This window comes from Alteromonas sp. ABE4_545 (assembly GCF_056161325.1).
In genome coordinates, this window is sequence record NZ_JBSWYY010000001.1 from 344,573 (window position 1) to 459,915 (window position 115,343).

Below are 115,343 nucleotides of genomic sequence, written 5' to 3' on the forward strand. Positions count from 1 at the left end.
TACTTACTGACTCATGAAACGGCTGACGTTTCTGAATAATCAGGCAAGACTATAATTGAAAAACCGGCGCAAGCCGGTTTTTTTATGTCTATTGGCCTGTCTTTCCTCAAGCTCAAATAAACAAATCGACAAACGGGGCTCTCCTAGATGAGCACCGGTAGAGCAAGCAATGAGTGAAGCGAACGAGCGGATTAAGATTTCGCGGCTAGCATTGACCTCGTCATAGTTTTCCCTACTTTGATGACGTTCACGCTTAGCTTAACCAACCCAAAGTTATATTGGAATCAAGTTGTTAAGCGAGGTAGGATAAAACCGTTAACAATTGACCAGTGAAGTGCAAGGAACAAAATATGTTTAGAGGTTGGGGAACGTGTGTATTTGTGGTGAGTATTGTCTTTAGTGCATTGTCACTGGTACAGGCTAAAGTCATCCCCGCTGATAACAAAGCTTATCAGTACACTGGTCGAATCGATTTTTCTAATCCGAAATCACCCTATATTTCTTGGTCTGGTTCTTCGGTTAAAGCCAAGTTTACAGGCCATCGCTTGTCTGTTCGTCTGAATGACGATGAGGGTAAAAACTATTTCAATGTGATTGTGGATGGAAACGACACCGTTCCTTTTGTTATTCAGGCTAAAAAGGGCGTGAATGATTATTGGATCACAGAGTCTTTGGTCGATGGCGAACATACTGTTGAGGTGTATAAACGCACTGAGGGAGAAGAGGGTGGTACGTATTTTCTCGGCATTGATATTGATGACGATGGGCAATTGCTAGCATTGGCACCAAAGCCCGACCGACGAATTGAAATTTTCGGCGATTCTATCACCAGTGGTATGGGTAATGTGGCACCGTTCAATGGGCCTGACAATTTGTCTCGCGACAAAAATCACTACATGAGTTACGGCGCAATCACCGCCCGTAATCTCAACGCAGAGTTGCACACCATCTCGCAAAGTGGGATTGGCATTATGGTGAGTTGGTTTAACTTTATTATGCCCCAATTCTACGACCAAATGAGCGCAGTGGGGAACAACAATACCCAGTGGGATTTTACCCGTTGGACCCCAGATGTGGTGGTGATTAACCTATTCCAAAACGACAGTTGGCTGGTGGGTGACCCAAAACGAATTTCCCCCACACCCGATAAAAGCGACATCATTGGCGCTTATCAGGCATTTGTGACCTCAGTGCGCAGCCGTTACCCCGACGCTCAAATTATTTGTGCGCTTGGGAGTATGGATGCGACTAAACCAGGTTCACCATGGCCTGGCTATATTGAAGCGGCAGTGGCGAATCTACAGCAAAAGGGTGATGACCAACTCTCAACCGTGTTTTTCGAATTCAACGGTTATGGCGCTCACCCTCGTGTCGACCAGCACATTGCCAACGCAGCGCGTTTAACGCAAGCGATTAAACAAGTCACCGGTTGGGAATAGTATGTATGGCTCTTGGTTGACAGTACTTGCGTGGCTTATTGCTGGCATTCTAGGTTTTTGGGCGATGGCTAAACTGTTCAGCTTTTACTATCAACTTTATCAAGTGAATAAAAACAAAAATCCTACGCGAGCCAGCATGTATAAAACCATGATGCAAAATTTCGCGATGGAAATTGTCCTGCTGGTCATGCTCATTGGTTTTGTTTTGGTTGCGTTGTTCTACAAGCCTGAAAACGGTTACGGCTTGTTTTTCACGCCGGGTTAACGAGCATTTATGTCACATCCCATCACATTTACTTATTTTATCCGGGAACTCTGGTTCTTTGGCATAAAACAAGCCTACGCGTGCTTATTCGGCGGTTTCTTACTCCTCGTTATGCTAGTCACTCACTTTTGGTATCCCATTGAAGGACTACATCGCTACGATTTTATTTTCTTAGCCGCTATTGCCTTTCAAGTGGTGTTACTTGTCACTAAATTAGAAACGTGGCGAGAATCTCTGGTTATTGTTGTGTTTCATATTGTTGCGACAATCATGGAGTTGTTTAAAACCTCTGATGGCATTGGCTCTTGGCATTATCCCGAGGCTTATGTGTTTGGCATTGGTAATGTACCGCTGTTTACCGGCTTTATGTACAGTGCGGTAGGGAGTTATATCGCCCGGATTTGGCGTATATTCGACTTTCAGTTTAGTCATTATCCGAATAAAAAATACACGCTGCTATTGGTGTTGTGTATTTATATAAATTTCTTTAGTCACCATTTTATGTGGGATATGCGCTGGTGGTTGCTTTTTATCACAGTGTTACTTTTTGGGCGCACTCGCGTATATTACAAAATGACAGATCACTACCATTCAATGCCTTTGCTTTTGGGGTGGTTTTTAGTGGCGTTGTTTATCTGGTTTGCAGAAAACATGGCGACATTCGCCAATATCTGGGTTTACCCTCATCAAGGGCAAGCGTGGGAAATGGTATCTGTTACCAAGCTTGGCGCTTGGTTTTTACTGATGCTGTTGAGTTTTGTTCTGGTATCTATGGTGCACGGTATTCAATTAAAAAAAGCGTGCACCACATGTTGTACTAAATAATTTGCGGGATTTGATAAGCGAGCACACATACGGTCGGCGTGCCTACCATTAACCATAAATTCCGTTGTACTTGTTTGTGAAATTGCGTGAGTGTTGGGTCTTCTTTTTGGGCAAGCGGTCCATTTTTCACCGCTTCTGCGGCCAAATATTTTACCCATTTACTCTGCTTGCCAAGCAACTTGGCTTGGCGCAGTATTTTTTCCCACTCTTCAGGGTAGTGCTGTTCAATGTGAGCACACAGCGCTTTGCGAGCTGTGTTCATTCTCACACCAAAAATAGCAATGCCAGCCACACTGGCAAATCCAAACACAAAAAAGTTGGCTAATTGCATGTCTATCATTCCTTAGATTAATTAGGGCGTTGGCCTTTGCCTGCATTGCGGTATTGTCCACCACTAGCGTTTTGTTTGCCGCCGCGCTTACCTTTTTCTTTTTGCCATTTGGGCTGAGGCGGTAAACCTGTGTGTTTGGTCAGTGCTCGTTGGCCTCTTTTGGCTTTCTGTGCTTTTTGGCGCTTTTCATCGGCAGTTTCAGGGGGCACTAAATGCTGTGGACCTCGACCAATCAAGTCTTCACGACCCATCTTTTTCAGTGCTTCGCGAATTTGAGCAAAGTTTTTCGGATCGTGGTAACGCAACATGGCTTTGTGCAAACGACGGTGAATTTCGCCTTTTGCCGATGGTACGCTTTCGCTCTCTTTGGTTACCTTGCGCAACGAGTTAACCTCGGTGTGGTACATAGTCGTAGCTGTTGCTAGCGGTGATGGGTAGAAGTTTTGTACCTGATCGAGTTTAAAACGATTTTCCTTCAACCAAATTGCTAAATTGAGCATGTCTTCATCGGTAGTCCCAGGATGCGACGCGATAAAGTAAGGGATCAAATACTGTTTTTTGCCCGCTTCTTGAGAGTACTTGTCGAATAATTCTTTAAAGCGATAGTAGCTACCCATTCCCGGCTTCATCATTTTAGACAAAGGCCCATCTTCGGTATGCTCCGGTGCGATTTTCAAGTAGCCACCAACGTGATGAAGGGCGAGTTCTTTCACGTATTCTGGATCTTCCACCGCGAGGTCATAACGTACACCAGAGGCAATTAAGATCTTTTTCACCCCAGGAAGTTCACGTGCACGGCGATACAAATCAATTGTGGGCTTGTGATTAGTATCCATATGAGCACAAATGCTTGGATACACGCATGAAGGGCGACGGCAGGTGGCTTCCGCTTTCGGGCTCTTACAGCGCAAACGATACATGTTGGCCGTTGGCCCACCCAAATCTGAAATCACGCCTGTGAAGCCAGGCACGGTATCGCGAATTTGTTCGATTTCTCTGATGATAGAATCTTCAGAGCGGCTCTGAATGATACGTCCTTCGTGTTCAGTAATCGAACAGAAGGTACAGCCGCCATAACACCCGCGCATGATATTGATCGAAAAGCGGATCATGTCGTAGGCAGGAATTTTTTCATCGCCATAGCTAGGGTGAGGCACTCGCTGGTACGGCAAATCAAATACCGCGTCCATTTCTTCGGTTTCTAGGGGCATCGCTGGTGGGTTAATCCACACATGGCGATCGCCATGGCGCTGCATCAGTGCACGCGCACATCCCGGGTTTGTTTCCTGGTGGAGAATACGAGAGGTGTGCGCATAGAGTACTTTGTTATCACGCACTGTCTCAAATGCAGGTAACTTAACGTAGACATTTTCCCACGGCTTACGACGTTGGGTTTCAGCCGGTTGAATGGTGATCGGCTGAGCGGTTTGAGTCACGTCTTTGTCGCCGCTAGGTTGATTTTCTTCGCTATCACACTCCGGTTCCATTTGATATGGATTCGGAATGGCTTCGATTTTACCCGGGCGGTCAAGGGATGTAGAGTCGACACCTTGCCACTCAGGCAGTGCTTGTTTAACGATAATCGCCGTACCACGCACATCTGTGATGGTAGAGATATCTTCGCCAGCAGCCAAGCGATGTGTCACCTCAACTAAGGGGCGTTCAGCGTTACCAAACATCAAGAGGTCAGCTTTTGAGTCGAACAATACAGAACGACGCACTTTTTCAGACCAGTAGTCGTAATGGGCAATACGGCGCAAGCTCGCTTCGATACCACCAATAATAACCGGAACGCCTTTAAACGCTTCACGGCAGCGCTGAGAGTAAACCGTAACTGCGCGATCGGGACGCTGGCCACCCACATTTCCGGGGGTATAGGCATCGTCATGGCGCAGTTTTTTATCCGAGGTGTATCGGTTGATCATGGAGTCCATGTTGCCCGCGGTTACGCCGAAATAGAGATTAGGTTTACCTAATGTCATAAAGGCGTCTTTGCTGGTCCAGTCTGGCTGAGCAATAATGCCTACGCGAAAGCCATGGGCTTCTAACACACGGCCAATCACAGCCATACCAAAACTCGGATGATCCACATAGGCATCGCCTGTGACTAATACAATGTCACAGCTGTCCCAGCCGAGTTCGTCCATTTCCTTACGTGACGTCGGTAAAAATGGCGCAGACCCATAACAATGCGCCCAATATTTAGGGTAAGAAAACAGACCGCGATCGGCCTTGATGGTGGCTTGCATAGAACTATCTTGATCAACTTCAGGCCTGATAGTATAGCATCGCAGGGTAGGTAGGGGATAGCGTAGTTGTAGAAAGACGGCAGTTGTTTGCCGAAGTGTGGCAGGGTGGGCAACCCATTACCTCACCAAGAGGCCAATCAAAGTCACTGAGAAACATGAAAACAGTGACTTTGATCGTCTTTGCCCATTAGGCTTGCGTCTCAATACCTAGGCTCGACTTCAGCATATCGAACAAGCCTTTTTCTGGTTTGCCAATGTCTTCAGTACTGGCATATTGGTCAACCGCGCTGGATACAGTGGCTGCAGGCTCAGCAGAACTCGCTGTTTTTGCCTCTTGCATGCTGTCGTGCTTGGCTTGGAAAAACGTTGCCAAATCAATGTTGTGCTCTTCTGCATAGCTCTGCAATGTTTCTGGCGCTGTGGTAGCTAGAGTTTCAGCATCAAATTCACCACTGTCTTCCATGTCCATAATACTTTGCATAAAGCTTTTTATTGCATCGCTATCACCAGATTCGGCCATGAAATCTGATAATTCATCTTCTTCAGGTTTCGGTGGAGGCGGTGGGGGAGGTGTATTACCGATACCTTGAGCCATGGTGCGCTCAAGGTTGGCTTGTTGCATTACGCTGCTGTTTGAAATATCCATGTTATCTCCTAACGTTGGGTTTAAATGGTGGCGCGGTACACTCTTTTATTTTTTGTTGCCGAGCTTGACCAACACCGTGAGCGCTACGTGCTCACTTTACATACTGAGCAATGGCTATTCCTTTCCTTGTCAGTAATGTGTAAAGGTAACAAAGCGTGATAATTGTAGTTCTCTGTGAGCAAGGTATACTGCTCACCACATACTACGCAGGTCAGTGATTACAATGGGATATTGGTTATTTAAAACCGAGCCAGACGCATTTGGTATCGACGATTTACGTGCTCGCCCAGAGCAAACTGAGCCTTGGGATGGCGTTCGCAACTACCAAGCTCGGAATTTTCTTCGCGATCAGGTTGCACTTGGCGACAAAGTCTTTATCTACCACTCCAGTTGTAAAGAGGTAGGAATTGCTGGTGTTGCAGAAGTGGTGAGGGCGGGGTATCCCGATGAGTCGCAGTTTAACCCTGAGGCAAAGTATTTCGACCCTAAATCGTCACCAGACAACCCAAGGTGGTTTCGGGTTGATGTGAAGTTTGAGAAAAAATTTGCCAAGGTATTGCCGTTAAAAACGATAAAAGCTAACCCGGATATTCAAGAAATTGGTTTGGTGAAAAAGGGCCATCGGTTGTCGATTATGCCCGTTGAGCCAGCTGAGTGGGATATATTGATCACCATGGCTGGCCGTTAAAACACACTTATCTTGGCTCACCCCACAATAGAGATTTAGGTTTACTCATCCAGCCATCTTGAAACTCAAAGCCATTGGGCCGGTCTTCTGCAACCAGCAGCGGGCCGTCTAAGTCAACGTATTGCGCTGCAGCACACAGTGCATAGGCCGGAGCCATGGCTAACGACGTTGCCACCATACATCCCACCATTATTTCCATATTGGCGCGTTTGGCAGTATGCAATAATTGCATTGCTTCGGTGAGCCCACCGGTTTTGTCGAGTTTAATGTTCACCGCTTGATAACGCTGAGCGAGGCGAGGAATATCTTCTGCGGTGTGGCAAGATTCATCAGCGCATAAAGTAATTGGGCATTGGTAGCCCGCCAGACACGCATCGTCTTTTGCCGCTAAAGGTTGTTCCAATAACACCACATTGAGCGCAGCAAGCGCGGGCGCCACGTTTTGCAGTAGTGCAAAAGACCAGCCTTCGTTGGCATCAACAATAAACTTACTCTCAGGTAATGCTCGATGCACCGCTTCCATGCGCTCGATAATCTGGTTGTCATCGAGTTTAATTTTAATCAGCGGCGAGCCTTGTAATTCCAGTGCGGCTTGGTACATGGCGTCGGGAGTATCGATACTCAGTGTCTGCGCGGTGTGGCAGCCTTGAATACTGGGCAAGCCCGTAAGATGATGAATAGAACGCTGTTCTTTTTGTACCGTGAGATCCCAAATAGCGCAGTCGAGCGCGTTGCGTGCAGAGCCTGCCTGAAGTAATGCGCTGGCTTTGGTTAACGCGTCTAACGAGGTAATGTGTGTAACGGCATTAAGCTGGTCGAGCACTTGTGGCAGCGTTTCTCCATATCGTGCATACGGGACAGATTCACCGCGACCAGTTAGGCCATTTTCACTTATTGACACAACCACTACATCAGCTTGGGTTTTCGCGCCTCTGGATATTCTGAATTCTCGTGCAAGAGAAAACGACGCTTGTTCAACGACTATTTCTACACCCATGACTACACTCTATTTACAGCTGTTCAACCAACAACCCAACGCCGTGACGAATTGGGTCAACACAGGGCAACCCTAACTCTTGACTGACTCTTTCACAATAACGAAATGCTTGTTCTTCTGTAACAGCAGATGTATTCACTGAAATGCCCACAACGCGTACGTTTGGGTTTGTAACTTTGGCGGCTTCGATGTTGCGCGCAATAGTTTCGGCAATAGCAGGCAGTGGTCGGCCCGGCAAACCGCGCATATGTTGCCTTCCTAGGGCATGACAAATCACCAATGCGTCAGGTTGAGAGCCATGCAGTAAGCCGAGGCTTACGCCCGCAAATGCGGGGTGTGACAACGAGCCTTGGCCTTCTACAATATCCCAATGAGAGGGGGAGTTTTCCGGTGTTAAGGATTCCACCGCGCCGGAAATAAAATCGGCCACCACACAGTCAATGGCAACGCCTTCGCCAGCCACCAAAATGCCGCTTTGTCCTGTAGCTCTGAACGTGACGGGGATGTGTCGCTTTTCCATTTCACGTGTCAGGCTCAGTGATGTGAACATTTTCCCTACTGAGCAATCGGTGCCAACGGTGAGCAAGCGCTTTCCGGCTCGCTTGATACCTTTTGCAGTTGTGAACCGGCGTGTGGGGTGACGAATATCGATTAATTGTCTGCCCAGTGCTTGTGCTTTGCGCTTCACTTCGTCGATATCGGTAAGTTTGTCGTGTAGCCCTGACACAATATCCATACCGGCTTCTAGCGCACTGATAATCATTGGCACCCACTCAGGAGCGAAGTGACCTCCGCTATTGGCAAAACCCAGTACAAAGGTTTTTGCCCCTTGTTCTGTCGCTTGTTGAATCGACATTTCGGGCATACCTGTTGTTACCGTACAGCCGGGCAGTTTGTATTCGCCCAAGCAATATTCCGGCCGCCAGTCTGCGGCACTACGGGCCATTTTGATACTCAGTGGATCTGTCGCATCGCCGATAAAAAGAAGATAAGGCGGAGAAAATTGCATGGTAAATCCTTGTAGCCTGGCTGATGAAATAGCGTGCATGCCAGTATGTTACATCTCATCGCTGGCGTCAAAATGGGAAATGAGGAAGGAGTGTAGCCGCTGATCCACATCTTCGGTCAGCGGCTGGCATTGTCTTGTGCTAGTAGCCTTTCGTTAGCACTCTGGTTGAAGGCTCGCGTTGCTGTTGTAGTGTTTTGGCTACCTGTTCGGCTTGCTCCATGGCGCGAAGCAAGTTTTCGCCAGCAAGCTTTTTCAGTTCTTCATCACTCCAGCCTCGGCGAATTAATTCAGCAAAAAGATACGGAAACTTTGACACATCTTCTAACCCTTGAGTGTTCGGCTCGCCGCCCCAAAAATCGCTACCAATACCAACGTGATCAATACCCGCAACGTCTGCGACGTGATCAATATGGTCGGCCACTTGTGTTAATAGCGCTCGGGGCATGGGGTTGCGCTTTTTGTACTGTTCGTATAGCAGATTAATTTCTTCTGTTGTGAGGTAGTTCCCTTTAATTTTATCGCTGATTTCGGTTTCCCACTCACTAACGGCTTGAGAAACAAACGCTGGAACAAAGGTTACCATTACTACGCCGCCGTTCTGCTTCATTCGCTTTAATACATCATCGGGTACATTGCGAGGATGATCAGTGATGGCTCGTGCTGAGGAATGAGAAAAAATCACAGGTGCTTCCGAGATGTCTAGTGCGTCGTTCATCGTCAGGGCTGACACATGAGATAAATCAACGAGCATGCCAAGTCGGTTCATTTCACGTACGACTTCTTCGCCAAACGGAGATAAGCCGCCGTGACGCGCTTTGTCAGTGGCTGAATCGGCCCAATCTGTGGTAATCCCATGGGTAAGTGTCATATAGCGAACGCCGAGGGCGTAATAAGTGCGCAACAAAGACAGTGAATCTTCCATTGCATAAGCGCCTTCCATGCCAATAAGAGACGCAATTTTGCCGTGTTTTTTTGCTTTACGAATGTCTGCTGCGGTAAGCGCCAGTGTTAAATCGTCATAATGGTCGATTAATCGACGGGCTAAATCTATTTGCTCTAATTGGACTTTGGGATAGTTGTCTTCCACTTCGGGTGGGATCCACACTGACCAAAACTGTGCGCTGACACGCCCTTCTCTTAATCGAGGAATATCAGTGTCGCCTGGAGTTTGGGTTGAAATATCGTAGGCGTTGAGATTATTTTCGCTATTCGATTGTTCCCGAATGGTCCACAACAAGTCATTGTGCCCGTCGATTAGAATGGATGATTGTAATAACTGTTTGGCGTGTGTTAACGCTTTGTCTTCCGACTGCGTTTTGGCATTACAAGCCGAATTTGTCAGCGATATAACTAAACCGGTTAGTACACTTATCGCCCATTTTTTTGAGTGTTTCACAGCATTTCCCGTCATTTTACTGAATCTCCCGTCTGAGCGAGAGTGGCAATGGCAAGATTAACAGAAGTCTTGTTGATAGCAGTAGTCAGATATTCTAAGTTGTTGAAATACTGCGATGGATGGATAAAAAAACACCGCTTGGAATAAGCGGTGTTTGATAATTTACAGCGAGCGTTAGTTTTGCCTTGCTTCAAACCATGTTGCAATGTCCTGGCGCTCTTGCTCAGTCATTTTGGTTTTATTCAAAAAGGGCATGTCTTTAGTCACTGAGGTACGTCTAACTATTTGTGGCGCTAAACGCTCCACATCTTGCCAACTATCCATAATCACGCCTAGCGGGGCGACTTTGAATATATCGTCGGTCGGTGTGGCCGAGTGACACCCTTGGCAATGGGTTGCAATTAATGCCATCACTTGTTCATCTGTAATCACATTTGACGTTGGTTTTGTCTCAGTATTTTCACCACTACTACTGCCGTCAGTACTGTGAGCTTGTGTGCTGACAGATTCACTTACAGGCGTGGTAGGGGCCTTTGATTGTGGCCAAGAAACCCATACTGTTAACGCCAGCATGGCCACCGCACCCGATACCAAAATAGAGGGTTTTACTTGCCCAACATGCTTTAGGTTAAAGAAATGACGTATCCACGCAGAAATGGCCATGATCAGAATAAGCACCAACCAGTTCAGCTCATGCTGATAGGTCATGGGGTAGTGATTGCTGATCATAATAAACAGCAATGGCAAGGTCATATAGTTGTTGTGCACTGAACGCAACTTGGCACCGGCACCCCAACTCGGGTCGATGTCTTGTTTGTTCGCAACTGCATTTACCATTAAACGCTGGGCTGGCATGATTTTAAAGAATACATTGCCTGCCATAATGGTGCCCACTAGTGCGCCTACATGAATATATGCGCCACGGCCACTAAACCAATGGGTTGCTAGCCAAGCGGCTAACGTGAGCAACAATACCAGAAACACGCCAAAAGCGATGGGGGAGTTAGCCAAAGGGCTACGACACGCTAGCTCATAGCAAAGTAAACCACCAAATACCAAGGCCAAACCGAGCATGATGGCACTTGATTCAGACATTGCCATCACTGACGGGTCAATGAGGTACGCCGACGCACCGAGATAATAAACCAAAATGAGTAACGCAAAGCCACTTAACCATGTGGTGTAGGCTTCCCACTTAAACCAGTGCAATGTATCTGGCATTTTTTCTGGGCCATAAGCGTACTTGGCAACTTCGTAGAAGCCACCACCATGAATTGCCCACAAATCGCCTTTAATGCCTTTGTCTTGTTTCCATTTTGGCGGGGTGCGCAGGCTATTATCTAACCAAATAAAATAAAATGACGCGCCAATCCAGGCAACACCAGCAATAACGTGAAACCATCTTACAAACAGCGACAGCCAATCAGTCCACGGCATTACTTATTCTCCTTTTCTTTCGTATAACGTGCTTGTCCGGCAATCCAAGTTGAGTGAATTGCACGGTCGTCGCCTAACATGGTGAGCGCGAAAATGACATCTTCGCAACTTTCAATACTGGGTAACCGTAGCTCGGTGAGCGTATCGAAACGTGGCTCAACCAGAATAAAATCGGCATCGGTGCCTACGTTTAAATTCCCAATCGCGTGAGTTAACCCCAACGCATCGGCAGCACCTTGGGTAAGCATATAAAAGCCTTCAAGAGGCGATAATGTATAACCTTTTAGCTGACATATTTTGTAGGCTTCACCTAATGTACGCAGCAGGTTAAAGCTAGTGCCGCCGCCTACATCGGTAGCGAGTGCCACTTTTACGCCATGCTGGTGAACTTTGTCCATATCGAACAAACCACTGCCTAAGAAGAGGTTCGACGTGGGGCAAAATGCCGCTACAGCACCACTTTCAGCCATGCGATCCCATTCGTCATCTCGCATGTGAATACAATGGCCATATACCGCGCGTTCACGCACCATGTTGTAATGGTCATAAACCGCCAAGTAGCCGTCAAACTGTGGGTATAGTGATTGTACCCAAGCAATTTCGTCTTTGTTTTCAGATAAATGGCTTTGAATAAATACATCAGGGTATTGTTTTGCCAGCTCGCCTAAGGCCGCCATTTGTTCGGGGCTACTGGTGGGGGCAAAACGCGGTGTTAGCGCATAGTAATTACGCCCTTTGCCATGCCATTTATCAATGAGGTAGGCGCTGTCACGCTGTGCACTGTCTGGCGTATCTTGTAGCCAGTCTGGGCAATTGCGATCCATACACACTTTACCGGCAACGGTAAGCATATTAATACTGTTCGCACGCTCAAACAGGGCATCGGTGGCCACTTTGTGCACGCTGGAATACACCAAGCCCGTGGTGGTGCCGTTTCTCAGGCATTGGTCTATAAATACATCGGCTATCGCCCGGCTGTAAGCCGCGTCTTCAAACTTATGCTCGGTCGGGAAGGTATAGTTTTCTAACCAAGTAAGCAGTTGTTCGCCGAATTTGGCGATAATTTCAGTTTGAGGGAAGTGTAAATGGCTATCTATAAAGCCTGGGAACAGCCATTTTCCTCGATGATCTTGCACTAAAGCTTCAGGATAATCAGGCGCAAGTTGGGTGTAGTCACCTACTGCCAATACTTTGCCATTGGCGATCACAAGTGCACCGTCGGCAAGGGTCACAATATCTTGCTGATAGTCTCGTGTCGCCTCAGGAAAATGGGCAATACTGGCGCGAATTAAGGTCGTAGATTGCAAATTAACTGCCTCGGTAGCTACTAAAGCCAAATGGCGAAATCAACAATGGCACATGGTAGTGGCCACCGTCACTGGACATGGTAAAGGCAATATCCACATAGGGATAAAAGCTCTCACCGTGCTGTTTGACCAAATAGGCTTCGCAATGAAAACGCAATTGATAAACGCCGTCGGTAAAAGTGACATCGCCAAAGTCTTTGCAACGACCATCGCTGTTAGTGACACCTTTGTAGGTACTGCCATCTGGCGTTGTTAACGTGAGCGGTAAATCGGCTGCGGGTTTGCCAGACGTGGTGTCTAATACATGGCTTGATAAAGTGATCATTATTCTTCCTCGTCCTGTAGCCCTTTGCGCAAGCGCAACAAAGTAATATTAAATTGATGCTCTGCGGCAGTTTTCATTTCGGTTTCAGTGTCGTTGGGTAGGCGGTTTTCCAGCTCTGCAAGCATGGTTTCGGCACTTAACCCAGTGGCACAAATAATAAAAATAAAGCCGTGTTTTGCCAGATAGTCGTGGTTGAGCTTTTTCAGCCCTTGGAGTGTTGCTTCACTGGCTGTTGATGTACTGCTTTGCTCATTCGCGGCAATTTGCTTGGTATTGGCAAATTTAGCCCGCAAGCTGCTGATATCGCCAATCATGGGGTGAGCCGCAAAGGCTTGCATCCAATCGTCTTGTGCCATTTGTTGCCAAGCGCGACGTGCGCTGTCTTCTAGGGCATTGAAACTGGCGAAAGGACGAGCGTCCGTCATCAGTTGGCACCAACGTTGGGCTGCGCATGTTTTCTGAAACCAATCCATGGCGTCTTGCCATGGGAGGTAATTCAAATCATTGAGTGTCATACGTAGCTGAGTTCCTTGTTTATACGTGTTGTTTGTTGTTGAGTCGTTGAATCTGCGTTCAATCGATTAATAATTTGTGCCGCTATGGATACGGCCACTTCTATAGGGCGTTTACCGTTTACGCTGAGCTCGCCAATAGGAGAAACTAAGCGTGCTAGGGCTTGTTGCTCTAAACCCTTGTGTTCTAACCGGGTAAAAAAGCGTTTTGCTTTGGTGTCTGAACCAATCATGCCAACATAGGGCAGGTCTGGGCGTTTCAGGGCTTTTTCCACAAGGGTAAAGTCGAGCTGGTGGTCATGGGTCATCACCACCACCCAGCTATTTTCGGGGAGCAAGGCCACTTCGCCTTCTACTTGTTCATCAATCACCACTTTGACATTACTGGGTAACACCGTATCGGGGATCAAACCTGAGCGATTGTCATACCAGCGAATTTGAAGTGGCAACTGGGCTAAAATGGGCACCAATGCTTGTGCTACATGGCCGCCGCCAAACAAGGCGAGGGTTTGGCAATGGCTGGCGCGCACTTCAATTAGTACTTTCATTGCACCACCACAACATTGGCCGAGTTTGCTGGCAAGCGGATAAGATTCAATATGCTGAACGTCTTGACCTTGGGCTAATAAATTACGCGCCAGTTCGGTGGCTTTGTATTCTAAATGCCCACCACCAATGGTGTCGTAAGTACTGTCTGCCGTAATGATCATTTTGCTGCCACCTTCACGCGGGGTCGAACCGGCCGTGGTCAGCACGGTAACTGCGGCGTAAGCCTGACCGGTTGTTTCGCAATCATGTAAGGCGTCGAACCAAGTTTGTTTACGCATCGCTGTTACTCCGCGCCACCTAATTCATCTGCGGCAGCTTGTGTGGCAAGTACCGCATTTAACACTCTTTCAGGTGTGGCTGGCGTGTGAAGCTGAGGGTCAATTCGATAATCAGCAATACTGGCTATCGCATCTTTTAACGCACACCAAACACTATTCGCAAGCATAAATGGCGGTTCACCCACGGCTTTAGAATGATAAATACTGTCTTCGTCATTGGGGCGTAAATACAAATCTACGTTGAACACTTCAGGCGTGTCTCCAATTGCTGGAATCTTATAGGTTGCCATGTTATTGCTGATCAAGCGCCCTTTGTCATCCCACAGTAATTCTTCGCTGGTTAACCAACCCATACCTTGAATAAACCCACCTTCAATTTGCCCTTTATCGATAGCTGGGTTTAAGCTGGCACCTACGTCATGAAGAATATCCACACGGTCAACTTTGTATTCACCAGTCAGGGTATCAATGCTCACTTCCGATACTGATGCGCCGTAAGCAAAATAGAAAAACGGGCGGCCTTCACCGGTTTCCCGGTTGTAGTGAATTTTGGGTGTTTTATAAAAGCCAGTGGAAGATAAGGAAACACGCGCAAAGTAGGCTTGTTGAATCAACTCCACAAAGGCAATATGATGCTCGCCCATTATCAACTCGCCATCTTTAAACTCACCTTGTTCGGGTTTACCACCCGTTTGCTCGGCATAGAATTCCAAAAGACGCTGCTTGATCGTTAAGCTGGCATTTTGCGCGGCTTTACCATTTAAGTCTGTGCCACTTGAAGCGGCAGTGGGGGAGGTGTTCGGTACTTTATCTGTATTAGTAGCCGTGACCTCGATCATGCTAATGGGTACGCCAAATTCATGGGCTACAATCTGGGCTATTTTGGTATGCAGCCCCTGACCCATCTCGGTACCACCGTGATTGACTTGAATACTGCCATCGGTATAAATGTGCACTAATGCACCCGCTTGGTTAAGGTGCTTGGCGGTAAAAGAAATACCAAATTTAACCGGTGTGAACGCTAAGCCTTTTTTAATAATGGGACTTTGTTGGTTAAATTGGGTTATGGATTCTCGGCGTGCCCAATACTCACTGGACGTTTCAAGTTTTTCGATAATGTCTGGTAGCAGGTTTTTACCTACGTCCATACCGTATGGTGTTACATTGCCGGTATCTTCTCCATAGAGATTGCGCTTGCGCACAGTGAGAGGATCTTCACCAATGTTTCGAGCAATCGCATCCATCATGGCTTCAGCCATAATCATCCCTTGTGGGCCACCAAAACCGCGATAGGCAGTGTGCGACACATAATGGGTTTTTAATCGATGGCCTTCAATTTTACTGGCGCCCAAAAAATACCCGTTATCAGCATGGAACATAGCGCGGTCGACAATGGCATCGGATAAGTCAGGGGAGTGACCACAGTTGCCATTTACATCAACATGGGCTGCTACAACTTTTCCTTGTTGATCAAAACCAACGGTAAATTGGTTTTCAAAAGGATGGCGCTTGCCTGTCACGACCATATCTTGACTGCGAGGTAAGCGTAATTTCACGGCAATTTGATTGCGAGCAGCCAACAGAGCGGCAATACACGCCCATTGCGCAGCTTGAGTTTCTTTGCCGCCAAACCCACCACCCATACGGCGCATGTCTACCGTAACATGGTGTAATCGCACATCGAGAACTTCGGCCACGAGCTTTTGTACTTCACTCGGGTGCTGGCTCGAAGTGAAGATTTTCATTCTGCCTTCTTCATCGGGCACAGCCAAGGTCACTTGACCTTCCAGGTACATATGCTCTTGGCCACCAATATTAAGTTGCCCAGAACAGGTTAGCGGCGCTGATTGAATCGCTTGGTCGTAGTCACCTTGACCAAAATAGTGAGAGGGCATCACTTTTACATCAAGAGATTTTGCCTCGGCGACCGTTAAAATCGGTGGGGTGTCTTCCACGGTTAACTGACCTTTAGTGGCGGCTTTTCTGGCGTTCGTCACTGTGTCGGCAAGTACGGCAAATAGCGCCTGGCCGTGAAATTTTACTTCACCATCAGCAAGCAGTGGGTCACCCGGGTATACGGGGCCGATATCTTTGTGGCCAGGCACGTCGTTAATGGTAATAACGTCTATTACGCCATCACTGGCTTTTACTGCTTCCAGGTCAATATGAGTAATTTTGCCACTGACTACATTGGTGGTACCAATGGCTGCATAAGCGACTCCGGTTGGCGCCATGTGGTCGTCGACATAGCGCGCTAATCCTGCCACTTGTCGCGCCGCGCTCTCATGAGGAAGCGATTTACGCAATGGCGAAGTTTGCGCTTGATATTGAGGTTGTTCTATCAATTTACGCATGGGCGGCTACTCGTGTTTCTATGGTTTGATGCTGACGATTGGTTTCTAACCAGAAGCGGTGCCATAAGCGGGCAACCATTTGTTTGCGGTAGGTTGCGGTTGCACGCACATCATCTATCGGATTGAATGCATTTTCGAGCATGGCTTTGCCCGTTTTTAACGTGTCAATCGAAGACCAAGGCTTGCCAATCAGTAGCGTTGCTAACCCTTCACAGCTCACTGGTGTAGCGGCAACACCACCAAACCCTGTGGATACCGCGGTAATGATATTATTTTCTACAGTGACGTTGAACACGGCACAAACCGCAGAAATATCATCCTCCATGCGTTTAGAAATTTTATAAGCGCGTACAACGGCTTGTTCTGCTAACAATGGAAAGCGAATTTTTTCGATAAACTCGCCTTTTTGCAGCTTTGTTTGTCGGTAGCCAGTAAAGAATTCGTTCGCAGGAATAGTTCTGCGCGCATTGCCGTTGTCTACCACTACGTCTGCGTTTAACGCCAATAACACGGGGGGCATATCACCAATGGGTGAGGCGTTAGCAACGTTTCCTCCCAATGTGGCTTGATTGCGGATCGGCATGGAAGCGAATCGCTCAAGAAGTTCCTGTAATGCAGGGAAGTCTGCGAGTAATGCTTCACGGAAATCATTTAGTGGGCAGGCCGCACCAATTTCCAAATGGCTGGCAGTACGCTGCACACCTTGTAATTCAGCCACGCGACTTACACTGATCAGTGTAGGTAAACTCGCGAGCTTTTGCGTAACCTCCAATGCAAGGTCGGTGCTGCCTGCGACGAGCATTGCTTCTGGATATTGTTGCAACGCTGCAGCGAGCTCTTTTCGGTTACGAGGCAATAATAAACCTTCGATACCCGGTTGTGTGTCGTCGGCTAATATGGCCACCAGTGAGGCGATAGTTTGTGCGGCCTCACGAGCAAATTGATCGGGTTTATAGTCACCACACGCTTGTTCCATTGCCGCGATGATAGGGCGGTATCCGGTGCAGCGACACAAGTTACCTGACAAAGCGACATTTATTGCTTCTCGGTCGGGTACTTCCTGAGTTTGGTAGTAAGCGAACATGGACATCACGAACCCGGGTGTACAAAAGCCACATTGCGAACCGTGTTGGTCAACCATGGCTTGTTGAACAGGGTGCAATTGCCCCTCATCTGCCAAATGCTCAACGGTAATCAATTGTTTGCCATGTAAAGCAGACATAAAGGTCACACAACTATTAATCGCGCGATAATGAAGGGCGGTTTGGTTGGCGGTTAATTCGGCAAGTACCACAGTACATGCACCACAATCGCCCGCTGCACAGCCTTCTTTGCTCCCTGTTAGTGCACGGTGCTCTCGCAAATATTGCAAAACCGTGAGGTCAGCCTGACCTGAAGTGAGAGTAACTTCTTCATTATTCAATAAAAAACGGATCATTCCCGTCTCCGATGTTAATTTAACTGGCGCTAAGCCTTTACTATATCTGGGATTGTATTCAAAAAGTAGACCACTTGGTCAGATTTTCTGTTGTCAGATAAAATTCCTGCGCGTAAGCTATCTGTCTTTAATTAACGTTTTCACTATATACAGTATGTGCAATGGTGGCTGGCACCCGTTACGGGGCAACGGATAGAGGCTTGTAAGGCCTGTTAATACTAGTGATTGAACAAAGTTTACAGGTACAATAACGTTTACAGGCGCACAGAACGGGCCAATTTGGCTCACTTTCAGTGAAAATTGTGTAAAAGCGAGTTTTTTTGCGGAAAGATGACTAAGTGGTCAGGTTTTTGCTGCGTATTGTCAGACGATTAAAATGAAAGCAGGACGTTTCAACAATAATGACAACCAAACAAGTAAATGATGCGCGCATCGGCTCACGGAATAAAGCCATCATTCTTGCCGCTGCTGAGCGAGAATTTGCGCAAAATGGATTTAAAGGAACATCTGTTCAGCAAATTGCCGATGCCGCGGCGTTGCCGAAAACCAATGTACTGTATTACTTCAAATCTAAGCAAGGGCTTTACCTTGCATTGCTCAAGCAAATTATGCAGTTGTGGAACTCTCGATTTGACAGAGCGACAGTCGAGGATGACCCCGCTGAAACACTTGCACATTACATTGCCGAAAAAATGGAAATGTCGAGAACGCACCCGCAAGCCTCTAAAATTTTCGCGCTAGAGATATTGAACGGCGCACCGAATTTGAATCAGTTTTTCTCAGATGATCACAAAAATTGGTTTGAAGGGCGGGTGGAAATATTAAAAGCCTGGATTGCTCAAGAGCGCATGAACGCGGTTGATCCTGAATACCTACTATTTAATATTTGGGCATGCACGCAGCATTACGCCGATTTTTCTTGTCAAATAGTGAGTTTGCGAGGAAAAGCGATGCGTAAAGCCGATTTCGAAGATGCAACACGCAATCTTATTGCAGTGGTGCTTCAAGGCTGCGGATTGGTTGTGCCTGATAAATACCAAGGAAAATAAATGACGCAGACAAGTTATCCTCGTGATCTGATTGGCTATGGCGCAAAGCCGCCTCATCCTCAATGGCCAAATCAATCCCGAATAGCGGTGCAATTTGTATTGAATTACGAAGAAGGTGGGGAAAATTGTGTTCTCCATGGCGATAAGCAATCAGAAGTGTTTTTGTCTGAAATTATCGGCGCACAAGCCTATGAAGACCGCCATTTGAGCATGGAGTCTTTGTATGAATATGGCAGTAGAGCTGGTTTTTGGCGCTTGCATCGACTTTTGATTAGCCGACAAATTCCGGTAACCGTATTTGGTGTGACTATGGCAATGCAACGCCATCCCGAAGCGGTACAAGCCATGTTGGATGCGAATTGGGAAATTGCCAGTCATGCGATGCGTTGGATTCACTACCAAGATATGGACATTGATACAGAAAGAAAACTGATCGAAGACACCATCGTACTGCACGAGCAACTCACAGGAACAAAACCTGCGGGTTGGTACACTGGGCGAACTAGCCCCAATACGCTTAAACTTATTGCGGAACGCGACGATATTCTCTATTGCGCTGATTCATACGCAGACGATTTACCGTATTACGATTGCCACTACGACAAGCCGTTGCTGATGGTGCCTTATACCCTAGATACCAATGATATGCGTTTTGCATCACCTCAAGGGTTTAATAGCGGCGAGCAGTTTTATCAATACCTGAAAGACGCGTTTGACGTGCTATATGCTGAGGGGGAAAGCGCCCCTAAAATGTTGTCTATTGGGTTACATTGTCGAATTGTAGGGCGGCCGGCACGCATGATGGCACTGCAGCGATTCATCGACTACGTGAAACGTCACGACCAAGTGTGGTTATGTACTCGGGAGCAAATTGCCCAACATTGGGTTGAACACTTTCCTCGCTAGGGTATCTCTCCAGCTTAATATTTCATTTCACGCACAGTGCGGTTCAAAAGCGCCGTGCGTGAAATCTTGTCTAATCTGATAAACATCATTTACTTAAACGTAAATCCGGTGCTAAAAACTGGAAAAAAGTTAACTTAACGTTAATACTTACTTTAGCGTAGGTAAATGTACCTGCGTGTTTTTTGCTTTTTTAGGAGTGATTTGCTTTCACGATCGAGTTTATTGAAGTTGTTACTATTTGAGTGCCGCTGATTATTTTTCTGAGCACTATGTGCATTCAGTGCTCTTCTCCGACCGACAGACGTATTATTTGAAAGGTTGAGTTTCGTCCACAATGACCATGATTAAGATAGTCATCTATTGTAAAGATATTGAATCTGAGCAGTTGCTAATTGACACAGTCACTAGGCAATACAAGCACGTTGTTACTGTGTCCTCATCAGGCGAAATCGCCAAACATCTCAAAGAGGGTGACACCAAAATAGTGATGGTGAGTACAGACAATTTCAAGAACTCACTTGCTATTTACTATCACGCTTTAAGTTACATCCCAGACAGTGAACTGCCAGAACACGCTTTCTTACCCTTAGTGACCAGACACGATGAAAAACAAGCGTGGGAAGCGTTTAATGCGGGTTTTGCCGACGATTATATTGTTTCTCGTCCTCTATACGAGCCGCATCGCCCGATAATGATTTGTGATCACTTACTCAAAGAAATGGGGGTAGCCAAGCAAACGTCGAGCGGAAAAGAATTCCAAGACCAATTAGAGCAAATGCCCGAGCGGATCCGCGATGTCATTAAAAGCGGCATAGTGCGCAAAGAAAACCTCAAAAAAGAGTTTGAGCAAACCATACGTTTGGTCGACAAGGCCTTGGATACCGCAGCAGACAAAATCCAGTCTAATCAAAGCGTGAAATTAGACATGGAGCAACTCAAACAAACACTGTCGGCGATTCGGTCAGATGAAATTCGCCCCGAGTTGCTGAAACTTCAAGACAAAGCTATCTCGCTATTACAGCATGTATTCACTGATCTCAACAAACAGGCTGCGAATGAGCCGAACCAAGAGCCTCAAGCCGGTGATAGTGAACAAAGCGCAACCCAAGAGCCGCCTAAGTTTAATAACTTACACAATAGCTCTGTGCCTGTACCAGAAACCACAAAAACGCCAAGTATTCCCAGAGTCTTGGTAGTAGATGATGACGCAATTAGCCTGAGTGTGACGGTTAAAACACTGCAGTCGTATTTAATGAAGGTTGACACCACTAGCTCTGGTCGCCGGGCTTTTGCTTCTCTTAGTTCGCAAGAATATGACTTGGTGTTTATAGATATAAACTTAACCGATTGCAACGGCCTGTTTGTGATAGATCAATTGAGAAATTCGGGTGGGCCGAATAAAGACATCCCTAAAGTGGTGCTAACCTCGAATCGCGATAAGCAATCTATAAAAACGGCGTCAGAGGTGGGCGCGAGTGAATACCTTATTAAGCCACTTCAAAAAGACACCATTATTAAGTTGTACAAAAAATATCAGATATCGTTGTTAAAGAAAAAATAGCGCCCCAAACAAAAACGCCGCTGAAACAGCGGCGTTTTAACTATATTGAGTAGGCTATTTCAGGTCCAGCGCATATCGCAAGATAAACACTGCCGCGAGAATATAGGTGATTAGGCTTACTTGTTTAAAGCGCCCTGTACCCACCATTACACCCACATAAGTGATAAAGCCGAGCGCTATCCCTTCACTGATAGAAAAGGTGAGCGGCATCGCCAGTAGCGCAACAGATGCGGTTGCCAATGCGCCCATGTCGTCAAAGTCTAGCTGACGAATAGAGTCCATCATTAAAATACCTACCATGATAAGGGCAGGCGTTGTCGCCATTAACGGGATAACTTTCATCAGAGGCGTTAAAAACAACGCTAAAACGAAACACAGCGCTACTACCACACTGGTAAGCCCAGTGCGGCCGCCAGCGGAAGCACCAGCAGCAGACTCAACATAACTTGTTACAGGGGATGTGCCAATAGCAGCACCGGCAATACTTGCTGTGGCATCAGCAGTCATAGCGCTGCCAATCTTAGGAAGCTTACCGTCTTTATCAAGCAGATTTGCACGACGAGATACGCCAATTAAGGTGCCAATAGTATCAAACATATTGACGAACATAAGGGCAAAAATTAAATCCCATGTTTCTGCGAAGTGCTCAAGAGGGTACCAAATGTCCATCGCAAATAGTGTATCACTGATAGGCTCGGGCATACCCACAACGCCTTCTGGCGCAGGAGTCAGCATACCGCTTTCGGTAGGAATAAAAGTACCAATCAGCGTTAAAACCACGATGCTGATCAAAATACCGCCGGTGATGTTTTTCATCACCACAACGATGGTGAAAATGATACCCAGAAGTGCGAGCATCACAGATGGCTCTGATAAATCGCCAATGGTCACGAAGGTCGCAGGGTTATCTACCACGAGCCCAGCATTTTTCAAACCAATAAAAGCGATGAACAAGCCAATACCACACTGCACGCCAATTTTAAGTGCAGCAGGGATCGCTTCGGCAATTAAGGTACGTATGCCACTAACAGTGAGCAGTAAGAACAAAATACCATTCCAAAATACAATGCCCAAGGCTGCGTCCCATGGAATTTCACGTGACATACAAATGGTAAACGCAAAGAACGCATTTAAGCCCATACCCGGTGCCATCGTGATGGGGTAGTTGGTCATAAACGCCATCAACAAGGTGCCGATACACGCTGCTAGGGCAGTGACAGTAATTAAGCCTTCTACCGGCATGCCGCTTAACCCCAATATTCCGGGGTTGACGACAAGAATGTACGACATGGCTGCGAAAGTGGTTAACCCCGCTATGATTTCAGTTTTAACGGTGGTGCCGTGTTGTTTAAGTTTAAACACACGTTCTAGCAAAGATTCCGACATGAAGGTTCTCTAGATTATTAGCGTATTATTGTGTTGAGACTCACAGTTGAGGTAGTCCGTGGTATAGTTACCGTTAAATGACACCTTGGCTGAAGTATTGAGGCTACAGAAAGCAAAAACCTGACCAAGTAGTCAAATTTTTGGTGTAAAACCTGCTTGTGGATACGAACCATACCAATCAGCGTGCTTTTGCACCAGATTTAGTCGCATAAAATCTAACGAAGCGGACGCTTTTTCGACAATACTCAGCATTTTCCCTTGAATGCTTGCACCAAAAAGGTGATGTTGCTTTTCAATGGTGCTTAAACTCGGAGATTTCATGTCAGTAATTGACCTTATTCAACAACTGCCAAAAACAGAATTACACCTGCATATTGAAGGTTCACTGGAACCTAAAATGATGTGGGAGCTTGCACAGAAACACGAAATTACTTTGCCTTATGATAGTGTTGAAGCCATTGAAGCTGCCTATCAATTTGAGAATTTACAGAGCTTTCTCGACCTCTATTATCAAGGCGCAGATGTACTGCGTGATCAAGACGACTTCTACCAATTAATGATGGCGTATCTTCATCGTTGTCATGAAGACAACGTGGTTCATACAGAAATTATGTTTGATCCACAAACTCATACAGAGCGTGGTATTGGCTTCGAAGTGTTTATGGCTGGATTTACCAAAGCCATTGATGAAGCCAAAGCCAAGTGGGGCATGTCGGTTTATTTGATCATGTCTTTTTTACGCCATTTGTCTGAAGAGTCAGCCTTTGACACCCTAGCTGCAGCCGAACCATATTATGACAAGATTACCGCAGTGGGCTTGGACAGCTCTGAACTGGGCAATCCGCCGGAGAAATTTGAACGGGTGTTTACCAAAGCGAAAGCGTTGGGTTTTAAGCGAGTGGCTCATGCTGGAGAAGAAGGGCCTGCGGCGTATATTTGGCAAGCTATTAAGCTATTGGACGTACAACGTATTGACCATGGCGTACGCTGTATTGAAGATCCTGAATTAATGGCCTACCTAAAACAAACGCAATTACCTTTGACCGTGTGCCCGCAAAGTAATCTAAAGCTCTGCGTGATTGACCATATGGCAGAGCACAACATTCTAGAACTGCTTGATGCAGGTTTGTGTGTCATGGTGAATTCAGACGACCCCAGCTATTTTGGCGGTTATGTAAATCAAAATTACGTCGCGTTGTGCGAGCACCTTAAAATGCAAGACAGTCAATTGAGTCAGTTGGTGAAAAATAGCGTCAATGCCAGCTTTTTGCCTAATGAAGAAAAGTCGAGATTGTGCAGTGAAATCGACGCCATAATGGCTAAATTTCGATAAAAGTCTTGTTTTTTGTAATGTGTGAATAAGAAGGCCATCGCATTGCGATGGCCTTTTTGATTAAGTCTGAGCTTACCGATTAGTCATTATTGATTTGGTAATTGGGTCTTATAGGTATCCCAGTTCTCAACTATTTCGTCTACCACTTTGCTTCCCGCAATATATGCTGCTTCCAGTGCGGGGGTCATTCCTGCGTATCCTTCGTCAGTACTTTCAGCCGCTAAGTTTTCTACTGCTGTAAGTGAAGGTGGTTGCATGGTGAAGTTACTGGCTGTGCGCAATACCATAAAACGTTCTTTATCTGCTTTGCCTGCGTTAGTGAGATAAATCATCGCTTGGTAACTTCCTGTGTCTTCCATGCCTGAAGTCACAAAATTACCTTTGCCTTTGGTCCAGAATTTGGTCCATTCGTTCGCCCATTTATTCAGCAATTCACCGTGCCAGAACGTGGCCGCAGCCATGTGGTCACCTTTAATCACTTTGGGTGGTGCGAGTGCGTTAGGAGAATCTGTATACTGGCTACGCAGTTTTAGCATCGCGTCGGTATCCATTAACTCTAGATCTTTCGTGAGGTCATATGCCCAGTTCACCAGCCCTGTATTGAGTTGGTACATTTCACCATTATGAGGCTCATAGGTACTGTTCGCCTTTGCCTCTGGATAAGGGCTAGTTGCGAACAATGGGAAGTAGCCAGTAGGCCATGAATCAGGCACTTCTCGTGCATCAATTTCATGCGCTAAATCGCCGTCAACCAAGTATTCTGCCCATACAGCAGAGCCTACGGTGCCGTCTTCAGGATCGATCCCTGCGATACCGGCAACTAGCCAATATGCGTGGGTTAAATCGAAACGAGGGTCTAACCCCAAACCTAAAATGGCGGCTGACGATTTTGCTGTTCCCATTCCTGTAACCATGGCGAGTACGCCTTTTTCTGGGTTAAGGTATAAATCGTGAAAGCCTTGAGGGAAAGGAATATGTTGAGTTAGGCCATATCGCTCCTTCCACATTTGAAATTCACCGGCTTTATCGCCCTCATCTTCGCCAATTTCAAACATAGTGACGACAACGGCTTTAATTTCGATGGGTTTCGGCGCTTCACTGTGGTGCTCGGGAGAAGGGCTTGGCTGACAAGCAGATAACAAAACAACAGCCATAGTGGCTATAAGAAATCGCATAATAACACTACCTAAAAAAAAGGCATGTCCGCAATGGGGCATGCCTGTGACTTAAAATATCAACAAGTATTAGAACTTGTATGAGAATGTTGCGCTGACGTTTCGTGGTAATTCAGGTAACACGATAGTGCCACCGAACAAGTCAGGGAAGTTAGCGCGGAAATAACGCTCATCAGTTAAGTTTTTAACCGTTAGACCGACTTTCCAGTTTTCAGCATCGTAAACAACACCAGCGTTGATCAACGTGTACCCAGGTAATTTCACATTGTTAGTGAAACCAGAGTATGTAGAATCAGCGTCGATGATGCTCATGTTAGCTGCAAAACCGTTTTGGAAATCATAGGTACCCGTTAAGGTATAAATGTTTTCAGGTACGCCTGCTTTTTTCGCTGTTGGGTTATTTGTGCCAGCAACAGGGAAGAATAACGACTGAACCACACCGCCGTAGAACAATGAAGGATCAACATTTGGCATGTCAGCTGCGCCTACGAAACCAAACTGGCTCTGTCCGTCAACAGTTGTTAAGTTCCATACTTCTTGCTTACTGTAACCCGCAGTCAAGATAAGGTTTTCGTTAACAACCCAACGCAATTCAAATTCAACACCTTCGTTTTTAGTAGTGTTGTTTGTTACCGTTGCTTGTGCATTGTAGTCAGTACGCTCCATGTCATAAACAGATAGTGCAAAGTACAATGAATCGTCAAAGAATGTCCCTTTTACACCGTATTCAAATAGTTCAGAACCGGCGAAAGCGTTGCCATTAGCCACGTTATCGGTTGTGATTTCTGCACCTTGACCTGCGATGATCGTCGTCTGTTCTGACGCAGTTACATAAGGAATAATGTTGATCGGTGTTTTGTATGAAATACTTGCAGTCCAAGACACACCGTCATCAGTGCCGTCTGCTGAAGCCAAGTAACCATCGGTATCAAGTAGCTTATCAAGCGGTGTGTTACTTTCCATATCCATATGGTCATAACGCACACCAAGTACTACATCCAAGCCCATTTCCCAAGTTAGGTTGGTCAATGCAGCCACACCTAAATCAAGATAGCTACCGTAGTAGTATTCTGTGTAATCGTCGTCAATACGTGTTGCTAGCAAGCGGCGATCGAGTGCGCCTGAAGCCATAGTAAGGTCACGACGGTCAAAGAATTCGTGCGTATAGTCATCACCGTGTTCAAAGTCGGTGTAGCGAATCGACGGCGATAATTGTACCGACGCTGTCATTGAATCGAAGAAGTACTCTTTGGCGAACACTAGTTTGTCTTCAACTACCCATGAGTCATGGAACTGCGCGAAGCCGTAAGCGTTTTCGTTTAAGTTGTCATATCCTTCGTAGAACAACTGGTTTTTGATTTCCCAGCCGCCTTCAGTGTAGTAGATAACGTCGAAGTATAGGGTTTCAACCGTGTTAACTAGCTGATCATCAGCCGCAACGAGTGTTTGGTTGCCTTTTAGTTTCGCGGTGCCTACATTTTCAAGCGCCATGTCGCTAAGGGCAGCAAAATCATCATTAGTTAAGCTGCTTGGATCAGCGAAGTTGAAAAACACTACATCTGAACCATCGTTTGCGGCAGCATACTCTTGGTGAGAAATTGAGCCGTCACCGTCTAAATCTAGCGGTTTAGCTGTACCAGTAATATAAGTGCCATTGTCGATAAGCTCTTGTGTTAAACGGTTCCAACCGGCAACCTGATTACCTTCGTAATCGTGATACATTCCACCAAATTCAATGCGTAGGTTGTCAGAAATATCAACGTTAAAAGACGCTTGAACGATAGATTGGTCAGTACCTGAGTTATCATAGTAGCTACCAGAGTTTTCCATCTCACCGTAAACGTAGTAACCAAACTCTTTGCCCGCTAACGTACCCGGACCACCAACTTCAGCAGTCAGCACGCTTTTGTCCCAAGAACCTGTAGTGTAAGACATACCGCCAGTGTCAGAGTTTAGGTATTGACCTTTGCTCGAACGCGCAGACTTAGGAATGAAGTTCAAGTAACCACCGATTTTCGCTGGGCCGTAGATAGGTGATGCTGGACCACGAACGATATCTACGCGGCTAGAAGCGCCGATAGGAGTAGGGTAGTTACCTGGGTTATCCAAACGCTTAACGCCACGGAAATAGGCTTCACCAGGGTTACCACGAATGTCGAGTGAACCTGCAACGCCGAAGAAAGATTGGGTAAAGGTACCCGGGGCGAAAGTGATGAGTTCATCGATATCTGCGATATTGAAACGGTCCATCATCTCATCAGAGATAGATGATGCTGAACGAGGAGTTTCTAGAATAGATTTGCCGAAGCCGAATACCGCTTCAACGTCTTGTCCTGGCAAGCTTCCAAGCGAGCCTTTTACTTCAATTTTTTCGATGTCTGCATCTGCAGGTGCATCATCCTGAGCATACACTGCATTCGACGCCAACATTGCTACGCCAAGTGTAACGGCGTGAGTCAATGGTCTGACTTTGAAAAGTGTGTTCTTCATGGTTTTCCTCGTTATGGTTTTTAGTTGAGTCAGACAGGTAGCCCTGTACGCAACCTGAATTGCACATACAGTGCCAAGTTCCTGTCCAGATGGTCAAGTTTAGGGTTTTTTTTATATGTCTGATTTATAACGATATTTATTGCGGTAATTTCACCGAGTTTTGAAACTACGCAATAATACAAGGGCTAATTTGTTTCGCGTGCACCATTAATGTGATTCGAAAAATGGTACTGCACCAAAAAAGCTCTTGTCAGGATGGGCGGCAAAAATGCGTGATTTGTGATGAAATGTAAAGTGAAATTTCGTCAAACGTCGGAGAAAAAGTGTCGTTAGAACGAAAAATGCACAGATGTGATCAACATCTGTGCATTGTGTTAATGCGGTGTAATTGTCTTATGCGCAGGTTATAAACTCGACACGCGAGAGTGCGAGAGTGCTTCTCCACGAGAGTTGGCTTTTGGTTCTTCTGCGGCAGTAACATCGGCATTCGCCGCCGTTTGAGTGCTCGGTTTGGCTTTGGGTATGAGCAAACTCAATATGATGGCTGTTAGGCCCGCAGTCGTTACTGGCGAAGCAAAAACATTCGCTGCCCATTGCGGTAGCTGGCTAGCCACATCACCAACCATCATTACTCCAAGCCCCATGCCAAGAGCACAGGCGGTAATCAAACTGTTGCGCTTATCAAGTGGCTCGTAAGTTAATATTTTTAAGCCACCTACCGCGACCATGGCAAACATAACCAATGTTGCACCACCTAAAACGGGTTTGGGCATAGCTTGTAACACACCACCAATGGTTGGGAATATCGCCAGAATGACAAAGATAACGGCCACAAATAAGCCCACTTTACGACTGGCAACCCCCGTCATTTGGATCACGCCGTTGTTTTGGCCAAACGTGGTGTTGGGGAACGTATTAAAAATACTGGCAAGCATGGAATTAATGCCGTCGCCCAAGATACCGCCCTTAATGCGCTTCATGTATTCAGGGCCTTGAATGGGCAGCTTGCAAAACAAACTGTTCGCGGTTAAGTCACCGGCTGTTTCGATGGCGGTAAAAAAGTAGATCAAAGCAATAGGGAGAAACAGTGACCAATCGAAACTCATTCCGTATTTAAATGGCTGAGGCACGGTAAAAACCGGCAGTGTTGCTAAATGAGAAAAGTCTACTTTTCCCATGGTCCAAGCGACAATGGTACCGACAAACATGCCGATAAATATTGCCGATAAACTCAGCCATTGGTTTTTCGAAGAATTAAAGAAAATGATCACCAATAATACACCAAGGCCCAATCCAAGGTTTTCTAAACTGCCAAAATCGGGCGCATTAAAGCCGCCGGCTAAATCTGTCATGCCTACTTTGATCAGCGACAAGCCAATGGCGGTAATCACTATACCGGTAGTTAAGGGGGTAATAACCTTTTTCAACAGATCAATAAATTGGCTCAGTAGTATTTCAACCATTGCGCCCCAAAAACAAATGCCAAGCATCATCGCCATAATTTCATCATTAGTGCCACCACGCGACTTGATAGTCGTACCGGCTAACAATAATGCACTCATAAACGCAAAGCTGGTACCTTGTATCGCGACTAAGCCACTGCCCACAAAGCCAAATTTTTTGGTTTGGATAAAGGTGCCTATGCCGGACACAAACAATGCCATACTGACTAAATAAGGGATTTCTTCACCTAATCCTAAAACCGAGCCAATGATCAGTGTGGGCGTTACTATCCCCACAAAGCTAGCAAGTACATGTTGCACCGCTGCGGTTAAGCACGCCCAAAAAGCAGGTTTATCGTTGAGTCCGTAAAGTAATTCTTGTTGTGATGACATGCTTGTTCACCTATTCACAGAGAGCGGTTTGAAATTGACAAATAAACCGGCCTTTGTCCTTGTGTGTAGAAATGGGGCGTTGATTTAATCGCGCCTCAGTAAATTGTTTCATTCGAAGCGTAAACCGTGCCAGTTCGGCTGCTTTATCTTGCTCGGCTAAAAAGCTGTGTGTCAGCGAGTTGCGGCTAAGTGTAACGACTTCTTCCCACGACAGGTTGAATGCAGTGACCGCTACATAAAACTCGTCAGTCAGGTTACTGTCCCACATGCCTCTGTCGTCGGTAGATAAGGCTACGGGAATATCTAAACGCAAATATTCGCCAAACGGATGGCTGCTGTAGTCATCAACGTATTCAAGCAATAAATTACTTATTAGGTTTATTTCGATCAAATAGGGGCCATGACGCATTAGTAACAGCGTATTGGGGTCGGTAATTGTATTAAGGCCGTGGCCAATGCGGTCGGCGCCTAACAAAAGGGTTTGGCGCACGTGCTCGTTAGGTTCATCCACTTCACCCGCGTGTAATGCGAGAGGAATTTTGGGGTAAAGATGACGCATTTTTCGCAGTGTTGGCAAGAAGCGCAAAGGGTGGCCCTTGTCGTTGTCTTCTCTGCCGACAAAGTTAATACCTACGTAACGGTCGCGATGGCTATCAACAAACTCATACATCCAAGTGAGTTGTTGCTCCGCGTTGGGTAAAAACCGCAGTAATGCATACTGGAAGCGCACCGTAACGCCGGTCTGTTTTGCTGCATCAGACGCCAGCAAGGTTTCAAATACACTGAGGGCTTCTTCCGGTGTCATTAGGCTGCCATCGGGCTTCAGCTTATATTGCATGTTTACCTGAGTTTCCAGATATTGCATACCCTCAGCTTGATATGCCTGCATATTTTTGAGCAGCAATTGCGCCATCAAATAAGGGGTTTGCGTCATACTGTTTAAGCGTTGCCAATGAGTTTGAAAAAACTCATCGCGCCCTTCGTATTCTTTGTCCAGGCGAAAACTGTTTAAAAACGCTTGCTTGGTTTGCTCATCTAAGTGCGCCAACTGAGTATATTCTTGTTTTTCACAGGCGGAGAGTTGTGCATATTCTGATGCTTGAATGGTTCGGAATAAGAGCAGAGAAGGGCTTTGACCAAACTCATTGGTGCCATAGCCATTACACTGTTTTATTTGCGTTTTCGTGTAATACACATAGCCGCCATTACGCGATTGATCGGTGGCTAATTCCCACCACCATTCACTTTTTCCCGCGCCTGACAAATGGTGATGTAAGTCGCCGCCTTTTGGCATTGCGTAGAGAAAGTCGTACATTTGTTGCGGTGACGCAGTGGCTTTAAATTCGCGAAACCAAGTATTCATTGATTGCGAGTTGTCGGTAGTCGCAGCAAAAGAAGAAGAGCATTGCGCGATACACAGTGCGAAAAGAGAACGATGAATTAACTGCTTGAGGGTCATAAACTCTGAATATTCAATAAGTATTATGACTTAGAAGCAAAAAGCTGACCAATCGGTCAGCTTTTTTGTGTCATTCTGTAATGATGTTTTAATTTATAAAAATCATCAATTTAGCGATTGGCGAATGATGCCGGCTTGGATTGCAAAGCCACTGTAATGCATCTTGGTTGTGCGGTCGCACTATTGTTGGGCAAAAGAATTCAGGAAGTGGAGCATACCTGATTAGTCATTATAAAGCCAAGCCTTCAGGCAGTGTTACAAAAATAGAATGGCGCACCTCGTTGTACATCGCGCGACTGCAATGACCTTCGCCTTCGGTATCTTCCAACAACAATACGTCGCCAGAGCCAAACACGTGGCGTTCACCTGAAGACACCGTGAATTCTGCGCGCCCTTTTAAAATAAACAACAATTGGCGAGCGGGGGCGGGGTGCCATTTAAAGTCATAATCAGCAGGCGTTTCACGAAAAATCACAGAACCCGCAGGGAATTTTTCAGACAACAAGCCAATTGGACCGCCGTCTGCAAGTGGGATATCTACTTCACCAAAGTGACTTTTTCCTTCGGCATCATTGTATATGCGCGTGATTTTCACGGCGTACTCCTTAACGTCGATGTTGAGATGATAATTGTTGAATACTCGACCACAGAACGCTCAGTGAAGCGGCGACATCGTCAGTAACAATGGCTTCTGCGGGATGATGGCTTATGCCACGATCACAGCGAACAAATAGCATGGCAACGGGGCAGATATCGGCTATTGCCATAGCGTCATGGCCCGCGCCCGACGGCAAAGTCAAAGGGCGAATACCATTGTCTGTAATGGCTGATTCCAATATCTTTCGCAAGCCTTGATCACAATGAACCGCGCTGGCGTTATGGGTTTCTTCAACCTGTAATGACACATTGCGTTCTGCTGCAATACCTTGAATTGACTGCATAATCTGTTCCAACGCGAGATCGCGAGAGGCGTCGTCGGCACTGCGAATATCGAGAGAGAACACGGTATTACCCGAAATCACGTTTACGCCATTGGGACGATTGCTAATTTTCCCTACCGTAGCAACCACGGGATGCGCGTTGGCAATACGCTCTACTTCCAAAATCATGGCCGCTGTTGCGGCAAGGGCATCTTGTCGCATCGTCATGGGTACAGTACCGGCGTGACCCGCGAAACCAGTGACTTCAATAGAGAGACGTCGTGCCCCAGCGATGGCAGAAACAATACCTACTGGTAGATTTTCCTGCTCTAAAACGGGGCCTTGTTCAATATGGGTTTCGATATAGCCTATTAGTGACTCTGGGTTAATAGCGGCTTCAGCCACGTCATCAAAATTCAACCAAAATGCGCGCATGGCATCGGCTAAACTTACCCCATCGGCGTCTTGAAGCTCACGCCAGCTGTTGGGCCATGATTGGGTTAATGCACGACTCCCCAGCAAGGTTGACCCAAAACGGGTCCCTTCTTCATCACCAAAGCCAACAATATCGACGTGGAAGGGTAAGCTGATTTGATTGTCATGGCAGTATTGCAACACTGCCAAGGGGGCCAATACGCCTAACATACCGTCGTATTTGCCACCGTTGGGTACAGTATCCAGGTGGCTGCCCATCAATAAAACTTTTGCATCAGCATCCTGACTGGCGTAGCGCCCCCATTGATTACCGGCGGCATCTTGCCAAGTTTGCATACCCGCACTTTGCATCCACTCAGCCACTTGCTGATTAGCGCGCGTGTGTTCTGGCGTAAGATAACGGCGGTCGACCATACCGGGCGATTGGGTAATGGCGCCCAGTATGTCGCATCGGGTCATGACATCCTTGGCCAATTGGCTAAATTCACTCATGCAGATTTACCTGCATAAACATCAAGGGCTGCATCAACACCTTCGCCCAAAGCCATTTTATGGCCTGCGCGGCGCAATACGGTTTCAAGTGATTGCAATGTATGTAACACAGCGTCTTGGCGTGCGTTGTAACCCATAGTGCCAATACGCCAGATTTTGCCTTTTAGTGGGCCAAAGCTGGTGCCAATTTCGATGTTGAAGTCGAGTAGCATTTGTTGGCGAATCGCTTCGCCGTCGACTACGTCGGGGATCATCACACCTACCACATTGTGCATTTTGTGCTTAAGATCACCAAATGGCGTAAGGTTAAGTGCCTTTACACCTGCTAGCATGGCGTCGCCGTTTAGCTTATGGCGATCAATGCAGTTATCGATACCTTCATCAATAAGATTCAACGCGCATTCACGGGCGCTGTAGAGCATGGTCGCCGCTTCGGTGTGGTGGTTGAGTCGTTCTTCACCCCAATAATCCATGATCATGGGGAGGTCAAAATAGTTGGAGCGGATACGCGAACCTTGACCCGATTGATGGCTATTCTCACGAATACCGGCTTCCACATGGCGACGCTTGTTGACCACGTCGACATAACGCTCGCTCAAGGTAACTGGTGCACTGCCCGAAGGGCCACCCAAGCACTTTTGCAAACCTACTGATACAGCATCGAGTTGCCACTTGTCGGTTTCAAACGGGTTTCCACCGATGGATGCGGTGGCGTCTGAGTAAAACAGTACGTCATAGCGGCGACAAATTTCACCTAAATGTTCAAGAGGCTGCAGCATTGTGGTTGAAGTATCGCCTTGTACGATGGCCAACATTTTGGGTTGTACTTTACGAATGGCTTCTTCAATTTGTTCGGGTTGGAACACTTCACCCCAAGGCACTTCAATACTGTGGACTTCAGCGCCAGCACGCTCGGCAATTTCACACAACAAATGACCAAAGCGGCCGAATATAGGCACAAGTACTTTATCGCCCGGCTCTAATGCCGACACCAAAACTGCTTCAATACCTGCGCGTGACGTGCCATCAATCAACAAGGTTTGCTTATTTTGCGTTTGAAACACCTGACGATACAAACCCATGACTTCGTTCATATACCCCGTCATTACAGGGTCATACTGACCAACCAATTGTGTTGACATGGCATTAAGCACACGTGGATAACAGTTTATGGGGCCTGGGCCCATTAATAGGCGAGGTGGGGGCGATAATAGTGACATGAAATAGCTCCTAAAGCAGACTTTGTGCGAGCATGCGCACGCCTGTGATGATGAGAATAACCGCGAAGACTTTCTTTAATTTTCCAGCATCTAGCTTGTTAGCTAGGCTAGCGCCCACTGGGGCGAAGAGAACTGTAAGTGGCACGATGGCACAAAAGCCAATTAAATTAACCAAACCAACGGTAAACGCTGGGGCGTCAGCAGGGCTGGTGCCCACAGTGAGTAAGGTAAGCGCGGCAGGCAGAGAAATAATTAACCCTACTGCGGCAGCGGTACCTACCGCTTTGTGTGCCGGGTAGTTACAAAACGTGAGTGTTGGCACGGTAAGGGTACCGCCACCAATACCCACCATAGAGCTGAATAAGCCTATGCAAGTTGCAATCAGCCACTGACCAATGCGGCCCGGCAAACCATTAAACAGTGATTTTTTACCACCAATCAGCATGTTAATGGCTGAAATCGACGCAATTACGCCAAACAAAATGGTTAACCATTGGCCATTCACTTGTGTCACAGCGTAGCTACCAAGTAGTACACCGATAAGAATAAACAGGCCCCAGCTTTTCAATAATGCAAAATCCACATTCCCTTTGGCATGGTGAGCGCGAATAGAACTGATTGAGGTGGGAACAATCGTCGCTAACGAGGTTGCGGTAGCCACAACCATTGCGCTTTCGGCCGAAACTCCCAGCGCTTGAAACAAAAAGTACAATACCGGAACAATAACAATTCCGCCGCCCACGCCGAGTAATCCGGCGAGAATACCGGCCACCACACCGGTGCCCATCATGGCGAAAATCGTGGGCAAATTATCAATAATGACGTCCATTTATGTGTCCTTGTTTTTTATTCTTGATAGGGTCGAGCTGTGGCGAAGCATTTGCCATCACTGCGCGGATCGGTTGAGGCATCAGTGTGACCATCGGGGTGGTGAACTATTGCGCCGGCATGGCCCATTAATTCGTTGCACGCTTCTACTACCACCATGTCGTGGCCGCGTTTGAGCAATTCATCACCGCCACTTTCGGCCAAGTCGCGTTCAACTTTTAAGTTGTGTGATTGGTCACCCCAAGTACGACCCAACAACCAACGCCCTTGGGCAATGGCTTGGTTTAGTGGCGTATTGTGATACACAAAACGAGAGAAAAGCGCGGCTTGGGTTTGAGGTTGGCCTTCGCCACCCATGGTGCCGTAAGAAATACGACGGCCATCATTTAACTCGGCAAAGGCTGGGTTAAGGGTATGGAAAGGTTTCATTCCCGGTGCGAGCACTTGTAGGCTGTTAGGATCTAGTGAGAATGAGGTGCCGCGGTTGTTCCATACAATGCCAGTACTCGGGCTGACAATACCGCTGCCAAATTCCCAGTACAAACTTTGAATGTAGCTCACCATGCGACCTTCGCTGTCACACGCGCCCATCCAGATGGTGTCACCCGGTTTTGCTTCATGGGGCCAAGTTTGGGCACTGTCTATTTTCACCGATTCAATCATTTTGTTGAGGCTTTCTTCGCTCAACAAACTTTGTAAATCAATGTCTACTCGTGACGGGTCAGCTACATAGCGGTTACGAACAATAAAGGCTTGCTTGGTGCATTCGATAAGCAAGTGAGCCATATCAATATCGGTTTCAGCTTGTTGATACACTTTGTCGTACAACGCCAATATGATCAGCGAAGCAATGCCTTGGGTCGGCGCGGGCAGGTTATAAAGCTTGCCCTTGCTGGTTTCAACAGACAGCGGTGTAACCAGTTGGGCTTCGTAATTGGCAAAATCTTCAAGGGTAATCGGTGAGCCCGCCGCAGCGAGATCGTTGGCTAATTTTTTCGCAATGTCACCGTGATAAAAATCATCAAGCCCTTTATCTGCGAGTTCTTGCAAGGTCGCGGCTAACTTAGGCAATTTAACAATTTTGCCTTTTTTCAGCGCTTTGCCTTTAATCAAAAACTGATCAAAATTGGGATCATGAGCAAGGTCGCGATAGGTTTTAAAGCTGGCATCAGACAAACTCTGAGTCACTTCAATACCCCAACTCGCTTGGCTGATTGCGGTTTCAAGCAGCTCCTTTAGCGGCATTGGGTTTTGCCACTGCTCGCTGATAGACAGAGCTTTTTGCCAGCCAGCAACGGCGCCAGCCATACTCAGCGCCGCTTTACCGCCACGGCTCGGGATTGCACTCTCGCCGGCGTAGAACTCAGGCGTGGCATTGGCCGCAGCCACACCGCAGGCGTCTATAGCAATGGGGGCTTTGCCTGGCTCACTGATTAACCAGAAACCATCGCCACCTAGGCCATTCATGTGAGGGTATTCCACCGCAATTGACGCGGCAGCGGCAACCATAGCTTCAATGGCTGTGCCGCCTCGTTGGAGTATTTCGTTTCCGACCTGCGACGCAGCAAAGTGCGGCGCAGTAAATGATACGTGTTTTGTTGTCATGAGTGTGCATCCACGAGTTGTTTCGCCCAAGCAATCAACTGTCGGTCACTGCCGCGAGCGCCGATAAGCGATAAACCACAAGGTGCACCGTCCAAGGTGAAAAGAGGTAAGTGCAACTGGGGTAAACCAGCTAATCCGGCAAAGGCAGTCATGCCGAGTAATTGATTTCGATAGTCAGCAAGTTCACTGTCTTGTGTAGACAATAACGGAGACTTGCCTGGAGTTGTAGGGATGATCAACGCATCGTACTGTGAAAATAAGATGTCGATCTGGGCGATGATTTGTTGTTGTGATGTTTTTGCATCGAGTATTTCTTGCTCGGTTAATGCGGGTAGGGCATCGAATCGAGCTTTTATATCAGGCGCGATAGCGGGTTGTTGTTCTGTTAACCACGCACCGTGTTGTTGGTAAATAGCCGCGCCTTGCAAGATGCGAAAGGCGTTGCCTGTACCGTATTCATTGGGGTCGAGAGAAATGGCTTGGTCTATGCCTTTTTCCTTTAGCCATGCAAGGCTTTGGTCGGTATGCTCGACGCTTTGAATTAAATTGTCGGCATAAGCCAGATTGGGCTGACTGTCGCTGACGGTTTGCTCGTTCAGTAATACATCCGCGACGTTTTCGAGAGTGGCGATGTCTTTGGTCATCCAGCCTATGGTGTCGAAATCGGGGGCGAGTGGCACCATGTTGTCCATCGCAATCACACCGTAGGTGGGGCGCAAGCCAAACAAGCCATTATAGCTTGAGGGTACGCGAATCGAGCCTCCGGTGTCTGTGCCTAGGCCTATATCGGCTAAATTCCCTGAAACGGCAACGGCTGAACCGCTAGATGAACCGCCGGGTAAGCGTTCTGGCGTTACTGGGTTTTCGGGTGTGCCGTAATGAATGTTTTGTCCGTTGAGGCTGTATGCGAGTTCATCGGTAATGGTTTTTCCGACGAGTGTTGCGCCGGCTTCAAGTAATTTTGTCACTGCGCTGGCGGTTTGTGTTGGCGTTGCATGGCTTGCGAGCCAATCCGGGTTGCCGGCTGTAGTGGGTACGCCTTCAATATGGAATAGGTCTTTTACGGCCACGGTGAGGCCTGCCAATGGTCCTTGGCTTTGAGTTTTGGACGCAGGGGCGCGCCATACAAACGGGTTGTGGGTAATATACTGTTCCATGGGGAAAAAGGCGTTTTGTGTGATGCTTCTATGAAACGATTGTTTCACTGGTTTGTCAAGTGAAACATTGTTGGTTTCTTCGTAGTTCGTTCGCTTGGCGGTAACTGTGTCCCTCAGAAACACGCGGTAAATACATCCTTGTACGCTCGTGTTGCCACATCCCTGTGGCAAACGGTTTCTGATGCACACAGTCACCGCTTATCGCTCTCTACATTATTCTGAATATCCGTCTTTTGTAGTTTTAAATAGAAGATAATCCGAGTTGAAACTAACTCTTGCTTGAGGCTCCTTAGTAGAACACACATTTGTGTTAAAACATCAGCTATTCGAGGTGGGATGTCTTTTAAGCAATTAGTGAGCGCTATAGAAAAAGAGCGTTAACGAGTTAAAGATAGAGCGACCAAGCAGTGGGCAGGGGCGAGTCAGAAACCGTTTGCCGCAGGGATGCGGCAATCCGAGCGCCCAGGGACTGGGTTCACAGCGTGTTTCTGAGCCGAACCTGTCTACTGCCCGAGCGAGCTATGAAATAAATAGCCAGAGGCACTAAAGAACGAGCGAACGGACTACGAAGAAACCAGCCTCGGGAACCAAAGAAACTAATCATCCGCAAGTGAGTATTCGTCTATCCACTTTCGCTCGTCGTCCACTGTACGAACATCGCTAATTTGCCAACCTTTTGAAGTTTTTACATACAGCAAGTTCAACAACATCAACTCGTCATTGAGTAACACCGCATAATAAGCGTTTATAGCAGCAGAGCTAATAGGAGTAGCTTTAACCAGCGGTGATTCAGGAATAAAGATAGTTGAATCCGCTTTTTTGGTTTTGATAAAAGCGGTTAACGTTTCAAAGTCTTCCGAGACGTGAATTAAAGAAGTATCTGGAAAATAATCAGCAAGAGTAGAATCAGGATTCGCGTCACTCAAGTAGGCCAAGTAACGTTCACCCAGCTTTTCATAGTTGTCGTTTTTCTTTTGACCAAAAAAATAGGTCACAACGAACATGACCAAAATGGCCAATGAAATAATAAGTTTGCCAGTATGCATAGACTTTCCTTGTTACTTTGCTAGCAGCACGAACGTGCTCAACATCCCGATGAGCATAGACTAATTCGTTTTATTTTACTCAGACTCTATCTCGTCTAATCCCTCATACAACGACGAAATAGCCGTTGCGCGTGTCGAAGCGTTGCTCCCCACACGTTGATACACTTTATTACACAATACTGACACCAAACTCATCGGTGCAGCATAGCTGTCAAAAGCGAAGTGTTGACCTAATTGACAAACCAAAAGGTGATCAACTTTTTGGTTGTAAATTTGTCCAGAAGGATCAGTAAGCAATAGAGTCTTGTGGTCGGCCAATCGTTCAATTAGTTTTCCGAAACCGCGAGGGCGGCGGCGAAACCCCATCACAATTACAAATTGCTCTTTGTCGATGTCGAGTAAATCTTCGCCCACACTCTGACCCGGTTGAGGCAACAAGCGTACTTTGGGGCGAATTTGAATAAGTTGTTGGCGACAATGCATCGCGACAGGGTAACTATTGCGATAGCCGAACAAAGTAACCGCTGGCGCATCGGCGATCGCCTGGGCTACGGTGTCTAAGCGCTGCTCGTCCAAACTATCAAATGTAGTGCGTAAATTGTCTAACTCAGCATCAAGTACGCCTGTCGTTGCTTTAATATCTTGTAATGGCACGCCAGCGTGACGCAATTGAGAAAGGGTTTGACGCGCCTCTTGGTGAGATTGGTAACCCAGTTGGCGGAAAAATCGGCTAACGGTCGCTTTTGATGTATTAGTTGCACTTGCTAATTCAGCCATCGACAAGCTGAGCAACGCAAGGGGTTGTTGTTGCAAAAAGTTCGCTATTAAGCGCGCATTAGGGGAGAGTTGCGGATATTTACTGTCGATTCTTTCTAATATTTCAAATGTTTCAGGCATTTGAACCCAACCTAAAAGCAAACTGGCTAAAGGCGCATGTTGCGCGATTTAGCCAGTAAAGGCAATGTTAAGCGGCAGCTAATTGTTGATATCGTAACTTAACCAATGCCGGTTTAAGCATTAATACAAACCCAAATGCGCTGATTAAAAAGGCGATATTGATGATCAACGCTCCGCCTATCCATGCATGGCTGCCATAGATCACGCTGTGAATAATCACGATGAGGAAAAGCGCGACTGCATTTGCGCATAGCAACCAATATTTGCTGTTTAAATGATTTTTACGCCACAGCGTAAGGGCGCAAAATACCAACATAATGCCCCAGAACAAGCCTTTACCGGTAAAGCCAACGCTTATTTCGGTAATCGCTGTAATCCATAAAGCGAGGGGGGCTCCCCATACAATACCTGTCCACAAGTGATTGATGTAGTCTTGGTTCTTGCGCTTGGCCAGCCAAATATTAATACCCGTTACCGATACAATCGACAGCGCGATGCCCAGCAGAACATACAACACTTTTACTGCAAAGTTGCCAAAATGACCAAAGTGCAAACGGTAGACGGAGAATATCGCTTGGCGACCTGCCGCACCGTCAGAATATCCCACATTACCGAGGTAATTTCCCGCACTGTCATAACGATATTGCTCAGCATAAATCAATCTGTCGTGGTGTATCGCACCGATTAACATGAATTGTTCAGGAGAGTTAAACTCTTCGAGTGTTATGTAAAAGGGCTCTGCATCGGGAGCGATGGTTTTAAGGTGATGAATGGCTTTGGTTATCTGAGCCGGTTGTACTGGTTGGGTTAAGCTCGGCTCTTCACCGTACACGGTTTCAATGACCTTTTGGGTGTCGCCATTAAAATAAACATTGGCAAATAACAAACTAAACAGCGCCGCTAAACCGAAGAAAGCACCGGTTACACCAAACATTAAATGAAAGGGTAAGCCCCATACACTTAAACGATTGTGCAAGTCGGTTTGTTGTTGCAGGCTTGCTTTGTTCCAGCGCAAGTTAAAGGCGTCTTTAAATATACGTCGATGAGCCATCACACCGGAAATGATCAAACTTGCCAATAATACGCCTAATAGGCTAACGATAATCATGCCAAAACTCGTTGGCAAATGAAGGTATAAGTGTAAGTTCACTAACATTTCTTTCCACGGAAATGCTTCGTCGATGCCGCGAGAACCGTCTTTATTTAAAAAGAAGCTGTCGTGATCTGTTGTAATCCGTGCACGGGGTGTTTCTGTTGTTGGCAACACCAAGAATAAATGTTCAGACTCTTCAAAATCGGTCTTGAGAAAGTCGAGGTAACTCTGTTCTATTGTTGCAATGTCGTAGTCTAGTTGCTCTTCTACTAATGGTTGTTCCCATCGTTCAAATTCGGGGTAGAGCACAGCAATGGCGCCCGAAAGGCAGATGAGGTACATGAACGCGCCAATCGCTATGCCTAACCAAGAATGGCTGCGTAGCGCACGTCGGGTAGTATCTTTAGACGGTATCAGATTCATAATACAAACAACTTTAATGCGCTAATAGCAGTAATTAAGACAAAGACCAATAAAGGCTTAACGAGGTTTTCCTGAGCGCCAGCCCAATACGCAAAAACGCCCCAAACTATCGGGATGACATAAGCGTTAAAGGCGAGAAGATTCACCAGTTCAAACGGGAACAACCCCGTAATCGCAACGGTTGCGAACGTTGCACAAATACCCGAAAGTGGCACCACCAATAAGAACAAATATACCTGTTTAGGTAGGCTTTTTAAAAAAGCAGGAATAGAAAAATGCCAGCCTAAGTCGGGTTTTACCTGCCATTTTGCGCTACCAGCGAGGTCAGGAGAACGTGATAACACGGTTAACCATGCAAACGTGGCGATACCTGCAAGCCCATAAACCGCGCCGAATTCCGCACCATAAACGCTAGACCAGCATACAATAGCAAGAGCTTGCAGCAACCAAGCTAGCGGAGTTAACAGTAACGGGCCTTTGCCTCGCCAACGAAAATACAATGCCGACACCCCCACTAAATTGAGGGTTAACGCTGCCCAAGTCAGGAGCATATTGATGAGTCCTTTTTATTTTCACGCCTTACCATTGCAGTGGCGCACTTAGTGGCATAAATGGTAATGGTAGCCGTTCGTATTTGCAATATAAGTGCAAGGCAATTGCTTATAGATACGTTTAGTAAAAGCTTATGGTTAGTTGTTCGCACTAGGTGCAGTAGGGCTTAAATTGCACCGTTTAAGAAATTGCTGCCATAAGTGAACATGTTCGCTAACAGTTTGTTGATAGTGATTAAACCCTGCTGTTGCGTGCTGAGAAACCGCCTTTGTATATTCAGGATGTAATGCAGGGTGGGTGCTAAGGGTGTGATAGACCGGTAACAGCTTGTAGTGTAATTGGTTTAGCCGGCTGCCAATAGGCTGTATTTGCTCGATAAAAAACAAATAGAACACATTGCGTAAAATTTTTGCTTGTTCAGTAGCCTTGCCGTTGGGACAAGATACTGTGTTTAACAGCGGCCCAATTCGCGTATTCATGTTACCTAACAAACTCGCTAGGTCAGCTTGCGTACGCCACAAAATGGCCGGAATACGCGTTTGGCTGATACGTTGCAAACTCAATTCTAGCCGCACGGATAAATTGTCGTAATGCTGATCCGCGGTGACCTGAGTTAAAAATTGCCAACTATTTATCGCCGCTGTGATGTCATCGTTAGAGAGGGCGGTGAGGCTAGTTTGAGGAAACTGTATGGCTAGCCGCGTTTCTTCACTACTTTCAATGACACTGGCCCACAGCATGGGGAAGCTTTGCTGCTTTTGTTGCTCCCACCGGCTCAATTCATCTAACAATTGCTCGTTTTCCGAGGTAAGCGTTGCTGCGCATTCCTTAAACAGTGGCAGTAGCGCATATTCATAGGCAAGACGTTGGCTGGGGTATTGTACTTTCCCCAGTGTCGTATTGCGTTCAGCTACATGATGGGCCAGAGAGCAAGATTGCAGAGCATAAAAAGCATTGAGAGGTATATCAATACTCGGAATGTCCCTTTGCAGTGTCTGTTGGGAAGGAAAGACTAATGGTGCAGACGTGTGTTCGAGAGAAATATCGGTTGCTAAAACACGACTAAGACGCGACGCGTACTCTTGCATTAAAGATGAAACGTTAGGGCGAGAACACGCACTGATTATGCATAGTAGAAACAGTAAAAACATGCGCCGCAGCATTATAACTCCTTCGACGTAAGCGTGTGAGTTACGCCTTTTTGTTCATTATTACACGCTCTTGCGAACTTATGAATGTTGCGTGATAGCGAAAGCAGAGACGACTTTACGTTAAATTACACAAAAAACGCTTTATTGTTGATTAGTCAACTTGTCGCTGCGTGTATAATCCGCGCTATAACAAAGGCAACACCCTACACATGTAACATTATGGCCAGTTATCCCGGTTTTATTATTCAGCGTTATATCGACGCTATTCAACAGCATTTCAAAGTAACAAAAGCGCAAATTTGTGAACAAACGGGTTTGCAGCCAGCCTTGCTTGAGCATAACCAAGCATGGTTCTATCCGTCAGATAAGCACTGCCATTATCTCCTTCGTTTTGCGAATGAGCTGGGTTATTTTGCTCGATATGAAATGCCTGATTTAACCGTATACGACGGTTTTATGAGTGGCGATCAAGTCACGCAAAATACGGCATTTTCTGCATTGAGAAACGCCCCAACACTGGGGGACTTTCTGCGTCGGTTTTTGGTAATGGCACAAGCCATGCCGGCTCATCGTCACTGGATCGAGAAGCGTCACGGGCAAGTGCGCCTATACCACGACTTCAATTTCAAAGAAGAAGCGTTCGCCGCTCCTCAAGGGCTGTTTTATTTGTTGATGATTGAAATAAAAATGCTATTCAACATCGATGATTCAAAAATTAAACTCAATTTCAGTGGCGCTGGATTAAGCGACGAAGTGGGGTTTGGCCGTGCCACCAAAATGGCATTTGATATTCATGGTTCATTGTCGTATTTGCAGTTTAACCTTGATGTTGAACGCGTTTACAATGTCTACAGCAATCCCATGCTAGATCAAAATATTGCCCGTCGGTTTACCTCGCATTTTGCCGTATTTGAGCAAAAAAGTAGTGTGAGAAATCAGGTCGAAAAGATCATGCAACAAGGGCTGTTAGAAACCAATCAAATGCCAACAGCTGAGTATATTGCTAGTTTACTGAACATCAGTAAGTCGACTCTTTATCGACGACTCGCTGCCGAGGAGACGAGCTTTGCTCATATTCAACAAGCTGTGAGGTCTGAATTGGCGAAGCAGTGGTTGTCGCAAGGCAACATGAGCATATCTTTTATTAGCGACCGGCTTGGTTTTTCCTGCGCCAATGCGTTTACACGTGCTTTTAAACAATCGGTCGGGGCTTCGCCGCGCGACTTTAGACAAGGGTGCCGATAGTCGAAAATAGGCATTAAAAAAAGGGTGGCATATCGCAAGCCACCCTTTTTTGTGAGATAAACACAGTCGTTATTGTGTATTTATTCGGTATCTACACCGTGGTCACTGATGACTTGCAAATACCAATAGTAGCTGTCTTTGGGATAACGTCGTAAATCATCATCGTAATCGATGTAAACTAAGCCATATCGAGGGCCATAGCCAGACGTCCATTCAAAGTTATCAGCAAACGACCACGCGGTGTAGCCAATTAAATCCACGCCGTCATTCATCGCCAGCCACGCGGCTTGAATATGTCCCTTCAAGAAGCGCGTGCGGTAGGTGTCGTGTACTTCACCCTCATCGGTTAACACGTCGTCGCCGGAGTCTTCATACGCTGCGCCGTTTTCGGTTACCAGAATGGGTAAATGACCAGATATATCATCCATGTAAACCAGTGAATCGTAAAAGCCCTGTGGATCATACACACCGTTACCCGCTGCTGGGTTATCGGCATGGGTTTCTACCCAGATATTGTCGAGAAATACTTGCGGCATTGGCACCAAGGCGCCATCCCATGCAAACGAGTCTTCCATTTCATCAGCGTCGGTGATTGCGGTCACATAGGAGCGAGAGTAGTAATTTACTCCTACATAATCGCCCGGGTATTGCTTGATAAAAGCAAGGTCACTGGCAATTGTCGCTTCGTCTTCATTTATGCTGTAACCGTAGGAGGCAAGCGTATCAAGTACGCCCTCTGGATACTCTCCTTTAAACACCGGGTATGTGAATAAGTCGTTGCGATAGTGGTTATATATCTCTGCGGCTTCTATATCAGCATCATCATCGCTGCCGGGAATAGCCCACGAAATATCAAACGCCATACCAATATCGCCTTGTTTTACAGTACCTGCGGCCTCTAGTTCATGATAGAGCTGCACTGTTTTGGCATGGGCGAGTAAATAATGATGAATAAAGCTAATTTGCGTCCCCACCAAATCTTGCATTGCAAAACTGGTAAGCACGGTATTTGAGTCGAGTTCAGGGTTTGCGATCATGTGCGCAATAATACCCTCAACCATGGTCGCGCCACTGTATGGTTCATTTAAGCTAACCCAGCGCGTAACGCGGTCGCCAAATGCTTCAAAGCACGTTTGGGCAAAGCCAACAAATGCGTCTACCGTGTTGCGTTTGTTGAACGCCGTGATGCCAGTTGCACCGTACCAGAGGTTTAAAGGCATATCCCAATGATACAGTGTTACAACGGGTTCAATTCCGTTTGCGATGAGGTCATCAATTAAGTTGTTGTAATAATCGATGCCAGATTGGTTTGGGGCTACGGGAATGGTATTGCCATCGTCATCCAAGATCGCATCGCCGTTGCCGTCAACTTCAAATGGGTAGCCACCGGGATAAATGCGTGCCCATGAGAGCGAAAACCGGTACGATTTGATACCAGCCTGCGCCATAAGTTGAACGTCTTCAGCGTAGCGATTGTATTGATCGATGGCAACGTTTCCCGTTGCCCCATGAGCGACGTTGATCGAGTTCGTTAAAAAATCCCAGTTTGATGTGCCTTTGCCGTCTTGAAGGTATGCGCCCTCTACCTGATAGGCAGAAGTCGCCACTCCCCAAAGAAAGTCATCAGGGAAAGACAAAAAGTCAGTATCGCTGGGAAGTACCACATCGGTGGTACTTTTGTCGGTATTGCTAGTATTGGTTGTTCCATCACACCCAGTCATAAGTAGGGTAGTGCCTAGTGCGGTGGCGCCCAACCATTTGGTCATTGTTTTCATATTGCGTGCTCTGTTGAAAAAACGAAACGCGGGCAATAGATGAGTGCCCGCATGCGGCAAGTCTTACCACCAAGCCTCAATATGAGCGCCCAATCGATAATTGCCATCTTCGCCATCGTCAGAGCCATAGCGGTAGTTTTCGGCGACATTGCCAAAGAACGAGCCAGCGTAAAAACTAATGGTCGGTTTGGTTTTAAAGCCAAAATCATAAGTAAATTGCTGAGCAATCATGATTTTCTGAAGTTTTTGTGTTTCTGTATCGTCAGAGTCTTTATAGCTGGTATAACCGAGTTCAAGCGTGGTTTTTGAGTAATCACTCCACGCATACGAAGGTTTTAGAATAAAGCTAAAGCGATACGGTTTATTTTCAGACACATCACCCGCAGCGGCGAGGGTTTCTGCTTTGGCGTACAATAGAGAATAATCGAGGTTTACCTTGTCGCTTAAGCGCACATCACCGTAGTTAATCACGCGATAAGCGTTGTCGTTTTCACCTTCCCATGTGAGGTCGGTATTAATAGCTGAGCCGCTTGCATTCGTCCACGCTGCATCAGCCATTGAATCATTGGCGTATTGCAAAACTAAGGTGTTATTAGCCCCCGCTATTTTGTGATTGAGTTCAGCAGTAATGAATACGCCGTCTTCTTTCGCTTCATCGGCATTTTCCTGAATTTCAGTCACATCAGTTCGGCCATAAATGAAGGCAAATTCAAGTTCGGCTTGCTCCCACAACGGGATATGGCTATAGCGCACATCAAATTTCTGAGTTTGTACTGACTGTTCGCCCTCAGCGTTAGTTTTGCCGTTGTATGGGCTACGGTCACCGGTGACCACAGCAACAGACAAATCACCAGTACCTAAATGAATGCCTTCCACACCTGCACCGTAACCTGAATTATTCAGGTAGTAGAGGTCCATCATATAAACCTGATGGCGTTGGTAGAATCGCTTACCCGCCCATACTGTCGCCTCAGGAGCAAAATCAAGTAGCCCTTTGGCTTGTAGGTTTAACTGACGAAGCGAGAAATCGCCGCGACTGTCTTCACTGCCCGGTTCGGTGATTGGCTGGTTGTCGTTGTACTGAGCACCTTGCGAGGTTTCGGCAGAAAACATGGAATCAAAATAGAACGATTTGCCGTTAAGTGCAGTGAATGCGTGCCCTAGGCCTAATTCATAGTAACTTTCACACTCGTCACCAAGTCGTCCGGTGTAGTGGCCATCGGCACCATTGCCAAAGCACATCTGTTCACCACCTTTTGAGGTTGTTGACACACCCGCGCGGGCGTATCCGTGAAAGTCTACAGTGTTATCGGCAAATGTAGGGGTACTGAGGAGTGAACATACTGCACAGGCAATAGCAGAAATCTTTAGCGTTTTCATCGTTCTTTATCCGAAATTCGTTAGTCAGTTTCTTATTAGCGAAAAGCCATTGAAAACGGCTTTCCCTGAGGGCTGTTTAGCGGAGGGAATAGTAAAAAAGTCGCACTCAGTTAAGGTAACGCAGACGGTCTAAAACCTAACTTAATGGGTCAAAAAGCTAGTTTGTGCTTCGAAATGTTAGGGAGTCGCGAGAGAATGTGGCTGTTGTGTCAACAACTGCCTGCTTATTTATTAGCAAATGTAACTGTTAAAAAAGGCGTGAAAGTTGTTGCTTGGCCTCGGTGAGGTAGTTGCCACCAAATAGTAGGGCGTGGTTGAGTATGTGATACAGCTGGTAGAGTTGTTTTCGTTGTTGATACTCTTGGGGGAGGGGCCATACATCGTTGTAGCCATTGTAAAAGGCGGGCGGAAAGCCTCCGAACAATTCTGTCATTGCTATATCGGTTTCTCTGCAGCCGTAGTAAACCGCTGGGTCATAAATACAAGGCCCTTTTTTAGTAAAACCTGCATTTCCAGACCATAAATCGCCGTGTAATAAACTGGGTCTTACATCTGCCTTTTGTAGATATTGAAAGGTGTGGGTTACGGCAACATCAATATTACACAAGCGTTGCCCAACATGAGCGAGGTTTTCTAGCATTGCACCGATACGATGTTCTGCGAAAAATTGCGCCCATGAGGTGGTGTAGCCATTGGTTTGCAGTGTGCCACCTATATAGTTGTCGTGATCCCAGCCAAATTGGGGAGCACCCGCAAAAGCGTGCAAACCGGCAAGGCGCATACCTAAATCTAGCCATTGCTCCTCGGTGCCTTCGACAAGCTTGAGATGCTGGAGTACGAGATATTCAATACGGCGTCCGTTTTCTTCAATTTCGCCATAACAAATAATACTGGGAACTTGAATGGTATCGGTTGCCGCCAGAACACGCAGGCCTTCTGCTTCTGCATCTAGTTTGAGTAGGCTGTCGTCGGTTTCTTTGTGAATTTTTACGAAATACCGTGTGTGGTTGTCGTGAATGACATAACTTTCGGTGGTGTCGCCGCCATGTACTGCATGGCTGTGCGCACAAATAAACGGTTGGCCTGTCGCATCACTGATATGCTCGCTAATAAATTGCCACATCTTCATATTCACGCCCTTCTGTACCTAATAGATTATGGCAAAGAACTTATTTTTCGCGAATGAAAATTTAATCCAACAAACAGGTTTGAATCATCCAATATACGGATTACAAAGAAACTAAGCGAGATGCCACAGATGGATGTCTCCGAGCAATCCCTACTAAAGTGTTGTATTCGAGCCAGCTTCTCTTTTCCTTAAAAGAGTAAAAGCGGGATATACACAGTAAACGAGAGAGCGCCAAGCGAACGGACTACGAAGAAACCAAGCTCGATGCCACAGATGGATGTCTCCGAGCAATCCCTATTAAGGTGTTGTATTCGAGTCAGATTCTCTTTTCCTTAAAAGCACAAAAGCTTGATGCACAAAGATAGAGCGACCAAGTAGTGAATAGGATCGAGTCAGAAACCGTTTGCCACAGGGATGTGGCAATCCGAGCGCACACGGATGTGTTTACAGCGTGTTTCTGAGCCGATCCTATTCACTACCAAGCGACACTACGAAGAAACAAGCCAGAAAAACCAATGATTCCAATCACTAGCATTGCATGTGAAAACCAATGCATTATAATCGCTCCGATTCGCGCCATTCAGGCGCTTTTTTATTACTCAATTAAACACAAGTGGCACAGAGTAGGTGTCACCACTGTAAGGACTATTCATGCCTGTAATTACACTTCCCGACGGAAGCCAACGCGCTTTCGATCACGCCGTTTCAGTAATGGACGTAGCTAACGACATTGGCCCTGGTTTAGCCAAAGCTACCATTGCCGGAAAAGTAGATGGAGAACTCGTTGACGCGTGCGACCCAATAGAACAAGACGCATTGCTTCAAATTATCACCACCCGTGATGAGGAAGGCCTCGAAATTATTCGCCACAGCTGCGCCCACTTGCTTGGTCACGCCATCAAGCAATTGTACCCAGACGTTAAGATGGCCATAGGCCCTGTGATCGACAACGGTTTTTACTACGACATCGACATGGAGCACTCGCTCACACAGGAAGACCTACAAAAACTCGAAAAGCGCATGCTTGAGCTAGCCAAAACAAACTACGACGTAGTGAAGAAAAAAGTCAGCTGGCAAGAAGCACGTGATACCTTCGAGCAACGCGGTGAATCGTACAAAATGGAAATCCTCGATGAGAACATCGAGAAAGATGACCGCCCAGGTTTGTACCACCACGAAGAATACATCGACATGTGTCGCGGCCCACACGTACCCAACATGAAGTTCTGTCATCACTTCAAAATTATGAAAGTGGCAGGCGCATACTGGCGCGGCGACAGCGAAAACAAAATGCTACAACGTGTTTACGGCACTGCATGGGGCGACAAGAAGCAGCTTAAAGCTTACCTCACGCGCCTAGAAGAAGCCGAAAAACGCGACCACCGTAAAATCGGTAAAACGCTAGACCTATTCCATTGGCAAGAAGAAGCGCCAGGCATGGTGTTTTGGCACAACGACGGTTGGTCAATTTACACCGAGCTAGAGCAGTTCGTTCGCAAAATGCTACGCCAGTACGACTACGGTGAAGTAAAAGGCCCATTGATGATGGACCGTTCATTGTGGGAAAAATCAGGTCACTGGGACAAATACGCCGAAAACATGTTCACAACAGAATCTGAAAAACGTGAATATGCCATTAAGCCAATGAACTGCCCAGGTCACGTTCAGATCTTTAACCAAGGTTTGAAATCGTACCGCGACTTGCCATTGCGTATGGCTGAATTTGGTTGCTGTCACCGCAACGAACCATCAGGTGCATTGCACGGTTTGATGCGTGTACGTGGCTTTACCCAAGACGACGCTCACATTTTCTGTACTGAAGAACAGATTTTGGATGAAGTCGGCAGCTGTATCGACATGATTTACGATGCGTACCGTGCATTCGGTTTCGAAAAAATCGTGGTTAAGCTTTCTACGCGTCCAGAAAAACGTGTAGGTAGTGACGAAATTTGGGACAAAGCAGAAAAAGCGTTGGCCGACGCACTCGACAGCAAAAACATCGAATTCCAGTATTTGCCAGGCGAGGGCGCGTTCTACGGGCCGAAAATTGAATTTACCCTGTACGACTGCCTCGATCGCGCATGGCAGTGCGGTACCGTACAGCTCGACTTCTCAATGCCAAGTCGTTTAGGTTCAACTTATGTTGCCGAAGACGGCGAACGCAAAGTGCCGGTAATGATTCACCGCGCCGTTTTGGGTTCATTAGAGCGTTTCATCGGTATTTTGACCGAAGAATTCGCTGGCTCGTTCCCACTGTGGTTAGCGCCACAACAGATGGTAATCTTAAATATTACTGACAAACAGGCCGATTATTCGAAAAGTTTGGCAGAAAAATTACAATCTGAAGGATTTAGAGCAAAGTCTGACTTGAGAAATGAGAAAATAGGCTTTAAAATCCGCGAGCACACATTGAAACGTGTTCCTTACATGTTAGTGGTAGGCGACAAAGAAATGGAAGCTGGTCAGGTTGCAGTTCGTACACGCAAAGGCGAAGACCTCGGCACAATGACCTTCGAAGACTTTGTTGCGCTAGCAAAACAGGAAGTCGCAGAAAAAACTATCAAGTAGCGATCACTGCATAACCTGCTATCATGTACGGGCTGGCTAGTACCAGCCCAATTTGCATACCCGAGTGAGGTCAAAACGAAACACTGCGGGATAAGATTATAAGTTTTGGAGGAATAGCACATTAAAGGCGCTAACAAAAAGGCTCAGGGCGACAAAGCCCGCATTAACGATGAAATCACAGCACGCGAAGTACGTTTAATTGGTGCTGATGGAGAACAGGTAGGGGTTGTATCATTTAACGCGGCACTGCAAGCTGCTGAAGATGCCAGCCTGGACTTAGTTGAAATTAGTCCTAATGCTGAGCCGCCAGTCTGTAAAGTTATGGACTACGGCAAGTTCCTCTTCGAGAAAAGTAAAGCTCAAAAAGAGCAGAAGAAAAAACAAAAGCAAATTCAGGTCAAGGAGATTAAATTTCGCCCTGGCACTGATGAAGGCGATTACCAGGTAAAACTGCGCAACCTGCGTCGCTTTCTAGAAGGTGGTGATAAAGCCAAGGTAACGATCCGTTTCCGCGGACGTGAAATGGCTCACCAAGAGATCGGCATTGAGCTTCTTAACCGTGTTAAAACGGAGCTGGAAGACATTGCAACGTGTGAATCTTTCCCTCGTAGAGTGGAAGGTCGCCAAATGATCATGGTGCTCGCCCCAAATAAGAAGTAGTAGTGGTCTAAAGTTTTTGGGAATCTGCACCCCAAAACACCCTGCTGCAAACTGTAACCGACATACGGTGCCTGCACACCAATAATGTCGATATTTAACAATGCGGAGTTTTAGCAATGCCTAAAATGAAAACTGTAAGTGGTGCAGCCAAGCGTTTCAAGAAAACGGGCTCTGGCCGCTTTAAAAGCAAACAGTCTCACTTGCGTCACATTTTGACCAAGAAGAGCTCTAAGCGTAAACGTCACCTTCGTGGCAAAAAAGTGGTTCATGATGCGGATACCAAATTGGTACAACGCATGTTGCCTTACGTTTAAGATTGGAGACTGAATAATGGCTAGAGTAAAACGCGGCACTATCGCACGTGCACGTCACAAAAAAGTCCTCAAGCAGGCAAAAGGTTATTACGGTGCCCGTTCACGCGTTTATCGCGTTGCGGTACAAGCTGTAACTAAAGCTGGTCAATACGCTTACCGTGACCGTCGTCAACGTAAACGTCAATTCCGTCAATTGTGGATTGCACGTATCAACGCTGCGGCACGTCAAAATGGTATGTCATACAGCCGTTTCATTAACGGTTTGAAAAAGGCGTCTGTTGAAATCGATCGTAAGATCCTTGCCGACATCGCTGTACATGACAAAGCGGCATTTAGTGCATTAGTCGAAGCGGCTAAAGGCGCATTAGCTTAATTATTAACTAATTAAGTTTAAGTTCTTTCGGAAAACGGCGAGCAGGATAGCTCGCCGTTTTTCGTTTCTGCGGTATAAAAACTTCTATACATCTGGTTTGGTTTCTTCGTCGTTCGTTTATTCTTTAGTTCCTTAAGTGGGTTTCTTCGTAGTTCGCTTGGCAGTGAACAAATTCGGCTCAGAAACACGCGGTGAATACTTCCCTGTACGCTCGTGTCGCCGCATCCCTGCGGCGAACGGTTTCTGACTCGAATTTGCTCACTGCTGGTCGCTCTTACTTTAGGCATCAAGCTTTATTTCTTCGTAGTCCGTTCGCTTGGCGGTAACAGTGTCCCTCAGAAACGCGCTGTAAACCCAGTCCCTGGGCGCTCGGATTGCCACATCCCTGTGGCAAACGACACTGCCACCGCTTGGCGCTCTCTCGATACATAGGTAATCCCTACGGTTTCTGACTCGAATTTGTGCACTACTGGTCGCTCTATCTTTAGTTCTCCGAGAGATTTCTTTGTAGCATTCTCTTTAATATTCTGAATATCGTACGCGATTAACCCTCTAGCGCTTTCATTACTATCGAGGGTTCTTTTGCAACTACGTGGAGTAGCGCGAGTGCTGGGCCATGAGGCTTGCGATCGCCTCTTTCCCAATGTCGAAGAGTTGCAACACTAATGCGTAGTTTGGAGGCGAAATCGACTTGTGAAAGTCCTAGATTTCTGCGGAGTTTACCGACGTCGATACTTGGCAGTGAGTGGACTTTAGCTTCGACCGATTGGCCTGTATTTAAAGCGACTGCTTCACTTAAACCTTTTGTAATACTTTCAAAGGAAGTTGTCATTTTACATTCTCCAAAGCAGTGGATACGAGCAATCCGACTAATTTTGCCAACGTGTTTCTTTCCTTGTGGGATAAATTTACTTTTTCGTTCTTGCCAAAAACTGTAATTAAATACAAAGGAATTCGTTCGTCATGGTAGTAATAGATAATTCTTACTCCGCCACTCTTTCCTCTCATTCCTTGTCGCCATCTTAACTTTCGTAGTCCTCCCGTTCCCTCAATTACAACACCTGCTTTGGGATTTTCTGCTAGATAGTTAATTATGGATAAACGTTCATCTAAGTTGAGTAAAGGAGCTGCTCGTTTTATGTATTCTGGTAGTTCGGCTATGGTTGCTAACATTTATTTTAATCCATTGGATTAGTTAGCGCAAAATTTAAACGAGGGTGGGGCGGCAAACAACTGGGCGTGAGAACGGTTTCTGACTCGAACTTGTCCACTGCTGATCGCTCTGCCTTTGAGCATCAAACTTAATTTCTTCGTAGCCCGTTCGCTTGGCGGTAACAGTGTCCCTCAGAAACGCGCTGTAAACCCATTCCCTGGGCGCTCGGATTGCCACATCCCTGTGGCAACCGGTTTCTGATGCACACTGGCACCGCTTGGCGCTGTCTCGAATCTTCGGAGCGTCGAGCTTTTGTGCTCACTTTTTTAGTTATTTAGTGCAGGTTTAATGGTTAGTAATTAGTGCTACTATAAATAATGTTCCTAGGAGAAAGATTATGTCTGAAGCACTAAAAGCTCTGCTCGAAAATATTGATCAGCTCAGCGTTGAAGAGAAGGCCGTTGCTGCGCACCGTTTGCTAACTTCGATGGAATCAGTATCAGATGACAATGTTGAGGCTGAGTGGTTAAACTTGGCTGAAGAGAGAAGTGCCGAATTAACGTCTGGCACCGTTAAAGGTATGTCTTGGAATGAGATTAAGAAGGATCTTAAATAGGTAATGTATGCCACTACTTTTCACCCAGATGTAAAAGTAGAGGTTCAAAAGTCTTATGATTGGTATCAAAAGCAGTCTCTCGGCCTCGGTGATGAATTTATCGGTGAGTTAGAAAAATCTTTCGCGTTAATAGCCGCAAATCCTGCTCGTTGGTCAAGATTTGGGTCAACACATCGACGCTTTGTTTTAGGGCGCTTCCCTTACTCTATTATCTATCAACTGTCTGATCAGCAATTAATCTTTGTAGTTGCTGTAATGCACAATCATCGCAAACCGGGTTATTGGTCTCGTCGTTCTTAAAACTGGTTTCTTCGGAGTTCGCTTGGCGTTTTATCATTACACCCAATCACAGCCTTTCGTTACCACTCTCCATCCTGTATTATGAGTTTTTTGCATCATCACGCTATTTAAAGCCATCGCTTCACCGCCGTGATAAAACAATAACTACAAAGGGGCAGGTTTGATTCCTTATATACTCACAGGCTTTTCAGTCGCACTCGCATTTATTCTGCACTGGCAATACCCAACACGCTTTTGGCTTGCCAATGCCTACACCACTATCGGCACTGTTGTCGTTTCGTTGTGGGTGATCTTCCTACTCCAATCCAGCTTTTTAGGCTTCGACGTGAGTGACGGGGATAAGGTCGGTTTGTCGATGGCCATGTGGTTGTCGGTGCTGCTTGCCTTCTTCGGGTTCTTAGTCGGTGCGTTTGTTGGTTACTTCTTAAAAATGGTCCGCGAGCCACAGTAATAACGTCATCTCAATGAAGTCGCTATTCGCACACGTCAAACTATACCGATTGTGGTGGCTGCTATATTTGTGGCCATTTCTCGGTATTTTGTGGTCGTCGTTAGTGTTTTATGGCGATTGGGACGAAAGCTGGTTTCGTACTCTACGCAATGTGCTATCGCTCAGTACTTTGCCCGTTATCGTGATGTATTTACTCGGTGTAGAAACAAAACTGCCGTTTTATCCATACAGTGTGTATCTGATTTTAGTGTGCGTAGACGAATGGTGGCAGTTCGCTCAGGCGTTTACTCCTGATTTTGCCAATATCATGACTTTTCTTACCCTATTTCCAGAGTTCGTCCTGCTGTTTTTAGTTTGGCGCTCACTTTTCCGAGCGCGCCAATCCATAGCTAATGCGCCCATTAATTCTGGCGCTTAAACTTCATACGTTCTCTTTCTTCGCGTTCTTCTTGTTGTTGCGCACGCTGTAGCTGAGTCAGCAAGGTTTTTACCTCAAGCTCACTATTTACGGTTTTGCGCTCCAAAGTTCGGCACTGATAAAAGCCTTCGTGCAAACGCAACTCTTTGGGGTCTGGAAATGCGTGGATCATACCCGTAGGGGCACGGTTGTTGAACAGGCTAATTTTATCTACCACACAAAATTCGGTTACGTAGGTTACCAAGGCGTTTACATAACCTGAGCTGAGGCCCTGCGAATCATCAAAGTAAATGTCACCGCGATAGTTCAAAGGCAAGTTCATCAGAATTCGCGCCAGTTCATGGCTTTGCCATTTAAACCAGAGCTCAAAGCCGAAAGCGTTGCCCGTACCGAAACCGGTTAAACACAAAGGTTCATCATTACGTAATTGGCACAACCAATAGCCCAATTGTTTAGTGGCTTGTTCTTTTGTAGTGGCAGAAAAGAGTTTTACTTCACCCCAACGTTTAGCGTAAGAGGGCTGACTGCGAACCCAAGATGTAGCAAATTGGTTTGTTGTAAATGCAATTAACATAATGGCACCTGTATTAAAAAAAGCGACCACAGGATGAGACTTTGCTTGATGGTAGAAATTGAGGATATACCCCTCATCCACAACAGCAGCCGCTTGTAAACTTTGCTTGAGCGATTAACGTTGCACATCCACTGTTTATTCCACTCAAACCCATGCGTATAAGTGTGTGATTTAATTACCGCAATCCGTTACAAACCTATACTTTCGTAGTACTATGGGCCTTAAGCTGGTGTAACACCTTACGCTGTGCTTACCATGTTGAATTTGTTCGTAAGATTGCACCTTACGGATGAGTTGGGGATATGCTTAATATAATAAAAACAACGGCTTGTGGTTTTTCTCGGGCGGTATATAAAAATAATAAAAAAGTGCGAGATACGAGCGATTCGAAGTGACAGGAGTGAACTTTGATGGACGTAAACGTGCAGCAAAGCAACTCTAGCGCATGCCAAATTGGCGACTGGTTGGTAGAGCCAGAAAACAATGCGTTAGTGCCAGCGGCCAATAGTCATACTCGCGAAGGGGCGGTGAGTATTGAGCCAAAAATGATGGATGTGCTGTTTTATTTGTGCGAACACGCCGGGCAGGTGGTGAGTGCAGAACAGTTACTCATAGCCTGTTGGAAAGGCACCTTTTATGGCGATTCACCGGTACAAAAGTGTATTGCCATGTTGCGCAAAAAATTAGGCTGTAATGCGCGACAACCCACCTATATCGAAACCGTACAAAAGCGCGGTTACCGCATTATTGCCGACGTGAGTTTTGCGCCTGGCACAGGGCGGTACGAACCACATATTCCCAAAAGTTGGCACCAAGGCTCGCCGTATTTGGGCCTGAACGCGTTTCAAATTGAGCATGCGCCTGTGTATTTTGGCCGCACCAAGGCCATAGCGGATGTGATACAGCGAATGGGGCAGGCGAGTAAAGCCAGCAGTCATTTTGTACTCTTGTTGGGGAAAAGCGGGATTGGTAAGTCGTCGTTAATTCGAGCGGGGGTGCTTCCGTTTGTCACCGCAGAGCGGGGTTTTGGTGGCTGTAAAGTGTCGAGCTACCATATTCTCAGCCCACGAGAAGCTCATTCTGGCTCACCGTTTAATTTGCTCATCGACAGCATTATCGCGCTAGATATTTTGCCCGCTTCTTATGCCGACAGTACTTTGCAATTGAGCTCTAGCGACTACGAAGGAAAGTTACTACAAGCATTACAGCGCCATAATAAACCGGTAGCGGGTGACGATGGCGCGCAAGATATGAAGCTGCTGATCATCGACCAATTCGAGCAATATCTGTTGAACGAGCAGTTTAGCGACAGCGACAAAGCCAAATTGGTGTTTACCCTAACCACACTCGCCAGCCAGCAAAATGTGATGGTAGTCACCTTGTTGCGTAACGACTTTTACGCTCAGTGTGTTGAAGTGGCAGGTTTTGCCGCATTAAAAGACGAAGGCGTGCAATACGACTTACCGCCGCCAGTGACCAGTGATATTGCCAAAATGATCCGCAATCCGGCGCTGACAGCCGGTTTGCATTTTGAAACTAACGCTGAAGGCGAACACCTCGACGACTTGTTGTTAGAAGAAGCCGTGAGTGCGCCCGACGCCTTGCCATTGCTAGAGTACACCCTCGCAGAGTTGTATCAGCAGCGCGACAATGAACAGCTTACTTTTGCTGCCTACCAAGCCATGGGCGGCGTGCGAGGCGCGATGGCAAAACAAGCCGAGCAGACCTTTCAGGCATTAGCGCCCGCCTCTCAGCAGTGTTGGCACAAAATTATGCATACCTTGGTGCGTATTGACACCGAGAACGCCAACGCTATAACCGCCCGTAAAGTCCCCATTAGCCAATTTAGCGCACCAGAAGAAAAAGCTTTTATCAATGCGTTTGTGTCGGCACGTTTGTTTGTGGCAGAGCGCAGTGATCACGACGACGCCACCGACACAGGTAAAGAGTACGTTGGGGTTGCGCACGAAGCGCTGTTAAAACACTGGGACAGGGTAAATCAATGGGTGGCAGAAAACCGCGAGGCGTTGCACCGCCGGTACCAACTTACTCAAGATTGCAACCGTTGGGTGGAAGAGGGAAAAGCCAAAGAGTTTGTGTTAACCAGTGCTAAAAAACTGGCTGAAGCGAAAGCGTTGCAAGCCCGTAACGACATGACGTTAAGTGAAGCGGAGTGCGAATTTATAGCCGCCTCGGCGCGATATCACGCTGCTGTTAAAGCGCGCAAAAAATTAGGTTTTGTCGTCGCAGGGGTAGTGTTTGTGGTGGTAAGCGTACTTGGCCTGCTAGCCATGCGCCAATCATATATTGCGACCGAAGCGCGAAATCGCGCGGAAAACCTCATCGATTTTATGTTGGGAGACTTGCGGGAACAACTCGACCCCATAGGTAAATTAGACGTACTTGAAGGCGTGGGCGAAGCCACCCTCGCTTACTATCAAGACAATGACAACCAAGGTAAAAAGCAACAAGCTAATAGCCTGAAACTGTTAGCTGAAATCAATATTAGTAAAGACAAGATGAGCGAGGCGACGGCACAGCTAGAGCAGGCCAAAGCCATTTTATTGCAATTGCCCGACAGTGATCACGACGAAGATTATTACTTCTTACTGGGGAATATTGAGTATTGGTTGGGCGTGCCACCTTATTATGCCAAACAGTATGATGTAGTAGAGACTCATTGGCAGGCCTATTTGAATTCAGCTAAACAAATGCTTTTGATCGACCCCGATAGCCAACGTGCGATTATGGAAACTGACAGCGCATATCATAATATCGCAGTTCTGCATACTATCAGAGGGAATGGAAGTAAGGCCAATGCTGCCCTAGCTAATAGCTTAATCATGTCTGAAAAGCTATTAGCATTAAATCCAACAGATATAGAATATTTAATTGGCTATATAAAAACTCTGGATTGGTTAGCTTTAACTAAATTCAAATTTGAAAGTGTTCAATCGTCATTCGAAATATCTCTTAAAGGATTTAAGTTACTAGAGCTTTTCAGAAAAGAAAACCACGACAACTTTGTTGTATTACATCAATTTATGAGTGAATTAAATTGGGTTGTTAATAATTATGTTTTTGTTGGTGATTTCGAAAGAGCGACCAAGTATCAACTCGACTATGCCGCAGATATAGACGCTCTTAGTAAACGCGATCCTGACAACATGGAGTGGCGTTGGAAAATTGCCAAGTATCATATTCGGAACTTAGAGCTTTCCAGTCTATTAAACAAACCAAACGAACAAGTTTTAAATTTTAAGTATTTGACTTCGACTTATTTGCCTTTAGCTAATAATGGTGAGTTAGATAAGCGTACTATTAGTTGGTTTTGGCGAGTAGTCATCCCTCATTTTGAAAAAAGTAAAAAAAATTTTTATGTTCAACAATTGATTAGTCGAATTCAACAAAATAAATTCACCTATGACGAAACAGAAACTCCATGGCTAATTGCGCAGTTGTTTAGTCTCGCTCCGCAGGAGAGCGACTTATTAATGAGTTACTTGACCGGTAAAGTTCTACCTTTGCAAAACACCCAGAATGATTCTTTGTATACCATTATGGGGCATTACTTTTTGGCCCAAATGCGCAACCAACCCCTGTTGCAAACTGAATTAGCAACACGCATGATAGCGCGTGGCGTTTCGCCGCGTTATATCGAATCAATGAACGTGATAAATCAACAATAAGGAAATCATACCATGGCAACACCTATCGAATTTGTACTTTCCATTTGGTCGGCTAATGATGCATCTAAGCCTGCTAGTGCGGTTCCATGCGCAGGAACAACAGCAGGACAAAATTTTTATTATGCCTATAACCAAAGTTCTGTTGAAGTAAAATACGATGTGGATACGACCTATACAGCGGTGTTTACCGTACAAAAGGGCAACCCAGACGACAATAACAACTTTGAGTTTCGTTGGATTAATGCCTTAGAAGACATCGATCGTGATCTTGGGGCCTGTGAAGATTCGTGGCAGTTGAGTGCCGTGCGACTGAATATGAAGGCCGTTTCTTCAACGTCTGTTACCGTTGAAGTGAGCAGTACCGAAGAAATTCAATTATCAGCCACCGAAGTCGAGCAGCTGACTACTGGTACTATCGATTTCCAAGTGTGGGTGGAAGAGACTAATACGAATAGTCACTTTATGTGTGATCCTAAGATAGGAATTGATATTTAAAAAAATTCTCGAAGGAGCGCTAGCCGCTCCTTAGTCTTGTCCGTTTCCTGTATTCCTACCAAACAGCACTTCAAATCAGCCGTAACCACCTACCGAATCCGAATACTCCCAGTTTTTCAGTGCTACCTAACCGTTATTCTCTCACCAAGTATTTATGTCATTCTCATAAATAGAATGTAATTGTCGATTTATTGTGATTTTAATTCTTTAAACTAGAACTAAAATAACCCTTATTGAAATAACCGAGGGGTTAATTATGCAATATATTCGACGTTCACAATCGCGCGGCGCGGTTGATTTTGGTTGGTTGCAAAGCCGTCATTCCTTTTCTTTTGGCAGTTATTACGATGCAAAGCACATGGGGGTGTCGGTGTTGCGGGTTATCAACGACGACACGGTAGCCGCTGGTAAAGGGTTTGAAACCCATGGCCACAAAGACATGGAAATTATCTCCTATGTCACCAAAGGCGCGGTTGCTCATAAAGACAGCGAAGGCAACGAAACCATTATTCCCGCTGGTGATGTGCAGCGTATGAGTGCGGGTAGCGGCATTCGTCATTCAGAATTTAACCCTTCTGACAGCGAACAAACAGAGTTTTTTCAGATTTGGATACTCCCAAAATTCCGTGGCATTAAGCCGAGCTACGCACAAAAAAGTATTGCTCAGCAAGGTGCGTTAACACCGCTAGTCACGCCCGATGGACGAGATGGGTCGATTTCGATGAACCAAGACGCCACCTTGTATCGCCTGATGTTGAAAGCGGGTGAACAACAGCTTTTATCAACCAATGATCGTGTGGGATATTTACACGTGATCAAGGGGGCGATTGATGTGGGTGAACACCAATTCGGCGCCGGAGATGCGTTTGCCCTAGGCGAGAACGAAAGTTATGACCTTTTGGCAACGTCAGACCTAGAAGCCCTGTGGTTCGATTTACCCGCGGGCCAGTAACTCGCTTTTGCGCTCGCTAGCACGCGGTTATTACTACTCAAGCTTATAGCCAATACATTGGCTGGAGAGTGTGTGTAACGATGCGCGCTTAGCGAGTTCATCCCAGAACAATTGGGCGGTTGGGCCTAAATAGCGGGTAGCAAGCTTGATCAAGCGAGTTTCACCTTGCAGCGTACAGGTAATATCGTTGAGGTCGAGTTGTACTAATTCGCCACTGGCGAGTTCGTCTTCCACCGCAGAGCGTGGAATGTAGCCCCAGCCTATGCCGTTTAATAAAATTCGCTTTTGCGCATGTAAGTCGTTGGGGCGTATTTGCGAAGCCGACACGTAACCCATTACTTTTTCCAAATCTACGTCTATCACTAGTTTTTGTGGTAGTACCATGGGGAGGTCTATTAAGTCTTCGGCACTCTTTATGGCGTTGTTTCGCGCTTTCACGTGACGAGCATGAACGACAGTGATCACTTCAAACGTAGAAAAGGGTACGGTTTCAAATTCACCCAATTCATAAAAGTCTTGTAGCCACGGGGTAATGGCAATATCCGCATTACCATCTATGATTCTCTTTAACGCGCCGAGGTGGTGCTCGTAGCTGAGCAAAATTTCGGTGAGAGGAAAGGCTTGTTGTACCACAGGTAACGCATCGAAGAGGGGCGTTTGGTCGCACAGGCTGTCTGCCACCACTTCAATTTGGGTTTCGTTTCCTTGAGCTAGGTGGGCGGCCACCGACACAATGGTGTCTTGTTGTTTGAGTAAAAAACGAAAATGACGCAGCAGTTTTTGGCCCGCCTTAGTGAGCTGCAAGCGCGAATGCTGCTTTTCTAGCAAAGTGAGTTGCAGCTCTTCTTGCAAACGTTTAATAGCGATAGACAAGGCGGGTTGGGTTTTATGCATGGTTTCAGCGGCTTTCACAATACTGCCTAATTCGGCTACTGCCACAAACATGCGAATTTGTTCGAGAGTCATATAAAAATAATTTAATTTTAAACTAAAACTTATTAAATATTATTTTTATAGGATTTGCTATATATTGCTCGCCATTCATAGTAGGAGCTTTGTCAGTGAGTATGAAAATGACACGTTTGAGTCTAGTTGGCGCCATGTTGGCGTTGGGTTTAGCCGGTTGCAGCGAAGAGGTGCAAACCGTGGTAAAGGAAGAGCCAAAGTTAGTTAAAGCCATGGTCTTGGAAGCAGATGACCACGCCCGTTTCAGACAATTTCCTGCCACCGTGGAAGCCAGCGAAGACGCGACCTTGGCGTTTCGTGTGTCGGGTGAATTGCAATCTTTGTTAGTGGTGCCGGGGCAAGATGTAGAAAAAGACGCCTTGCTTGCTAAGCTAGACCCCACCGATTATCAAATTGCCCTTGACCAAGCGCAAGCCAATTTTGATTTGGCTAAGTCGCAATTCGATCGTTCGGAAAAGTTGCTAGAGCGTCAATTGTCGTCGCAAGCAGATTACGATTCAGCTAAAGCGCAACTTAAAGTGACCCAAGCCGCGTTAAATTCTGCCAAAGCGAATTTGGCATATACCGAGTTGCACGCGCCGTTTAGTGGCCAAGTGGCACAAAAGTTTGTTGAGAACTTTGAAAACATCACCGCTCAGCAAGCCATTGTCTCGCTGCAGAAAAACAGTGTGGTGGATATCGCGATTCAAATTCCTGAAGATTTTTTGTCTAACTTGGATCGAAACACGCAATATCAGCCAGAAGTGACCTTTGAAGCCAACCGTAATTTTACTTACCGCGCAACACTCAAAGAGTTTGATACCGAGGCCGATTCAGCCACCAATACCTTTAAAGTGGTGTTTTCGTTACCGCGTCCAAAAGATTTCAATGTGCTCCCAGGCATGTCGGCAACGGTAAAAGTTGAACTCGACAAAGTGATGAAAACCAAACAAGACGGCTGGTTAGTGCCGGCAGCGGCGGTATTCACGCAAACCGTGAATGGCGAAGAGCAAAGCTTTGTGTGGGTGATCGACAGCAATAACCAAGTTAAGCAAACACAAGTACGCATTGGCGCAATTAGTGATAAAGGCTTTAAAGTGATTGGTGGCTTGGCGTACGGCGACACCGTGGTGGCCGCGGGTGTGCACCGTTTACAAGCGGGCGAGCCTGTGCGTATTTGGCACAAAGAGCGAGGCCTGTAATACATGGATATTGCACGTTATTTTGTACAAAACCGCACGTCGAGCTGGATGGTCACACTCATCTTGCTGATTGGCGGGATCTTTGCGTTTTTGAATTTAGGGCGCTTGGAAGACCCTCAATTTACCATTAAAAAGGCCATGATCATCACTGCGTATCCGGGCGCTTCGCCGGAGCAGGTAGAAGAAGAAGTGACCTTTCCGATTGAAAATGCGATTCAAGAGTTGCCGTATGTTGATAATATTACGTCAATTTCTACCGCAGGACGCTCGCAAATTACGGTAGAAATGAAGAGCATTTACCGAAAAGATGCCTTGCGTAATATTTGGGAAGAGTTACGCCGTAAAATTCACGACCTCACGCCTAATTTGCCCTCGGGAGTTAACGACCCAGTTGTAAAAGATGACTTTGCCGATGTGTACGGCATGTTGCTGGCGATTACTGGCGACGGGTATGAATACAAAGACATCAACGATTACGTTGACTACCTCAAGCGCGAACTCGTGCTGGTTGATGGAGTTGGCAAAGTGATGGTGCAGGGTGAGCAAGACGAGCAAGTGATTGTAGAAATGTCGCGCTCAAAATTAACCTCATTGGGGATTAGCCCTGAGCGTATTGCCAGCTTGTTGACCAATCAAAACCAAGTGTCTAATGCCGGTAAGGTAAAAATTGGTACCGAATATATTCGCTTTAACCCCACGGGGGAGTTTCAGTCGGTAGAAGAAATGGCGGATTTGGTGATCAGCACTGCTGGCGCGTCAGAGCGCATTTACTTAGGTGATGTAGCCACCATTTACCGCGATTACAAAGAAGTGCCGAGCAACCTTATTCGCTACGGCGGCAAGCAAGCGTTGTTGTTGGGCGTTTCCTTTGCTCAAGGCGTGAACGTAGTAGAAGTGGGTGAGCGTATTAATCAGCGTTTGCAAGAGCTTGAATACATGCGCCCAGTGGGCATGGACACTGACTTTATTTACAACCAACCTGCGGAAGTGGATAAGTCGGTACAAGGTTTTATTTTGAATCTGGCCGAAGCGGTGGGCATCGTTATTGTGGTGTTGCTGCTGTTTATGGGCTTTAAATCGGGCATTTTAATTGGCTTGATTTTGTTCCTTACCGTATTAGGTACCTTTATTTTCATGCAGCAAATGCAAATCAATTTGCAGCGTATTTCGTTAGGAGCCTTGATCATTGCACTGGGGATGTTGGTCGACAACGCCATAGTGGTGACCGAAGGTATACTCATTGGCATGAAGCGTGGTTTGGGCAAAGCCGAAGCCGCCTCGCAAGTGGTGAAACAAAACATGTGGCCACTATTGGGGGCTACCGTGATTGCCATTATCGCGTTCGCGCCTATCGGGCTGTCTAGCGATGCGTCGGGTGAGTTTGCCGGCAGTTTGTTTTGGGTGTTGTTGGTAAGTTTGTTACTGAGTTGGGTAACGGCGATTACGCTCACCCCTTTCTTTGCGTCTTTGATGTTTAAAGATCAGGATAGCCAAGGTAATGAAGAAGACGCCGAACTGTATAAAGGTTTTATCTTCGATATTTTCAGTGGTTTGCTGTCGAAAGCCCTAGTGTGGCGCAAAGTAACCGTGATACTGATGGTTGCTTTGTTGTTCAGTGCTGTAGTGGCGTTTGGCAAAGTGAAACAAGCTTTCTTCCCGCCTTCAACCACACCGATGTTTTTAGTGGATGTGTGGCACAAAGCGGGTACTGATATTCGCGAAAACGCGGGTATTATTGGCGAGATTGAACACCACTTGTTGGCTGAAAACGGTGTACAACAGGTTACCTCTACGGTGGGCCAAGGGTTAACGCGTTTTATGTTGACCTATCAAACCGAGAAGAGCTACCAAACCTACGCGCAGTTGATTATTCGTATGGACAGCAGTGAAGCGCTCAATGCTGAATTGCCGAAATTACGCCAGTACATGCAAGAGAACCACAGCGAGTTGTTCTTCAAGATCAAACGTTTGGAAATTGGCCCTTCGACTGACGCAAAAATTGAAGCGCGTTTTAGCGGGCCTGATCCAAAAGTGTTGCGTGAGCTAGCGGATAAAGCCAAAGCGGTACTGCGAAATGATGCCGGTGCGCGTAATATTCGTGATGACTGGCGTCAGCGTACGAAGATGATTCGCCCTGAGTTAAACGAAGCCGTGGCTCGTCGTGTGGGAATTACCAAAGCCGACTTAGACAACTTGTTGTTGTTCAGCTTTAGTGGCAGCACCATTGGGGTTTATCGCGATGGCACTGATTTACTGCCGATTGTGAGCCGCCCGCCAGCAGAAGAGCGCTTAACGGCTGAAAACCTTGAGAGCTTGCAAATTTACTCAAGCACGGCACAGCAGTTTATTCCTGTGACCCAAGTGGTGAGCGAATTTAAAGTAGAGTGGGAAGACCCTATCATTATGCGTCGTGACCGCAAGCGCACCCTCACGGTAATGGCTGACCATGATATTTTGGGCAGCGAAACGGCGGCCAAATTGTTTGCTCGTGTGCAGAGCAAAATAGAAGCCATTGAGCTACCAAAAGGCTACTCGTTGGAGTGGGGCGGTGAGCACGAAGCGTCGACCAAAGCGCAAAAAGCAATATTTGGCTCTTTACCTTTAGGTTACTTGATCATGTTTATCACCACGGTATTGCTGTTTGGTTCAGCGCGTACTGCTGGTGTGATTTGGGCGTGTATTCCGCTTGCCTTGATTGGGGTGAGCTATGGCTTGTTGCTCACGGGCGCGCCGTTTGGGTTTATGGCGTTGTTGGGCTTTTTGAGCTTGTCGGGCATGATCATTAAAAACGGGATTGTGTTAGTTGAGCAGGTGAAAATTGAGCTGGAAGAGGGTAAGCAACCTTATTCGGCTCTGTTCCACGCTACCTTAAGCCGTGTTCGCCCTGTTTGTATGGCGGCGATCACTACAATTCTCGGCATGATCCCGCTGTTGTTTGATGACTTCTTTGCCAGTATGGCAGTGGTGATCATGTTTGGTTTGGGCTTTGCCACCATTCTTACGCTGATTTTTGTGCCAGTGCTTTACAGCATGGTATTTAAAATTCAAAAAGCGCAGGCGTAATTCGTTGTAGTTTAATGGCGCTATGTTATAAGTATAGCGCCATTAATAAGAGCCACTCAGCTTGGGTTTCAACGCCCGACTGAGTGGTTTTTTTATACTACTGATGAAGCAATGCAATTAATCCTTTACGCAGTGAGTAATACAAGATACAAAGGCCTCATTCATTCCTTCAATTCTGTAGGCCGATGGAAAACTTTTTAGCCGAAATCGAACGCAATGTTCAGCGGGCACAAGAGGCGGTGTTTAGCCCTACCTTTGTTTACCAGCTTTGTGTGATTCTCGCGATTTATGTGGTGGCGTTTTTTGTTTCTCGACAAATAAGAGGGATGTTCCCATTAACGCGACAGGCGCCGAAAGAGGGGGCTCACTCGCTACAATTATTTATTTACCGTCTTGGGGCGACCTTGTTCCCTATCTTCACTATTACTTTGCTCAAACTCACGTCTATTTTGGGTAACCAATATCAATTGGGGCCGTGGTTGTTAGATGTGGCGGTGGTGATTGCGGTGATGATTTTCCTCAATTCCTCAATAAGTGCATTTGTGAGTAGCAATGTAGCGGCTGGCTTTTTGCGTTGGGTGGGCTTGCCGATTGTGTTCCTGCATCTTATTGATGTGCTGCCAACGGTGATTGACGCGTTGCGCTCGATTTCTTTTAGCGTGGGCAATGTTGATATTTCGGCTTACGGCGTGGCGCGAGTGTTGGTGTTTGGCATTTTGCTGTTTTGGTTGGGGCGGGCGTCTAACTCTATGGGGAAAGACATTATCCGCAATCACAACAAGCTGGATGTGACGACTAAAGAGGTGTTCAGCAAGCTTTTCGAGGTGGCGTTATTCTGCGTTATCTTCCTGCTGTTGCTCAATATTATGGGGATCAACCTCACGGCCTTGGCGGTGTTTGGTGGTGCTGTGGGTGTGGGCTTGGGGTTGGGCTTACAGTCGATTGCGTCGAACTTTATCTCGGGGATCATCATTCTGCTCGACCGTTCACTGACGGTGGGGGATTTTGTTGAGTTAGACGATGGTAGTAAGGGCTTTGTGCGCGAATTTAAAATGCGTTATGCGGTGCTGGAAACCTACGATGGTAAAGACATTCTGGTGCCGAATGAGAAGTTTATTAACTCCTTGTTGATCAACTGGACGCACAAAGATCCTAAGCAGCGTTATCGCATCGACTTCTCTGTGGCTTATAAAACGGATATTCGGGCTATGGTGGAAATCGTGAAAGAGGCGGTGAGCGAGCATCCGCAGGTGATCAGCGGTGACGATATTCCGTTTGAGGAGCGTCCGGATTGTGAGATTGATAGCTTTGGTGACTCTGGCGTGAATATGTTTGTGGAGTTTTGGATGGAGGGTGTTGATGATGGTAAAAACCGTGTGGGTGGTGATTTGCTGCTTATTGTGTTTGAAACTTTGCGTGAACACGACATCGAAATTCCATTCCCACAGCGTGAGGTGAGGGTGATTAACGAAGAAGGGATCAGTTTGCGGAATACGACGCCTTAGTTTGTGCTTCTTTGGGCATCTCGCTTGGTTTCTCTGTAGTTCGCTTGGCAGTGAACAGGTTCGGCTCAGAAACACGCGGTGAATACTTCCCTGTACGCTCGTGTCGCCGCATCCTTGCGGCGAACGGTTTCTGACTCGAACCTATTCACTGCTTGGTCGCTCGTTCTTGGGTTATCTAGTTTTAGTTCTTCGTAGCCCGTTCGCTTGGCGGTAACAGTGTGCCTCAAAAACACGCTGTGAACCCAGTCTCTGGTCGCTCGGGTTGCCACATCCCTGTGGCAAACGGTTTCTGGCTCGATCCTGTCCACTGCTTGGTCGCTCGTTCTTTGGTTTTCTTGCTGTGTTTCTTCGTAGCCCGTTCGCTTGGCGCTCTCTCTACTCTTCGTGGTTTTAAGATTTTAGAGAAAAGAGAATCAGAGTCGGATACAACACTGTAGTAGGGATTATCTTCGGTATAAAACCTTCGGCTGCATGGATGCAGCCGTAGAGCCTATAGGGATATATTCACGGCGTGTTTTCATACCGAAGGTAATCGCTACGGTATTGACTTGAGACATCTACCTTGGTTTCTCCGTAGTTCGCTCGGCAGTGAACAGGCTCGGCTCAGAAACACGCGGTGAATACTTCCCTGTACGCTCGTGTCGCCGCATCCTTGCGGCGAACGGTTTCTGACTCGATCCTGCCCACTGCTTGGTCGCTCGTTTTTTGGGTTATCTAGCTTTGGTTCTTCGTAGTCCGCTTGCTAACTTTTTTGATATTAAGAAGTAATGCTTTGTATAATTAAGTTATGCATTTTGAGGTGTTTATGAATACGAAAATTGAAGTTTATGGCGTTAAAGCCGTCAAACGTCCAAGAATAGAAGCGAGCAAAAAACTAGATTTGAGCGGTGAACACGGCCAGCAAATTGTTAAGTCTGAGACAAAGTTAGTACTGAGAACACATAAGAAGACGTTTGAAAAATTAGCTGACATGTAATGAACTTAATTTTCTTTCCATTTGAGCGTGTTATTGAAATTAACGTATTCATACTCCAGCATGAGCCGGGTATGAAGGGAACCGCTGATATGGAAAAACTGCAAGGTGCTCTCGGTCGTATCGATAATGCAATTGCCTATTGATGACGTATTCGAAATTGCAGCCAAATATGCGGCATCTATCGCCTTTGCACACTCACTTCCAGATGCCAATAAGAGAACCGGTTTAGCTGTTGCATTAGAGTATTTGTCTTTGAATGATTATGAACTCACTGCTGATAACGACTTATTCGCAGACGCTGTGCGAGATTTGGTAATCGGCCAAATTAATGAGTCTGATTTCGCGGACCTTCTATATTCTCAATATATTTCAGAACAACAGAGTAAAGGCTAAATCAGCTCGGCTTGGTCAGCTTTTCACAGCTACGAATGCTACAAAACAATTCATTAACCCCACATTTTTTACTCAAATCAGCGAAATGATGAAAAAAACGTCATATTCTTCGAATTTATTTGCCGAAAACAGCCTCTTAGGGTAGCCGAGCCTTTTAACCTTTGTGTAAACTAACGGCCTTTTGTGTTGCGGGCCCGCGATCGAGCGTCAGCCAACAACCCGTGAAATAGCAATGCCAAATTGGGGATACCATGGAGCTTGAAGCCATTGTCAGTCAGGCACAAAGTCAGATTGATGCTGCCGAAGATGCAGCCACACTCGACCAAGTAAGGGTTGAGTTTATGGGTAAGAAAGGCAAGCTTACCGACCTGTTGAAAGGGTTAGGTAAACTGTCTAACGAAGAACGCCCGTTAGCTGGACAAAAAATTAATCAGGCCAAGCAGCAGATCCAACAAGCGATCAGCGCCAAGGGCGATGCCCTTCGCCAAGCCGAAATGAATAAAAAGCTAGCTGAAGAAGCCGTTGATGTGACCTTGCCGGGTCGTACAGAACAACCGGGTAATCTTCACCCTGTTAGCCGCACGATTGCGCGTATTGAACAGTTCTTTGGTGAGCTAGGTTTTGCAACTAAAACTGGCCCTGAAGTGGAAGACGGTTTCCACAACTTCGACGCCTTGAACATTCCTGCGAATCACCCTGCGCGTGCTGATCACGATACTTTCTACTTCAACCCAGATGTGATGCTGCGTACGCAAACATCAGGGGTGCAAATTCGCACCATGGAAGCAGAAAAGCCGCCATTGCGTATTATTTCTCCGGGCCGTGTTTATCGTAACGACTACGACCAAACCCACACGCCAATGTTCCACCAAGTGGAAGGCTTGATGGTTGATAAAAACGTGAGCTTTACTGAGCTAAAAGGTATTTTGCACGACTTCCTTGAGCACTTCTTTGAAGAGTCTTTACAAGTGCGTTTCCGTCCTTCTTACTTCCCGTTCACAGAGCCTTCTGCAGAAGTGGATGTAATGGGTAAAAACGGTCAATGGTTAGAGGTGTTGGGTTGCGGTATGGTGCATCCGAACGTATTGAAAGCCGTGAATATTGACCCAGAAGAATACACTGGTTTTGCCTTTGGTATGGGGGTTGAGCGTTTGACTATGTTGCGTTACGGCGTAAACGATCTTCGCGCATTCTTCGAAAACGACCTTCGTTTCCTCAAGCAGTTTAATTAAGGCAAGCATCATGAAATTCAGTGAAAAGTGGTTAAGAGAGTGGGTGAACCCCGCAGTCAGCACTGATGAGTTGGCTGAACAACTTAGCATGGCGGGTCTTGAAGTTGACGGTGTTGAGCCGGTAGCTGGAGACTTCAGCGGCGTTGTTGTGGGTGAAGTGGTTGAATGTGGCCAGCATCCGAATGCAGATAAATTGCGTGTGACAAAAATCAATGTGGGTGGCGACGAGCTACTTGATATTGTGTGTGGCGCGCCAAACTGTCGTCTTGGTTTGAAAGTGGCTGTTGCCGTTGTTGGTGCAGTATTACCAGGCGATTTTAAAATTAAGAAAGCGAAATTACGTGGCGAACCGTCATTCGGTATGTTGTGTAGTTTCTCTGAGTTGGGCATTAGCGATGACCACAGCGGTATTATTGAACTGCCTGCTGATGCGCCAATCGGTGCTGATATTCGCGAATACCTTGGCCTTGACGATGTCACTATTGAAGTTGACCTTACGCCAAATCGCGCGGATTGCCTTGGTTTACGTGGTATTGCCCGTGAAGTGGGTGTACTCAATCAAACTGATGTTACTGCGCCAACGATTGAAGCCGTGCCTGCGAGCATTGAAGACAAATTGGCAATTACGCTATCTGCACCCGAAGCTTGCCCGCGTTACTTGGGCCGTGTAGTTAAAGGCGTGAATGTGAAAGCGGCGTCTCCGCTTTGGCTAACAGAAAAATTGCGTCGCTGTGGTATTCGCAGTATCGACCCAATCGTTGATGTAACTAACTTCATTTTGCTTGAACTTGGTCACCCAATGCACGCGTTTAACTTGGCGTCTATCGAAGGCGGCATTGACGTGCGTTTGGCTAATGAAGGCGAAAAGCTAACGCTGCTAGACGAGTCTGAAGTGACATTGCAAACCAATACCCTTGTCATTGCTGATGACAAGAAAGCCTTGGCAATGGCGGGTATTTTTGGTGGTTTACACTCTGGTACCACTGAAGAAACAACCGATATTCTATTGGAAAGTGCCTTCTTCCACCCTGATGCCATTATGGGACGTGCGCGTCAATACGGTTTGCACACTGATGCATCTCACCGTTATGAGCGTGGTGTCGACCCACAACTTCAGCACCAAGCGATGGAGCGTGCAACAGCATTGATCCTCGAAATCTGTGGTGGTGAAGCGGGGCCTGTTGTTGAAGCGGTTTCTGAATCTCATGTTCCTGTACAGCCTGAAGTCACCTTGCGCAAAGCGCGCCTGAAGCGCGTATTAGGTATTAGCATTGATGACGCACAAGTGTCTGAAATGCTAACTCGTCTTGGTCTTGATGTGACTGAAACAGACGAGGGCTGGACGGCGAGTGCGCCGAGCTACCGTTTCGACATTCAAATTGAAGTAGATTTGATTGAAGAAGTGGCGCGCGTATACGGCTACAACAATATTCCTAACGTTGCGCCTACGGCGTCGTTGGCTATGTTGCCTTCAACAGAAAAGCAATCGCCTTTGTCTTCATTGAAAAATGTATTGCTGGCTCGTGGCTTTAACGAAGCGATCACTTATTCGTTTGTTGACCCGAAAATACAAAATGCTTTGTTCCCTGAAAGCAATGGATTAGTATTACCGCATCCTATTTCGGCAGATATGTCGATAATGCGTGTGAGTGCGTGGCCAGGTTTGTTGCAAGCAACAAGTTACAACCAAAAACGCCAACAAGCGCGAGTGCGTTTGTTTGAAACAGGTTTGCGCTTCCTACCGAATGCTGATGCGCCACAAGGTGTTGAGCAGCAGGGGGTAATCAGTGGGGTTATCGCAGGTCGTCGTGAAGATGAACACTGGGATGGTAAAGATCAAGCGGTAGATTTTTTCGACGCAAAAGCCGATGTTGAAGCCTTGTTGTCGCTTACGGGTAAGCAAAATCAAATAAAATTTGTCGCAGAACCACATTCTGCCTTGCACCCAGGCATGAGTGCGGCTATTTATTTAGAAGACCAGTTAATTGGTTACATGGGCGCAATTCACCCACAATTCAATAAATTGCTTGGTATTAATGGTCGAGTATTTGTGTTTGAATTGATATTAGATGCCGTCACACCGCGTGCCTTACCGCAAGCGAAGGCGATTTCTAAGTACCCAGCTAACCGCCGTGATATCGCAATTACGGTGGCAGAAACGACGCCAGTGGGTGAAATTTTAAATTTCATCGAAAAAATTGGCGTAAATCAATTAGTTGGCCTAAACTTGTTCGATGTGTACCAAGGGCAGGGTATTGCTGAGGGTAGTAAGAGCCTGGCTTTGTCACTGATCCTTCAGGACCCGGACAAAACACTGGAAGATGCCGAGATTCAGGCTGCTGTTGACACCGTGGTGAAAGGGCTTGAAACTGAATTTGGGGCTGCGTTAAGAGAGTAGATTATGGCACTAACCAAGGCCGAGATGGCTGAACACTTATTCGAAAAACTGGGCATGAATAAACGAGACGCCAAGGATTTGGTTGAGGCGTTTTTCGAGGAAATTAAAGGCGCACTGGAATCTGGTGAACAAGTGAAACTATCCGGTTTTGGTAACTTTGATTTGCGGGATAAAAACGAACGTCCAGGACGTAACCCTAAAACGGGTGAGGATATTCCTATCAAAGCGCGTCGCGTGGTGACTTTCCGCCCGGGGCAAAAACTAAAGAGTCGTGTAGAAAATTCAAAGCCGCCTGAGGAATAACGCTGGCGTTTGAGTTGCTCTAACTTCTACATAATTTGCGTAAAACGCGGCCTTGTGCCGCGTTTTTTGTGCTCTATTGTTCTTTGGTTCCTTAAACTGGATTCTTCGTAGTTCGCTCGGCAGTGGACAAGTTCGGCTCAGAAACACGCGGTGAATACTTCCCTGTACGCTCGTGTCGCCGCCTCCCTGCGGCGAACGGTTTCTGACTCGAACTTGCTCACCGCTGGTCGCTCTTCCTTTGTGCATCACGCTTTGTTTCTTCGTAGTCCGTTCGCTTGGCGGTAACAGTGTCCCTCAGAAACACGCTGTAAACCCAGTCCCTGGGCGCTCGGATTGCCACATCCTTGTGGCAAACGGTTTCTGACTCGAATTTGCTCACTGCTGGTCGCTAGTTCTTTGGGCATCTCGCTTTATCTCTTCGTAGTCCGTTCGCTTGGCGGTAACAGTGTCCCTCAGAAACGCGCTGTAAACACATCCGTGTGCGCTCGAATTGCCACATCCCTGTGGCAAACGGTTTCTGATGCACACTGTCACCGCTTGGCGCTCTCTCTACTCTTCGTGGTTTTAAGCTTTTAGAGAAAAGAGAATCAGAGTCGGATACAACACTGTAGTAGGGATTATCTTCGGTATAAAACCTTCGGCTGCATGGATGCAGCCGCAGAGCCTATAGGGATATATTCACGGCGTGTTTTCATACCGAAGGTAATCGCTACGGTATTGCTCAGAGACATCAGCCTTGGTTTCTACGTAGCTATCTCAAAACCCATGTGCCTTATCGGAGAAAACATAAAGTCTAAGCTGATTTTGTGGTAGTCTGCAGCCAAATAACATCAATAATCGTGTCGCTATGAAATCAATTGTTAGTCTTATTCTTGTTGCTTTAATTGCTGGTGGGGTCTGGTGGTATCAAAATCAGCCATCTGAAGACACAACTGCTGTCGAACCATTTCCAACGATCACTATTGAGCAAATCTTCGCAACGTCGGACTTTTCCAATGGTGTGAAACAAGCCGTGATTAACAACAATCCACAAGCGGTGGATGAATGGTTGGAAAAGGCATTACACGTTGCAGAACAAGCGCAGCTCGATGCTGAAACACTTGATTATATTCAGTCACCACGCGCCCACGATTATGTAGTGTTTGTGGCTAAGCGCCAGTTATTCAGCGAAGCGTTCGAAGCGAGATATTACGATTTGCAAGATATCGACTCCTTGAAAGCAAAATACCCAGAAGCAGAAGATTTGTTTCCACGTGCAGACACGCTCATTACCCAACGAGACCAAACTATTCAGGAAGTGGCCAAAACCCTATCTGAAGGTAAAGCCGTTGATGAGGCTACGTTAGCTTATGCCAAGAAACTGTGGCGAGAGCGCTTTTCTGAGCAACAAGGCGTGACATTATCTTCAGAATAAATAGAGCCACCTATCACTCGTTCGTGATAGCCCCAAACTTTCCTCTTGTTAGCATTAATAAATCGGTAGGGGCTAACCCTACCTCTAAACCTCGACGCCCGGCGCTAACATGGATCATATCTAACGGTTCTGCACTTTGATGAAGTATTGTCGGTAATGCTTTTTTCTGCCCGAGAGGGCTGACCCCTCCCATGACGTATCCAGAACTACGTGCGACTTTGTCTGGGTCTGCCATTTGTGCCTTTTTAGCTCCCGCTGCTTTGGCCAAGCTTTTAAGATTGAGCTTTTCCGCAACAGGGATGATGGCTACCACTAGCTTGCCGTTATCTAACTCTGCAACAAGGGTTTTAAATACAATTGCAGGGTCTACGCCGAGCTTTTCTGCTGCTTCCAAGCCGTACGAAGCATGATTGGGATCATGCTCGTACTCATGGACTTGATGCGGCACTTTTTTCTTTTGTAATAGTACAATTGCCGGTGTCATATTAATTCACTGGTGAAAAGGTGAGAGTATGTTCGACTTTGCCGGGTAATAGCGGCGTGTTTTTATGCTCAGCATAGTCTTCGAACCCTGCGCGATAGTAATCTGATAATGGGTGAACTGATTGGCCTCCCGGAATGGTGAGAATCGCACTTTTCAGTTTGCCCGGTTGAACAAAGAAGCGTTCTGATGCACCAAAATCTCGGCCTTGCACTGCGGGCATGAAGCTATCGCCAAAACCGTCGTAACGGGTCATATTAAGATATTCTCCCACAAGCGGTATTTGGGCTGCAAATGGGTGCGATACTTCTAGTGCATTTACATTACCCCAACGAAGCGGCGATAAGTCTTCTTTGTGGCCATATCGAGTCTCTAGTTTCAGTTTAGTGTCGATGTATTCACCCACGAGGAAGGATTGATAATCGTCATAGCCTTCCGGCAACCAATCTTGTGGTTGCTCGTCGAGAATTTGCCAAGTACCTGGCTCAAAATAACGCAGTAATGTGCGTGCTGTGAGTTGGTTTTGTTCAAGAGGTGCAGCTAATGGTTCTAGTAATGATTGCATCACTGCACTGCGGAAACGGCGCACTAGGGTATAACCGACAGAGTCTGCACAAGCGCACGCGTCCCAATTTTCTAGTGCTTTAATATCAGCATCGAAACCTTCAGCTTGTTGTTTTAACGTGGTTAAAAGTAGGGCATGCCAAGTGGTAAGAAAACGAGCTTCGTTGTCGAGTTGGATATCGTAAAAGGCTTGCTCGTCGAATTGGGCTTGTTCAAATAGTCGGTCGCGAATTTGAGCGCCGCGCGCTCCTAATGCATAACCGCCGTCGCCATAGCGTTTGAGTTGTTCGGTAGAAATGACTCGTGCATTGGCTGTCCAAATACGGCCTTGTTCTGGATTGGCAAAAACAGGAAGGTTAGATTCTTGAGTTCCCCATAGCGCTGAATAATCTTCTTGAGCAATTGCGGTATTACTCGGAGAGGGACGGGCCGTTACTGCGCCGATTGGCGTCCAGGCAATGTTGCCTTTGGCATCAGCAACCACAAAGTTTTGTACTGGAACCCCTGCATTGTGGGCAATGGGTAAGGCTTCTTCCATCGACGTGACGATGTCAAAGTTCGTGATCCCAATATCAATGCTGTAGTCGAAGTGAGCCACCCACGACAACGCGTAAGACTTACCATCAATGGTTCTTACCGGACCATATTTACTTGTAGTCACTGTGTAGCTTTCTTGTCCGCCGGGGTAGTACAAGGTTTCTTGTTCGTCTTTCATGGGTTCATCGTCATTCAGTAATACCCAATCGGTATTATCGAGGTTCGAATTAGTGAAGCCCCATGCAATATGGCCATTGGTACCCACAACAATACCGGGAACGCCTGGCAAGCTCACGCCGGTGAGCTGCACGTTTTTCCCTTGTCGTTGGTAATTCAATTGGGCGCGATACCAGGTTGTGGGAATGCGTAATCCCAAGTGCATGTCGTTTGCCAGTAGCGCGCTGCCACTTGCTGTGAGATCACCACTCACAACCCAGTTATTACTGCCAATATCTTGTGGCTCTTCAAACAAAGCATCGTATTGCTCATGAGTAAGCGTGGTTGCTTTGCTGGGTAAGGCGGGTATCGAAACAGCTTGCTCTTGAATACTGCCATCAAGGGCAGCTTGGTAAGGACTTGGCTGGAGAATGAAATCGACCATGTCTTGCCCGTAGTGCTGCTTCACGACTTCTAACGTGATATCTCGTGAAACTTGGCTACTTTGCAAGTCCCAGTACATGCTGTAAATCACGAGGAGGCTGTCGATTGGTTCCCATGGCTTAATAGAAAAGCCGGTGAGTAGGTATTCAAACGGTGGCTGGCCCATTTCACCTAACGCATCATTTACGCCTTGAGCATAGTGCTCAAGTAAGGTGCGTTGCCATTGAGGAAGTTGCGGATAAATACGCTCAGCGTGTTTACGAAATTGGTGGAAGCGCAATTTTTTATCGTGGTCTAGTAAGCCTTTACCGAGCCAATCCGATAGCTCTCCAGCGGGAAGTCGTCGTTGTAAATCCATTTGCATGAAGCGGTCTTGAGCATGAGCGAATCCAATGGCGTACGCAGCATCGGCGCGGCTTTGTGCGTGAATAATGGCTTGGCCAAGATTGTCTCTCGATAAAGTGACTGTGTTTTCGAGTAGTGGAACGGCTCTGTCACCATCGAGGTTAGGCAAACTGGCTCTCAGAGTAAAATACACGCCAATGACTAACAATATTACTAATAAAATCAGCGCCACAAGTATGCGTCTGGTCCAAATTATCACGTGTAATACTCCCTTTTTTTCTCTATGCTAACCAAATAATTAACAGACATAAATGACGAATCTGTGATGCTGGGTGGCAAAATTTTTAGTGGTCAGATGACTCATTAACACCATAGTAACAGATCGCGACGGAGAGTATATGGGCCCATTGATGTTAGATTGCGCCGGACTGGTTTTATCTTCTACAGAGGCCGACAGGCTTCGCCATCCACTGACGGGCGGTGTCATTCTGTTTGCCCGTAATTATGATAATGTGACGCAACTTACTGAATTGGTTAACTCTATTCGTCAAGCCGCTAACAAACCCTTACTCATTGCGGTGGACCACGAAGGTGGGCGCGTGCAGCGCTTTCGTGAGGGGTTTACTCGCTTGCCAGCTATGGGCGCTATTCAAACGCTAACCAATTCTGAAGACGAAGCGAAGGCCTTGGCTTATGCGTGCGGCGTTATCATGGCTTATGAATTAAAGCGTATCGATATTGATATGAGCTTTGCTCCTGTGCTGGATATTAATGGCGTATCGAACGTGATTGGTGATCGCGGATTCGCTCACAACGCGGCAGAGGTAAGTGTGTTAGCTGAGGCTTTAATCGATGGTATGCACGTGGTAGGTATGCCCACAACGGGAAAACACTTTCCCGGTCATGGTAGTGTGGTGGCTGATTCTCACGTAGCAATTCCGGTAGACGAACGCAGTTTGGCTGAAATAGAAGCCACGGATTTACCGCCATTTAAAACTTTGATTGCGCAACAACGATTGGATGCCATGATGCCTGCTCATGTTATTTTTCCTCAAGTGGATGACAAACCGGCGGGGTTTTCTTCCCGATGGTTGGGCATGTTAAGGCATGAGTTGCACTTTGATGGGGTGATTTTCTCTGATGACCTATCAATGGAAGGAGCGAGTGTTGCTGGCGGTTATGCCGATCGCGCACGGGCCGCGCTGTCTGCCGGTTGTGACATGGTATTGGCGTGTAACAACCCCGAAGGTGCTGAAGCGATATTGAATGGACTAGAAATTGCAGACGCAGGAGACGAATCGGGTACAGATTTGAATAATCAGCGACTATTGCGTCTTGCCAATCGTCCTCTAACTGAAAATGCATCAGCCGAATACGCACGAGCGTGTGCGTTGTGGGAGAAGTATGACAACTAAACCAAAAATAATAATTACTGGCGTCATCGTAAGCTTTTTAACTTGGCAACTGTTGATGTGGCTTGGCAATTCCTATGAGTTGAGTGTAACAGCGGGGCTAACATTACTGGTTGCTATTTTGTGGGTCACAGAAGCGTTGCCCATTCCGGTTACTTCGTTAATCCCATTCTTTGTTTTTCCGATGGCGGGGATTATTGACTATAAAGAAGCGTCTTCCTCCTTGGGTAGCCATGTTATTTTGCTGCTCATGGGGGCGTTTATGCTGTCTAAAGCGCTAGAAAAATCTGGTGTGCATCGTCGTTTGGCTGTGTATATGCTGCGTATGTGTGGGGCGTCGAGTGCAAAACGTTTGGTGTTGGGCTTTATGTTGACATCTGCGGTGCTGAGTATGTGGATTTCAAACACGGCGACAACCTTAATGCTGCTACCTATTGCTATGGCAATTATCACCTCAATGAACGCGCCTAAATTGGCGGCGGCTTTGTTGTTGGGTATTGCTTATGCAGCTAGTTTAGGGGGAGTGGGTACACCTATTGGCACGCCTCCGAATATCATTTTTATGAGCGTTTACCAGCAGGCGACGGGGACTGAAGTGAGCTTCCTGAATTGGATGATGACGGGTGTGCCGGTAGTGTTAATTTCGATTCCGATTATGGCGTTGTGGTTAACTCGTCAGTTGAGTGCGATGCCGCCTTGTGAGTTGCCGGCGGTGTCTGACTGGCAACCGGCTGAAAAACGGGTGTTAACGGTATTTGGCTTGGTGGCGTTGGCGTGGGTATTCCGTCCTTATTGGTCTGAGTGGTTGGGCATGACCATGGTGAAAGACAGTACAATTGCTATAGCGGGTGTGGTGGCGATGTTCTTGGTACCTAATGGCGATAAGGAAAAGCCGGGTAACTTACTGGATTGGAAAACGGCGGAAGCGATCCCTTGGGGAATGCTGCTGTTGTTTGCTGGCGGTATTTGTTTGGCTAAGGCGTTTACGGCTTCTGGCTTGAGCGCAATTTTGGGGGAGGCGTTGAGTGGCTTGTCGGCGTTGCCTTTGGTGTCGCTGGTTTTAGTTTTGTGTTTGGCGGTGAGCTTTGTCACGGAGATCACGTCGAACACGGCTACGGCGACCTTGTTAATGCCTATTCTTGCGACGGCTGCGGTGGCGATTGATGTTGACCCGATTATTCTGATGATGCCTGCGGCGATCAGTGCGAGTTGTGCGTTTATGATGCCGGTGGCGACGGCTCCGAATGCGATTGTTTATGGCAGTGGCCGTATTCAGATCCAGACTATGGTGCGTGAGGGGACGATATTGAATGTGATTGTGGGTGTGGTGATCACGGCTGTGGTAATGGTGACTCGTTTGTAGTTGGTTTCTTCGTTTGTTCTTTAGTTCCTTCAGCTGAACTCTTCGTCGTTCGCTTGGCAGTGAACAAGTTCGGCTCAGAAACACGCTGTGAACCCATCCATGGGCGCTCGTGTCGCCGCATCCTTGCAGCGAACGGTTTCTGACTCGAACTTGCCCACTGCTTGGTCGCTCTTTCTTTGTTCATCGAGCTTTATTTCTTCGTAGTCCGTTCGCTTGGCGGTAACAGTGTGCCTCAGAAACGCGCTGTAAACCCAGTCCCTGGGCGCTCGGGTTGCCACATCCCTGTGGCAAACGGTTTCTGATGCACACTGCCACCGCTTGGCGCTCTCTCTGCTCTTTGGGGGTTAAGCGTTGTGCTCTCAAAGAAAAGAGAATCTGGCTCGAATACAACTCTGTTTCTGCGTAGTTCGCTTGGCAGTGAACAAGTTCGACTCAGAAACACGCTGTGAACCCATCCATCGGCGCTCCTTCTCTAGTTCTTGGTATTCAGGTTGGATTTACGGTTTTTAAAGAGTGCCCACAATGGCGAGGCCGATTACAAGGAAGGCTAATATTTGTAGGTTTTTTTGATATTTCAAGTGATTGAGTTTAAGGGCTGGGATTCGTTGTTTTGCAACGATAGCGACGATGAGCGATAGTCCTAAAAGTGTGAGGGATGGGTATAACTCGCCATCGAATCCTGCTCGCACTGACAAAGCGAATAATGCTAATGAAATGAATATGAAAAATAGTGCTAATAGGTTGTTTACTTGAACTCGTTTCAAATTAATCGCTCCTTCGCATTTGAAATTCAACGTTGATATTGAAAAAACACTAATCTAAATGTTATTTAGATTAGTGTCATTACACAGATGTTACTTGCTCAATGCATCTCCCATACCCCAGCCGCCGACAAGTGATGTTGTCAGTCCAAAGCCAGCGATAGCTAATTCGCCAAATGTCGCAGCTCCTGCTAATCCAATTGGAATTGAGGCTAGACCTCCAGTGGCGACAACAGCTACGCCTAATGCAACAATCCCTGCAGCTGCAGCCGCTTGACCCCAATCGACGTCGCCGCCTGCAATGAAGTTAAGTTCTTCAGAATTTAATTCTTTCATTTTAATAATCCTTTTCGAATAATGTATTCAATTGGCACATGCCGAAAAGAACTTTACCGTTTAGAATTAGTTGAGATAACTGATCTTCGAGGCGGAATTTTTGTATCTTTCTTGCTTTCTTCGGTATCCGTTCGCTCGTTCTTTAGTTACTCAAGCTGTATTTCTTCGTAGTCCGTTCGCTTGGCGGTAACAGTGTGCCTCAGAAACGCGCTGTAAACCCAGTCCCTGGGCGCTCGGGTTGCCACATCCCTGTGGCAAACGGTTTCTGATGCACACAGTCACCGCTTGGCGCTCTCTGAATTCTTTGTGGACTTAAGCTTTTGTACTTTTAATGAAAAGAGAATCTGGCTCGAATACAACACGGTAATCGCTACGTATTGAGTGGAGACATCCACCTCTGTTTCTGCGTAGTTCGCTTGGCAGTGAACAAGTTCGGCTCAGAAACGCGCTGTGAACCCATCCATGGGCGCTCGGGTTGCCACACCTGTGCAAACGGTTTCTGAGGCACACTGCCACCGCTTGTCGCTCTCTTAAATCTTCGGAGTGTCCAGCTTTGCACTTTCAAGGAGAAGTTAACTCCTAAGGTATTCATCGGACACATCCGCCTTGGACATAACACTTATTCAGCAGGGCGGTGGTAGCGATTGATTTCGACCACCATGCCGAAAAGTGGGTGGTCGAAATAATGCACTTGTTTGCTGATCACGCGACGAACCTGTTTGAAAGGCACAGACGCCAAACGGTATGTTGGCTTTGTTGCATCACTGCCCTCAACAGGTACAGGCTGACGGTATTGTAACTCACTGTTCACATGCAAATAGGGCGTGCGATTGATGTATTTGAGGTAAATTTGAACAAAACCGTCGATTTGCCAAATCGGCGTTTTATCGTCAGCAGCCGGTATCAGCGGTGAGGCTTTTTCTTGTACAGGCGCAATCATCGACGCAAAACTGACGGCTTTAGGGTCAACAAGAGCTTGGTTGAGTTTGGTAAAGAAATCGTCGCTCGCGTCTAACGTTGTACTTGGTTGCTGTGTATTATAGTCTGGTAAAACCGCTTCGCCTGTAAGAGTAAAGGCATCAGCATAGTTTTTACCTGCGAATAAGCGAAGTTTTTCAGCGCGATTTTCCCCAAATTTAACCGGTTGTCGCCAACTCATATGCAGCAGTCGATTAATGCCTTTACGCCAGCGCAAATTACCTGACAATTTGGTTAAGTTATTGGCTGATTGAGAAAGAATATGTGGGGTGCTACTTCTTGGCCAATCAACGCCTTGGGGAAATAACGGTACTTCTGACGCCATCGGTTGGCGATAGTCAGGGTAATTGGCTATCAGTTGGCCGTTTTGGTAGTCGAACCAAGGCTTTTCTGTTCTGCATGTTTCTACTTTACGAGGCACTTTTATTGGCGTCAGGGCTTGTTGCCAATTAATGGCGGTTAACCATGCTGCAGCAATTTCTTGTTCAGTCCAATAGGGGAAAACCGGTTCGACATCAATGGCACTATCGGCTTGCGCTGGTTCATCAATTACGATGTAGGGCTCTTCTGCAAATGAATCTTCAGTATTACCATCACTTACTAATTCGCCGTAGCTTTCCGGACCCGACAATGCAGTGCTATCTTCAACACTCACGCTAACGGGCTGAGCGGCTTGCCATGCACGGTGCGCTTCTATCACTTCATCCAGTGTCATCGGCGGTAAATAAAACGCACCTGCTTCTTGTCCGCACACAGGCAAGCTTTGATAGATATAACGAATATCTGGGTAGAGAAGACCACTGAGCAAATCCCAGTCGGTCTCGGGGGCCGATAAAATTTCTTGTTCCGGGAATTGCTCTTGAAGCTCAGTAAGAGAGACATTACGGTCAAACAGGATGACTTCAATATCAAACCACCAGTCTTCAGCAGCCTGTGCGTGACTCGCGCACAATAAACCAAGTGTTAGGGCAGAGTACCGGACTGCTCGCCGGACTGTGGACATCATTTTCCTCGGGTCTCCCTGGATAATTCGGTCAATAAGGCATCGACCATTTTCAAACGTTCCCGTGCGGTTTCTGTTTTCTTCACGAGACGTAACTTTTGGCTGCCTTCAAATTTAAATTCTTTTGAGCGCGTTTGCACCAAGCGAATGATATAGCCTGGATCAACGGGCGTGTCTTGTGAAAACTCTATCGTGCCACCTTGAGCGGATAAGTCCAGCTTTGTGATGCCTAAAGCTTGTGCTCTTAGTTTTAATTCAGACACTTGCACTAAGTTTTTCGCTGGCTCTGGCAACAGGCCGAAGCGATCAATAATCTCTATTTGGAAATCATCAATATCGGCTTTGGACTTGCAGCTTGCCAGTTGTTTGTAAAGCGACAAGCGCGTGTTGACGTCAGGGATATAATCTTCCGGCAGGAGTGCAGGGATGCGCAATTCCATTTCGGTATGATTAGCAAGGGCGTCGTTGAGCGACGGCTCCTTACCTGCTTTGAGCGCTTCAACGGCTTGTTCAAGCATATCCATGTACAAACTAAAACCTACAGAGGCGATTTGACCAGACTGGTCTTCACCGAGTAGCTCACCCGCACCGCGAATTTCTAAATCGTGGGTGGCGAGGGCAAAGCCTGCTCCAAGATCTTCAAGGTTAGCGATGGCGTCTAGGCGCTTGGCGGCGTCTTTGGTCATGCGTTTAGGATGTGGCGTGAGTAAATAGGCATAAGCTTGGTGGTGAGAGCGACCCACACGACCGCGCAACTGGTGTAATTGTGCCAAGCCGAGATGGTCAGCTCTATCCATAATGATCGTATTCGCGCTGGGTACGTCGATACCTGTTTCAATAATGGTGGTACACACCAACACGTTGTAGCGCTGGTGGTAGAAGTCACTCATTACCGCTTCAAGTTCACGCTCTCGCATTTGGCCGTGGCCCACCGCAATACGGGCTTCTGGCACAATTTCGGCGATTTCTTCTGCGGTCTTGGCGATGGAATCTACTTCGTTATGGAGGAAGTACACTTGGCCACCGCGTAATATCTCACGCATGATGGCTTCACGGATCACGGCTTTATCACGTTGCTGCACAAAGGTTTTAATCGATAATCGACGGGCTGGTGCGGTGGCGATGATCGATAAATCACGCATGCCAGATAGCGCCATGTTAAGTGTACGCGGAATAGGGGTTGCGGTCAGTGTGAGTATATCGACATCAGCGCGCAGTGATTTGAATTTCTCTTTTTGACGCACACCGAAGCGGTGTTCTTCGTCGATGATCACTAAGCCTAAATCGGCAAACTTCACATCGTCTTGGAGCAATTTGTGGGTACCGACAATAATATCGACCTTGCCGTTTTCAATCCCCTCAATGACCGACTTCTGTGCTTTACCACTAACAAATCGCGACATTACGGCGATTTCAAAGGGCCAGTTGGCAAAGCGGTCTTTAAAGTTTTCGTAGTGCTGTTGTGCCAATAGGGTGGTGGGCACCAAAATAGCGACCTGCTTGCCTTGGTTGGCCGCAAGGAAGGCGGCACGCATAGCAACTTCGGTTTTACCAAAGCCCACGTCACCGCACACGAGTCGATCCATAGCATTGGGGCTACCCATGTCTTGAATAACTGCATTGATGGCTTGTAGCTGGTCTGCGGTTTCTTCAAACGGGAAACTGTCGCCAAAGGCTTGATAATCGTCCCAATTAATTGGGTACGCGAACCCGGGTTTGGCGGCGCGCTTGGCATACACATCCAGTAGTTCTGCGGCTACATCACGTACTTTCTCTGCGGCTTTTTTCCGTGCTTTGGCCCATGCATCGGTGCCTAAGGTATTGAGCGGCGCATGGTCGGTATCGCCACCTGTGTAGCGAGAAATAAGATGCAACGAGGCTACAGGTACATAGAGCTTAGCCGCTTTGGCGTATTCAATGCACACGTATTCTGTCGCCACGCCACCGGCATCAAGGGTTTGCAAGCCAATGTAGCGGCCGACACCGTGGTCGATATGCACCACTGGCTGGCCTACGGTGAGTTCAGCAAGGTTGCGAATAATGGCGTTTTCATCGGTAGCAGCGCGTTTTTCTCGTAAACGTCGCTGACTGATTTTATGGCCGAGTAACTCGGTTTCAGTGATGAAAAGTAACTCGCCGTCTGGGTTCTTCCAGCTAAAACTGTGTTCGACCATACCCACCGTGATCCCCACGGTTTCATGGCTGGCTAGGAAGTCGTCTAGGGTGGCAAATTGAACAGGCTTGATTTTCGCTTTGTTTAATAGCCCGAGTAGGTTTTCTCGACGTCCTTGAGACTCGGCGCAGAACAGGGTTTTGGCGCCGCGTTTTTCAGCGTGTTTTAACGTAGCCAGTAAACGTTCAGCGGGCTGTTTTTTCTGCGGGTTGAAGGCAATATCTTCTAGTTTGCTGCAACCAAAATTATGCTTACCTGCTTTCTCTTCCAACGCTTGTGGCGCAATGGTTACCCGTGGCCATTGTTTAAGTTGCTCGAACAATTGGTTAAATGGCAAAAACAGTTCATCTGGGGCGAGTAATGGGCGCAATGGGTTGTAACGATATTGCTCATAGCGCTCAGAAATATCTGCCCAGTAAAATTCGCACGCGTCGTGTAAATCGCCGTGCATTAATAGTAATGCGCTGTCGTTTAGGTAATCGAATAGCGTAGCCGTTTGCTTAAAAAACAACGGCAAATAATACTCAACACCACTTGGCATTGTGCCTTTGGTGACTTGAGCAAACACCGACTCTTGCTTGTTGCTAGCGTCAAATCGCGACATAAACTGTTCGCGGAACAAGCTGATGGCGTCTTTGTCGGTGGGGAACTCTCGCGCGGGTAACAGTTTTATTTCACTGACTTTATCGGTTGAGCGCTGGGTGTCAGGATCGAATAGCCGTATGGTATCGATTTCGTCGTCGAATAAGTCGATACGAAACGGGTGTTTGCTGCCCATAGGGTACAAATCGATAATGGCACCACGCACAGAAAATTCACTGTGGCTCATTACCTGGCTTACGTGTAAATAACCGGCTTGTTCTAGTTGACGACGAAAATTCTCAAGATCGAGCTTTTGCCCGGTTTTGAGCATTAATAATCGCTGACCTATATAGTCTACTGGGGCAAGGCGCTGCATCAGCGTATTCACTGGCACGATAAAGATGCCATTGTCTTGCCCTGTTAATCGGTACAGAGTTTCCAAGCGCTGGGAAACAATGTCTTGATGAGGCGAAAAGCTGTCATAGGGCAGGGTTTCCCAATCTGGGAATAGTGTGATGGGCGTGTTGTCGCCACTTAAAAAATAACTGATTTCTTTTTCTAGCTTTAACGCTGACGGTGTGTCAGCTGTTATCAGCACCACTGGCCCGCTGTGTTGTCGGCTGGCTTGGGCAATACTAAGTGCCTGACTACTGCCGTTCAGTTCACCCCAATGTAGGTGGTCTTGCACGGGTTTAGACGATTTCGCTTTTGGCAGAGGTAGAGAAAATAACGTTGCTGTCATGATACCTGAATACTGGTTTTCGCAGAGGGGCAATGGCGAAGTGATACGTATCACTTCGCATTTGGATTAACCGCCCTGTTGTTCTTGCTTGCGTTTTCGCAACTGCAAGGTTTGCTGATGCAGGCTGGCTCTGACTAACAGTTCCTGATCCTGCTCTCGAATTCGCGTAAAAATAAAGGCTATATGGTAGCGGCCTTGTTCCTGCTGGCAAGCGATAACTTCGCCAAAGCAATAGACGGCTGCTGCTTCTTCATTCAAGAATAATTTTACTTCAGCATGGTCGCCCACGGTTAACGCTTGGTCACTGTCGACAATAATCCCGCCACCGCCGAATTTTACAGTGAGATAGCGCAGGGCGGCATTGTCTTCACTGTGCAGAATATACGACATCATCAAATCGATTTTTTTGGCCTGATGATTTAAGTACGCAGCCAATTCTTCGGCATGATCACTTAAATGCCGCAGTGGACGCAAGGCTTTTGCCTCGATGCTGGCCATTTCTCCCGCAATGCGAAAGGCATAGGGCATGGCTTCTTCGAACTCTTCTTCCAAAGGAAGTTCAGTCGCCGCATCAATTGGGCGAATGTTGACCTTGAGTTTGTGCGCAATCATGAAGAATTCTTCAAACTGCGCTTGTTTTTGTGTCAATGTGAGCGTGTCCACTGGTACTCCAAAAACCTTGTACTTGAGCCTATTGTAGCTTACACGTATGATGCACCCAAGCATAAGCTATTCTGCTGATTGACAAAACCTTAAAATGAGCAGAGTTTCGCTAAACCTCAATTGATTGATTAACCGTTTTCCAAGGTTACTATGTTGCAGCCTCTTTCCGCTTTTGTCGCCTGGCGTTACGCCACTGCTGGCAAACACAATAGTTTTATTTCTTTTATTAATGGGTTTTCTGTTGCTGGTATTGCCTTGGGGCTGATGGCACTGATTATTGTGTTGTCGGTGATGAATGGCTTTGAAGGGCAACTTAAACAGCGCATTCTCGGAATTGTCCCTCAAGTGGTTGCCAAACATGTGCAACCTGAAACGATTAGCGCGCTGGAAATACCTGAAGTGAAAGCCGTGATGCCTTATCGCGAAGCTGAGGGTGTTGTGCAATCTCGTGAAGCACTGCGCGGTGTGTTAATGCAAGGCGTTGATCCTCAAGCAATGAAACAACACAGCATTGTGGCTGACAACATAGTTGCTGGCAGTTTTAGTTTGCTAAGAGAAGGTGATTTCAACGTTATTATCGGCCGCGCTTTGGCATTAGAGCTCAAAGTGAAAGTAGGTGATACCATGCGTTTGATTGCCGCTGGAGCCAGTGTTTACACGCCATTAGGGCGAATGCCTAGCCAGCGTTTAGTGGTTGTGGCTGGCACATTTAGTGTGGGTTCTCAGCTCGACGACAAAGTGGTGTATATGGCGCTAGGCGATATGACTCGCCTATTGCGTATGCGCGCTTCCTCTACTCCAGATACCCGCTTATTTTTGCATGACGCGTTTAATTATCAGCAAGTGGTTAATGCCTTGTCAGCCGAGAACATCGAATCGGAAAACTGGCGCTCCCGTCAAGGTCCCTTATTTGATGCTGTGAAAATGGAAAAGAACATGATGTTTCTAATGCTGCTACTCATTATTGCTGTGGCGGCGTTTAACATAGTGTCAGCCTTGGTGATGGTGGTTACCGAAAAACAAGGCGATATTGCCATTCTGCAAACCCAAGGTATGTCGGAACGGGCGATTATGGCCGTGTTTATTTTTAACGGCATGTTTAACGGTCTCAAAGGGGCGGTGTACGGGCTAGTACTTGGCTTGCTTGCAGTATGGCAGCTCAATAACGTGCTGGATTTATTGGGTATTCACCTAGCATTGTCGGCGGATGGCCGAGGTTTACCGGTCAATGTGCAATGGCATCAGGTGGTTGCTGTAACTTTGTTCGCCCTTTTGCTGTGTTTTGTGGCGAGTTTGTATCCAGCTAGGCGTGCGCTGCATGTGCAACCCGCTAGAGCGTTGCAAAACGATTGATAACTCATACGTTAAGTGTATTTACATGACCATTGATAAATTTACCGCTGTTTTTATGTCGAAACTTGGCCTATTCGCCACACTTTTTTTGTTTTCGTTAACCAGTGAAGCTGCGCCTGATAATCGGTTTGATGCTTCTCGCTCATTGTTAGAGCAAGGGCAGGCTGAATATCAATTTATTGAGCATGTTTTTTCTCGACAAACTGAGGCACCACCTAGCCTTAACAATATTGCCAATATTCGTGTGACTCTGGCTATTCCTAAACGACGCGCCCCAGAAAGTGGGTATCCGGTGTTGTACTTTTTGGACGGCAACGCGGCGTTAATGGATGTAAAAATCGCTGATTTGCGCGATAAGCAGGTGTTACCGGTTATGGTATTTGTGGGTTACAACGTGGATACGCGTTTTGATTTTAAAGCGCGCACATATGATTACACGCCGCTTAACAGTCAAGGTGAAGGGCAATTTCATCAATGGCTCGGCGGGGGCGCAGCTGGCTTTTCCAGTTGGCTAACCGAGCAACTCGTGCCTTGGGTGGCAACGCAAGTTCGCATTGATAAAAATCACGTGGGTTTGTGGGGGCATTCATTCGGCGGTGTGCAGGTGCTGTACACCTTACTGCACCATCCTGAGTCGTTTAGTCACTTTTTCGCCATAGACCCAGCCATTTGGTGGGGAGATGGCGATATGTTGGCACAATGGGAAGCGACACAATTTGGCCCAGACTTGTCAAACACGCAATTGTATTTGGTTCACGCCGAATCTGACCGCAACAAGAAAATGCGTACGTTGCCACCTTTACCTGAAAAAGGGCCGGTTGCTCCTCCCGTATTAGCTGCGCGTCTCTCGCCCGATGCCCATGCAAAATTACTGCAATTTTTTGATCAACAAGCTCATATCAAAGGGCAGTATATCGGTATAAAAAATAGCAATCACGGTGCGCTGTTCCCAATGGGATTAAGTTTGGCTATTGGTGAATTTTAACCTTGTGTTCGTATATTGACCATTAAGTCAGGTTTTTGCATTTTTTATGGGTTAAAAACTGATTTATTTGATGTTTATCAGTGCAAAATGTGGCGAAATTACCTATACTTCCGGTCTTTTATTTAACGCGTTGGTAGTAGGCATCATGGAAAAATTCTATATCTCGTCAGACTCCTTGTTACGGGATTCATTCCGTCTAGCAGCTCAGGTTTATGAAGATGGGTTTCGCCCACAGTTTATTGTGGGTATTTGGCGGGGTGGTGCGCCCATTGGCATTGCAGTGCAAGAATTTTTCGAATTTAAGAATACACCGACAGATCACATTGCAGTGCGTACTTCGTCGTATTACGGCATTAACCAGCAATCAAAAGAAATTCGCGTACATGGCTTACACTATTTGGTAGAAAACGCCAACGCCGATGATGCCTTGTTGATCGTGGATGACGTATTTGATTCGGGTCGTAGTGTTGAAGCTTTAATCAAGCAAATTCGCAAGTTAATGCGTTTAAACATGCCTAAAGACATTCGTATTGCGTGTCCTTGGTATAAACCACAGAACAACAAAACCGAATTGACACCGGATTACTTTGTTAACCAAAGTGATGAGTGGTTGGTATTTCCTCATGAAATTGCTGGTTTGAGCGAAGATGAAGTGCGTAAAGGCAAGCCTGAGTTAGGTGATGTTGTTGACGTGCTATTCGACAAGCACAAGAAATAGCACAAACAGTTGTTTGATTAAAAAGGGCATTTGCCCTTTTTAATCAATGACGATAAGTCTGCAAAATAAGACTGTAGATACTGAACGGCTTGTTTGGTTTTCGTTTGTGTTGCCAAGTTCTTTGGCGTTACCGCATATACGTGATAGTGGGGCAATGTCCATTGCGGCAATATGTGTACTAAGTCTCCTCGCTCCAAATAGGGCTGTACCTCTGTTTTTGGCAGTACGCCAAAGCCCACCCCGTCTTTGACTAGTTGAATTAACGCTTGCATAGAGCTCACCGTAATTTGCGGCCTGGGTAATGATGCGTCTTGTTCTGAATGATGCTGTAGTTTGCGATGGACCACAAAATCGTAGGCGATGAAGGCATGCTCGGACAATGCCATTGGGTTTTCTGGGGGCATATCAGCGAGTGGATGTGTGTTGCTGACACACAGTATTTGTTGCCATGTCGCTAGATGCACAGAGGTAAAGTTGTGGTCCTCATAAGCGCTAAAACGAATGACGATATGTGCATCTGCACTGAGTACTTCATTTTCGCTGTCTTCCAATATGACTGAGATCGTTAATTTTGGAAATTGTTGGCAGAGCTGTTTCAACGAATGACTGAGTAATCCGCCACCGAAGCCCTCTGGGGCAATAATTTTTAGCTCGCCAGTGATATCTTCTGATAAGCGCTCCAATGCTTCTTGCCCCGATTCTGCAACCTCTAGCAATTTGATGCTATGGCGAAAATACACTTCGCCTGCTTCTGTCAGCAGCATCTGGCGTGAATTGCGATGGAATAAGCGCAAGCTTATCTCTTGTTCCAGCTTCTTAATTTGCTGACTGATGGCTGATGCCGTCATATGCAGCTTTCGAGCGGCGGTGGTCATATTCCCTGACTCCGCCACGCAAATGAACACTTTTAATGCTCTAACAAGTTTGACGTTCATTGTGTTTAGATTTGCTTATCACAACTATTAAAAAAAGTTGTTTGTGTAAAGGTTTTGTCAATTTTATCCTGAATGACAATGATTCTCACTTGATTAGTCGTATATTTAATGAAGTTAAACTCTCTTAGCTATCTTTCATCTTCCCTTATTCTTGCTTTTTCTTCTTCAGCGCTGGCGACGCCAGTAGAGCAAGATTTAGAAACCATTGTCGTTACCGCATCCGGCTCTGCGCAATTACTTAAAGAAGCTCCCGCTTCGATCAGTGTGATCAGCAAAGAAGAGCTGAGCGAGCGGTTTTATCGAGACTTAACTGATGCCATGACAGACGTGCCCGGCGTGGTGGTAACTGGTGGTGGCGATAGAGAAGACATCAGTTTACGTGGTATGGGCAGTCAGTACACTTTGATATTGGTTGATGGACAGCGCCAAAGTTCACGTGAAACGCGCCCCAATAGCGATGGTCCAGGTGTGGAAGCGTCTTGGATCCCACCTCTTGCGGCAATAGAGCGCATTGAAGTCATTCGAGGCCCAATGTCTTCATTATATGGTTCTGACGCGATTGGTGGCGTGATAAACATCATCACCCGAAAAACGCCCGATGCATGGCGTGGCGAAGTGCGAATGGACGCCACGATCCAAGAGAATGACGATTCAGGTAACCAATATCAAACGCATTTCTTTACTGCAGGGTCGTTAATTCCTGACAAATTGGGTTTGCAGGTGTATGGCCAATATACCAAGCGAGAAGAAGACAATATTGTTGATGGGTTCCGCGATCGCGACACGAAAGAGGTAAGTGCGAAACTGGCATTTACCCCTAATGACGCCCATGAGTTTGTATTAGAGGCCACTCACTCTCAACAAGAAACCGCGTCGACACTAGGTAAAACGGTTGCGCCGCTTGCTGAAGGTGAAGCATGTGGTCGACGAGGTTGCCCGGCATCAAGTTCTACAGACTACGACCGCACCAATATCTCGTTGAGTCACACTGGTTATTGGAGTTGGGCTACGTCACAAACTTACATAAAGCACGATGAATTTGACAATAAATCTCGCCAGATGTTTGTCAAAAATTTAGACGCGCAAACAATGTGGTCGATACCTATCAACGACAAAGTGAGTGTGAGTTCAGGAGCGTCTTATTTCGAGGAAGAACTGGAAGATTTGACCAGTAACCAAATCAGTGATTTGTCGTTAGTTGACGGTCACCAATGGTCGATGTTTGCCGAAAGCGAATGGAAGCTTGTTGATGACTTTGCGGTGACGACAGGTCTGCGTTACGACGACGATAAAAATTTTGGCGGCAATTGGAGCCCACGTCTTTATGGCGTGTGGCAGGCGAGCAATAACACTGTGGTTAAAGGCGGGGTTTCTACCGGCTTTAGAGCGCCAAACCTTCGCCAAATGAATCCGTCGTGGGGGCAGATCAGTCGAGGTGGAAACATCTATGGTAATCCAGATCTGGAAGCCGAAAACTCTACTAGCTATGAACTCGGCGTCTATCAAGATTTTGGTAAGCAATTGTCATTGTCTGCCACGGTGTTTTATAACGAATTTAAAGATAAAATTACGCGTATTCAGTGCCCTGAAACCTTGTGTACAGATGGCCCGAATGATTTTGGCTCAGCCCCTACAACCTACGTAAATGTTGATGAAGCGGTTACTCAAGGCTTTGAATTTACCGTAAATGGCAACCTCGGCACAAACCTTGAGTACAGTGCCAACTATACTTACACCGACTCTGAACAAAAAACAGGTGAGTACAAAGGTAGCCCACTTAACCAATTACCCAAACATCTAGTGCAAACGTCTTTGCGCTGGGCTATGTCTGACAATGCAAGTAGTTGGTTGCGTATTCATTATCGCGGCGAAGAAAGCCAACCGACAACTGGCCCTTCACAGAATAGCTTAGTCGCGCCGTCTTATACGCTCACAGATTTGGGTGCAAACTATCAGTTTTCACAAAGTATCAAATTGGGGGCGGGGATCTACAATCTGTTCGATAAGAAAATTGGGATGGATGAGTATGGTTACGTTGAAGATGGGCGCCGTTTATGGCTTTCTCTGGCGTGGGGTTTTTAAGCTGAACTTTAACGGTAGAAAGGGCTGCTTGCCCTCTCTACCGAATACTGTGTTGCTTTACGCTTTTTGTGATGCAATCCAGTTTTCAATATCTTCACGTACCAACGCCATGGGGCGTGCACCAGGTAATAAAATGACATCGTGAAATGCTCGAATATCGAATTTATCACCTAACGCCGCTTTTGCTTCATGGCGCAGTTTAACAAATTCTAACATGCCCAGTTTGTAGCCCAATGCCTGACCAGGCCAAGCCATGTAACGCTCCACCTCTGGGACGACATCGGAGAGTGCCGTACCGGTGGTGGCGTGGAAGTAATCAATCGCTTGCTGGCGAGTCCAATGTTTGCGATGCAAACCTGTATCGACAACCAAACGCACCGCGCGATATAGCTCTGCTTGTAAACGCCCCAAATTACCCAGCGGATCATCGTCGTACATACCGAGTTCTTCTGCCGCCAAATATTCTGAGTACAAAGCCCAACCTTCCACGTAGGCATTGTAGGGAGCGTTTTGACGTAATAAACCAATGTTTTGTTGAGCCATGTTTAAGGCAATTTGGAAATGATGGCCGGGCACCGCTTCATGATAGGTAAGGGTTTTAAGACCAAACTTTGGTACAGCGGCCATATCACGTAAGTTGATCCAATAAATACCAGGGCGCGTGCCATCTAGGGAAGGACCAGAATAAAAGCCGCCTGCTTCTCCGGCTTCAGATACCGGGGGAATGCGTCTGACTTCTACCGATTGAGTGGGGAGCGTACCGTAGACTTTGGGCGCTTGGGCCATAACGTGTTCAATTTCAAGATTGAGACTATCGAGCAGGGCTTGGCGGCCTTCGTCTGTATCTGCGTACAGTTGGTCTGGCTCTTGTGCGATGGCAATCATACGTTCTCCAACGGTACCGTCTGTGTAGCCATTGGCAGATAAAATTGCATCCATTTGTGCTGAAATACGTGCGACTTCGTCCAGACCTAATTGATGAATGTCGTCTGGGCTTAAGCTTGAGTCGCCAAGGTAACGAATTTCGTGTTTGTAAAATGCTTCACCATTGGGCTGAGACCAAATGCCATCGGCTTCAGGAGCCGTGTTTTGTGTGGCAAGTACGGCTTGTTTTGCGCGTTGATACGCAGGGTAAACTACATCTGAAACCGCTTGTGTGGCTTGGGTGACCAGTGCCGTGAGCTCTGCTTCTGTCATTGTGTTAATTTTACTTAACTTGTTGGCGAAGCTGAGCACCAGTTCATGCTCAGCAGGGGAGGCCGCTAAAAAGCTGTCGAAGTATGCCAGCGTTTTCGGATACAGGTTTTTGGGCAGCAAAATGCCTTGATTGGCGTCGGCATTGTATTTACTGATCACTTTATCGACAAAATCCCCCATGGCATTAAGGCGTGACAGATAAGCATCAGCTTGTGGTTTGTTGGTAACGGCCTGTTGCACTTGCATGAGTTTTGGCGTGTCAATTAACGGGCCGGCAATTTGGTTGATAATATAGGGTAGGTGGCCTCCCCACGTATCAATGTACCCCCCTGAAAAGTCTGAGTCTCCGGCGTAATATTGCAGAATGTTCGCCACAATCTTTTGATGGGTTTGTTGTGACGCAGACAGCGCTTGTGTATTAATTGCCGAAATGGCTACAGCGTCTTGTTTCATGACCTTTTGCAGTGCTTGCATGCCAGTTGCACTGTAATCTGGGAATCGATTGTTGTATTCGCCGCCAGCATCAGCCACCGGCACAGCTAACATTGTTGCTAGGGATGGTTGCGCTTTTAAAAATGCCAGTGTGGCTTGACTTACACGCTCATCAAGCTGCTGGGCAGGTTGAATTTGAGCAGTTTCCACAGGGGCTTGCGTTTGTGGAGTTTGGTTGTCTGAGCAGGCGGTAAGCACAGCAGCAATACTTAACGACAGGAGTAATTTTTTAGTCACGTTATTCTCTTTATTTTAGTTATTAGTGGGTGTTAATGCGTATACCATATACTAATCTTCGTGGCGGCGCGAGGCTTGGTCGATAATCTGTAGGTCGGTGTGGGTAAAATACGTTCGGTTAAGCAACGTGTGCAGAATAGGGGCTACTAGTTGTTATCGATATAAAATTTATCGTGGAAGGTATAAACCCAATAGGGTTTGTAAATGACCAGCAAGGTCATTGTCATCCCGTTGAGCAAGCCTTCAGGGAATAGCATGAGCGGGATCATTAACAGGTAATTGTTGCTGATGTCGTCCCAACTATGAATACCTTCAAACCAATAATAACCACCCATTAGGCCCATTTTGAGGGCGACAACAATGGCCGCTGGAAAAAACGCACACACAAAAATATATACGAAGAACTGGCGTGGAAGATGGTGAAATGCGAGGGTGAAAATGAGATAAGTGACCGCGATAGGGATCACCATTCCCAGTAATGCGTTTATACCGAAAAGCGCCCATGGTTCTTGGCCTATTGCGCACAGACCAATTAATGCTAGCGTGGCGACGATGATGGCGTACCGAAAGCCCATTACTAGTGTTAGTGCAACAATACCCAAAAAATGGATGTTGAGACCATCGTTAACGGCCACGCGCAAAAACCACAGTACAAAAAGCGCCACGCCAGCACCAAAAATCAGATGCTGACGCAGTTTGTTTGCAAGCAATGCTTGAATAGACAAGGAGCGCAGTATGATTAGCATTACAATGAGGTAAAGAGCTAACGCGCTGCCTTGTAGCATCGTCATAGCGAGTTACGCCTTATAGGTGGCCCAGATTGGCGCGTGATCAGAAGGCTTTTCAATACCACGCAGTTCGTAGTCAATACCGGCTTCTTGCAAACTTTCATGCATCTTCGGCGTTGCAAGAATTAAGTCTATACGAAGTCCGCGATTATCGTTAAACCCTTTTGAGCGATAATCAAACCAGCTGTACTGATCAGCGGTTTCGGGGTGCAAGCTACGGAAACTGTCTTCCAATCCCCAGTCGAGCAAAGTATTCAGCCACTCTCGCTCTTCTGGCAAGAAGCTACATTTACCCGTGCGCAACCAACGTTTGGCATTGTCGGGGCCTATACCAATATCTAAATCGGTGTGTGAAATGTTCATGTCGCCCATAATGATCACATTGTCTTCGGCGGTATGATAGTCACCCAAGTAGGTCATGAGATCTTGATAGAACTTGCGCTTGGCAGGATATTTGGTTTCATGGGATTGGTTTTCACCCTGAGGGAAATACCCATTGAGGATGGTAACGGGTTCTCCTTGTGCATTTTCTACTGTCACCATAATCATGCGACGCTGGGCATCTTCCTCGTCTGTTGGAAAGCCCATTTGCACTTTGGTCGGCGCTTGTTTGGTAAGCATAGCAACACCGTAATGGCTCTTCTGACCGTGAAAGAACACGTGATAGCCCATTTCTTTTACCGCTTCGACGGGGAACTGTTCATTGTGCACTTTGATTTCTTGTAGCCCGATGACATCAGGTTGGTGCTTGTCGATAAGCGCTTGCAGTTGATGTAAACGAGCGCGGATACCATTGATATTAAAAGAAATGACTTTCATGATGACTTTATATTCTAAGGTTTAATGGCGGCATAATAGCAGAAACACCGAGTAAGCTTAACCTTGAATCAGTGGGGAAAAAGCGATTGATATCCGTAATAATTCTGATGCAGTAGTTGGGATAATACGTCTCAGCAGGTAAAATACCCGCAATGTTGTTTATGAGAATGAATCATGGAAACCTTATCAGAAGGTAAAATTAAACAGTTGGCGAAATCGCCAGCGGAAGAACGCGCAGACATTACCATTGCAACTGTGCTCGAAACCCAAGTGATTTGGGGGCTAGCTGGTGAAGCAGGCTGGATCATGATGGAAGACGGTGAGCAGGTACACTTGCCACTTTGGCCACTAGAAGAATTAGTGCAAACTTGGGTTCGACAATCTACGCCTGAGAGCCAACCCACGGCCATTTCACTGCCAGAGTTTATTGAAACTTGGTTGCCGGGTTTAGAAAAAAACGCGACACAAGTCGTGTTATTCCCTACAAAAGCAGGAAACGGCGGTCTTCAAATTTCTGCGGCAGAACTGCGTGAATTGCTTACCGCTGACGCTTCATGAGCACGAATTTCCCACTCGCAGAAAGCGTGAAAAAGGCCCAAGGGTGGGACAACCTGCTACGTGCTCTCATGTTGGCAGGTAAACAACTCCCGCTATTGGAAGAGGCCTTGCGCAGCGACACCACTTACCTTGCTGGGTGTGAAAGTGAAGTGTGGATGACGGTTGCAATTGGTCAACAAACTCTGTCGATTCACGCATTTTCACCGAGTAAAATTATCCGCGGTGTATTGGCCGTGGTCATTGAGCGCGTAAATGGCTTGCACGTCAACGAGGCCATGGCCGTAGATTTAATGGCTTATCTGGATGACGTTGGCTTATCTCGGTATTTAAGCCAGTCTCGTGGCAATGGAATGAAAACGGTCGTACAGGTTATAGAGTACACGCTGCGCGAGGGTTACACCGAATCACCGTAATACGCACTAAAGCGCTTATTGCCCTTGCTCGGCGGCGAGTTTGTTTTTGGCTGTGATCCACTGCGACATATATTGCGTGCTTCGCATGCTATGGTGCCAACACAGGCTTTGCAAAAAGTGATGGCTACGGTGCTCAGCCACGTTGTTGTGCAAATGCAAAAGCCTTTCTGTTAGGCCTACTGTCATTTTATCTTTATCAAAATACTGCTGCAGTACTGCTGGGCTTTTGCGTTGAGCATCGCTCCAGTTTGAGGGGTTGGTATAAAGTGATACAGCGGCTTGGCAGAAGGCTTTGTCATCATCGGTTACTGTGCCTGGCCATTGTTGGGGTGTGGCTAAGCCTTCAGCACCAATAGACGTGGTGATTGACGGTGTGCCATTGAGCATCGAATTGATCAACTTGCCCTTTACTCCAGCACCAAATCGCAACGGTGCTAAACACACCCTTGCTTCGCGCATCACTTGGTTGGCATCTTCTGCCCAACCTTTCACCATAAACCCTTTTTTTGCGTTGTGTAGCGCCGTGGCTTTTGGCGGCGGATACGCTCCGTAAATGTGCAATTCAGCGTGTGGCAATTGCGCGCGAATGTGTGGCCATAGGTGCTGCAGTTGCAGCACAGCGTCCCAATTAGGGGCATGACGAAAATTACCAATGCAAATAAAATGTGCTCTTTGGTCGAAGTCTGGGAGCGTCGCGCATACCTCGGTTTGCTCAAGCATTAAAGGCAAATGATACAGTTGGCTACTGGGAACGTGGTAATGATGTTCGAGTAGTGCTTTTTCGGTTTCGGATATGAGTAAAGTGAGATCAGAGCGCAAAATAGCAGCAATTTCTCGTTGTGCGAGCGGGGTGTTGGTACTGGCTTGTTGCCAACTTTGCTGTTGTTTAACGGCTTGATGACGAGCTTCGCGTAGGCTGTGTAGGTCTTCCGTATTCAACACATGAACGGCATTCGGGCAGCACTGCCGTACACGCCAACTAAATTGCTCTTCGGTCATAAAACGGTCGAAAATGACGATGTCGGGAGCAAGCGACGTAATGTCATCATTAAAGCTGTCACAATTTAACGCCACTGATTGCACTTTTACCCCTGACGTTGTGAGGTCAGGGGCGTGTTCACTCTCGTTTGCTGCGGTTAAGAATGTCACTTGCCATTGGTTGTTTAAGCAATGCTTGATAATGCCTTGCATGTTCAAGCCTGCAGCCGATGAATTAGGCTCTGGCCAAACATAACCAATAATAACTACGTGCAATGATGAATCGTTCACAACCCTACCTCAACTGTTAAGCGGCGCAGAGTGTACCACGGATTCAATCTTGCCGATATTCGCTCACTCGCTAGCTTTTATGTTGGTCGATTGGATCAAAAAAGGTTAGGGTTATTTTTCATCAGCTTACTTATAAAAGCGCATACTTTTCACACAAATCGGTTGGTGTTTCTCACTGTAATCGACTATATCCTTTATGACGAGGATACATTTCGCAATAACTTCACTGACATTGGTTGTCGTATTAGTGGAACCAGAGAGGGTAAGTGATGAACATTAGGGAAGTCGCTTCGCAAGCTTCGGAATTATTCGTATTACCTGATTCGGTAGTACGGTTGAAAGAGTGTATGGATGACGAAGCTGCCAGTATTAATGACGTGGGCCAAATTATCTCATGCGACCCAGCGCTCGCCGCACAAATGCTAAAAGTGGCCAACAGTGCGCTGTATCGCTTTCCTCACAAAATTGATTCCATTAATAAAGCATTGCAAGTGATTGGCACCCGAGCTGCTTACGATTTAGCACTGGCTTACGGGGTGAGTAATGCGTTTGGCGAAGTAGAAAGCCGTTGTATCGACCTCGACAAGTTTTGGGAACAGAGTGTCAGTTGCGGGTTGTTGGCAAAATATATCGGTGAAACAAAAAGAGCCCCAGAGCCAGAGCGTTTATTTGTGTGTGGCTTGCTCCACAATATTGGCGAACTGGTTGTGGTGTCGTTGTTGCCTGACTTAGCGAAGAAGTGTCAGAACTTTTCTATTTCAGTATCACCTGCGGAGCTGCAACAAGCTTTGCTAGGCTTTACCTATGCAGAATTGTCGGCGATGTTAATTGAGTCTTGGCAGATACCCGAATCAATTTATATTCCAATAACCCAACTGCATTTTACCGACATGCCTAATGCCACGTTAGATATTCAAATTGTGCAACTGGCCTATGTGTTAGCTTTAGACAATGTAAATCCGAAAATTTACCCCAGCTATTATCACTTACAACCGCAAATGCATGAAGGCCTCGACCTTGAGCAGAATGATTTAGAAGAAGCCTTGGATATTACGAATTTGCAGTGTATTTCTGTGATGAGCTTATTTAACCCCAATTCACATCTTTTGTACTAATTGCCGGGTGAGAAGAACTTACGGCGGCGTGTTTGCCGCCGAATACAAACTCGGGATTAATCGAACACCGCGACAGTTTGCCTACTTAGCGCAATAACTTCATTGTCTTTGTCCCAGATCGTGGCTTCTGTGTGACCATAGCCTGCAGCAGCTTGTTTGGTATGAACTTGATAGGCAAACCAATCTTCTCCTGACACAGGGCGATGAGGATGAATAAACTCAACGTTCCAACTTACGGTACTCGCCGGTGCTGGCCAACGCAGTAATTGCAGTAACGTGGGGGGCCAAGCATCAATCATGGTCAGTATGTGTGCGTCTTCAATCGTTGCTGGTGGCTTTTTGAAACGCATCCAACCGTGGTAAAAATCTTTCTTACTTTTGGTGAAAGGTAACCCACCGTCATCAATAGACAAATCAAAGTGTTGCAGAAATTTAGGCGTCACTTTGGGGATTTGCGGAATAAACTTCGCTTTTGTCGGCACAGGCATACTGTGCGCATGGGTGTTATCAACAGATACCGAAGATTCACGGCCTACGCCATAACAGGCTTGAGACAACACGCAAATATTGCCGTTCTGCACTATTTTCGCAATGAATTGAGAAACGTTACGGCCTTCTCTGAGCTTCTCTAGTTGAATAGAAAACGCGTCGCCCGGTGTTAAAGGGCCAACAAACTGAGTGGTAAAAGAGCGTAACACATGGCTAGGGTTGACCAATGGGGAGAGGGCTTTGCATAAAATTCCGGCACTAACACCACCAAATACTGTACGCCCTTGACTCCAATCTTTCGGGATCACGAGATTGTCGAGTTGCCATTCTTTCTCACTTACGGGCGTGCGTTCGGGTAAATCAAAGAGTTCATCGATTGTCATAACTGGCTTCTGGTCGGATGAGTTTTGTTATTAACAGCATACTAACGCAAACCTACAAAGCTTGCCAACTAGCAAGACTATGATTCTGGTTGATGATTACAAATAATTAACAATTAGTTGCTGTTGGAGTGATGAAGGGTAGTGTTATCGCTAGGCGAAACAATGTTTCGATTATATCTGAGGTTTGTGGCTGTCGTTTTTGATGTTTTTTTATTCATCAATGAGGCCTCGTATAAGGAATTAATCATGAGTCAACCCGCTGAAAAGCCCAGTGTAGCCTATCGGAATTACGTGCTGTGTATCCTTACTCTAGTGTATGCATTTAATTTTATAGACCGACAAATTATTGGGATTTTGTCGCCCTTTATTAAAGCCGACCTAGGGTTAGATGACGCCCAGTTAGGCTGGTTAAAAGGTATTTACTTTGCGCTGCTGTACACCATTGTTGGAATACCCATTGCGTGGTTAGCCGACAGATACAGCCGCGTAAATATTATTAGTATTTCTCTTACGCTTTGGAGTGGTTTTACCGCTGTATCGGGTTTTGCGACAAATTTCTTGCAATTAGCCATAGCCCGCATAGGTGTGGGTATTGGTGAAGCTGGCGGAAGTCCTCCCGCGCACAGTATGATTTCAGACTTGTTCCCGAAAGAAAAACGCGCAGGAGCGTTAGCCATTTATTCTTTGGGCATCCCTTTTGGGATCATGCTTGCCTTTTTCGCGTCTGCATTTTTCTTACAGGGCGGCGCGGCTGATTGGCGTATGGTGATGATTTGGGTGGGGTTGCCAGGTATCGCGCTTGCAATCTTACTCAAACTCACGGTCAAAGAGCCTACGCGTCAAGCCGTGCCTAAACAATCATCCGAAGTAACGGTATGGCAGTCGATCAAAGCCTTGCTTAAAATTCCAACCTGGTGGGGCATGGCATTGGGTATTTCTTTTGCTTCGTTCGGCAGTTATGCCATATCAACCTGGATCATCGACTTTTACGTGCGCAGTTATGAGGGGCTTGTGATCACCGATTTACTGATTGTTTTCGGGATTACCAATGGTACAGCCTATGCGGCAGGCGTGTGGTTAGGAGGCGTATTGGCAGATAAATTGGGCAAGAAAAACAAAAAAGCCTACGCGCTATTACCCGCTTTTGCTCTCATGATCGGTGTACCTGGGTATTACTTCGCATTACAAGTGAACGATTTATGGTTGTCAGTGGCGTGCTTAACACTATTGTTGTTTACCAGTGGTTCCTACTTTGGCCCGTGTTTTGCGATGGCTCAAACGCTGGCTCCAGTGAAAATACGCGCCATTTCTACAGCACTGTTCTTTTTTGTTCTGAACATTATCGCATTAGGGGGAGGGCCGACATTTACGGGCATACTCAGTAATCTGTTAGCGCCGAGCTTGGGTGAAACCGAAGCACTGCGCCAAGCTTTGATGTATTTGTTGATACCCTTTGTGATGTCGATTATTGTATTTGGTTGGACCAGTACAAAAATCACCCGTGATTGGCAAGAGGCTGTTGATCGCGGGGCCTAGCACGCGGTACTTTGCTAATGACAACACAATCAACTGGCGTGACGCTACACTTTGCGCACGCCAATGGCTTTCCAGCCGGCAGCTATCAACAACTGTTTAATTACCTTCCATCGCATTGGCGTATTCTCGCGATGCCGAAGTTTGCCCATAGTAATCAGTATCCGTTGAAAAATAACTGGCCCCATCAAGGTCAGGAATTATTGGATTTCGTATTTGATCGTGAAGACGCGCCAGATAAGGTTTATCTTGTTGGGCATTCCATGGGGGCGATTATTTCCTATATTGGCGCAAGTATGCAGCCAGAGCGGGTGAAAGGACTCATTCTGCTTGACCCTCCCGCATTGATGGGGCGTGCCCGTTTTATGTTCAAGGTATTAAAGAAAACCAAGTTCATTGATAAATTAACCCCTGCCGGTATGGCGGCAATCCGACGCAATGGTTGGGCGATTAATACTGATTTAGTGGAGTATTTTAAGCAAAAAGCATTGTTTCGTCATTTTGATGAACGTTGTATTCAAGATTATGTGAACGCTGTGATGGCGGAAGTTAAAGGGGAATATCGGTTACACTTCGAGCCAGATGTAGAAGCTGAGATTTTTCGCTCAGTGCCAGATAATCTGGCCAAATGGAAGGGGATGTTGCAATGCCCCCGATTATTAGTGACATCGAGAGATGGGCCTGTAAATCCTCCCAATAGCCGCAATGGATTTATCAAAGCCAATAATTTACAGCATCAAACTCACCCGGGTACACATATGTTCCCTATGGAGCATCCTGAATCGGTGGCGGCGCTGATAACGTCAACAATAACACAATGGGAACAAGACCTCGGGTAAGTGTTGAGTTGCACCAACAAAAAATGCCGCAATAAGCTGCGGCATTTAATCAAGGGTCTAAAGCGGTGCTATTCGAGGTTTTCCAGCATTTCTCGTGTAACAAGAACAACGCCTTTAGGAGAAACTCTAAAACCCCTTGCTCGGTCGTCATCGTGGTTGTAACCAATCACCATGCCTTCTGGGATCACACAACCGCGATCAATAATCACTTTCTTGATTTTACAATGCCGCATAATTTCAACGTCGGGCAATATAACGGCTTCTTCAATAGTGCCGTAGGAGTGTACTCTTACATTGGAGAAACACAGGCTACGACGGAGCGTAGAACCCGAAACAATACAACCACCCGAGACTACAGAGTTAATGGCTTCACCGCGGCGATCATGGTCTTCCCACACAAATTTTGCTGGTGGTAGTTGTTCTTGATAGGTCCAGATAGGCCATTTTTGGTCGTAGAGGTTAAGTGCAGGCACAGGCGCAACCATTTCCATGTTGGCTTCCCAGAAAGAATCGAGGGTACCTACATCACGCCAATAGGCGTTTTCTTGCGTACTGCCTTCGAATGGATAGGCGTACACATCGTGATCTTCAATAATTGATGGAATAATGTCTTTACCGAAATCTCGCTCAGAGCCAGAACGTTCGGCATCGTGGGCTAGTTGTTCAAACAAAAACTCAGTGTCAAACACATAGTTCCCCATTGACGCTAAACAGTTTTGATCGTCACCAGGGATAGGGCTTGGGTTTTCTGGTTTTTCTTCAAAGCCGAGTATGCGATAGTTTTCGTCGACCGACATCACACCAAATGCCCCCGCGGCTTCCTCGCGCGGCACCGACATACAGCATACGGTCATTTTGGCCCCGCTCTCAACGTGACGCGCAATTAATGGGCCGTAGTCCATACGATAGATATGGTCACCGGATAATATCATGACGTACTTGGGCAATTCGTCGCGGATAATATCAATGTTTTGAAATACTGCGTCAGCCGTGCCTTCGTACCAGCTATCAGAATAGCGTTGTGACGCCGGTAGAATTTCAACAGATTCGCCAAGTTCTTTCTTAAAGTGACCCCAACCGCGCACAAGGTGACGGATTAACGAGTGAGACTTGTATTGGGTGACCACGCCCACGCGGCGAATACCCGAATTGATACAGTTAGATAAAGGAAAATCAATGATGCGGAATTTACCGCCAAAATAAAGTGCAGGTTTTGCTCGCCAGTTGGTTAATTCGTGTAAGCGTGAGCCTCGACCACCGGCGAGTATCAGTGCATAGGTATCTCGAGTAAGGTTACTGATAAAACGGGCACTATTATCTGCCATTCCTAGCATCTCCTTGTACATATGTAAGTATTTAGCCATAACATTCGGCTAACAATGGTGTGCGTGATAAACGTACTGGTTCATATTACACAAGTATTTGATAAACGTAAGTCATGTGCTGAAAACAATTTAAAAAAGTCTATGCTTTTTGATCTCAATGCTATTTTTTAACTTGTGTGATTTTTATTCGTTTTTATTTCACACAAAGGATTTAACACCAGTTTGTTAAAAATATGTTATAAATAAGAGGGGTGATTTGTGAGGAGGCAAATATGGCTATTTATCGGGTTGTCGGGTACATCATTGCAGCGGCTATTTGCCTAATATTATTTGGCTTTGCGCTGCCAGATACATATCGCGTTGAACGCAGTATTACCATTGACGCAGAACCCGACGAAATTTATCCCTGGCTGGTCGACATGCATCAGTGGGAAAAGTGGGGAGTGTGGTTTCAAAAAGACCCGAATATTATTGTCAGCTATTCAGGGGCCAATAAAGCCATTGGCGCAACAAGTAGCTGGCGGGGTGAGGGCGCGGGCAGTGGTTCAATAGAAATCATTGCGTTAGTACACTTGAAGCAAGTGGTGTATGAAGTGAAATTTCACGAGCCTGAGCGGACATCCACGGGAGAGTTTGCACTTAAAAAGACGAATGTAGGCACTGTGGTAGTGTGGACCGATCAAGGGCGAATTGGCAATAATCCGATTGACCGGTACTTAGTCATGTTCGCCGAAAAGCAAATGAGTGAAGACTTTGAACTAGGCTTAGACAACTTAAAAACCTTGGTGGAACATACGCCTAGCTAAACATTACACTGATCAACTCACACGCTTTGTTCGTATAGCTAAACCTTAATTAGCAAATAGTAGTTAAAGAGACCCCTTTGTTTCCGGCATATCACCGGCTAGTTAGTGGCCTGACGGCAAATAAACTGGCCGATTTACTTATTTCAGCAAAAACAACATTACCCGCGCTACTTGTGGTGGTTGGTGCACCTACTTGGATGAGCAGTGTATTGGTTCCTATTCGAGAGTCGGGCGCATTATTACCACAAGGCATAATTGGTTATGGGCTAAGGCATTACCGCTTGCGCCACCGCGTATGGCGTTTGGGCCTCGTGATACAGATTTTAAGTTTACTTTGCGTGTTGTGCAGCGCATTGATGTTAAGTGGGAAAAGCGCCGGTTATGCCATTTTAGTTGCGTTGGTTGTTTTGAGTGTTGGGCGAGCTGCCAGCTCGTTGACGATGAAAGATATACAAGCCAACACCATTGCAAAAGGCAAGCGTGGTCGTCTGTTAGGCGTAGCCTCTTCTGCTTCCGGTTTATTAACCTTGTTAATAGCGGTTCCTCTCCTTATTTTTCATTCACAGTTGGGTGAAAGTGTCAGTTTAGGTTTGGTGATTGGCGCAATATGTGCGTTGTTGGTGTCATTATTGATTCTGCTGCCACTTCACGCTGTTGTTGAAAAAAGCGCTGATGATGCCCCGTCAGAACGGCGGCGTTGGCAGTTTGACAGCGTGGTATACCGGTTTATTGTTGTCAGGGGGTTATTTGTTCACAGTGCCCTTGCTGCACCTTATTTCATGCTCAGTGGAGAACAAAGTGCGTTCACTTTGCTGCCTGCCTATATTGCAGCGCAAGCGCTGGCGTCTATGTTGTCGTCATTCCTTTGGGGCCGTATTGCTGATTACAACGCACGTTTAACGCTGCAACTGGCGGGCGTGATAGGGGTTATTGCGTGCCTTGGGTTTGTGCTTTATGGCAGTGGAACCCTTTGGGGGTCGGCGATGTGTTTCTTTTCGCTGGCTGTGGCGCATGCTGGGGTGAGAACGGGCAGAAAAACCTACAGTTTAGATGTCAACGAAGGGCAAGCCAGAACGGAACTCGTGGCATTTAGCAATTCGGCTATCGGCGTTATATTACTGGCTCTGGGAGGAGTTTATGCGTGGGTAGCAAGTCAAGTTTCTATCAATATGGTGTATATAATGGCATCGGGGCTTACTTTGGGGGTATTACTGACGCTGATCTTGCCTGCTGAAAAGCGTCAGTAAGGGCGGTTATTTAGGTTGCTGACGCAGGTTTCGCAAGCAGTAATTTACCCACCATCGCAGAGGCAATCAAGGTCACCAGACAAATCAACAATGCCAGCGGACCTTGTTCTGACCAGATACTCAAGGTATTGGGTTGTTCTGTCACACGCTCAACTACCCAGGCTCCGGCGAAGATAAAAGCGATTGCCGCGCCGATATTTTTGAGCCAGTGATAACCACTGTAGCGCGCCCAAAAGAGTAAACAAGGCATCACCAATAATACAATCACCACCTGCGCTGTTTCTATTCCAACATTAAAGGCTAATACCGCCCACAATTGCGATGACAGCGACATACTCGACACTGAAATAGCACTGGAAAACGCCATGCCGTGAACCAAGCCAAACAACAGGGCAATCCAAGCGGTATGATTGCCAAACAGAGGTTTGATTGCCTGTGCAGCAGCAAGCATAACCGATGCGGCAACGACAATTTCAACAGGTCGGTTGGGCAACATAAATACCCCAGTCGCCATGAGTAGCAAGGTAAATGAATGCCCGACAGTAAAAGCGGTCACTACTTTTATCACTGTTTTTAGCTGCCCGCGATGAGCGCTGTCATAGTGCCAGCGTTTTTTAGCGGCGATGAGGGGCGCGGGTAATAACAAGCAAATGAGAAACAGCAGATGGTCAGTGCCATCCAAAATGTGGGCAATACCATGGTGAAAGATACGCCCTAAGCCTGTTGTGAGAGAGGCATTGTCGCGATCAAAAGTGATATTGTTATGGCGAAAACGCATTACATCAACAAGTACAGGTTCTACTTCGATCATGCCTTGCTCAAAATCACTGGCAAGGTAAATGAGTGCGCGGTGGTTTTTGACCACATGCTGCACGGCGTCGTAGCGCAAGGTGATGTGACTAGCAGGTAAGGGCGACGACGACAATAACGCGAGATGCCCGTCGATGTAAGTTTCTCCACTTAAATCGATTAGCTGATATTCGGCGTGCTGTAAGCTCACATCAATTGGGTTTTCAGGCTCAAAGACGGTATGCGCTAGCACATAGGTAGAGAGCGCTTGTTTTTGCTGGCTGCTCAACGACCCATCTATAGTATTGGGTAGATCCGCGTCGTCGCGCGCCATATTGAGTTGTTCAACCGGTATTTGCACATGCAAGTTGATGGTTTGTCCATCTACGTGCACGTATACAGCACTGGTGCTGGCGGGGTGAGCAAAAGCCCCCCATGATAAAAATAAAAACAGGGCGAAAAGCCCTGTTTTTATCGTGTTTAGTTTAAACCGCATTACAACGAAGCTCCGTAATCCCACTCTTTGTCTCGATAGACCGTATGATAATGGGTTTCGTTGCGAATAATAACCCCTGATTGACAAGCGACCTCAATCCAGAGACGAGGGCCATCAATACGCATGTAAGTGCCTGATGTATCTACGTCGACGCCAACTGACTGACTGCCAGCCCAAGCGATATAAGTATCGGCAAGGGCTTCATCTGAGGTGTAGTCTTCCATCAGTGGATCGGAAATTGAACTGGCATAATCATCGACCCACTGACTAATCGCCTCAATCACGAGGGCTTGTTGAGTATCGCTCAACGAAGACACGAGAATACCGCCGCGCTCACTTTCACTTGGGTAGTCTGTGGCATATGTACCGCTGCTATTGTCTGGGCCTACTAACACATCAGAGTATTGTTCACCGCTCAAATAAGCATTGCTCAACTCGGTGCTGCTCAGGGCATCAAACATGGCAACCATGGCGTCACCTTCATCTTTAATGGGCGTGTAGGTGGCTGAGTTGTATTCAAAACTGGTTTTGGGTTCAGCACCAATTAAGTGAGGCACAGGATAACCTTCACCGCCGACAAACACGATATTGTAAGCAAGGTGGTGGCCGCCAATCTGCACCATCCAGTCATCAGTGGTTGAGGGTTCACCAATAAAAGCAATGTAATAGAGCCCTGAACCATAACCATTTCCGCCGCCGATACTATTGAGGTAATCGTCAGCAGCTAAAACGCCTTCAAAGTCTTCGTATCCAGCATCATTGAGCAACAGTTTGGCTAGGGCCATGGCGGCTTCTGTTTGCGTGTCAGATAAGTCTTCTAGCGCTACGCCGTTTCTTTGAACACTGTTTACGGGAAGGTTAGACCAAGTTGTCTTGGCTGAGTTATCTGAGTAGCTATACATTAAATCATTGTACAGTGAAGAACTGAGAGTGTCGGCGAAGGCATTAGCCGCACACACGATGTTGGCAAGATCTGTTGTTTCTTCACAGGCTGACGCAGTGTCATCTGTGCTGCCCTCATCTGACGAATCATCAGAGCTGTCATCAGAAGAGTCACCACTGTCGTCGGAAGAATCATCACTGCCAGAATCTGTGCCTGTATCGGTACTTGTATCTACTGCTGTAGAGGTAGAGTCTGATTCACTGCTGCCGCAACCGGCAAGTGTCATGCTGCTTAATAGCAACATGGCAATAAACAAACGGGGTAGTAAGATTGACTGCTTCACATTATGCTCCGTACACATATTTACGTCGAGGTGTTGACGTTTTCGACAGATTTTAATGCGATTAATTCTCATCAAGTACGGTATTTACACGAACTTTGTGAACGGTGTATTTTCTATACAATTATGGCGATAAAGCTCGGCTCACCTTACTTGATGCTGGGCGATGAATTATTTGACTGATGAGGGCGCTCGCGTCGAGTAACTTTGCCATGTTAACGCCCGTTTCGATCCCCATGCCTGCAAGCATATACAAGACATCTTCAGTGGCCACATTACCACTGGCTCCTTTTGCATAGGGGCAGCCGCCTAAACCCGCCACCGCACTATCAATGGTACTAACGCCCATTTGCAAAGCCATAAGAATATTAACTAGCGCTTGGCCATAGGTGTCGTGAAAATGCACGGCAATGTGTTCTAGAGGTATCTTCTCCAGTACTGCGTTGAGCATACGTTGGGTTGCGACTGGCGTACCTGTGCCTATGGTGTCGCCCAAGGATATTTCGTAGCAGCCCATTTCATACAAAGTCTGGCTCACGTTTGCCACCGCCGCAGGGGCAATACTGCCTTCGTAAGGGCACCCCAATACACAAGAGACGTACCCTCTAACACGAAGGCCCGCGGCTTTTGCTCGTTCCATCACGGGGGCAAATCTATCGAGGCTTTCTTTGATTGAGCAGTTGATATTGCGTTGTGAAAAGCTCTCAGAGGCTGCACCAAACACAGCCACTTCGTCAGCGCCTGCTGAAATTGCGGTTTCGAGCCCTTGTAGATTTGGAGTGAGGGCAGAATAAATTACCCCCTCTGCACGGTTTAGTGCTGTAAATACTTCAGCGCTGTCGGCCATCTGCGGCACCCATTTGGGTGACACAAAACTGCCGGCTTCAATCCGTTTCAGGCCGGCATGACCTAGTGCGTGTATTAATGCAAGTTTTTGTTCGGTGGAGACGGGGGCCGACTCGTTCTGCAAACCATCACGAGGCCCCACTTCTACAATCGATACTGCTTTAGGTAAGTTATGCATCATCAGCCTCAAACGCCAACAGAGGGGCACCGCCATCGACGAGTTCACCTTCTTTGCAATAGAAGCATTCCACAGCACCGGCTTTAGGTGCGCGGATGGTGTGCTCCATTTTCATCGCTTCCATGATCATTAATGGCGTATTCGCAGCGACATTTTCGCCGGGTTTAACCAATAACTTCACCACAGTACCGTTCATTGGCGCATTGAATTGCTGATCATGATTATTGTGATCGTCGGCGCCTAAATCGGGTGAGTGTAATGTTATGACCACGCTACCCCAATGAGTAAACAAGGTCAGCGCCGCGTCATCCAAACACCATGAAACTGACTGGCGATGGCCATTGAGTGTCACAACGCAATTGCCCTGAGCTTCGCTCAACAAGGTAACATCCCAATGCTTTTCACCTTGGTGCACGGTAAACAGGTTGTTTGATTGCACCAAAGTGAAATGACGCAACGCCTCATCGCACATCACGTCTACAGAATGTGAGACTGGGTGATTCATGCGCCAACCCATTGGGTTAGCCCAAAGTGTGTGAGCATCGTTGTTTGAAGGTTGTTTTGATAATGTGTTGTGCTGCGCCAGTTGTTTACGCGCTAAAAAAGCAGCAATAGCGACCAAGCCCAGAGAAACACCAGTGTTATCGCCATGTTCTGCAATTAACGAGCGGTTTTGAGTGAGTTCATCGATGTGTTTGTCGATAAATGTTGTTGTGAGATTAGCCGCTGCAAAATCGGGCGTAGATGCCAGTGTTGCCAAAAACGCCGTATTGGTTGTCACACCCGCAATGCGATAATCGCGCAAAGCTTGTTGCAGGCGGGCCAGTGCTTGTTCGCGATCTTCTCCCCATACAATTAATTTGGCGATCATTGGGTCGTAATACACGGATACTTCGTCACCTTGTTGCACACCGGTATCGGTACGCAACCATGATTGCGGTGCAGGTGGTGTTAAGTAGGTGAGTGTGCCGGTTTGTGGCAAGAAATTATGATAGGGGTCTTCTGCATATATTCGAGCTTCAAACGCGTGACCATGGAGGCGAAGTTCACTTTGTTGCTTGGGTAGCACCTGGCCGTCTGCTACTGCCAATTGCCACGCCACTAGGTCTTCGCCCGTGATCATCTCCGTTACGGGGTGTTCAACTTGCAAACGCGTGTTCATTTCCATGAAATAGAAGCTATTGTCATAGTCGAGCAAAAACTCTACCGTACCTGCACCTTCATAGCCAATGGCTTGCGCAGCTTTTAACGCGGCTTCGCCCATAGCTTGGCGGATGTCTTCTGGCAATCCGGGGGCTGGTGCTTCTTCAATCACTTTTTGATGGCGTCGTTGTAACGAGCAATCGCGCTCGAATAAATACACGCCGTTACCATGGCTATCGCAAAATACTTGAATTTCAACATGGCGAGGTTGGGTAAGGTATTTTTCTACCAACATGATGTCGTCGCCAAAACTCGACATCGCTTCGCGTTTGGCCGCGTCAAAGGCCTCATGGAAAACCTCTTCGCTTTCAACAACGCGCATGCCCTTACCACCGCCACCGGCAGCAGCTTTCAGTAACACCGGGTAGCCCATGGCGTCGGCGTGATATTTAAGGGTTTCTGCTGACTGGTCATCACCATGATAGCCAGGTACCAATGGTACGCCAGCTTGTTCCATAATGGTTTTCGCCGCAGATTTTGACCCCATGGCTTCTATCGCCGAGGAAGGAGGGCCGACAAATATAATCCCAGCTTGCTGGCATTGTTCAGCAAAATTCGCGTTTTCCGACAAAAAGCCATAACCCGGGTGGATCGCGTCGATGTTGAGCGCTGTCGCCTGCTCGATAATGGCGTCAGCACGCAAATAGCTGTCTTTGGCGGCGGGGCCTCCTAAATAAACCGCTTCGTCGGCAAGTTGTACATGCAGGGCGTGTTTGTCTGCGTCTGAAAATACCGCGACGGTACGAATACCCAATGACTTTGCTGTGCGGATAACCCGACAGGCTATTTCTCCGCGGTTGGCGATTAATAAAGACTGAATACTCATGCTTCACCTCGCCACGCGGCTTTGCGTTTTTCTAAAAATGCGGACAAGCCTTCTTGGCCTTCCTCCGACACGCGAATACTGGCGATAGCTTGACTGGTATCTTTGAGCAAAAGCGCGTCAATGTCTTCACCTGTAACTCTATGTACCAAGGCTTTTGCCTGTTTTACCGCTTCAGGACCATTGCCAAGGATTTGCTCGATAAGGGTACTGATACACTCGTCTATTTCACTCTCACCTTGGGTTTCACTTAATAATCCTAAGCGGCGGGCACGGCGTGCCGACATCACTTCTGCGGTCATGAAATAACGTTTTGCTACTCTCGGACCAAGAGCTTCAATAACGTATGGGCTAATAGTCGCTGGGATTAAACCCAATTTAACCTCGCTTAAGCAATACTTGCTGAGCTTGCAACCAATGGCAATGTCGCAACACGCTATCAGGCCGACAGCGCCGCCATACGCGGCACCTTGTACCCGAGCAATGGTCGGTTGAGGCAGCGAATAAAGGCTGTTGAGCATATTGGCAAGCTGCATCGCATCTTGCTCGTTTTGATCTTGAGAATAGTTGGCCATTCGTTGCATGTAAGCCAGATCAGCACCAGCACTAAAGTTTTTGCCTGACGCTGCGAGTATCACAACTCTCACTTGTTTGTTCGACGCTAGGGTCAAAAAATGGTGGTGGAGTGCAGCAATGGTTTCGTCGTCAAAGGCATTGTGTTTTTCAGGGCGATTAAGGGTAACAGTGGCTACGCCTCTGTGATCGATATCGAGTAACACGGATGATGTCATGATTGTGTCCTCTTATAATTACATTCTGAAAACACCGAATTCGGTGTCTTCGATGGGGCTGTTAAGTGACGCCGAAATGGCTAAAGCGAGTACGGTACGTGTATCGGCGGGGTCAATGACGCCGTCGTCCCACAGTCGGGCAGACGCGTAATAGGGGTGGCCTTGTTCCTCGTAGCTATCGAGAATAGGCTGTTTAAATGCCGCTTGCTCTTCATCACTCCAGCTTTCGCCCGCACGTTGTTTTTGGTCAGCTTTCACTTGGGCCAATACACCCGCAGCTTGTTCGCCACCCATTACAGAAATACGTGCATTGGGCCACATAAACATAAAGCGTGGGTCGTAGGCGCGCCCGCACATACCGTAATTTCCTGCGCCAAAGCTGCCGCCAATCAATACGGTAAATTTTGGCACGTTAGCACAGGCAACGGCGGTGACCATTTTAGCCCCGTGTTTCGCGATACCGCCTGTTTCGTACTGTTTACCCACCATAAAACCTGTGATGTTTTGTAAAAACACTAGCGGGATTTTGCGCTTAGCGCATAACTCGACAAAATGGGCGCCTTTTAGCGCAGATTCGCCGAATAAAATGCCATTGTTAGCGACAATACCAACAGGGTAGCCGTGAATATGCGCAAATCCACACACTAAGGTTGTGCCATACAGCGCTTTAAATTCATCAAATTCTGAGCCATCAACCACACGGGCAATAATATCGCGCACGTCGTAGGGTTGCTTGGTGTCTTTCGGTACTATCCCGTAGATTTCTTCAGCAGGATAGAGTGGTGCTTTGGGTGCAAGGATGTTGAGGTTAGCAGGCTTGTGATGGTTAAGCCTTGCTACTGCGTTTCGGGCTAAGGTTAGGGCGTGGTGGTCGTTGTTGGCTAGGTGATCAACCACACCGGACGTGCGCGCGTGTACGTCAGCGCCACCGAGTTCTTCTGCGGTCACGACTTCACCTGTTGCAGCTTTGACTAGCGGGGGGCCAGCGAGAAATATGGTGCCTTGATTGCGCACAATAATGCTTTCATCAGCCATGGCGGGAACGTAAGCACCGCCTGCGGTACATGAACCCATAACGACGGCTATTTGCGGGATATTTTTCGCTGACATACGAGCCTGATTGAAAAATATACGGCCAAAATGTTCGCGGTCTGGGAATACATCGTCCTGGCGGGGGAGGTTAGCGCCACCCGAATCCACAAGGTAAATGCATGGTAGGTGGTTTTGTTCGGCTATCGTTTGCGCGCGTAAGTGCTTTTTTACCGTTAATGGGTAATAAGTGCCGCCTTTCACGGTGGCATCATTGGCAACGATCATGCATTCCACGCCGCTAACGCGCCCGATACCGGCAACCACGCCTGCACAGGGAACGTAGTCGTCGTACACTTCCCACGCGGCCAATTGGCCAATTTCTAAAAATGGCGAGCCTTCATCTAAAAGGGCGTGAATGCGATCACGGACTAATAACTTTCCGCGTTCGGTGTGACGTTGCGCAGCTTTTTCTCCGCCACCTTGCATGATAGTGGCAACTTTTTGGTGTAAGTCGTCAACCTGCGCTTGTAAATGCAAAGCATTGTCGATAAACGCTGATGACTTGGTATTTATTGTATTCGGTAGCACTGGCATAGCGCTGGCTCCTTGATGTTCTGTCTCTGGGTACTCGTTGTTTATTGTTCTTATTTTTACGCCCTATGAATTATAGGGTTTCTTTAAACAACTCACGGCCAATTAACATACGGCGGATTTCTGATGTTCCCGCGCCAATTTCATACAGCTTGGCGTCGCGCAATAAGCGGCCGGTTGGGAATTCGTTAATGTAGCCATTGCCACCGAGTAATTGGATTGCATCCAATGCCATTTTTGTCGCTAGTTCAGCGGAATAAAGAATGGCTCCGGCGGCGTCTTTACGGGTGGTTTCGCCCCGGTCGCAGGCTTTTGCTACTGTGTAAACGTAGGCGCGAGCGGCATTCATTTGCGTGTACATGTCGGCAACTTTGCCTTGTACCAATTGGAATTCGCCAATCGATTGGCCGAATTGCTTACGGTCGTGAATATAGGGCACAACAATATCCATACAGGCTTGCATGATGCCTAGTGGGCCGCCTGACAATACCAAACGCTCAAAATCAAGACCGCTCATGAGGACTTTCACGCCCCCGCCAATCTCACCCAGTACGTTATCTACAGGCACTTCGCAGTCTTCAAATACCAGTTCACAGGTATTGGACGAACGCATGCCTAATTTATCGAGTTTTTGCGCGCGACTGAAACCGGGGAAGTCACGTTCAAC

101 protein-coding genes (2 of these 101 running past the window's edge) are annotated in these 115,343 nt (G+C 46.8%); 44 read left to right on the forward strand and 57 right to left on the reverse strand.

Annotation, left to right across the window (positions count from 1 at the left end):
* The 4 genes from ahpF to ACXAH6_RS01620 all read left to right on the forward strand — a co-directional run.
* Positions 1-39 carry the end of an alkyl hydroperoxide reductase subunit F gene (gene ahpF, locus ACXAH6_RS01605; RefSeq protein WP_474874872.1) on the forward strand. It extends 1,536 nt beyond the left edge of the window, so the window shows 39 of its 1,575 coding nt (coding positions 1,537-1,575); its start codon lies beyond the left edge, outside the window; the stop codon is at positions 37-39.
* A gap of 311 nt (positions 40-350) precedes the next feature.
* Positions 351-1,439, forward strand: coding sequence for an SGNH/GDSL hydrolase family protein (locus tag ACXAH6_RS01610; protein ID WP_474874873.1), 1,089 nt, complete (start codon positions 351-353; stop codon positions 1,437-1,439).
* A gap of 1 nt (position 1,440) precedes the next feature.
* Positions 1,441-1,704: a hypothetical protein gene (locus tag ACXAH6_RS01615; RefSeq protein WP_474874874.1), complete on the forward strand. Its 264-nt coding sequence runs from the start codon at positions 1,441-1,443 to the stop codon at positions 1,702-1,704.
* A 9-nt stretch (positions 1,705-1,713) separates the two neighbouring features.
* Positions 1,714-2,529, forward strand: coding sequence for a DUF817 domain-containing protein (locus tag ACXAH6_RS01620; RefSeq protein ID WP_474874875.1), 816 nt, complete (start codon positions 1,714-1,716; stop codon positions 2,527-2,529).
* On the opposite strand, the gene ACXAH6_RS01625 is transcribed toward ACXAH6_RS01620, so the two are convergent.
* The 3 genes from ACXAH6_RS01625 to ACXAH6_RS01635 all read right to left on the reverse strand — a co-directional run bounded on the left by ACXAH6_RS01625 (position 2,522) and on the right by ACXAH6_RS01635 (position 5,755).
* Positions 2,522-2,860: a hypothetical protein gene (locus ACXAH6_RS01625; RefSeq protein WP_474874876.1), complete on the reverse strand. Its 339-nt coding sequence runs from the start codon at positions 2,858-2,860 to the stop codon at positions 2,522-2,524. The genes ACXAH6_RS01620 and ACXAH6_RS01625 overlap by 8 nt on opposite strands.
* Before the next feature lie 17 nt (positions 2,861-2,877).
* The gene (locus ACXAH6_RS01630) at positions 2,878-5,109 is read right to left on the reverse strand and encodes a YgiQ family radical SAM protein (RefSeq protein WP_474874877.1); all 2,232 of its coding nucleotides are present in this window, start codon (positions 5,107-5,109) and stop codon (positions 2,878-2,880) included.
* A gap of 187 nt (positions 5,110-5,296) precedes the next feature.
* Positions 5,297-5,755 (reverse strand): hypothetical protein, encoded by a 459-nt coding sequence (locus tag ACXAH6_RS01635; protein WP_474874878.1) that lies wholly within the window; start codon positions 5,753-5,755, stop codon positions 5,297-5,299.
* Positions 5,756-5,978: 223 nt separating this feature from the next.
* Here ACXAH6_RS01635 and ACXAH6_RS01640 point away from each other — a divergent pair, with 223 nt between their 5' ends.
* Complete coding sequence (locus ACXAH6_RS01640) at positions 5,979-6,443, forward strand: EVE domain-containing protein (RefSeq protein ID WP_474874879.1); 465 nt, start codon at positions 5,979-5,981, stop codon at positions 6,441-6,443.
* A gap of 7 nt (positions 6,444-6,450) precedes the next feature.
* On the opposite strand, the gene dgcA is transcribed toward ACXAH6_RS01640, so the two are convergent.
* The 10 genes from dgcA to xdhA all read right to left on the reverse strand — a co-directional run bounded on the left by dgcA (position 6,451) and on the right by xdhA (position 18,045).
* Complete coding sequence (gene dgcA, locus ACXAH6_RS01645) at positions 6,451-7,440, reverse strand: N-acetyl-D-Glu racemase DgcA (protein ID WP_474874880.1); 990 nt, start codon at positions 7,438-7,440, stop codon at positions 6,451-6,453.
* A gap of 13 nt (positions 7,441-7,453) precedes the next feature.
* Entirely contained in the window at positions 7,454-8,449 is a 996-nt protein-coding gene (dgcN, locus tag ACXAH6_RS01650; RefSeq protein ID WP_474874881.1) for an N-acetyltransferase DgcN, read from the reverse strand.
* A gap of 139 nt (positions 8,450-8,588) precedes the next feature.
* On the reverse strand, positions 8,589-9,845 hold the full coding sequence (locus ACXAH6_RS01655; RefSeq protein WP_474874882.1) for a dipeptidase: 1,257 nt from the start codon (positions 9,843-9,845) through the stop codon (positions 8,589-8,591).
* 174 nt (positions 9,846-10,019) lie between these two features.
* The gene (locus ACXAH6_RS01660; RefSeq protein WP_474874883.1) at positions 10,020-11,282 is read right to left on the reverse strand and encodes a urate hydroxylase PuuD; all 1,263 of its coding nucleotides are present in this window, start codon (positions 11,280-11,282) and stop codon (positions 10,020-10,022) included.
* A complete protein-coding gene (gene guaD / locus ACXAH6_RS01665) occupies positions 11,282-12,589 on the reverse strand; it encodes a guanine deaminase (protein ID WP_474874884.1) in 1,308 nt (435 codons plus the stop codon). The genes ACXAH6_RS01660 and guaD overlap by 1 nt, the downstream gene beginning before the upstream one ends.
* Before the next feature lies 1 nt (position 12,590).
* Positions 12,591-12,914 carry a hydroxyisourate hydrolase gene (gene uraH / locus ACXAH6_RS01670; protein ID WP_474874885.1) on the reverse strand — a complete coding sequence of 108 codons (324 nt, stop codon included), beginning with the start codon at positions 12,912-12,914 and terminating at the stop codon, positions 12,591-12,593.
* Positions 12,914-13,429, reverse strand: coding sequence for a 2-oxo-4-hydroxy-4-carboxy-5-ureidoimidazoline decarboxylase (uraD, locus tag ACXAH6_RS01675; protein WP_474874886.1), 516 nt, complete (start codon positions 13,427-13,429; stop codon positions 12,914-12,916). The genes uraH and uraD overlap by 1 nt, the downstream gene beginning before the upstream one ends.
* Entirely contained in the window at positions 13,426-14,253 is an 828-nt protein-coding gene (gene xdhC / locus ACXAH6_RS01680) for a xanthine dehydrogenase accessory protein XdhC (protein ID WP_474874887.1), read from the reverse strand. Before xdhC ends, uraD begins: the two co-directional genes overlap by 4 nt.
* 5 nt (positions 14,254-14,258) lie before the next feature.
* Positions 14,259-16,607 (reverse strand): xanthine dehydrogenase molybdopterin binding subunit, encoded by a 2,349-nt coding sequence (gene xdhB, locus ACXAH6_RS01685; RefSeq protein WP_474874888.1) that lies wholly within the window; start codon positions 16,605-16,607, stop codon positions 14,259-14,261.
* Entirely contained in the window at positions 16,600-18,045 is a 1,446-nt protein-coding gene (gene xdhA / locus ACXAH6_RS01690; RefSeq protein ID WP_474874889.1) for a xanthine dehydrogenase small subunit, read from the reverse strand. Before xdhA ends, xdhB begins: the two co-directional genes overlap by 8 nt.
* A 401-nt stretch (positions 18,046-18,446) precedes the next feature.
* Here xdhA and ACXAH6_RS01695 point away from each other — a divergent pair, with 401 nt between their 5' ends.
* The 3 genes from ACXAH6_RS01695 (at position 18,447) to ACXAH6_RS01705 (ending at position 21,561) form a co-directional block, all read left to right on the forward strand.
* A complete protein-coding gene (locus tag ACXAH6_RS01695; protein ID WP_474874890.1) occupies positions 18,447-19,094 on the forward strand; it encodes a TetR family transcriptional regulator C-terminal domain-containing protein in 648 nt (215 codons plus the stop codon).
* Positions 19,095-20,000: an allantoinase PuuE gene (puuE, locus tag ACXAH6_RS01700; protein ID WP_474874891.1), complete on the forward strand. Its 906-nt coding sequence runs from the start codon at positions 19,095-19,097 to the stop codon at positions 19,998-20,000.
* A 334-nt stretch (positions 20,001-20,334) separates the two neighbouring features.
* Positions 20,335-21,561: a response regulator gene (locus ACXAH6_RS01705; RefSeq protein ID WP_474874892.1), complete on the forward strand. Its 1,227-nt coding sequence runs from the start codon at positions 20,335-20,337 to the stop codon at positions 21,559-21,561.
* Positions 21,562-21,615: 54 nt separating this feature from the next.
* Here ACXAH6_RS01705 and ACXAH6_RS01710 read toward each other — a convergent pair whose 3' ends face one another.
* On the reverse strand, positions 21,616-22,947 hold the full coding sequence (locus ACXAH6_RS01710) for an NCS2 family permease (RefSeq protein ID WP_474874893.1): 1,332 nt from the start codon (positions 22,945-22,947) through the stop codon (positions 21,616-21,618).
* 132 nt (positions 22,948-23,079) lie between these two features.
* A complete protein-coding gene (locus ACXAH6_RS01715; protein WP_474874894.1) occupies positions 23,080-23,268 on the reverse strand; it encodes a hypothetical protein in 189 nt (62 codons plus the stop codon).
* Here ACXAH6_RS01715 and ACXAH6_RS01720 point away from each other — a divergent pair.
* The gene (locus tag ACXAH6_RS01720) at positions 23,267-24,280 is read left to right on the forward strand and encodes an adenosine deaminase (RefSeq protein WP_474874895.1); all 1,014 of its coding nucleotides are present in this window, start codon (positions 23,267-23,269) and stop codon (positions 24,278-24,280) included. The two genes, ACXAH6_RS01715 and ACXAH6_RS01720, sit on opposite strands and share 2 nt — an antisense overlap.
* An 86-nt stretch (positions 24,281-24,366) precedes the next feature.
* On the opposite strand, the gene ACXAH6_RS01725 is transcribed toward ACXAH6_RS01720, so the two are convergent.
* The 15 genes from ACXAH6_RS01725 to ACXAH6_RS01795 form a co-directional block, all read right to left on the reverse strand.
* Positions 24,367-25,455, reverse strand: coding sequence for a purine nucleoside permease (locus ACXAH6_RS01725; RefSeq protein ID WP_474874896.1), 1,089 nt, complete (start codon positions 25,453-25,455; stop codon positions 24,367-24,369).
* A 69-nt stretch (positions 25,456-25,524) separates the two neighbouring features.
* Positions 25,525-27,945 (reverse strand): TonB-dependent siderophore receptor, encoded by a 2,421-nt coding sequence (locus ACXAH6_RS01730; protein ID WP_474874897.1) that lies wholly within the window; start codon positions 27,943-27,945, stop codon positions 25,525-25,527.
* 404 nt (positions 27,946-28,349) lie between these two features.
* Positions 28,350-29,780, reverse strand: a complete 1,431-nt coding sequence (locus ACXAH6_RS01735; RefSeq protein WP_474874898.1) for a uracil-xanthine permease family protein — start codon at positions 29,778-29,780, stop codon at positions 28,350-28,352.
* A gap of 10 nt (positions 29,781-29,790) precedes the next feature.
* Positions 29,791-31,239, reverse strand: coding sequence for an adenosine deaminase family protein (locus tag ACXAH6_RS01740; protein WP_474874899.1), 1,449 nt, complete (start codon positions 31,237-31,239; stop codon positions 29,791-29,793).
* Between the two features lie 229 nt (positions 31,240-31,468).
* A complete protein-coding gene (locus ACXAH6_RS01745) occupies positions 31,469-31,834 on the reverse strand; it encodes a cupin domain-containing protein (RefSeq protein WP_474874900.1) in 366 nt (121 codons plus the stop codon).
* A 10-nt stretch (positions 31,835-31,844) separates the two neighbouring features.
* Positions 31,845-33,086 carry an allantoate amidohydrolase gene (locus ACXAH6_RS01750; protein WP_474874901.1) on the reverse strand — a complete coding sequence of 414 codons (1,242 nt, stop codon included), beginning with the start codon at positions 33,084-33,086 and terminating at the stop codon, positions 31,845-31,847.
* Positions 33,083-34,306 (reverse strand): pyridoxal-phosphate-dependent aminotransferase family protein, encoded by a 1,224-nt coding sequence (locus ACXAH6_RS01755; protein WP_474874902.1) that lies wholly within the window; start codon positions 34,304-34,306, stop codon positions 33,083-33,085. Before ACXAH6_RS01755 ends, ACXAH6_RS01750 begins: the two co-directional genes overlap by 4 nt.
* 10 nt (positions 34,307-34,316) lie before the next feature.
* Complete coding sequence (locus tag ACXAH6_RS01760; RefSeq protein ID WP_474874903.1) at positions 34,317-35,135, reverse strand: sulfite exporter TauE/SafE family protein; 819 nt, start codon at positions 35,133-35,135, stop codon at positions 34,317-34,319.
* A 17-nt stretch (positions 35,136-35,152) separates the two neighbouring features.
* Positions 35,153-36,739 (reverse strand): gamma-glutamyltransferase family protein, encoded by a 1,587-nt coding sequence (locus tag ACXAH6_RS01765; RefSeq protein WP_474874904.1) that lies wholly within the window; start codon positions 36,737-36,739, stop codon positions 35,153-35,155.
* Positions 36,736-37,944 (reverse strand): amidase, encoded by a 1,209-nt coding sequence (locus tag ACXAH6_RS01770; RefSeq protein ID WP_474874905.1) that lies wholly within the window; start codon positions 37,942-37,944, stop codon positions 36,736-36,738. The genes ACXAH6_RS01765 and ACXAH6_RS01770 overlap by 4 nt, the downstream gene beginning before the upstream one ends.
* Before the next feature lie 548 nt (positions 37,945-38,492).
* On the reverse strand, positions 38,493-38,942 hold the full coding sequence (locus ACXAH6_RS01775; protein WP_474874906.1) for a hypothetical protein: 450 nt from the start codon (positions 38,940-38,942) through the stop codon (positions 38,493-38,495).
* Between the two features lie 75 nt (positions 38,943-39,017).
* On the reverse strand, positions 39,018-39,839 hold the full coding sequence (locus ACXAH6_RS01780) for a MurR/RpiR family transcriptional regulator (protein ID WP_474874907.1): 822 nt from the start codon (positions 39,837-39,839) through the stop codon (positions 39,018-39,020).
* Between the two features lie 67 nt (positions 39,840-39,906).
* Entirely contained in the window at positions 39,907-41,355 is a 1,449-nt protein-coding gene (locus ACXAH6_RS01785) for a PepSY-associated TM helix domain-containing protein (protein ID WP_474874908.1), read from the reverse strand.
* A complete protein-coding gene (locus tag ACXAH6_RS01790) occupies positions 41,352-41,906 on the reverse strand; it encodes a hypothetical protein (RefSeq protein WP_474874909.1) in 555 nt (184 codons plus the stop codon). The genes ACXAH6_RS01785 and ACXAH6_RS01790 overlap by 4 nt, the downstream gene beginning before the upstream one ends.
* A gap of 138 nt (positions 41,907-42,044) precedes the next feature.
* Entirely contained in the window at positions 42,045-43,070 is a 1,026-nt protein-coding gene (locus ACXAH6_RS01795; protein ID WP_474874910.1) for a DUF3080 family protein, read from the reverse strand.
* Positions 43,071-43,277: 207 nt separating this feature from the next.
* Here ACXAH6_RS01795 and ACXAH6_RS01800 point away from each other — a divergent pair, with 207 nt between their 5' ends.
* Positions 43,278-44,303 carry a helix-turn-helix transcriptional regulator gene (locus ACXAH6_RS01800; RefSeq protein WP_474874911.1) on the forward strand — a complete coding sequence of 342 codons (1,026 nt, stop codon included), beginning with the start codon at positions 43,278-43,280 and terminating at the stop codon, positions 44,301-44,303.
* Between the two features lie 80 nt (positions 44,304-44,383).
* On the opposite strand, the gene ACXAH6_RS01805 is transcribed toward ACXAH6_RS01800, so the two are convergent.
* The 3 genes from ACXAH6_RS01805 to ACXAH6_RS01815 form a co-directional block, all read right to left on the reverse strand.
* Positions 44,384-46,078 (reverse strand): glycoside hydrolase family 1 protein, encoded by a 1,695-nt coding sequence (locus tag ACXAH6_RS01805; protein WP_474874912.1) that lies wholly within the window; start codon positions 46,076-46,078, stop codon positions 44,384-44,386.
* 63 nt (positions 46,079-46,141) lie between these two features.
* Positions 46,142-47,458 (reverse strand): carbohydrate porin, encoded by a 1,317-nt coding sequence (locus ACXAH6_RS01810; RefSeq protein WP_474874913.1) that lies wholly within the window; start codon positions 47,456-47,458, stop codon positions 46,142-46,144.
* 247 nt (positions 47,459-47,705) lie between these two features.
* The gene (locus tag ACXAH6_RS01815; protein WP_474874914.1) at positions 47,706-48,587 is read right to left on the reverse strand and encodes a fructosamine kinase family protein; all 882 of its coding nucleotides are present in this window, start codon (positions 48,585-48,587) and stop codon (positions 47,706-47,708) included.
* Positions 48,588-49,238: 651 nt separating this feature from the next.
* Here ACXAH6_RS01815 and thrS point away from each other — a divergent pair.
* The 4 genes from thrS to rplT all read left to right on the forward strand — a co-directional run bounded on the left by thrS (position 49,239) and on the right by rplT (position 52,502).
* A complete protein-coding gene (thrS, locus tag ACXAH6_RS01820; protein ID WP_474874915.1) occupies positions 49,239-51,155 on the forward strand; it encodes a threonine--tRNA ligase in 1,917 nt (638 codons plus the stop codon).
* Between the two features lie 120 nt (positions 51,156-51,275).
* A complete protein-coding gene (gene infC, locus ACXAH6_RS01825; protein ID WP_474875038.1) occupies positions 51,276-51,815 on the forward strand; it encodes a translation initiation factor IF-3 in 540 nt (179 codons plus the stop codon).
* 116 nt (positions 51,816-51,931) lie between these two features.
* Positions 51,932-52,129: a 50S ribosomal protein L35 gene (gene rpmI / locus ACXAH6_RS01830; RefSeq protein ID WP_474874916.1), complete on the forward strand. Its 198-nt coding sequence runs from the start codon at positions 51,932-51,934 to the stop codon at positions 52,127-52,129.
* A gap of 16 nt (positions 52,130-52,145) precedes the next feature.
* Positions 52,146-52,502, forward strand: coding sequence for a 50S ribosomal protein L20 (gene rplT / locus ACXAH6_RS01835; RefSeq protein WP_012518092.1), 357 nt, complete (start codon positions 52,146-52,148; stop codon positions 52,500-52,502).
* Positions 52,503-53,046: 544 nt separating this feature from the next.
* On the opposite strand, the gene ACXAH6_RS01840 is transcribed toward rplT, so the two are convergent.
* Positions 53,047-53,334, reverse strand: coding sequence for a helix-turn-helix domain-containing protein (locus ACXAH6_RS01840; protein ID WP_474874917.1), 288 nt, complete (start codon positions 53,332-53,334; stop codon positions 53,047-53,049).
* On the reverse strand, positions 53,331-53,675 hold the full coding sequence (locus tag ACXAH6_RS01845; RefSeq protein ID WP_474874918.1) for a type II toxin-antitoxin system RelE/ParE family toxin: 345 nt from the start codon (positions 53,673-53,675) through the stop codon (positions 53,331-53,333). The genes ACXAH6_RS01840 and ACXAH6_RS01845 overlap by 4 nt, the downstream gene beginning before the upstream one ends.
* Before the next feature lie 377 nt (positions 53,676-54,052).
* On the opposite strand from ACXAH6_RS01845, the gene ACXAH6_RS01850 reads away from it, so the two are divergent.
* The 4 genes from ACXAH6_RS01850 (at position 54,053) to ACXAH6_RS01865 (ending at position 55,440) form a co-directional block, all read left to right on the forward strand.
* Positions 54,053-54,271, forward strand: a complete 219-nt coding sequence (locus ACXAH6_RS01850; protein ID WP_474874919.1) for an addiction module protein — start codon at positions 54,053-54,055, stop codon at positions 54,269-54,271.
* A gap of 3 nt (positions 54,272-54,274) precedes the next feature.
* Positions 54,275-54,571, forward strand: a complete 297-nt coding sequence (locus ACXAH6_RS01855) for a type II toxin-antitoxin system RelE/ParE family toxin (RefSeq protein ID WP_474874920.1) — start codon at positions 54,275-54,277, stop codon at positions 54,569-54,571.
* A gap of 160 nt (positions 54,572-54,731) precedes the next feature.
* Positions 54,732-55,022, forward strand: a complete 291-nt coding sequence (locus ACXAH6_RS01860) for a hypothetical protein (RefSeq protein WP_474874921.1) — start codon at positions 54,732-54,734, stop codon at positions 55,020-55,022.
* A 13-nt stretch (positions 55,023-55,035) separates the two neighbouring features.
* Positions 55,036-55,440, forward strand: a complete 405-nt coding sequence (locus ACXAH6_RS01865) for a hypothetical protein (protein ID WP_474874922.1) — start codon at positions 55,036-55,038, stop codon at positions 55,438-55,440.
* Here the strand turns inward: ACXAH6_RS01865 and ACXAH6_RS01870 are convergent.
* On the reverse strand, positions 55,424-56,014 hold the full coding sequence (locus ACXAH6_RS01870; protein ID WP_474874923.1) for a hypothetical protein: 591 nt from the start codon (positions 56,012-56,014) through the stop codon (positions 55,424-55,426). The two genes, ACXAH6_RS01865 and ACXAH6_RS01870, sit on opposite strands and share 17 nt — an antisense overlap.
* A 410-nt stretch (positions 56,015-56,424) precedes the next feature.
* Here ACXAH6_RS01870 and ACXAH6_RS01875 point away from each other — a divergent pair, with 410 nt between their 5' ends.
* From ACXAH6_RS01875 to ACXAH6_RS01885, 3 genes are all read left to right on the forward strand, one after another.
* Positions 56,425-59,703 carry an nSTAND1 domain-containing NTPase gene (locus ACXAH6_RS01875; RefSeq protein WP_474874924.1) on the forward strand — a complete coding sequence of 1,093 codons (3,279 nt, stop codon included), beginning with the start codon at positions 56,425-56,427 and terminating at the stop codon, positions 59,701-59,703.
* 12 nt (positions 59,704-59,715) lie between these two features.
* Positions 59,716-60,198 (forward strand): hypothetical protein, encoded by a 483-nt coding sequence (locus ACXAH6_RS01880; protein WP_474874925.1) that lies wholly within the window; start codon positions 59,716-59,718, stop codon positions 60,196-60,198.
* Positions 60,199-60,454: 256 nt separating this feature from the next.
* On the forward strand, positions 60,455-61,150 hold the full coding sequence (locus ACXAH6_RS01885) for a pirin family protein (protein WP_474874926.1): 696 nt from the start codon (positions 60,455-60,457) through the stop codon (positions 61,148-61,150).
* A 33-nt stretch (positions 61,151-61,183) separates the two neighbouring features.
* Here the strand turns inward: ACXAH6_RS01885 and ACXAH6_RS01890 are convergent, their stop codons facing one another.
* Positions 61,184-62,116, reverse strand: coding sequence for a LysR family transcriptional regulator (locus tag ACXAH6_RS01890; RefSeq protein WP_474874927.1), 933 nt, complete (start codon positions 62,114-62,116; stop codon positions 61,184-61,186).
* A gap of 101 nt (positions 62,117-62,217) precedes the next feature.
* On the opposite strand from ACXAH6_RS01890, the gene ACXAH6_RS01895 reads away from it, so the two are divergent.
* The 10 genes from ACXAH6_RS01895 to ACXAH6_RS01940 all read left to right on the forward strand — a co-directional run bounded on the left by ACXAH6_RS01895 (position 62,218) and on the right by ACXAH6_RS01940 (position 74,581).
* Complete coding sequence (locus ACXAH6_RS01895) at positions 62,218-63,297, forward strand: efflux RND transporter periplasmic adaptor subunit (protein WP_474874928.1); 1,080 nt, start codon at positions 62,218-62,220, stop codon at positions 63,295-63,297.
* A gap of 3 nt (positions 63,298-63,300) precedes the next feature.
* Complete coding sequence (locus ACXAH6_RS01900; protein ID WP_474874929.1) at positions 63,301-66,360, forward strand: efflux RND transporter permease subunit; 3,060 nt, start codon at positions 63,301-63,303, stop codon at positions 66,358-66,360.
* Positions 66,361-66,545: 185 nt separating this feature from the next.
* Positions 66,546-67,865, forward strand: a complete 1,320-nt coding sequence (locus ACXAH6_RS01905) for a mechanosensitive ion channel family protein (protein ID WP_474874930.1) — start codon at positions 66,546-66,548, stop codon at positions 67,863-67,865.
* An 805-nt stretch (positions 67,866-68,670) separates the two neighbouring features.
* Positions 68,671-68,841 carry an acetyltransferase gene (locus ACXAH6_RS01910; protein WP_474874931.1) on the forward strand — a complete coding sequence of 57 codons (171 nt, stop codon included), beginning with the start codon at positions 68,671-68,673 and terminating at the stop codon, positions 68,839-68,841.
* Complete coding sequence (locus ACXAH6_RS01915; RefSeq protein ID WP_474874932.1) at positions 68,841-68,984, forward strand: hypothetical protein; 144 nt, start codon at positions 68,841-68,843, stop codon at positions 68,982-68,984. Before ACXAH6_RS01910 ends, ACXAH6_RS01915 begins: the two co-directional genes overlap by 1 nt.
* Positions 68,968-69,234, forward strand: coding sequence for a type II toxin-antitoxin system death-on-curing family toxin (locus ACXAH6_RS01920; protein ID WP_474874933.1), 267 nt, complete (start codon positions 68,968-68,970; stop codon positions 69,232-69,234). The genes ACXAH6_RS01915 and ACXAH6_RS01920 overlap by 17 nt, the downstream gene beginning before the upstream one ends.
* Before the next feature lie 251 nt (positions 69,235-69,485).
* The gene (gene pheS, locus ACXAH6_RS01925) at positions 69,486-70,466 is read left to right on the forward strand and encodes a phenylalanine--tRNA ligase subunit alpha (RefSeq protein ID WP_474874934.1); all 981 of its coding nucleotides are present in this window, start codon (positions 69,486-69,488) and stop codon (positions 70,464-70,466) included.
* Positions 70,467-70,476: 10 nt separating this feature from the next.
* Positions 70,477-72,864, forward strand: coding sequence for a phenylalanine--tRNA ligase subunit beta (gene pheT, locus ACXAH6_RS01930; protein WP_474874935.1), 2,388 nt, complete (start codon positions 70,477-70,479; stop codon positions 72,862-72,864).
* Positions 72,865-72,867: 3 nt separating this feature from the next.
* The gene (gene ihfA / locus ACXAH6_RS01935; protein WP_474874936.1) at positions 72,868-73,167 is read left to right on the forward strand and encodes an integration host factor subunit alpha; all 300 of its coding nucleotides are present in this window, start codon (positions 72,868-72,870) and stop codon (positions 73,165-73,167) included.
* 847 nt (positions 73,168-74,014) lie between these two features.
* Positions 74,015-74,581, forward strand: a complete 567-nt coding sequence (locus tag ACXAH6_RS01940) for a hypothetical protein (protein ID WP_474874937.1) — start codon at positions 74,015-74,017, stop codon at positions 74,579-74,581.
* Between the two features lie 13 nt (positions 74,582-74,594).
* Here ACXAH6_RS01940 and ybaK read toward each other — a convergent pair whose 3' ends face one another.
* Both ybaK and ACXAH6_RS01950 read right to left on the reverse strand, forming a co-directional pair.
* Positions 74,595-75,065 carry a Cys-tRNA(Pro) deacylase gene (gene ybaK, locus ACXAH6_RS01945; protein WP_474874938.1) on the reverse strand — a complete coding sequence of 157 codons (471 nt, stop codon included), beginning with the start codon at positions 75,063-75,065 and terminating at the stop codon, positions 74,595-74,597.
* A gap of 1 nt (position 75,066) precedes the next feature.
* Positions 75,067-77,367, reverse strand: a complete 2,301-nt coding sequence (locus ACXAH6_RS01950) for a penicillin acylase family protein (protein ID WP_474874939.1) — start codon at positions 77,365-77,367, stop codon at positions 75,067-75,069.
* Positions 77,368-77,506: 139 nt separating this feature from the next.
* Here ACXAH6_RS01950 and nagZ point away from each other — a divergent pair, with 139 nt between their 5' ends.
* Positions 77,507-78,523 (forward strand): beta-N-acetylhexosaminidase, encoded by a 1,017-nt coding sequence (nagZ, locus tag ACXAH6_RS01955; RefSeq protein WP_474874940.1) that lies wholly within the window; start codon positions 77,507-77,509, stop codon positions 78,521-78,523.
* Positions 78,513-79,883: an SLC13 family permease gene (locus ACXAH6_RS01960; protein WP_474874941.1), complete on the forward strand. Its 1,371-nt coding sequence runs from the start codon at positions 78,513-78,515 to the stop codon at positions 79,881-79,883. The genes nagZ and ACXAH6_RS01960 overlap by 11 nt, the downstream gene beginning before the upstream one ends.
* 854 nt (positions 79,884-80,737) lie before the next feature.
* Here the strand turns inward: ACXAH6_RS01960 and ACXAH6_RS01965 are convergent.
* The 4 genes from ACXAH6_RS01965 to ACXAH6_RS01980 all read right to left on the reverse strand — a co-directional run bounded on the left by ACXAH6_RS01965 (position 80,738) and on the right by ACXAH6_RS01980 (position 87,121).
* Positions 80,738-80,980 (reverse strand): hypothetical protein, encoded by a 243-nt coding sequence (locus ACXAH6_RS01965; RefSeq protein WP_474874942.1) that lies wholly within the window; start codon positions 80,978-80,980, stop codon positions 80,738-80,740.
* 619 nt (positions 80,981-81,599) lie between these two features.
* Positions 81,600-82,964, reverse strand: a complete 1,365-nt coding sequence (locus ACXAH6_RS01970) for a CsiV family protein (protein WP_474874943.1) — start codon at positions 82,962-82,964, stop codon at positions 81,600-81,602.
* Positions 82,961-86,458 (reverse strand): transcription-repair coupling factor, encoded by a 3,498-nt coding sequence (mfd, locus tag ACXAH6_RS01975; protein WP_474874944.1) that lies wholly within the window; start codon positions 86,456-86,458, stop codon positions 82,961-82,963. The genes ACXAH6_RS01970 and mfd overlap by 4 nt, the downstream gene beginning before the upstream one ends.
* Before the next feature lie 66 nt (positions 86,459-86,524).
* A complete protein-coding gene (locus tag ACXAH6_RS01980) occupies positions 86,525-87,121 on the reverse strand; it encodes a PilZ domain-containing protein (protein ID WP_474874945.1) in 597 nt (198 codons plus the stop codon).
* Between the two features lie 150 nt (positions 87,122-87,271).
* Here ACXAH6_RS01980 and ACXAH6_RS01985 point away from each other — a divergent pair, with 150 nt between their 5' ends.
* The 3 genes from ACXAH6_RS01985 to ACXAH6_RS01995 all read left to right on the forward strand — a co-directional run bounded on the left by ACXAH6_RS01985 (position 87,272) and on the right by ACXAH6_RS01995 (position 90,177).
* The gene (locus tag ACXAH6_RS01985) at positions 87,272-88,474 is read left to right on the forward strand and encodes a lipoprotein-releasing ABC transporter permease subunit (RefSeq protein WP_474874946.1); all 1,203 of its coding nucleotides are present in this window, start codon (positions 87,272-87,274) and stop codon (positions 88,472-88,474) included.
* A 25-nt stretch (positions 88,475-88,499) separates the two neighbouring features.
* A complete protein-coding gene (locus tag ACXAH6_RS01990) occupies positions 88,500-89,459 on the forward strand; it encodes an alpha/beta hydrolase (RefSeq protein WP_474874947.1) in 960 nt (319 codons plus the stop codon).
* Positions 89,460-89,604: 145 nt separating this feature from the next.
* A complete protein-coding gene (locus tag ACXAH6_RS01995; RefSeq protein ID WP_474874948.1) occupies positions 89,605-90,177 on the forward strand; it encodes a phosphoribosyltransferase in 573 nt (190 codons plus the stop codon).
* Positions 90,178-90,194: 17 nt separating this feature from the next.
* Here ACXAH6_RS01995 and ACXAH6_RS02000 read toward each other — a convergent pair whose 3' ends face one another.
* Positions 90,195-91,112: a LysR family transcriptional regulator gene (locus tag ACXAH6_RS02000; RefSeq protein ID WP_474874949.1), complete on the reverse strand. Its 918-nt coding sequence runs from the start codon at positions 91,110-91,112 to the stop codon at positions 90,195-90,197.
* Between the two features lie 108 nt (positions 91,113-91,220).
* Here ACXAH6_RS02000 and ACXAH6_RS02005 point away from each other — a divergent pair, with 108 nt between their 5' ends.
* Complete coding sequence (locus ACXAH6_RS02005) at positions 91,221-93,194, forward strand: ligand-gated channel protein (protein WP_474874950.1); 1,974 nt, start codon at positions 91,221-91,223, stop codon at positions 93,192-93,194.
* 57 nt (positions 93,195-93,251) lie between these two features.
* Here the strand turns inward: ACXAH6_RS02005 and ACXAH6_RS02010 are convergent, their stop codons facing one another.
* The 3 genes from ACXAH6_RS02010 to xthA form a co-directional block, all read right to left on the reverse strand.
* On the reverse strand, positions 93,252-95,120 hold the full coding sequence (locus tag ACXAH6_RS02010; protein ID WP_474874951.1) for a DUF885 domain-containing protein: 1,869 nt from the start codon (positions 95,118-95,120) through the stop codon (positions 93,252-93,254).
* Positions 95,121-95,266: 146 nt separating this feature from the next.
* The gene (locus ACXAH6_RS02015) at positions 95,267-95,911 is read right to left on the reverse strand and encodes an energy-coupling factor ABC transporter permease (RefSeq protein WP_474874952.1); all 645 of its coding nucleotides are present in this window, start codon (positions 95,909-95,911) and stop codon (positions 95,267-95,269) included.
* 6 nt (positions 95,912-95,917) lie between these two features.
* Positions 95,918-96,727, reverse strand: coding sequence for an exodeoxyribonuclease III (xthA, locus tag ACXAH6_RS02020; RefSeq protein WP_474874953.1), 810 nt, complete (start codon positions 96,725-96,727; stop codon positions 95,918-95,920).
* 174 nt (positions 96,728-96,901) lie between these two features.
* On the opposite strand from xthA, the gene ACXAH6_RS02025 reads away from it, so the two are divergent.
* Positions 96,902-97,285 carry a DUF2750 domain-containing protein gene (locus ACXAH6_RS02025; protein WP_474874954.1) on the forward strand — a complete coding sequence of 128 codons (384 nt, stop codon included), beginning with the start codon at positions 96,902-96,904 and terminating at the stop codon, positions 97,283-97,285.
* The gene (locus tag ACXAH6_RS02030) at positions 97,282-97,698 is read left to right on the forward strand and encodes a SufE family protein (RefSeq protein WP_474874955.1); all 417 of its coding nucleotides are present in this window, start codon (positions 97,282-97,284) and stop codon (positions 97,696-97,698) included. The genes ACXAH6_RS02025 and ACXAH6_RS02030 overlap by 4 nt, the downstream gene beginning before the upstream one ends.
* 15 nt (positions 97,699-97,713) lie before the next feature.
* On the opposite strand, the gene ACXAH6_RS02035 is transcribed toward ACXAH6_RS02030, so the two are convergent.
* Complete coding sequence (locus ACXAH6_RS02035) at positions 97,714-98,967, reverse strand: glycosyltransferase (protein WP_474874956.1); 1,254 nt, start codon at positions 98,965-98,967, stop codon at positions 97,714-97,716.
* A 269-nt stretch (positions 98,968-99,236) separates the two neighbouring features.
* Here ACXAH6_RS02035 and ACXAH6_RS02040 point away from each other — a divergent pair, with 269 nt between their 5' ends.
* The gene (locus ACXAH6_RS02040) at positions 99,237-100,082 is read left to right on the forward strand and encodes an HDOD domain-containing protein (protein ID WP_474875039.1); all 846 of its coding nucleotides are present in this window, start codon (positions 99,237-99,239) and stop codon (positions 100,080-100,082) included.
* Between the two features lie 56 nt (positions 100,083-100,138).
* Here the strand turns inward: ACXAH6_RS02040 and ACXAH6_RS02045 are convergent, their stop codons facing one another.
* On the reverse strand, positions 100,139-100,954 hold the full coding sequence (locus tag ACXAH6_RS02045; RefSeq protein WP_474874957.1) for an acyl-CoA thioesterase: 816 nt from the start codon (positions 100,952-100,954) through the stop codon (positions 100,139-100,141).
* Positions 100,955-101,200: 246 nt separating this feature from the next.
* Here ACXAH6_RS02045 and ACXAH6_RS02050 point away from each other — a divergent pair, with 246 nt between their 5' ends.
* Entirely contained in the window at positions 101,201-102,490 is a 1,290-nt protein-coding gene (locus ACXAH6_RS02050) for a spinster family MFS transporter (RefSeq protein WP_474874958.1), read from the forward strand.
* A 17-nt stretch (positions 102,491-102,507) separates the two neighbouring features.
* Positions 102,508-103,326, forward strand: coding sequence for an alpha/beta fold hydrolase (locus tag ACXAH6_RS02055; protein ID WP_474874959.1), 819 nt, complete (start codon positions 102,508-102,510; stop codon positions 103,324-103,326).
* A 68-nt stretch (positions 103,327-103,394) separates the two neighbouring features.
* Here ACXAH6_RS02055 and glgC read toward each other — a convergent pair whose 3' ends face one another.
* Complete coding sequence (glgC, locus tag ACXAH6_RS02060; protein WP_474874960.1) at positions 103,395-104,651, reverse strand: glucose-1-phosphate adenylyltransferase; 1,257 nt, start codon at positions 104,649-104,651, stop codon at positions 103,395-103,397.
* 272 nt (positions 104,652-104,923) lie between these two features.
* Here glgC and ACXAH6_RS02065 point away from each other — a divergent pair, with 272 nt between their 5' ends.
* Together ACXAH6_RS02065 and ACXAH6_RS02070 are read left to right on the forward strand one after the other, a co-directional pair.
* Entirely contained in the window at positions 104,924-105,457 is a 534-nt protein-coding gene (locus ACXAH6_RS02065) for an SRPBCC family protein (RefSeq protein ID WP_474874961.1), read from the forward strand.
* Between the two features lie 77 nt (positions 105,458-105,534).
* Entirely contained in the window at positions 105,535-106,704 is a 1,170-nt protein-coding gene (locus tag ACXAH6_RS02070; RefSeq protein WP_474874962.1) for an MFS transporter, read from the forward strand.
* A 10-nt stretch (positions 106,705-106,714) separates the two neighbouring features.
* Here the strand turns inward: ACXAH6_RS02070 and ACXAH6_RS02075 are convergent, their stop codons facing one another.
* From ACXAH6_RS02075 to ACXAH6_RS02105, 7 genes are all read right to left on the reverse strand, one after another.
* Positions 106,715-107,989 carry a HupE/UreJ family protein gene (locus ACXAH6_RS02075; protein ID WP_474874963.1) on the reverse strand — a complete coding sequence of 425 codons (1,275 nt, stop codon included), beginning with the start codon at positions 107,987-107,989 and terminating at the stop codon, positions 106,715-106,717.
* Positions 107,989-109,215, reverse strand: a complete 1,227-nt coding sequence (locus tag ACXAH6_RS02080; RefSeq protein ID WP_474874964.1) for a DUF3500 domain-containing protein — start codon at positions 109,213-109,215, stop codon at positions 107,989-107,991. The genes ACXAH6_RS02075 and ACXAH6_RS02080 overlap by 1 nt, the downstream gene beginning before the upstream one ends.
* A gap of 121 nt (positions 109,216-109,336) precedes the next feature.
* On the reverse strand, positions 109,337-110,239 hold the full coding sequence (locus ACXAH6_RS02085) for a hydroxymethylglutaryl-CoA lyase (RefSeq protein WP_474874965.1): 903 nt from the start codon (positions 110,237-110,239) through the stop codon (positions 109,337-109,339).
* Complete coding sequence (locus tag ACXAH6_RS02090; RefSeq protein ID WP_474874966.1) at positions 110,229-112,265, reverse strand: acetyl/propionyl/methylcrotonyl-CoA carboxylase subunit alpha; 2,037 nt, start codon at positions 112,263-112,265, stop codon at positions 110,229-110,231. The genes ACXAH6_RS02085 and ACXAH6_RS02090 overlap by 11 nt, the downstream gene beginning before the upstream one ends.
* Positions 112,262-113,053, reverse strand: a complete 792-nt coding sequence (locus ACXAH6_RS02095) for an enoyl-CoA hydratase/isomerase family protein (RefSeq protein ID WP_474874967.1) — start codon at positions 113,051-113,053, stop codon at positions 112,262-112,264. The genes ACXAH6_RS02090 and ACXAH6_RS02095 overlap by 4 nt, the downstream gene beginning before the upstream one ends.
* A gap of 18 nt (positions 113,054-113,071) precedes the next feature.
* Positions 113,072-114,679, reverse strand: coding sequence for a carboxyl transferase domain-containing protein (locus ACXAH6_RS02100; protein ID WP_474874968.1), 1,608 nt, complete (start codon positions 114,677-114,679; stop codon positions 113,072-113,074).
* Positions 114,680-114,749: 70 nt separating this feature from the next.
* Positions 114,750-115,343 carry the 3' portion of an isovaleryl-CoA dehydrogenase gene (locus ACXAH6_RS02105; protein WP_474874969.1) on the reverse strand. It continues 576 nt past the right edge of the window, so 594 of the gene's 1,170 nt are visible here — the last part of the coding sequence; the start codon falls outside the window, past its right edge; its stop codon occupies positions 114,750-114,752.

Coding starts and splice junctions, on each gene's coding strand:
- ACXAH6_RS01610 (WP_474874873.1), top strand. CDS start 351: ATGTTTAGAGGTTGGGGAACGTGTGTATTTGTGGTGAGTATTGTCTTT.
- ACXAH6_RS01615 (WP_474874874.1), top strand. CDS start 1,441: ATGTATGGCTCTTGGTTGACAGTACTTGCGTGGCTTATTGCTGGCATT.
- ACXAH6_RS01620 (WP_474874875.1), top strand. CDS start 1,714: ATGTCACATCCCATCACATTTACTTATTTTATCCGGGAACTCTGGTTC.
- ACXAH6_RS01625 (WP_474874876.1), bottom strand. CDS start 2,860: ATGCAATTAGCCAACTTTTTTGTGTTTGGATTTGCCAGTGTGGCTGGC.
- ACXAH6_RS01630 (WP_474874877.1), bottom strand. CDS start 5,109: ATGCAAGCCACCATCAAGGCCGATCGCGGTCTGTTTTCTTACCCTAAA.
- ACXAH6_RS01635 (WP_474874878.1), bottom strand. CDS start 5,755: ATGGATATTTCAAACAGCAGCGTAATGCAACAAGCCAACCTTGAGCGC.
- ACXAH6_RS01640 (WP_474874879.1), top strand. CDS start 5,979: ATGGGATATTGGTTATTTAAAACCGAGCCAGACGCATTTGGTATCGAC.
- dgcA (WP_474874880.1), bottom strand. CDS start 7,440: ATGGGTGTAGAAATAGTCGTTGAACAAGCGTCGTTTTCTCTTGCACGA.
- dgcN (WP_474874881.1), bottom strand. CDS start 8,449: ATGCAATTTTCTCCGCCTTATCTTCTTTTTATCGGCGATGCGACAGAT.
- ACXAH6_RS01660 (WP_474874883.1), bottom strand. CDS start 11,282: ATGCCGTGGACTGATTGGCTGTCGCTGTTTGTAAGATGGTTTCACGTT.
- uraH (WP_474874885.1), bottom strand. CDS start 12,914: ATGATCACTTTATCAAGCCATGTATTAGACACCACGTCTGGCAAACCC.
- uraD (WP_474874886.1), bottom strand. CDS start 13,429: ATGACACTCAATGATTTGAATTACCTCCCATGGCAAGACGCCATGGAT.
- xdhC (WP_474874887.1), bottom strand. CDS start 14,253: ATGCGTAAACAAACTTGGTTCGACGCCTTACATGATTGCGAAACAACC.
- xdhB (WP_474874888.1), bottom strand. CDS start 16,607: ATGCGTAAATTGATAGAACAACCTCAATATCAAGCGCAAACTTCGCCA.
- xdhA (WP_474874889.1), bottom strand. CDS start 18,045: ATGATCCGTTTTTTATTGAATAATGAAGAAGTTACTCTCACTTCAGGT.
- ACXAH6_RS01695 (WP_474874890.1), top strand. CDS start 18,447: ATGACAACCAAACAAGTAAATGATGCGCGCATCGGCTCACGGAATAAA.
- puuE (WP_474874891.1), top strand. CDS start 19,095: ATGACGCAGACAAGTTATCCTCGTGATCTGATTGGCTATGGCGCAAAG.
- ACXAH6_RS01705 (WP_474874892.1), top strand. CDS start 20,335: ATGACCATGATTAAGATAGTCATCTATTGTAAAGATATTGAATCTGAG.
- ACXAH6_RS01710 (WP_474874893.1), bottom strand. CDS start 22,947: ATGTCGGAATCTTTGCTAGAACGTGTGTTTAAACTTAAACAACACGGC.
- ACXAH6_RS01720 (WP_474874895.1), top strand. CDS start 23,267: ATGTCAGTAATTGACCTTATTCAACAACTGCCAAAAACAGAATTACAC.
- ACXAH6_RS01715 (WP_474874894.1), bottom strand. CDS start 23,268: ATGAAATCTCCGAGTTTAAGCACCATTGAAAAGCAACATCACCTTTTT.
- ACXAH6_RS01725 (WP_474874896.1), bottom strand. CDS start 25,455: ATGCGATTTCTTATAGCCACTATGGCTGTTGTTTTGTTATCTGCTTGT.
- ACXAH6_RS01730 (WP_474874897.1), bottom strand. CDS start 27,945: ATGAAGAACACACTTTTCAAAGTCAGACCATTGACTCACGCCGTTACA.
- ACXAH6_RS01735 (WP_474874898.1), bottom strand. CDS start 29,780: ATGTCATCACAACAAGAATTACTTTACGGACTCAACGATAAACCTGCT.
- ACXAH6_RS01740 (WP_474874899.1), bottom strand. CDS start 31,239: ATGACCCTCAAGCAGTTAATTCATCGTTCTCTTTTCGCACTGTGTATC.
- ACXAH6_RS01750 (WP_474874901.1), bottom strand. CDS start 33,086: ATGAGTGAATTTAGCCAATTGGCCAAGGATGTCATGACCCGATGCGAC.
- ACXAH6_RS01755 (WP_474874902.1), bottom strand. CDS start 34,306: ATGTCACTATTATCGCCCCCACCTCGCCTATTAATGGGCCCAGGCCCC.
- ACXAH6_RS01760 (WP_474874903.1), bottom strand. CDS start 35,135: ATGGACGTCATTATTGATAATTTGCCCACGATTTTCGCCATGATGGGC.
- ACXAH6_RS01765 (WP_474874904.1), bottom strand. CDS start 36,739: ATGACAACAAAACACGTATCATTTACTGCGCCGCACTTTGCTGCGTCG.
- ACXAH6_RS01775 (WP_474874906.1), bottom strand. CDS start 38,942: ATGCATACTGGCAAACTTATTATTTCATTGGCCATTTTGGTCATGTTC.
- ACXAH6_RS01780 (WP_474874907.1), bottom strand. CDS start 39,839: ATGCCTGAAACATTTGAAATATTAGAAAGAATCGACAGTAAATATCCG.
- ACXAH6_RS01785 (WP_474874908.1), bottom strand. CDS start 41,355: ATGAATCTGATACCGTCTAAAGATACTACCCGACGTGCGCTACGCAGC.
- ACXAH6_RS01790 (WP_474874909.1), bottom strand. CDS start 41,906: ATGCTCCTGACTTGGGCAGCGTTAACCCTCAATTTAGTGGGGGTGTCG.
- ACXAH6_RS01795 (WP_474874910.1), bottom strand. CDS start 43,070: ATGCTGCGGCGCATGTTTTTACTGTTTCTACTATGCATAATCAGTGCG.
- ACXAH6_RS01800 (WP_474874911.1), top strand. CDS start 43,278: ATGGCCAGTTATCCCGGTTTTATTATTCAGCGTTATATCGACGCTATT.
- ACXAH6_RS01805 (WP_474874912.1), bottom strand. CDS start 46,078: ATGAAAACAATGACCAAATGGTTGGGCGCCACCGCACTAGGCACTACC.
- ACXAH6_RS01810 (WP_474874913.1), bottom strand. CDS start 47,458: ATGAAAACGCTAAAGATTTCTGCTATTGCCTGTGCAGTATGTTCACTC.
- ACXAH6_RS01815 (WP_474874914.1), bottom strand. CDS start 48,587: ATGAAGATGTGGCAATTTATTAGCGAGCATATCAGTGATGCGACAGGC.
- thrS (WP_474874915.1), top strand. CDS start 49,239: ATGCCTGTAATTACACTTCCCGACGGAAGCCAACGCGCTTTCGATCAC.
- rpmI (WP_474874916.1), top strand. CDS start 51,932: ATGCCTAAAATGAAAACTGTAAGTGGTGCAGCCAAGCGTTTCAAGAAA.
- rplT (WP_012518092.1), top strand. CDS start 52,146: ATGGCTAGAGTAAAACGCGGCACTATCGCACGTGCACGTCACAAAAAA.
- ACXAH6_RS01840 (WP_474874917.1), bottom strand. CDS start 53,334: ATGACAACTTCCTTTGAAAGTATTACAAAAGGTTTAAGTGAAGCAGTC.
- ACXAH6_RS01845 (WP_474874918.1), bottom strand. CDS start 53,675: ATGTTAGCAACCATAGCCGAACTACCAGAATACATAAAACGAGCAGCT.
- ACXAH6_RS01850 (WP_474874919.1), top strand. CDS start 54,053: ATGTCTGAAGCACTAAAAGCTCTGCTCGAAAATATTGATCAGCTCAGC.
- ACXAH6_RS01855 (WP_474874920.1), top strand. CDS start 54,275: ATGTATGCCACTACTTTTCACCCAGATGTAAAAGTAGAGGTTCAAAAG.
- ACXAH6_RS01865 (WP_474874922.1), top strand. CDS start 55,036: ATGAAGTCGCTATTCGCACACGTCAAACTATACCGATTGTGGTGGCTG.
- ACXAH6_RS01870 (WP_474874923.1), bottom strand. CDS start 56,014: ATGTTAATTGCATTTACAACAAACCAATTTGCTACATCTTGGGTTCGC.
- ACXAH6_RS01875 (WP_474874924.1), top strand. CDS start 56,425: ATGGACGTAAACGTGCAGCAAAGCAACTCTAGCGCATGCCAAATTGGC.
- ACXAH6_RS01880 (WP_474874925.1), top strand. CDS start 59,716: ATGGCAACACCTATCGAATTTGTACTTTCCATTTGGTCGGCTAATGAT.
- ACXAH6_RS01885 (WP_474874926.1), top strand. CDS start 60,455: ATGCAATATATTCGACGTTCACAATCGCGCGGCGCGGTTGATTTTGGT.
- ACXAH6_RS01890 (WP_474874927.1), bottom strand. CDS start 62,116: ATGACTCTCGAACAAATTCGCATGTTTGTGGCAGTAGCCGAATTAGGC.
- ACXAH6_RS01895 (WP_474874928.1), top strand. CDS start 62,218: ATGAAAATGACACGTTTGAGTCTAGTTGGCGCCATGTTGGCGTTGGGT.
- ACXAH6_RS01900 (WP_474874929.1), top strand. CDS start 63,301: ATGGATATTGCACGTTATTTTGTACAAAACCGCACGTCGAGCTGGATG.
- ACXAH6_RS01905 (WP_474874930.1), top strand. CDS start 66,546: ATGGAAAACTTTTTAGCCGAAATCGAACGCAATGTTCAGCGGGCACAA.
- ACXAH6_RS01910 (WP_474874931.1), top strand. CDS start 68,671: ATGAATACGAAAATTGAAGTTTATGGCGTTAAAGCCGTCAAACGTCCA.
- ACXAH6_RS01915 (WP_474874932.1), top strand. CDS start 68,841: ATGAACTTAATTTTCTTTCCATTTGAGCGTGTTATTGAAATTAACGTA.
- ACXAH6_RS01920 (WP_474874933.1), top strand. CDS start 68,968: ATGCAATTGCCTATTGATGACGTATTCGAAATTGCAGCCAAATATGCG.
- pheS (WP_474874934.1), top strand. CDS start 69,486: ATGGAGCTTGAAGCCATTGTCAGTCAGGCACAAAGTCAGATTGATGCT.
- pheT (WP_474874935.1), top strand. CDS start 70,477: ATGAAATTCAGTGAAAAGTGGTTAAGAGAGTGGGTGAACCCCGCAGTC.
- ihfA (WP_474874936.1), top strand. CDS start 72,868: ATGGCACTAACCAAGGCCGAGATGGCTGAACACTTATTCGAAAAACTG.
- ACXAH6_RS01940 (WP_474874937.1), top strand. CDS start 74,015: ATGAAATCAATTGTTAGTCTTATTCTTGTTGCTTTAATTGCTGGTGGG.
- ybaK (WP_474874938.1), bottom strand. CDS start 75,065: ATGACACCGGCAATTGTACTATTACAAAAGAAAAAAGTGCCGCATCAA.
- nagZ (WP_474874940.1), top strand. CDS start 77,507: ATGGGCCCATTGATGTTAGATTGCGCCGGACTGGTTTTATCTTCTACA.
- ACXAH6_RS01960 (WP_474874941.1), top strand. CDS start 78,513: ATGACAACTAAACCAAAAATAATAATTACTGGCGTCATCGTAAGCTTT.
- ACXAH6_RS01965 (WP_474874942.1), bottom strand. CDS start 80,980: ATGAAAGAATTAAATTCTGAAGAACTTAACTTCATTGCAGGCGGCGAC.
- ACXAH6_RS01970 (WP_474874943.1), bottom strand. CDS start 82,964: ATGATGTCCACAGTCCGGCGAGCAGTCCGGTACTCTGCCCTAACACTT.
- mfd (WP_474874944.1), bottom strand. CDS start 86,458: ATGACAGCAACGTTATTTTCTCTACCTCTGCCAAAAGCGAAATCGTCT.
- ACXAH6_RS01985 (WP_474874946.1), top strand. CDS start 87,272: ATGTTGCAGCCTCTTTCCGCTTTTGTCGCCTGGCGTTACGCCACTGCT.
- ACXAH6_RS01990 (WP_474874947.1), top strand. CDS start 88,500: ATGACCATTGATAAATTTACCGCTGTTTTTATGTCGAAACTTGGCCTA.
- ACXAH6_RS01995 (WP_474874948.1), top strand. CDS start 89,605: ATGGAAAAATTCTATATCTCGTCAGACTCCTTGTTACGGGATTCATTC.
- ACXAH6_RS02000 (WP_474874949.1), bottom strand. CDS start 91,112: ATGAACGTCAAACTTGTTAGAGCATTAAAAGTGTTCATTTGCGTGGCG.
- ACXAH6_RS02005 (WP_474874950.1), top strand. CDS start 91,221: ATGAAGTTAAACTCTCTTAGCTATCTTTCATCTTCCCTTATTCTTGCT.
- ACXAH6_RS02015 (WP_474874952.1), bottom strand. CDS start 95,911: ATGACGATGCTACAAGGCAGCGCGTTAGCTCTTTACCTCATTGTAATG.
- xthA (WP_474874953.1), bottom strand. CDS start 96,727: ATGAAAGTCATTTCTTTTAATATCAATGGTATCCGCGCTCGTTTACAT.
- ACXAH6_RS02025 (WP_474874954.1), top strand. CDS start 96,902: ATGGAAACCTTATCAGAAGGTAAAATTAAACAGTTGGCGAAATCGCCA.
- ACXAH6_RS02030 (WP_474874955.1), top strand. CDS start 97,282: ATGAGCACGAATTTCCCACTCGCAGAAAGCGTGAAAAAGGCCCAAGGG.
- ACXAH6_RS02040 (WP_474875039.1), top strand. CDS start 99,237: ATGAACATTAGGGAAGTCGCTTCGCAAGCTTCGGAATTATTCGTATTA.
- ACXAH6_RS02045 (WP_474874957.1), bottom strand. CDS start 100,954: ATGACAATCGATGAACTCTTTGATTTACCCGAACGCACGCCCGTAAGT.
- ACXAH6_RS02050 (WP_474874958.1), top strand. CDS start 101,201: ATGAGTCAACCCGCTGAAAAGCCCAGTGTAGCCTATCGGAATTACGTG.
- ACXAH6_RS02055 (WP_474874959.1), top strand. CDS start 102,508: ATGACAACACAATCAACTGGCGTGACGCTACACTTTGCGCACGCCAAT.
- glgC (WP_474874960.1), bottom strand. CDS start 104,651: ATGGCAGATAATAGTGCCCGTTTTATCAGTAACCTTACTCGAGATACC.
- ACXAH6_RS02065 (WP_474874961.1), top strand. CDS start 104,924: ATGGCTATTTATCGGGTTGTCGGGTACATCATTGCAGCGGCTATTTGC.
- ACXAH6_RS02075 (WP_474874963.1), bottom strand. CDS start 107,989: ATGCGGTTTAAACTAAACACGATAAAAACAGGGCTTTTCGCCCTGTTT.
- ACXAH6_RS02085 (WP_474874965.1), bottom strand. CDS start 110,239: ATGATGCATAACTTACCTAAAGCAGTATCGATTGTAGAAGTGGGGCCT.
- ACXAH6_RS02090 (WP_474874966.1), bottom strand. CDS start 112,265: ATGAGTATTCAGTCTTTATTAATCGCCAACCGCGGAGAAATAGCCTGT.
- ACXAH6_RS02095 (WP_474874967.1), bottom strand. CDS start 113,053: ATGACATCATCCGTGTTACTCGATATCGATCACAGAGGCGTAGCCACT.
- ACXAH6_RS02100 (WP_474874968.1), bottom strand. CDS start 114,679: ATGCCAGTGCTACCGAATACAATAAATACCAAGTCATCAGCGTTTATC.